This is a genomic window from Arthrobacter sp. BB-1 (assembly GCF_006151685.1).
GTDB lineage: Bacteria > Actinomycetota > Actinomycetes > Actinomycetales > Micrococcaceae > Arthrobacter.
The window spans coordinates 1-114,579 of record NZ_VDEV01000019.1; the positions used below are offsets into that span (position 1 = coordinate 1).

The following is a 114,579-nucleotide window of genomic DNA, read 5'->3' on the forward strand; positions in this document are numbered from 1 at the left end:
GTGCAGGGACAGGCCCCTTCGAGTTAAGGCCTTGGGCTGGAGTCCGTTAGGCGGAGCGCCGTTCTCCGCGGCGTTCGCGCAGGATGGTCAGCCGGTCTTCGAGGATCTGCTCCAGCTCGGGGAGCGAGCGGCGTTCCAGGAGCATGTCCCAGTGCGTACGGACCGCTTTGTCGTTGCTGGTATCGGGACGTTCGCCATCAACCAGGAGGGCTTCCTTGCCGGTCTTCGAAACCCAGACCGGGGGGATTTCCGCTTCCGAGGAGAACGTAACGAAGACCTGCTCGCCGTCTTCGCACCGGTACTCGACACGCTGGCGCGGAGCCGGCTCGACTCCGGACTCGGTCTCCATGCTCTGCGCGCCAAGGCGCATGCCCCGCAGGCTGCGATCGCTCATGATTTCTCCCTCTGGTCGGTTCGCGGTGTACAACACCGCGCCAGCCGGCGGTGACAAGCACTGCCGGACTACTGTGTGCTCTGTGCTGCATCTTTAGATTCAACGCATCGCGAAGCTTTGTTGTTCCAGCGGATCTGCTCCAGCCGGACAAATACACAATTATACCGGCGTTAGGCCGGACAGCCAAAAGAGGGCCCGTGGCTGCACGGACCCTCCTCGGAACCGGCAACGACGGTCAGCCGGCACTCGCGGTGCTGGGCCTTAGGGCTCCGACGGCTTGGCGCCAACCTCGTCGAACATGCCTCCCGTGGACTCGGGGCTGGTTCCGCCGAGGGCGTTGCCGATCCCCTTGAGTGCCTCGCCGACTTCGCTGGGAATGATCCACAGCTTGTTGGAGGAGCCTTCTGCCAGCTTTGGCAGGGTCTGCAGGTACTGGTAGGCCAAGAGTTTCTGGTCGGGATTTCCGCGGTGGATGGCGTCAAAGACCTTTTGGATGGCCTGCGCCTCACCATCGGCGCGGAGGATGGCGGCCTTGGCGTCGCCTTCCGCCTTGAGGATGGCGGCCTGCCGCTGGCCCTCGGCGGTCAGGATGGCGGACTGCTTGGTTCCTTCGGCGGTCAGGATCGCGGCCCGGCGGTCGCGTTCGGCACGCATCTGCTTTTCCATCGAGTCCTGGATGGAATGGGGCGGATCGATGGCCTTCAATTCCACGCGCGAAACACGGATGCCCCAGCGGCCGGTGGCCTCGTCCAGGACGCCGCGGAGCTGTCCGTTGATCTGGTCCCGGGAGGTGAGCGCCTCCTCCAGGTTCAGCCCGCCCACCACGTTGCGCAGTGTGGTGGTGGTGAGCTGCTCCACGGCCTGGATGTAGTTGGCGATCTCATACGTGGCGGCGCGCGGGTCCGTGACTTGGAAATACACCACGGTATCGATCGAGACCACCAGGTTGTCCTCAGTGATGACAGGCTGCGGCGGGAAAGAGACCACCTGCTCGCGCAGGTCCAGCAGCGGCAGGAGCCGGTCCACGAACGGAATCAGGATGGTCAGTCCCGGATTGAGCGTCCGCTGGTATTTGCCCAGCCGTTCAACAACACCTGCCCGTGCCTGTGGAATGATCCGGATGGCCCGGACCAGGACGATGATCACAAACACGATCAGGACCACCAGCACAATGGCGAGGGCGGCTCCTCCTGCGTTATCCATACATTTCCTTCTTCCCCAATTGATCAGGCAGTATCAAGGCCTGGTGTCTGATTCCGACGCTGCCGAAACCACGGCGGTGGCACCGTCGATGGCGGCCACCACTACTTTTTGCCCGGCAGGAAGGACTCCCGCGGCTGAGCGGGCACTCCAGATGTCCCCGCCGATTTTGACCAGGCCGCCGTCGGAGGAGACGGGTTCCATGACAATGGCGTGTTCGCCGATCAGGCGGTCAACATTGGTCCGCTGTTCGGACGGGCCCTTCTTCAGATGCGACAGGGCCACCGGCCGGACGAAGGCGATCATAAGCAGGGAGACGACGCAGAAAACCACGATTTGCAGCCAGAGGTCCGCGCCGGCGAAGTCAGCCACGAGGGCGGCGAGGGTTCCTCCGCCGAGCATGATGAAAAACAGGTCAAGGGTGATCATCTCGATCACTGCAAAAGCGAGGAAAGCGGTGAGCCACAGTGCCCACCAGTTCTCGCCCAACCATTCGAACAACGTGCTCCCCCTTCGCTACGGGGAGCCGCTACCGCGGACCCACCAGCAACTGTCCTTCCATCCTAGTGCGGGCAGCCGTGGCATGGGTGGGCCGCAGGCAGTTGCAGTAGATAGTGGCCAATCCGTTATTGGATGGGGGCTTTGGCGGGGCGGAAGACTGTCAGGCGGAACCGGGCTTCCGAGACAACGGGCTCCGGCTGGCCCTCCAGCCTTGCGGCGATGGGGGTTCGGCCGCTGTGATGCCCCGCCGGGCCCATGAACGCAAGGTCGGCCGCCTCCCGGCGGGTGAGCGCCAGGGGGAAGTCGACGTCCCGGGCTGTCTCGACCGTGAAGTGCGCTTCCATTGCCCCGGCCAGCCGGCTCTCCTTGCCTTCTTCAATACTGAGCATGCCGGTCACGTCCGCGATGGAGGCGAGGTGGCCGGGCCGGGGCGTGACCACCGCCAGCCGGCCTGTTGGCCGCAGGACGCGGGCGAACTCCGCTGCGTTCCTGGGCGCGAAAATAACGGTGATGGCGTCGACTGAGTCGTCCTTCACGGGCAGCGGCTGCCAGATGTCCCAGGCGACGTTCACCGCCTCCGCGTTGAGCCGGGCGGCTCGCCGCAGGGCGAACTTGGAGATGTCCAGGCCAAGGGCTGCCACCTCCAGGCCGTCGGCCACCGCTGCGTCGAGCAGGACGCGCAGGTAATGTCCGGTTCCGGTTCCGGAGTCAAGGACGACGGCGTGTTCCCCTGGAAGGGTAGGGACGACGGCGGCTGCCACCGCCTGCGCCAGCGGCAGGTAGTGCCCCTGCCCCAGGAAGTTGAAGCGGGCTTCCACCATCTCGGCGGTGTCGGCCTCGAACGCGGTGCCTTTTCCCACCAGCAGGTTGAAGTACCCCTGCCTGGCGGCATCAAAGCTGTGGGACGAGCCGCAGACGAGACGGCTTTGGCCGGAGGGGTGCGGTCCCGCCAGCTCCAGCGGCTGGAAGCACACGGGGCACAGCAAGGGCAGGTTGGGAGCGGGCATAGCCACCATCTTAGGGCGGCCCGCCTGGCCGCCTGCCCGGTTGCTGTACTGGATCGTGCCCGCCGCGGCAGCCCGTCGCCCCGGCTGGGTCCGCCTAGGATCCGGCGGCGCTGACCGGGCCGGTATCGAACCCGAGCCCTGCCCTGGCCTTGCCGATCCCGGGCTCCGCCCAGTGGGCGGCGTATTCCGCGTTGCTGCTGAGCGAGCGCAGCTGCGCCCGGTCCACGTACAGCACACCGTTCAGGTGGTCGGTTTCGTGCTGCACAATGCGGGCCTGCCAGCCTGCGAATTCCCGCTGCGCCGGCGAGCCGTCCGGCGCCTGGAAGTCCAGCAGGACGTTCTGGGGCCGGGCCACGACTGCCTGGAGGCCGTTCAAGGAGAGGCAACCCTCGTAAAAGGAGGCATACTCCGTTCCCAGCGGGGTGTACCGGGGGTTCAGGAGCGCCAGGAACTCCAGGGGGCTGCGCTTGCGCAGCGCAGCGGCCTCCGGATCGACGTCGTACTGGTCCTCCACAACGGCGATCTGGAGGGGGATGCCGAGCTGCGGCGCTGCCAGTCCCACACCGGGGGCCTCGTGCATGACCTGCCGCATGAGGGCAATAAGGCGGTCCAACTGGTCTGGGGAGAGCTGGCCGTCAAAGGCGGCGGCGCGCTGCCGAAGGGCGGGGTGGCCGGCCTGCACGATGGGCGGGAGGGTGCCTGCTGAGAGGATCCGTTCCACGGTTTCCCGGATCTGTTCATCGCTGAGGGTGGTCTCAGGCGGGATGGGGCTCATGCAGAAAGCCTACTGGCCGGGCGCCACCCTGCCGGGCACGGTGGGTTAGTGTCGTTTCCATGGCTGAAGACCCCTCCCTGAGCACCTCTCCGCTGGACCGCGTCCTCGGATTCATCCGGGTTCTGGAAGCAGGCGGAGGCGCCGCTGAGGTCAGGCCCTACCTGGCGGACGACTTCGTGCTGGTGGAGGCACCGCACCTGCTGGCGCCGGCAGGCTCCACCCGTTCGCTCGCTTCGGTCCTTGCCGGCGCGGAACGAAGCTCCGAGGTGGTGTCCGGGCAGAAGTTCAGCATCCGGCGGACCACCTGTGAAGGCGGCAGGGTGGCCGTGGAGGCAGACTGGTCCGCGACGGTCCAGATGGACCTCCCCTACTGGGACCGGGGGGAGACCATCCGGGCCAGGACGTCGTCGGTTTTTGAGGTCGCGGACGGAAAGATCGTGAGCCAGGACAGCTACGACTGCTACTTTCGGTAACTCACCCCGCGCCCGCCGTCCGGGCGTCCCCGGCCTACTGCATGGTGAAGCGCCGCGCCGTCCACTGGTTTATGGCCGGCACTGACGCGACGCCGCCGATGGCAAGGTTGCGGACCTTCAGGAGCGGCACCGGCAGGGGGCGTCCCAGCAGCATGTTGACCTCCGACTGGCGCCTGGCAATCGCGGCGGCGCGCCGGCGGGCAGCGTCGAATTCCTTCAGCCGCCCGTCCACGCGCTTTCCCGCTGCGGCCTCCCGGACCAGGGGAGCAAGGGCCTGGGCGTCCAGCCAGCCAAGGTTCATACCTTGGCCGCCGATTGGGCTGATTTCGTGTGCGGCGTCTCCCACCAGTACCACCCGCCCCGCGACGGTGCGCCGGGCAAGGGTGGAACGGACGCTGAAGCCGCTCAGCATGGTGTTCGTCCGGACGTCCGGCAGGATCCCCGTCCGCCGCTGCACCAGCCCTGCCAGCCGGCCGGCGTCGGCTGTTCCTGCTGGCTGGCTGAGCCGCACCACCCAGCGCCGGAGTGCGCCCGGCAGCGGGAAGGACTCGACGATCCCCTCCGGTTCGAGGAAAAGGACGGCCAGCTGCCCATGGGTTCCGGAGTCGGCGAAGTCGCCCATCAGGTAATGGTCCGGATAGGCCCTGGTGCGGACAGGTATGCCGAGCGCATCACGCAGCACCGACCTGGCGCCGTCGGCGGCAATGACCAGCGAGGCATCAAAGCGGCTGCCGCCTGCCCTTTCGCCCCCGGAACATTCGACGACGACGGCGCCTGTATCGCCGTCGTCGGTCACTCCCGTGACGCGTACGCCCCTAACGATTGCCCGGCTGTCGAGGGTATGGACGCGTTCCTCCAGGAGTTGTTCCGTGCGGTACTGGGGGAGGGCCAGCACGAACGGAAAGTCCTCCGACACGCCTGCGAAGGACATGGTGCCCACTGTCCTGCCGCCGCTGAGGGCCATGCCCGCATGGATCGGGACGCCCTCCCGGACCATGGCACCGGCCAGGTGCACCCGTTCCAGCGCTTCGAGGGCGGGCGGGTGGATCCCGATGGCGCGGCTGTGGATATTGCGTTCGGTCCGCTGCTCGAGGACGCGCACGGACATGCCGTCCTGGAGCAGCGACGCCGCCAGGTAGAGGCCCACGGGCCCGCCGCCGACGATGACCACGTCCGTTGCCATGTCAGCCCTTCGAAAAGGCGAGGACCTGGTGGAAGGCGCTGCCGGGCCTGACCACCCAGCCGGGGGGAGCGATCGCCGCGAGCTCCGGGCGCGTATAGCTCCGCCTGATGGAGGTGAGCCCGTCCGCGCGGATGAAGGAGTGGCGGAAAGGCAGGGCGGCGGCACTGAATAGGGCATAGGCTACCGGGCTGCGGCGAAGATCGTTGTGGAGCACGGCTTTGCGGGCCAGCACCCGCGAGTGCGCCAGCAGTTCCTGCAGCTGCCCCGCATCGAGGTGGTGCAGGACATGGTTGGAAATCACGAAGTCGTACTGCCTGCCCTCGCTGACAAGGTCGGCGCTGTGTGCCTGCCGGAAACTGAGTCCCGGCACTGCGGCCCGGCGCCCGGCGAAGGCGGCGGCGCGGGGGTCGGGATCGATGCCGGTGATGTGCAGGACCAGGTGGTCGCGGGTGGCCCAGTGCGCCAGCAAGGCGGGGAGATCGCCTCCGCCTGAGCCGATGTCCAGGAGCGTGCCCGGGCCGGAGCTGCCGGCCAGAAATGGACGCAGCTCCCGCACATACAGCCGGCGCCATCCGGACAGCACACGGTTTACGACCGCGAACTGGCGGTAGGTGTTGTCCAGGTCCTGCGGGTCGCAGTCAGGCAGGTCCATGGTTTCGATCGCCCCGACGGCGCGCTGCCGCAGCAGGAGATCCACGGGGATCAGGCCACCGGCGCTTCCGCGGGCAGCCGCTCCGGTGCCTGTTCCGCTGGCGAGGTGCGCGCTGGCCTGGCGGTGCGCGCTTGCCGCAGCTTGGTGAAAACCGCTGTTTCCACGGTGAGCCCGGGGCCGAAGGCCATGGAGCAGATCCGCTCGTCGCCCGGTTCCGGGTCCTGTTCGAGGATGTGCTTGATGACGAAGAGGACGGTTGCGCTGCTCATGTTGCCGTAATTGCGGAGGACTTCACGGGCTGGAACCAGCTGTTCCTGCGTCAGGCCGAGCCTGGACTCGACTTTGTCAAGGATGCTGCGGCCACCCGGGTGTATGGCCCAGTGGCGGATTGAGGAGTAGGGGAGTGCGGCCAATTCCGGTTCCCGTGCCAGGAGGGGGTCCAGCGCCCCGACGATGTGGTCGTCGATGATGTGCGGGACGTAGTTTCCCAGGATCATCTCGAATCCGTGGTCGCCTATGTTCCAGGCCATGGCGTCCTCGCCAACGGGGGTGAGGACAGTTTCGAAGTGGTCCAGCTGCATCAGTGCATGTTCTTCGGTGCCTTGCCGGGCAGTGACGACGGCGGCTGCCGCACCATCGGCGAAAAGGGCTGACCCCATGATGGTGTCCGGGTCGTTGGACGTGCGGACGTGCAGCGAGCATAGTTCTGCACAGACCACCAGGACGACGGCGTTGGGGTCGGCTTCGCAGAACAGCTTTGCTGCGCGCAGGGCGGGAAAGGCCGCATAGCAGCCCATGAATCCGAGGTGGTAGCGCTGGACCGCCGGATCCAGGCCGAGCTCGCGCACGATCTTGTAGTCCGGCCCCGGGTTGAAGAATCCCGTGCAGGAGACTGTCACCAGGTGAGTTATGTCAAGTAGATTGAGCTCCGGGCAGGCGTCGACGGCGGAGCGGGCAGCTTCCACAAAAAGCTTGGTGGCCTCGCGGCCGAAGATCTCGTTGCGGACTTTGGTGCTGGGATTCAGCAGGAGGCCAGTGGCAGGGTCATAGAACTGCGGATCGTCCGCGCGGAACTCGTTGGTGAGTTCCTCGACGGCGGTAAAGCGTGTGTCGATCGCAGCTGAATCGAAGCAGGTGTTCACCAGACGGGAACCAAGCCTGGACAAACCCGGCTGCGCCGCAAAGACATCCCGGGCCTCTGACTGGATCAGCATCGTTTTCGGAACTGCAGTTTCAAGTGAACGCACGTAGACCGTCATTTGTTCATTCTTAGCGAGCCCTTGGATTAAGGCAACGGTAGGCCGGGGCCGTGACCTGCGCAGTTATCCGTCCTGGCGCGGGATTCCCATGGTGTTGCACCCTCGCTTCCGGACATGCAGCAAACGCCGATAATCTACATTATGTAAAGTAGAAGAATTCGATGTCGCCTCTGCTGCGTCCTTCCATGCCGTCCAGCGCCGGCTGTGATCGACATGGAGATCAGTGCGTGCATGATGGTTGGAAGACATGAACAAAGCCCAGCGCGTCCAACCGGGGCATTAACACTGCTTTTCTACGCTTGGAGAACCTTGAATGCTCAAAATGCGCTAAAAGTGGCATTGAACGAGTTCGTTGGTCCCGCAGTCCGGGATGCGGGTTTCAACGGCTCCGGAAAGACGTGGAGACGCATCAACGGACATGGGGACTGGGCAATCGTGAACGTCCAGTCGTCAGCGTGGAGCACTTCCGAGGAACTGCGCTGCGTCATCAACATTTCTCTCGTTCCACAGCCATGGATCGCTTGGACTTCCCATCTCTTGGACCAAGAAGTGCCGAAAACCCCAGACGAGGCATCGGGGCTCTATCGCGACCGGATCCATCCCACAGGATCCCCGGCAAACACGGACGAGTGGTGGACGGTCCGGAACGAAGCGGATGCAGCGACCGTCGCCCGGGATATGGTGCTCAGGCTCACAACGGATGCCCTACCGCTTCTGGCTAATCTTCTTGAACGTCCCAAGCTTCTGGAGTCCTTGCGAAACAAGGACCTGGGAATGGTCCGCGGGGCGGGCTGGGACCTGCACTTCATGCGAGCCGAAGCCGTTCTCCGCGCTGAAGAGGGAATGTCCCCCACGCTTGAGGAGCTCCTGGACGATATCGACCGGCATTCAGGGGAAAAACTTCGTGCCAATGCTGAGAGGTTAATCTCCTGGGTCCAGTCTAGAGCGGCCGCGGCAGACCATGGAGACCGGCGCGTCGCAAGCGACCGTGAATAGTCACAAATCGAACAATGTCCAGCCACGGCGGCGAAAGCATTCCCAGGTGTCCTGGGACTGTGCCCCTCCCCCGCGTCCGGAAACGATCAGCCTTAGAACGTGAGAGCTCTCGGGGTCACGGTGAGGTTGATGCCTGCGTTTCGTCCCAGCAGGTCCCGGGCGGCCTCCGGGACGCTTATCCGTCCGCTCCAGCGGTGAACGGTGGTGTCCGTGTCCTTCAGTTGGTCCCTGTCCCCCGGCTCCCAGTCCCTGAGGGCCGTCGGGATCAGGCTGTTCCACGCGGCCCAGGCCCTCGGCAGCGGCCGGTTTTTCCCGGGAGGTTCAATGTCAACCACCAAGGTATCCTGCCAGTCCTCGGTCTGTTCCAGGTGGTCATCGAAGAAGAAGTGCCCCTCCTTTTCCCTGATGGACATCAGCCGAAGGCGGAGCGCGTGACGGAGCCGGGGTACTACCCTGCCCCCGACACGGGGCCGTGGTGCCTTGGAGGACAGGAAGGTCGTCAGCAGCGGAACCGGAGAATCGATGGGGTCCCCTTCCCGCCAATGCTCAATCTGCACCGGACAGAAGTGGGCCGCGCTTTGCTCGTGGACCATGACCGGCAGTCCCCTGATGGCCAGCGCGACGTCAAGCTGGAATTCGACGTCGGCGGGGGCCTCCCTGCCGACCGTGAAGCCGACCAGCTCCACTTCGACCTTGAGATCACCGAAAAGGAAGCGTTGGAGGTTCTGGTAGCCCTCCTCCGAGTTGACGATTCCGTACCGTCCGCTGTGACTGCGGTGCACAACGGCCAGCGGCGCACCGCGGACTGCCGCGTTGTCGATCTGGACCAGCCCGTCACTGCGGGCTCCCACCGCTTTGGATGACAGACCCATGGCCACGTCGTAGTCTTCAGGGTTGGAGCCGACGAGGCAGAACAGTTCTTCTACCGGGAACCCGTCCCCGGGCATCTCGGTTGCGACGAATTGGTCACGTGTCCGTGTCCGCCTGGAGGCCGGCGGAGTGAGGTATTCGTACATTCGGTCAGGGCCAAAGATGTCCGCCCCCTGGAGGCCGGTGGCGTCGCGAATTTTCTCGAGCAGGCCAAATCCGATGGCGAAACGGATTCCACCGTGCGGCGTCGCGTAGGTGAAAACCCTGGCGACAAACCCGGCCCCCGCGGCGGGGTCTACTGTGCCGTCTTGCCCGGCCAGGCTTTCGGGGATGACGCGTTGCAGCAGCGAGCGGCAGATCAGCCCGCCCATGGAATGGGCCACCAGGAAGACCTTTGGCGCGCCGGTTTTCTCCAACACAAGCTTGATCAACTTGAACAGGTCACGTGCCGCCTGTTCAAAGGAGAAGTCCTCCGCGTCCGCGCCAAAGGTGTCTGCTGATACATCGTAAAAGCGGTGGATCCAGACCGACGCCGGGCTCACCGAGCCGGCGTCCGCGCTGTTGAGGAAGGCCCATTGGTCCCCGTGGACAGGAACCTCGTACTTATGGTCGCTCACCAGCCGCAGCATCGGAGATTCGAACTGGTGGAACTTCGCCCGGCCGTTGCTGTCGGCCCTGACGTGGACAGAGCCCTGGCTGAAGCCGTAGAAGGGGTCATCGACGGCGCTATTGACCGCCGCCCCCGTCCCTGCGAAACCTCTGACGTAGATCACCGGCAGCCGGCCGTCGTCACCAGGGAACCCCATGGTTGTCCCTCCTTGTGCAGTTGTTCACGACTGTGTGGAGCCCGCTGGAGCGTCCAAGTCTTCGCCGATTCGAACACCGCGGGCGTTACTGCAGCGTTACTGCCTCCCGCTCCCTGGTTGGCCTGCCTGCCCGGCGACGGTAACGCAGCGGTAACGGCGCCCCGGGTGTACTGGGCTGGGGTGAGCAATCTTGCGTCAATATTTCGGAAACGCGAGCCAACTCCTGATTTTCCTCCAGCAAGATCAAAGGGACCAAGAGGAAGGCCTCCAATGTCAACGGAGGGCGCCTTGGGCAGCCAAGGGGATTGGCGGCGTAGAAGCCTGAACCTTCCCGCAAGTATCGTGCCAGGACGGGGAGGGGTGACTGCAATGATGCAAGACCATCATTGGGGAGAGGCTGCGGGTGACCAGGAACCAGAGCCGGAGCTCCCCTCCGCCGGCTTTATGGTCATCCGAACCTGGCACGAGCCCGGCCACCCACAGGAATTCCGCGCGCGGATAACCTACGGGCAGACTCCCAGCAGTTCCCAAAGGACCGTGGCCACAGCCGATCCAGCTGAGGTCCTAAGCGTGGTCAAGCGCTGGCTGGCCGCTCAGCCAGGGGTGACGGGGCGGAACTGACCGTTCCGTCCGCAAACCCGGCCGGCGCTCAAGGGCTCCGGCGAGGAGCGCACTGACTGATTCCGAAGGCAGCAGCCCCATGTCATCCCCAAGCTGTTTCCGGTACCGCTCGTAAGCCCTGAGCGCGGCGGCAGGGTTGCCGTCCTGCAGTTCAGCCTGGATAAGGAGCTGGACGGCACTCTCATAGAGCGGCTCGATCTCCACCGCCGCCTCAGCGGCTGCCTCCGCCGTCGCGGTGTCGCCCAAGGCAAGCGAATGTGCGGCAATGGCTACGTAGGCCCGCAACCGGTCCTGCTGCAGCCGGCTCTGTTCAACCATGATCCAGTCCTCGTACCAGCCGGGAAGCAGTTGCGCATCCCGTAACCCGTCCAGCAAAGCCGCACGGTTGGTCTGCAGCGCCGCAGCGCCCAGGGACCTGGCCTGGAGCCGGACCCGCCTTAGGTCGACATCCACGTCGTCGCTGAGGTACAGCATCCGGCCTTCATTGACGATCAGGCCGGGCACTTGGCGTGAAATCAAATGAACACTGACCCGCAGGCTCTCCAACGCCTTGGAATCCGGATACTCGGGCCACAACAAGCCAACGAGGTAGGTACGAAGGAGTGGACCCTTGATGGCCAGCGCCGCGATGAGCCGCTGCTGGCGCGTTGCAACATGCACGACTGCACCGTCCCGCCAGAGACGCCAGGACCCGAGCAGTTCCAGTTTCAATTCTCCATAGCCGTCGTCGCCCATGGGAACCTGATTTCGGTTCAGAAAAACTTGTGGTGGATGGTACGAATGAGGATCCTCAGGACGGTGGGTCCTGTCAATGGTGCTGTTCCCAAACTTTCAAAGGGAGAGTCCCCTATCCGAAGCGGGGCAGCCCGGATGCAATCTAGCGCTTTGATCCGATCCCTGCGCCCACCACTGCACCGACGCCGAGTCCCAGCGCAAAACCGAGGAAGGGACTGTCAAATACCGCGAGCCCAAGGGTGATTCCAAGAGCAGCGCCAACGAGGCAACAGATGGCCAGTGGCTTGTTCACGGCGCCCTCCAGCAGCGGATATTTCGGCAACACAGGTCCCCCAGAGACTACTGGGCGTTTCCCGGCAGCGTCACCCGTGGTACGCCCTCTGGAGTTCGGCGATGTCCAGCTTGCGCATCCCCAACATCGCCTGCATGGCCCGCTGGGACCCGTGGGGGTCGGGACCCGCGATCAAGGACGGGAGGACAGTGGGGACGATCTGCCAGGACAAGCCGAAACGGTCCTTCAGCCAGCCGCACTGGCTCTCCGAGCCGCCGTCGGTCAAAGCCGCCCAATACCGGTCCACGGTGGACTGGTCCTCACAGTCCACCACGAACGAGACCGCCTCAGTGAAGGTGGATCCCCGGGCACCATTCAGGGCGGTGAACCCCCGTCCTTCCAGTTCAAAGTCGACGGCGATTGCCTCGCCCGCAGCGCCTGGTCCTCCCTCACCGAAGCGCGAAACGTTGAGGATCCTGGAATCATCGAAAACCGAAGTGTAGAACTGAGCCGCTTCTTCCGCCTGGTTCTCGAACCAGAGGCAGGTCCCGATCTTTCGAGGCATTGGTGCTCCCTTCCGGCTTGAGCCTAGCGCCGCGGTGTGAGGCATACAACGGCTGGCGTTAAGCTCGATTCCATGACTTCCCGCAATGAGAAGACCGCAAGACCGCAGGCCCTCCGCCTGGCGGTGGCCGCGGCGGGAGCCGACGCCGCCATGATCCTGGTGTTCGCCGCCGTCGGCCGCGACGCCCACCAGCGCGGCGAAGTGGTGACCGGGGTGCTGCTGACTGCCTGGCCGTTCCTGGCCGGAGCTGCGATGGGATGGCTTATCGCAAGGGCCTGGCGGGATCCCCTTTCGGTACGCCGGACGGGCATTGCCGTTTGGCTCGGCAGCGTGGCGGGAGGGATGGCACTGCGCGCCCTGACGAGCCAGACCGTGGTGCTCCCGTTCGTCATTGTGGCCTTGCTTAGCCTGGGCGTCCTGCTGCTTGGCTACCGCCTGCTGGCGGCGGGGCTCAAGCGCCGCCGCGACGCCTGAACAGGCGCAGGATGGTACGGCCGCAAGCAACTGCCGATGTAATAGGCTGGCAGGAGAAGCTTGCCGGGCACTGCTACGGCGCAACAGATCCGGAAGGGTTCAACGTGATCACTGCATTCGTTCTGATCAAGACCGACGCCGCCCGCATACCCGAGACAGCCGAGGAAATCTCCGCTATCGAGGGGATCAGCGAGGTTTACTCCGTCACCGGCGAATGGGACCTTATCGCAGTGGCCCGGGTTCCCCGGCACGAGGACCTGGCCGACGTCATCGCGGACAGGCTTTCCAAGGTCCCTGCGGTGGTCCACACCACGACCCACATCGCTTTCCGCGCGTACTCACAGCACGATCTGGACGCAGCGTTCGCGCTGGGCTTTGAACAGTAGCGGGCAGGCAACTCCGGCGCTCACCGGGCGGTGAGCGCGACCCACTTCCCAAGGACGGCCGCGGCGGCCCCGGAATCAATGGACTCGGCCGCGCGGACAAAAGCCTTGCGCATCCGGTCAAGGAACGGGCCCTCTGCGGATTCATCAAAGGCCACAAGTCCGGCCGCTGCATTAACCAGGACGGCATCCCTGACAGGGCCTTCCTTGCCGGCCAGGACATCGCGGACAACGGCAGCGTTTACCTCTGCGTTTCCGCCCCGCAACTGTTCCACGGTGGCAAGGCGGATCCCCAGGTCCTGCGGAGAGAAAGTCAGTTCGGTGACCCGGCCATCACGGATTTCCCACACTGTCGAGGGCCCTGTGGTGGTGAGTTCGTCGAGGCCGTCGTTGCCGCGGAATACCAGGCCCCTGCTCCCCCGCTGAGCCAGCACGCCGGCTACCAGGGGCGCCATCCTGGCGTTTGCGACGCCGACTGCTGAGGCCTGGACCTTGGCAGGGTTTGTGAGGGGGCCGAGGAAGTTGAAAGCAGTGGGAACGGCCAGCTCCCGCCGCGGAACCGCGGTGTGCCGGAACGAGGGGTGGAACACCTGCGCGAAGCAGAACGTGATGCCGGCTTCTTCGGCGTTGCGTGCCACCTCCTCGACGGACAGGTCCAGCCGCACGCCCAAGGCTTCGAGCACATCGGCAGAGCCTGACGACGACGACGCGGCCCGGTTGCCGTGCTTGACCACCTTGGCGCCGGCTCCCGCGGCGACCAGGGCCGCCATGGTGGAGATATTCACGGTGTTCAACTGGTCGCCGCCGGTGCCCACGATGTCCAGCTTTTCGCCCGAAATGGTCACTGGCCTTGCATGCGCAAGCATGGCTTCCACCAGGCCCGAAAGCTCCTCAACCGTTTCACCCTTGGAGCTTAGTGCCACCAGGAATCCGGCAATCTGTGCAGGTGTGGCCTCCCCCGCCATGATGGTGTCCATCGCCCAGGAGGTATTGTCCGCCGTAAGGTCAGCTCCGCCGATCAGGGCGGAGATCAGGCGGGGCCAAGAATTGCCGGACGGTGCGGGAGCCTGTGAAGTCACCTCCTGATGCTATCGACCGTTGCCCGGGAGTGACCAATATGAACCCCTCCGGGAACTTTTCCAGGCGATTTCGCGTCTTTGTAGAAAAAGTCCTCCGAAAAGGCGGTTTGCGTTGGGCAGCACGGACTTTTACAGACATAATGTCTATGTGACATCTGCGACCCATGCCCCCAGTACCCCGGCGCACCCCACGCTGAACCGCCCCAACATGGTTTCCGTCGGAACCGTTGTGTGGCTGTCCAGCGAGTTGATGTTCTTCGCCGGTCTCTTCGCCATGTACTTCACACTGCGCTCCACGAGTGCGCAGATGTGGGCCGAGGAGACAGCCAAGCTCAACTTCCCCTTTGCGCTCGTTAACACCATCGTCCTCGTGGCCAGTTCCTTTACTTGCCAGATGGGCGTCTTCGCGGCCGAACGGCTGCAGCCGCGCCGGACCGGGGGTGCGTTCCAATTCGCCCGCTGGGGTATGAACGAATGGTTCACCCTGACCTTCCTTATGGGCGCATTCTTCGTTGCCGGACAGACCACCGAGTACGCAATGCTGGTCTCTGAGCACGTCTCGCTGTCCTCCAACGCCTACGGCTCCGCCTTCTACATGACCACCGGCTTCCACGGCCTCCACGTCATCGGCGGGCTCATCGCCTTCCTGCTCATCATGGGCCGGTCCTTCGCCGCGAAGAAGTTCGGGCATTTCGAAGCGACATCAGCGATTGTCACCTCTTACTACTGGCACTTCGTGGACGTCGTGTGGATCGGCCTCTTCCTGGTCATCTACGTACTCAAGTAGCCAGCTTTGATTCTTTTTCTACAAGAGGCAGAATTTCAGGTAGCGGCTCCCGGAGCCGGCGCAGGATCGAATAAAGGAACCACCACGTGAAGGCACTCTCACAAAAGCGGCGTCACCCACTAGCAGCACTAGCGCTGCTCCTGATGGGGCTCCTCATCACGGGTGGGCTGTACGCCGCGGCCACCACCGTCAACGAGGCAAAGGCCTCCACCACTTCCTACAGCGCCAATGACGTGGAAGAGGGCGGCAAGCTGTTCGCCGCCAACTGCGCCACCTGCCACGGCATGGGCGCAAGCGGAAGCCAGGACGGTCCTTCGCTGGTTGGCGTTGGCGCAGCAGCCGTTGACTTCCAAGTGGGCACCGGCCGCATGCCGATGCAGATGAACGGCCCCCAGGCCATGAAGAAGCCCGTCCAGTTCAACGATGAGCAGACCCGGCAGCTTTCAGCCTATGTTGCTTCCCTGGGCGCCGGCCCGGCAGTTCCCGAAGAAAGCCTGCTTGATGAAGGCGGTGACGCCGCTGCCGGCGGCGAACTGTTCCGCACCAACTGCGCCATGTGCCACAACGCGGCTGCTGCCGGTGGTGCCCTGACCCGCGGCAAGTTCGCCCCGGCCCTGGCGGACGTATCCGGCAAGCACATCTACGAAGCCATGGCCACCGGCCCGCAGAACATGCCCGTGTTCAGCGATTCGAACATCACCCCTGAAGGCAAGCGCGACATCATCACCTTCCTGAAGCAGATCGAGACCACCGGTTCGCCCGGCGGAGCAGACCTCGGATCCTTGGGCCCGGTGGCAGAAGGCCTGTTTGTCTGGGTTGCCGGCCTCGGTGTCATCATCGCCTTCACTATCTGGCTGACTTCCCGGACCTCTTGACCCCGGGGAACCACCACACACTTCTGCTGATCCTTCAGCAGCTTGATATTAGAAACTAACCCGGCAACCGCCGGGACGAGAGAAGGATGAGGCGAATTATGGGCAACCATAGTGACGGCAGTCCGAACCACTCGGGCACCGTAGCTACGGCTGGTCAGAATGAGGTGGAGAAATTCCAGGATCCTGGAATCCCTCCGCACCGTTTGCGCCTGGCTGACACGGACCCGAAGGCCGCAAAGCGGGCAGAACGGCAGGTCGCCTTACTATTTGGCATCTCTGTTGTTGGAACCCTGATCTTCCTGGTGGCGTACTTCGCCATCGACCTGGGAGGCGAAGACTCGAGCATCGGCACCATAAGGCTGCAGAACATGCTGCTCGGCCTTGGCACCGCATTTGCCATGCTTGGCATCGGTACCGGCATTGTGCACTGGGCCAAGGCCCTCATGCCGGACCACGAAGTCTCCGAGGAACGCCACGCGATCCGCTACGAGGAGGACCGCCAGGCGGCGGTCCGCATTGTCGATGACATCGTCGAAGAGACGGGCATCAAGCGCCGTCCGCTGATCCGGAACACCCTCCTGGGTGCTGTTGCCCTGGCGCCGCTGCCGGCCATCGCCATGTTCGGTGACCTCGGACCGCGTCCGGACAACAAGCTGGCCCACACCATGTGGGCACCCCAGGAAGGCAAGCTCAAGCGGCTTGCCCGTGATCCTGACGGAACGCCCATCAAGGCTTCCGACGTCACCATCGGCTCCGCTTTCCACGTCATCCCGGAAGGGCTGAACGAACTCCACGAGGGCAAGCTCAACGAAAAGGCCAAGGCAGTTGTGCTGCTTATGCGGCTGGACCCGGCATCGCTGAACCCCTCCGAGGGCCGTGAGGACTGGGGCTACAACGGCATCGTTGCCTACTCCAAGATCTGCACCCATGTCGGCTGCCCTGTTGCTCTGTACGAGCAGCAGACGCACCACCTGCTGTGCCCGTGCCACCAGTCCACCTTCGACCTCACCCAAGAGTGCAAGGTGATCTTCGGCCCCGCCAGCCGGCCTCTCCCCCAGCTGCCCATCGCAGTTGACGACGAGGGCTACTTGGTCGCCACGAGCGACTTCAAAGAACCCGTAGGACCAAGTTACTGGGAGCGTGATATGCATGAGCGCAGCATCAACAGCTGAGCCGGCTTTCGTCGCCAAAACCAAGACGGGGCGGTTTACCGACTTCGTCGATGCACGTGTGGGCGGTTCCGGGATCCTCCGCGAATTCGGCCGCAAGGTCTTCCCGGACCACTGGTCCTTCATGTTCGGCGAAGTGGCCCTCTACTCGTTTGTCATCCTCCTGCTTTCGGGCACGTTCCTGACATTCTTCTTTGATCCGTCCATGGCGGAGACGCACTACGACGGGTCGTACGTTCCGCTGAAGGGCGTCGAGATGTCCGTGGCGTACAGCTCGTCGCTCGACATCTCCTTTGACATCCGCGGCGGCCTGTTTATGCGCCAGGTCCACCACTGGGCAGCACTGCTGTTCGTGGCGTCCATCGCAGTGCACATGCTGAGGGTCTTTTTCACCGGCGCCTTCCGCAAGCCCCGCGAAATGAACTGGGTGGTGGGTGGCGTCCTGCTCATCCTCGCCATGGCCGCCGGCTTCACCGGCTACTCACTCCCTGATGACCTGCTCTCCGGAAACGGCCTGCGCATCATCGACGGCGTGATCAAGTCCATCCCGGTCATCGGCACCTACATCTCGTTCTTCCTCTTTGGAGGAGAATTCCCGGGCACGGCCATCATCGGGCGCCTGTACATGCTCCACATCCTGCTGGTGCCGGCACTGATCCTGCTCATGATCGTCCTGCACCTTTTCATGGTGGTTGTCCACAAGCACACCCAGTACCCCGGCCCCGGCCGCAACGACAACAACGTTGTCGGCTACCCCCTGGGTCCGGTCTATGCAGCCAAGGCCGGCGGATTCTTCTTCATCGTCTTCGGCGTCCTGGCCCTGATGGCAGGCTTCTTCACGATCAACCCGATCTGGAACTACGGGCCCTACGACCCCTCCCCCGTATCCGCCGGTACCCAGCCCGACTGGTACATCGGATTTGTTGACGGCGCACTGCGCCTGATGCCGGGCGTCATTGGCGACTTCCACTTCGAGTACGTGATCTTCGGCTACACGCTCACGCTGAACGTCCTGCTCCCGGCCCTGGTCCCGGCGGGTATCCTGTTCACGATCATGTTCATGTACCCGTGGATCGAACGGTGGGTCACCAAGGACGAGCGCGAGCACCACGTCCTTGACCGTCCCCGGAACGCGCCCACCCGTACGGCCATCGGTATGGCTGGCTTCGTCTGGTACTGCGTCATGTGGGCAGCTGCAGGCTCCGACCTCATTGCAACCCACTTCCATGTCTCCCTGAACGACGTCACGTACTGGCTGCGGGCCCTGTTCTTCGTCGGGCCGATTATTGCCTTCGTCGTTACCAAGCGTGTGGCCTTGGCCCTTCAGCGCAAGGACCGGGAGATCGCCCTGCACGGACGCGAGACGGGCCGTATTGTCCGCCTCCCGCACGGGGAGTTCATCGAGGTCCACGCTCCCCTGGATGAGTACAAGCGCTACAAGCTGGTCGGCTTCGAATCGCCTGAAGTTCTTCCTGCCGTACCGAACGAACACGGCGTGGTGACCCGTAAGGAGAAGCGCCGCGCATTCCTGTCGAAGTGGTTCTTCGAGGACCGCGTTGCGCCGGCAACTCCCGCTGAGCTTGAAGCTGCGCACGGCCACGGCCACGCTGCAGTGGAAGCACCTGAGGAAGCAAAGAGCCTGTCCCACTAGGGTTCATATGGCAAAGCAGGAAGGCCCGGTCCAATGTGGACCGGGCCTTCCTTTTTGTCTTTTACCTGGCTGCTGTTGCAGCCATGGGCTGCACGGCGTGTCTCCGCGGCAACAGTCGTCTCAGTGGTTTCGCGACCGGCGGGCACCGGGCCGCTGCAGCGGAACCCACAGCTTGTATCTGTCCGCGCGGTAGTACGAAACGGAATAGTCAACCATTGCCCGGGCAACGAATGCATGCCGCTGGATCTTCAGAAGCGGCGCACCCACTTCAACGTTCAGCAACCGGGCCGTGGACGGGGACGCCGCGGTAGCCTCGATCATGTCCTCGCCCCACTCCATCACCAGCCCGAATTGCTCGCTGAGGACGTTGTACAGCGAGGTGGGCGGTTCGCCGTCGAGCAGGCCCGGCACCCGGTGCGCTGGAATGAAGTTCTCGTCAACGCTCATGGGTTCCCCGTCGGCCAGCAGCAGGCGCCGGAAACGCACCAACGGGGTTCCTTCGTCCAGCTGCAGTTCGCGGGCAAGGAACGCACTGGCAGCAATCTGCTCAAAGCTCAGGACCTTCGCCGCGGGAACCATCCCCCGCCGCTGCATCTCCTCGCTGTAGGAGGTCAGCTTTACCTGGAGATCGAGCTTCGGCCGGCGGACGAAGGTCCCCAAACCAACCACCCGCTCAATCACTTCTTCGCCAACCAGCGCATCAATGGCCTGGCGCACGGTCATGCGGGCAAGGCCAAACCGTTCGGCGAGATCCCTCTCGGAGGGCAGGGCCGATCCGGGCGGGCAGGAGTCGGCGATGTACGTCCGCAGGATCTCACGCAACTGTACGTAGATTGCCGTGCCACTGCCCCGGTCAATTTCGCCACCGATGGCTGCCGCGCTAGCAGGCATGGGTCATCTCCCCTGCATTGAAGTTCACCCTCCAATTTTAGGTCAGGTCTAGACCAGCTTTGGCCACCCTGCCCAGCGGTTTAGCAGGGCCGGGTGGCAGGCCCTATATTTGACATGAAAACGCGATGTCGACGGCGGGGGGCCGTCATAACGAAGGAGTCCCTTTGCCAACACATAAGGCCGTGGTCAAAGCCCCGGTGGGGCTGCACGCCCGACCTGCCGCAGTCTTCGTCCGGGCTGTTACGGAAACCGGACTGCCAGTAACCATTTCGAAGGCGGGCACCCCTGATGTTGACGCCCGCTCGCTCCTGCAGGTGATGGCGGCGGACTTTCACCAGGGATGCAAAGTGGAACTGGGCATCAGCGACGCCGCGCTCAGCGGCGCGGTGGGCCGCCAGAAGGCCGAGGATGCCCTCCGGGCGCTCGGTGAGCTGCTGGAGTCGCAGGGCAGCGCCTAGGACTTGCCAAGTGCCTTAACTAGGACGTCGGGCCCCACCAAAGGTGGGGCCCGACGTCGTTATGAGCAAGAAGCGCTAGTGTGCGTGGTCTCCGCGGCTGTATTCGTACACCCAGCCAATAAGTGCCACGACAGCCAGTCCGCCTGCAATGAACACAATCCAGAACCCGACTGCAAGGCCAAGGAAGCCCGTGGCGCAGGCAATGCCCAGGACCAGCGGCCACCAGCTCCAGGGGCTGAAGTGCCCCTGCTCGCCGGCGCCCTCGTGGATCTCAGCATCGCTGCGGTCCTCGGGACGCATGCCGACACGCTTGCCGGTGAATCCGAGGTATCCGCCGATCATGCCGGCGAGACCGCCCACCAGCAGGATGCCGAGGATGCCCACCCACTCACCCCAGTTGGTGAGGAAGCCATATACCAGGGACACCGGGACGAAGAAGAAAACTCCGGCACCAAAAATCCAAGATTCAATTTTCATTGTCAGTTGTCCCTCTGGTCGGCGTTTCCGAGTACCTTGGCGGCCGGAGCCGGCGACTCAACGGTATGGACCTGGCGGAGTTCCGGGTGGTGCAGGTCCAGGGCGGGCCGCTCCGAGCGGATCCTGGGCAGCGAGGTGAAGTTGTGCCGCGGCGGCGGGCAGGACGTGGCCCATTCCAGTGACGCGCCGAAGCCCCACGGATCATCCACCTGGACCTTTTCAGCGCTGCGCCACGTGATGTACACGTTCCAGAAGAACGGAATCAGCGAGGCACCCAGGACGAACGAGGCCACCGTGGAGAACTGGTTCATCCAGGTGAAGTTGTCCTCCACCAGGTAATCCGCGTACCGGCGGGGCATGCCCTCGACGCCCAGCCAGTGCTGGATGAGGAACGTGCCGTGGAAGCCCAGGAAGAGGAGCCAGAAGTGGATCTTGCCCAGGCGTTCATTGAGCATCTTCCCGGTGAACTTGGGCCACCAGAAGTAGAACCCGGCGAACATGGCAAACACCACGGTGCCGAACACCACGTAGTGGAAGTGCGCCACCACGAAGTAGGAATCGGAGACGTGGAAGTCCAGCGGCGGGGAGGCCAGGATGATGCCGGTCAGGCCGCCGAACAGGAACGTGATCAGGAAGCCGATGCTCCAGAGCATCGGAGTCTCGAAGGTCAGCGAGCCGCGCCACATGGTGCCGATCCAGTTGAAGAACTTCACGCCGGTGGGGACCGCGATGAGCATGGTCATGAAGGCGAAGAACGGCAGGAGCACGGCGCCGGTGACGTACATGTGGTGGGCCCACACGGTGACGGACAGCGCGGCGATGGCGATCGTTGCGTAAACCAGGCCCTTGTAGCCGAAGATCGGCTTACGGCTGAAGACCGGGAAGATCTCCGAAACAATACCGAAGAACGGCAGCGCGATGATGTACACCTCGGGGTGGCCGAAGAACCAGAACAGGTGCTGCCAAAGGACGGCACCGCCGTTCTCAGGATCGAAGATGTGGGCACCGAAGCGGCGGTCCGCGCCAAGGGCGAACAGTGCTGCCGCCAGCGGCGGGAAGGCCATCAGGACCAGGATTGACGTCACCAGGGCGTTCCACGTGAAGATGGGCATCCGCCACATCGTCATGCCCGGGGCGCGCATGCAGACAATTGTGGTGATGAAGTTGACCGCACCGAGGATGGTGCCGAAGCCCGACAGCGCCAGGCCGAAGACCCACAGGTCCCCGCCAATGCCGGGGCTGAAGGTGGTGTTGGAGAGCGGGGCGTAGGCGAACCAGCCGAACGACGCCGCGCCCTGCGGGGTGATGAAGCCGGACACCGCAATGGTGGAGCCGAAGAGGAAGAACCAGAACGCCAGCGCATTCAGGCGCGGGAACGCGACGTCCGGCGCGCCGATCTGCAGCGGCATGATGACGTTCGTAAACCCGGCGAAGAGTGGCGTTGCGAACATCAGCAGCATCACGGTGCCGTGCATGGTGAACAGCTGGTTGTACTGCTCCTTGGTCTGCAGGATCTGCATCCCGGGCTCGAACAGCTCAGCACGGATGAGCAACGCCATGACGCCGCCGAGGCAGAAGAACACGAAGGATGCGATCAGGTACATGTACCCGATGGTCTTGTGGTCGGTGGAGGTGATCCAGTTGACGACGATGCGTCCCTTGGACTTCGGAACCACGGGAGCTGCGAGGACTCCGGTGGGTGCGGATTGAGTGTACGTGGCCACGTCGCTCCCCTTACTTAATTTCGTTCACGTTCGGGTTGCGGTCGTACTCGACGCCGAGAAGACCCGTGTTGCCCGCTTCGCGCAGATCGTTCATGTGGGCCTGGAATTCGGATTCCGACACCACCTTCACGCGGAACAGCATTTCGGAGTGGTACTCGCCGCAAAGTTCGGCACACTTGCCGTCGTAGGTGCCCTCTTTAGTGGGGGTGAACCTGATGTAGTTGGTCTTGCCCGGGATCATGTCGCGCTTCTGGAGGAAGGCGGGTACCCAGAAGGAGTGGATGACGTCGCGTGCGTTGAGCTCGAGGTCAACGGACTTGTTGACCGGCAGGTACAGCGTGGGCAGCTTTTCCTTGTCGATGGTGTTGCCCGTGAGGTGCGCCTGAACCCCGGCCTCGTGGACGTCCTCCTGGATGACGTCGCCGGCCTTGTAGTTGAAGTCCCATGCCCACTGCTTGCCGCGGACGTCAACAACGACGTCGGCTGGCTGGGAGCGGTTGTCAATCGCCTGCTGGTCACGGTCGGTGAAGTAGAAGAACACCACGACCATGAACAGGGGGATGGTCAGGTAGAAGACTTCAAGGGGCAGGTTGAAGCTGGTCTGCCGCGGGAACCCGACGGTTCCCTTCCGGCGGCGGTATGCAACAAGGCACCACACGATCAGTCCCCAGGTAATGATGCCCACAACCAGGGCGGCAATCCATGAGTTGACCCAGAGGTCCATGATGCGGTCGGTGTTGCTGGTGGTGCCACGTTCAGTGGGCAGCCACCCTTTCTCTACCTCTGGCGAACATCCGGTCAAAACCAACGCGCCGGCAATTGCCAAGCTTGAGATCGTTGTGATCGTTTTGCGTCGGCTGCCGGTTCGGTTCTGCGAACTCACAGACGGCCCTTCCTACTTGTTGCTGTTGTCCGGGCAGCCTTGGCCGCCCCGGGCACACTAAAAGTTTTACTACTCGGTGTAGAGCTTACCGCTCCGCCGGGCGTTTCGCCCACATGTCGGCGCCGTGCCTCCGTACCGATATTTTCGGCAGGAGATCCGGCGCCGGCATCGGGCGAAATAACCGGCTTAGTGGAACGAATCGCCGCACGCGCAGGAGCCGCCGGCGTTCGGGTTGTCGATGGTGAAGCCCTGCTTGGAGATGGTGTCCTCGAAGTCGATGCTGGCGCCGCTGAGGTACGGAACGCTCATCTTGTCGACGACAACTTCGACGCCGTCGTAGTCGCGGACTGCGTCTCCGTCCAGGAGCCGCTCATCGAAGTAGAGCTGGTAGATCAGTCCGGAGCAGCCGCCGGGCTGCACTGCAACCCGGAGGCGCAGATCCGTACGGCCTTCCTGCTCGAGAAGGCTGCGTACCTTGCCTGCGGCGACGTCGGTCAGCTTGACCTCGTGGACGGGCAGTTCGTCACTGGCCGTGCTGGTGGTACCGGTGCTGTTCTCATTGGTTGCGGTGCTCATTTGGCCTACCTTCTTAGGACGGTCTGGCGGCGCCGCGCTGGCGGCGCCTGCCCCTACGGTTTCGGTATGGGCTATAGCTACATGCTACGCGGGGCGGAGGTGTAGCTCTAACTCCTGAACGTAACCATGGAAGGTCCCGGGTTGTTCCCCGGGACGGTCGTGCACAGGGCCCCAACCGGTGCCGCTGCCTCAGAGTCCCTGGTGGTTAATCCGGGCCAGGAGCAGGGCCTCGGCAAGGATGGCCTTGCGGAAGTCGCCAAGGTGCAAGGACTCGTTGGCACTGTGTGCCCGGGAGTCCGGATCCTCCACGCCGGTCACCAGGATCTGCACGTCCGGATACAGTTCCGTGAGGTCGGCAATAAAGGGAATGGATCCGCCGATCCCGGTTTCAACGGCCGTGACCCCCCAGGCCTCGCCCAGCGCCCACATGGCCAATGTTGCCGCCGGCGATGACGTGTCGGTCAGGAACGGGTTGCCGCTCTCCCCCGGCGTGAAGGTCACCTTGGCGCCGAACGGTGCGTTCGCCTCCACATGGCGGCGGACGGCCTCCATTGCTTCCTCCGGGACCTGGCCGGGAGCCAGGCGCAGGCTGAACTTCGCCCGCGCGCGGGGCAGCAGGGTGTTCGAGGCCGCGTCCACCGAGGGAGCGTCGAATCCGATGATGGAGAGGGCCGGATTGGTCCACAACCGGGAGGCGATGCTGCCCGGCCCTGCCAGCCGGACGCCGTCGAGCACTGATGCGTCTGTCCGGTAGTCCTCCTCGGAAAGGTCCACGGTGGCTGTATCCCGCGCCACCAGCCCCTCGATCGCGACATTTCCTTCGTCGTCGTGCAGGGTGGCAATGAGGCGCGACAGGAGCGTGGGCGCATCCAGCACCGGTCCCCCATACATGCCGGAGTGGACGGCGTGGCCAAGGACCTGGACTTCGATGGTTCCGTCCACGAGTCCCCGCAGGCTGGTGGTCAGCGCCGGCACCCCCACCTTCCAGTTGCTGGAATCGGCGACGACGATCACGTCGGCGCGGAGCAGTTCCCGGTTTGCTTCCAGGAACGGGCGGAAAGTCGGTGAGCCGGCTTCTTCCTCGCCCTCGAAGAAGAAGGTGACGCCGAGGCCCAGCGAACTGCCAAGAACTTCCGTGACCGCCGCGTAGGCGGCTATGTGCGCCATGATGCCGGCTTTATCGTCCGCCGCGCCCCGGCCGTACAGCCGTCCGTCCTTCTCGACAGCGGTGAAAGGTTCGGTCTGCCACAGGCTTCGGTCCCCTGTGGGCTGGACGTCGTGGTGGGCGTAGAGGAGGATCGTGGGCTTGCCGTCAGCAGCAGGCCGTTGGGCGACGACGGCGGGGCCTCCGGGAGTGCCGTCAGGCTTGTCGCAGCTGAGGATCCGGACGTTCCCGAGACCCACGCCGCGGAGCAGTTCCGCCACGGCTTCGGCGCTGCGTTCCAGCGGGGCCCGGTCGAAGCTTGGCCAGGCGATGCCGGGGATGGCGACCAGTTCTTTGAGCCTGGCCAGGGTCTGGTCAAAGGAGCGGTCAATGGCGGTACGGAGGTCTTCCGTCCAGCCGTGTCCTGCAAGGCCCGGGGATGGAAGGGCACTGTGGTTGTGCGGCGTTGCCGTCGGCGATGAAGTCATGGCAAAACATTACCCGCGTCACATCACCTGCTTCAGGCAACGCCTGGCTTCGGCATGACGTCCGTTCCCCGCCGCAAGGTATTCTGTTCTGGTGTTCGGACGTAAAAAGGAAGCGCCCTCGGCGCAGCAAACAGTAGACCAACAGGCTGCAGAGCCGGCGCGGCCAGAGGGATTGGCCGGCAAGGGGGCTCCGACTCCCACGCGTAAAGCACAGGAAGCGGCCCGCAGGCGGCCACTGGTCCCGGAGGACCGGAAAGCCTCCAAGGCAGCCGAGCGCCAGGCAGTCCAGGACCAGCGGCTTAAGATGCGCCAGGCGCTGGACACCGGTGACGAAAGGTTCCTGCCGCTGCGCGACAAGGGTCCGCAGAAACGGTTTGCCCGCGACTATGTGGACGCCCGCTTCAGCCTCGGTGAGTACTTGATGTTCGGCGCCCTCGTCTTCGTCCTGGTGTCCTTGGTGGTCCCGGCGTCCAGTGACATGATGATCTACGTCCTCGGCGGCTTCTGGGTGATGTTCCTGGCCGTCTTCGTGGACGTGTTCATCCTGTCCCGCCAGCTCCGTAAGCGGCTCACTGCGAAATTCGGCGAGGTTGAGCGCGGAACTGTTTGGTACGGATCCATGCGTTCCCTGCAGTTCCGCAAGCTCCGCCTCCCCAAGCCCCAGGTCAAGCGCGGCCAGTACCCGGCCTGAGCCCACTGCGGCACGCTCCAACAGACAATAAAAACCCCGGCGGGTTTCCGCCGGGGTTTTTTCACCTTTTGAGGGGCTTAGGAGCGGCGGCCCTTGGCCAGTTCGCGGTTGATCCGGGCAGCCCAGAACGGTCCTTCATAAAGGAAAGCCGTGTAACCCTGGACGAGGGTCGCCCCGGCGTCGAGCCTGTCCTGGACATCCTGCGCTGTTTCGACGCCGCCGACGGCCACCAGGGTGAGGGCGTCACCGGTGACCTGCTTTAGCCGCCGCAGCACCTCAAGGGAACGCTGCTTCAGCGGTGCGCCCGAAAGTCCTCCGGCGCCGCACTTTTCCACCTCTTCCGCCGGTGAGGCCAGGCGGGTCCTGGCGATGGTGGTGTTGGTGGCGATAATGCCGTCCAGCTTGAGGTCCAGCGCCAGCCGTGCGACGTCGTCGATATCTTCATCGCTGAGGTCCGGGGCGATCTTCACAAGCAGGGGTACGTGGCGCCCTGCTGCCCTGTCCGCTTCTGCACCCACAGCCGTAAGCAGCGGCCGCAGCGACTCCACATCCTGCAGCAGCCGGAGGCCTGGGGTGTTGGGGGAACTTACGTTGACCACCAGGTAGTCCGCAGCCGGTGCAAGGCTGCGGGCACTGACGAGGTAATCCTCCACGGCGTCGGCCAGGTCCACCGTTTTAGTCTTGCCGATATTGACGCCGATAACGGGCCGAACGCCCGGGTGCCGCCGCTGGAGGGCTGCACGTGCGGCCTTGAGCCGCGGGGCCACGGCCGTTGCGCCGTCATTGTTGAATCCCATCCGGTTGATGACCGCCCGGTCCTCCACCAGCCGGAAGAGCCGCGGTTTCTCGTTGCCGGGCTGGGGCTGGCCGGTGATGGTACCTACTTCCACGTGGCCGAAGCCAAGCTCCGTCAGCGCCTCGATTCCGTGGCCTTCCTTGTCGAACCCGGCAGCAAGCCCGAACGGTGAAGGAAAGGTTATTCCAAAAGCGGTGGTCTGGAGGGACGGCGCGGGAGCTGTCAGCTTCGCCAGGAATTTCCCCGCCCCGGAGCGATGCGCCAGCCTGATGCCCGTGAATCCGATCTTGTGGGCGCGCTCGGCGTCCATCCATGAAAAGGCCAGCCTGAAGAATGTGGGATAAACGCGCATGCCCCTAGTTTTCCGTCTTGGACGGCCCAGACCAAAATGAGGCGGCGGAAACCGGCGGCGGATTAGCATAAGCCCATGGAATGGCAGCAGGACATCCTGGGCGCTGACTTCGAGTCGCATGCCTTCCGCGCCACGGGGCCGGACGGTGTGGAGCGCACGGCCACCCTGGTCCGGTTCCGCCCCGCACCCAGGAAGTTGCCCCAATCCCCGGGCCGCCGCAGGGCCGTCCTGTTCCTGCATGGCTGGAGCGACTATTTCTTCAACGTGGACCTTGCCCGCTTCTGGTCCACGGCGGGTTATGACTTTTACGCACTGGACATGCACAACCACGGCAGGAGCCTGCGTCCTGACTTCCCGGGCGGGTACGTCGCGGACCTCACGGATTATGACGCTGAAATCGAAGCCGCGTTCCGGCTGATCGGCCAGGACGGCGCCGCCCCCTCACTGACCCTTATGGGCCATTCAACAGGAGGGCTGGTGGCGGCGCTGTGGGCCAGCCGGCACCCTGGCAGGGTATCCCGGCTGGTTCTGAACAGCCCGTGGCTGGAAATGCATGGAAGCTCCCTGGTACGGCGTGCGGCGTCCAGGATGGTGGGGCCTGTTGCGCGGTTCCGGCCTGAAGCCGTGCTTCGGCTTCCGGAGCGTGGGTTCTACTGGCGGACGATCAGCAGTTCGGCGGACGGTGAATGGACGCTGGATGACCGGTACCGTCCCCCTATGGCGTTTCCCGTCCGGGCAGGCTGGCTCAATGCGGTGCTGGCCGGGCACTCCAAGGTGGCCCGGGGACTTAACATTGATGTTCCCATCCTTGTCCTGCTGTCCAGCGGCAGCGCCAACGGCCTCTTCTGGTCTGAAGAGATGCGGCGGACGGATGCCGTACTGGACGTCAACATCATTGCCGCCCGTGCCCTTACACTTGGCCGTACGGTGACCGTTGAACGGATAGGCGGTGCCCTTCATGACGTGTTCCTCTCCCCCGCCGCGGTGCGTGCGGATGCCTACGCCCGGCTGGCACGCTGGCTCAGGGCCTATGGGGACGAGGAGCCCGGGCGGTCCGAAAGTTGGAAGAGCGGATGAACGGCGGGCACACAGGCCCGGAAACAACCACCGCCCTGTGGTTTGCCGATTTCCTGGGGCCGCGTTTTAAGCAGCGTTTGCTGGCGCTGGAGCCCGATGACGAGGGTGAAGTGTGCGCAACGCTTGTCCGTTGCGCACAGCACGCGCCACGGCAGGGGACGGCGGGACAACGGGCGGCCGTCAACGTGGTCCTGTATGTCCACGGCTGGGCGGACTACTTCCTCCAGGCGGAAGCCGCGGAGTACCTGACCGACGCCGGGTTCCCCTTCTACGCCGTGGACCTGCGGAAATTCGGCCGCAGCCTGCGCCCCTGGCAAACGCCGGGCTTTACTGATGACCTGGCCGTTTACGACGAGGACCTGGCCGCGGCGATTAGCGCCATCAGGGAAGACCTCGCGGAAGAATTGGGGCCGGACGTTGAGCCCACGGTTCATCTGCTGGCCCATTCCCTGGGCGGACTGATCGCCGCGCTGTGGGCGGACCGGCACCCTGAAGCGTTGGGCACCCTGATTTTGAACGCCCCCTGGCTGGAGCTGCAGGGCAGCAGCATCATCCGCACAATCGCCATGCACCTGGTGGACCCGCTGTCCAGGGCCGACCCCCGCCGTCCGTTGTGGCTTCCCGAGATGCCCGGCTACTGGCAGAGCGTCAGCAGTGAGGCCCACGGGGAGTGGCACCTCGACCCCCTGTGGCGGCCCAAGGCATCATTTCCCATCCGGGCTGGCTGGGCGAAGGCGGTCCTTGCCGGCCACGCCGCCGTGGAGCGGAGGCTGGACATCAAGGCCCCGGCGCTGGTCATGCTGTCGGACCGGACCCACATACAGGTCGACTGGTCAGCTGAGCTGATGGCGGCGGACGCCGTCATTGATGTGGAGGAAACCGCGAACCGTGCGCTGCGCCTAGGCCGGCGGGTGGCGGTTTTCCGTTACCCCGGTGCGATCCACGACGTCTTCCTGTCCCGCCGCGGTGTGCGGGAGGAAGCATACCGGGACCTGGCAGCGTGGCTTAGGGGCTATCCGGACTAGGGGCCGCCGGCGCGGCAGCATCCACTGCTCCGCCGTACCGGCGGTCCCGCTGGGCATACTCCTCCACTGCCGCCCACAGCGTCCGGCGGTCGACGTCCGGCCACAGGGTGTCCATAAAGACGAACTCCGCGTATGCGGACTGCCACAGCAGGAAGTTGGACAGCCGCTGCTCGCCCGAGCTGCGGAGGAACAGGTCGACGTCCGGCAGGTCCGGCTCGTCAAGGTGCTTCTGGATGGTCTTCTCCGTGATGGCACCCGGCTTCAGCCTGCCGGCGGCGACCTCGGCGGCGATGGCCGAAACGGCGTCGGTAATCTCAGCCCGGCCGCCGTAATTAACACACATGGTCAACGTGCACGTGCTGTTGCCGGCCGTGTACTCCTCGGCCTCTTCAAGCTCCCGAATGACCGAGCCCCACAGCCGGGGCCTGCGGCCGGACCAGCGGACGCGCACGCCCCATTCATCCAGCTGGTTCCTCTGCCGGCGCAGCACATCCTTGTTAAATCCCATCAGGAAGCGCACTTCCTCCGGCGACCGGCGCCAGTTCTCCGTGGAAAAGGCATACACGCTGACATACTCGATACCCAGTTCAATGGCCCCAGCCATGACATCCAGCAGCGCCGGCTCCCCTGCCTTGTGCCCTTCAATCCGGGGCAGTCCGCGCTGGTTGGCCCAGCGCCCGTTGCCGTCCATCACGATCGCCACGTGGCGGGGAATGAACTCTGCGGGGATGGCGGGTGCCACTGCACCGGAGGGATGCGGGTAGGGGGCAACCACCGGGTGGGTGCGCTTACGGGACGCGGGGTTCTTTTTGCCGAGGGCCACTGTCAGCTTCGCTCCACATGTTTGAGGGACTTCAGGACTCGTTCAAGATGCCATTGCAGGTAGGCGGCCACCAGGCCGGCAGCTTCTTTCCGGTGCACGGGAAGGGAACCGTCCGCTGTCGTCCAGTCGCCCGTCAGCAGTGCCGCCAGGAGGACCACGGTTTCCGGCGCCGGAGCCGGCGAGCCAGGGGGCCTGCATCCGCTGCAGACCATTCCTCCCAGCGGGGCGGAGAAGGCGGTGTGGGGGCCGGCAGCCCCGCAGCGGGCGCAGTCCGTGAAGCTCGGGGCCCAGCCGCCGGTGGCCAGGGCCCGCAGAAGGTAGGAATCAAGGATCAGTCCGGCGGCATGTTCGTCCCTGCTGAGGGACGCCAGCGCGCCCACCAGCAGGTTGTACTGCGCTGTCCCCGCCTCGCCGTCCACGTCCGTCAGCTTTTCAGCGGTCTCCGTCATGGCAGCGGCCACCGTGTACCGCCCGTAGTCCGCGGCGATGTTCCCGCCGTAAGCACCCTTGGCCACGGCCTGGGTAACGATGTCCAGAGTCTTCCCGGACACAAGCTGCAGGTCCGCCACCATAAAGGGCTCAAGGCGCGCGCCGAAACGGCTGCTGGTGCGCCGGACCCCCTTGGCAACGGCACGTACCTGTCCGTGGTGCTTGGTCAGGAGTGTGATGATCCGGTCCGCCTCGCCCAGCTTGTGGGTGCGCAGTACGACGGCGTCGTCGCGGTATGCGCGGGAGGCGAAAGAGTGTTGGGCCACGCCTTATCTTCCCATCCTTTGCGGGCACAATTCCGCCGCCACGGGGGCGGGGCGCCCTTGTGCCGCCGGCGGGTCCCGGCGGCACAAGGGTGCGCTGTCTAGGCCCGGGCGTCCCGGATGGCGCGGTTCACGGCTGAAATGACTGCCTTCAGTGAAGACATGCTGGTGTTGGCGTCGATGCCCACACCCCACAGGACACGCTCCCCCACGGCGCATTCGACGTAGGCGGCCGCCATGGCGTTGCCGCCTTCGGAGAGGGCGTGTTCGCTGTAGTCGAGCACCCGGACGTCCACGCCGTCTTCGCGCAGGATGCTCAGCAGTGCGGCGATGGGGCCGTTGCCGGTGCCGGTCCGCTGGACCTGCACGCCGTCCACGGTGAGCGAGGCGTGAAGCGTCATGCCGCCGTCGTCATCCGTTTCCGTCTTCACAGCGCCGAGGGAATAGCGGCCCCACTGCCCGTCGGCCTTCCCGGACGGCAGGTACTCGTCCTGGAAGACCTGCCACAGCTGGGCGCCGCTTACTTCGCCGCCCACCGTGTCCGTCCGCTTCTGGATGACGCCGGAGAATTCGATCTGGGCGCGGCGCGGCAGGTCCAGGCTGTGCTCGTTCTTGAGGAGGTAGGCCACGCCGCCCTTGCCGGACTGCGAGTTGACCCGGATAACGGCCTCGTAGCTGCGGCCCAGGTCCTTGGGGTCCACGGGCAGGTAGGGCACCTGCCAGGTGAAGTCTTCGACGGCCTTGCCGGCAGCCGCTGCGTCCCGCTCCAGCGCCTCGAAGCCCTTCTTGATGGCGTCCTGGTGCGAGCCGGAGAACGCCGTGAAGACGAGGTCGCCGCCGTAGGGTGACCGCTCGGGGACGGGGAGCTGGTTGCAGTACTCCACGGTCCGGCGGACGTCGTCGATGTTGGAGAAGTCGATCATGGGGTCGATGCCCTGGACAAACAGGTTAAGGCCCAGCGTCACCAGGTCAACATTGCCGGTCCGTTCACCGTTGCCGAACAGGCAGCCCTCGATGCGGTCGGCGCCGGCCATGTAGCCCAGTTCCGCGGCCGCCACACCCGTGCCGCGGTCGTTGTGCGGGTGCAGCGAGAGGATGATGCCTTCGCGCGGGTGCAGGTGGCGGCTCATCCACTCAATGGAGTCGGCGTACACGTTGGGGGTGGCCATCTCCACCGTTGCGGGCAGGTTAATGATGACCTGGCGGTCGGCGGAGGCCTCAAAAACATCCGCCACGGCGTTGCAGACGCGCACGGCGTATTCCAGCTCCGTGCCCGTAAACGACTCCGGGGAGTACTCATAGGTCACGTGGGTGTCCGCGAGGGTTTCCTCGTACTTCTTGCACAGCCGCGCACCCTGCAGGGCGATGTCCAGGATGCCGTCCTCGTCCTGGTTGAAGACCACCCGGCGCTGCAGGACGGAGGTGGAGTTGTACAGGTGCACGATGGCCTGCTTGGCGCCCACCAGCGATTCGTAGGTTCGCTCGATCAGGTGCTCGCGGGCCTGGGTGAGGACCTGGATGGTGACGTCGTCCGGGATGTGGTTGCCTTCAATGAGCTGGCGGACAAAGTCGAAGTCCGTCTGGGAGGCCGAGGGGAAGCCTACCTCGATCTCCTTGTAGCCCATCCGCACCAGGAGATCGAACATCTTCATTTTGCGGGCGGGGCTCATGGGATCGATCAGGGCCTGGTTGCCGTCACGCAGGTCCACCGCGCACCAGCGGGGGGCTTTGGTAATGACCTTGTCCGGCCAGGTGCGGTCCGGCAGCTCAACCTTGATCTGGTCCTGGAAAGGCGTGTAGCGGTGGGCAGGCATTCCTGAGGGCTTCTGTGCGTTTCGCATTACTATCGGGGCCTTTTCTGTGGTTCTTCGTTGAAAGGGTGGCCGGGCAACACAAACTCCGCAGCGAGGGTGGGCCTTGCGCTAGATCGCGTCTGAGGCCTCGCCGCGGCAGCTAAGGAGAAGGAGCTCTGCACGCACCTTTTGAGGGTAACACGCGTGCGTAAGATGAAAGGGCACTACCGTCCGTAAAGTCCACCATGCAGACGCCTCCGGGTATTCGACCGGGCGCGGCCCTTCATCAAAGGAGTTTCAGTGCCCATATCCGGGATCGACCTGTCCACCATCGACCACACGGTCCGGCCGCAGGATGACCTGTACCAGCACGTCAACGGTGCCTGGCTGAAGGCCACGGAAATCCCTGACGACCGCCCCCTGGAGGGCACCTTCACGGCCCTCCGGGACGGTTCGGAGATCGCGGTCCGGGACATCATTGAAGAAGCGGCAGCCAAGGGTGGGGCCGCCAGCGGAATCGAGCGGAAGATCGGGGACCTTTACAACAGCTTCATGGATGAGGCCTCTGTGGAGGCCAAGGGCCTTGAACCGATCCGGCAGAGGCTGGCGGCCGTGTTCGCCACGACCTCCGTGGCAGAGCTCGTGTCCCTGGCAGGGCGGCTCTTCCGGGCCGACGTTGGCGGGCTCTTCTACATCTACCCCGCGCCGGACGCCGGCAACCCCGACCGGATTCTTTTGTACACCGGCCAGGGCGGCCTCGGACTTCCCGACGAGTCGTACTACCGGGAAGAGAAGTTCGCACCGATGGTCACTGCGTACCAAGCGCATGTAAAAACCATGCTCGAACTGGCGGGCGTGGCCGACGCCGGTGCCGCCGCAGGGCGGGTTGTGGAGCTGGAGACCAAGCTCGCATCCCACCACTGGGACAATGTCACCCTGCGGGACCCGCAGAAAACCTACAACCTCAAGACGGCGGACGAAGCGTCCGCCCTGTTCCCGCTGCTCACCACCTGGTTCGAAGCCGCCGGGATCGACGAGGCCAAACGGCAGGAAATCGTGGTGAGCACCCCGCCGTTCTTCGAGGGCGCCGCGGCGCTCCTCGAATCCGAGCCCCTGGCCCACTGGCAGGAATGGCTCGCCATGCGGGTGGTGAGCGCCGCGGCCCCCTACCTGTCGTCGTCGTTCGTGGATGCCAACTTCGCGTTCTACGGGACCACCATCAGCGGCACCCCGCGGAACAAGGACCGTTGGAAGCGCGGCGTCGCCGTCGTCGAAGCGGCACTGGGCGAAGCCGTGGGACAGATCTACGTGGCCCGCCACTTCCCCGAGACGCACAAGGCCCGCATGCAGGCGCTTGTTGCCAACCTGATTGAGGCCTACCGGCAGAGCATCACCGCAGTGGGCTGGATGGGAGAGGCCACGAAGGCGGAGGCGCTTCGGAAACTGGAGGGCTTCCGGGCGAAGATCGGCTACCCGGAGGAATGGATTGACTACTCAGCCGTGGAGATCGATCCGGCTGACCTCCTGGGCAACGTGGAGCGTGCACACAATGCCGACGTCGACCGGCACCTTGACGAGGTGGGCAAGCCGGTGGACCGCAACAAGTGGCTCATGACACCGCAGACGGTCAACGCGTACTACCACCCCATGATGAACGAAATCGTGTTCCCGGCAGCGATCCTGCAGCCTCCGTTCTTCACCGCCGACGCGGACGACGCCGTGAACTACGGCGGCATCGGGGCCGTCATCGGGCACGAGATCGGCCATGGTTTTGACGACCAGGGATCCCAGTTCGACGGCGGCGGAACGCTGCGGAACTGGTGGACGGATGAGGACCGGCAAGCTTTCGAAAAGCTCACCGCCAAACTCGTGGCCCAGTACGATGCCCTGTCACCCTCCGCGGCGCCGGGACACAACGTCAACGGCCGGCTCACTCTTGGCGAAAATATCGGCGACCTGGCCGGGCTGGCGATCGCCTACAAGGCGTATCAGATCAGCCTTGACGGTAAGGAGCCGGAGGTCCTGGACGGCCTGACCGGGGAGCAGCGCTTTTTTGCCTCCTGGGCCGCCGGATGGCGGCAGGTCATCAGGCAGGAGGAAGCTATCCGCCGCCTCGCGACGGACCCCCACTCCCCCAACGAGTTCCGCACCAATGCCATTGCCAGGAACCTCGACGCCTTCCACGAAGCATTCGATGTTTCCGAGCAGGACGGCATGTGGATGCCTCCCGGGGAACGCGTCAGCATCTGGTAGCAGCGCGGGATGGGGCCCGCCCTCCGGCGGGCCCCATCGACGTTAAGCCTGCCTGCTAATCCCCGACGACAAGGGCCGGGTTGGCCTGCTGGCAGGAAGCGTCTTTTGCTGTCTGGTTAACGATGTCCTCGGGCAGTACGGCCGCCCCGTACGTAGTGCCGGCGGTGAAGTCGGTACCGAGGTACACCTGGACCCCCGCAATGTTCGGCGCAGGCAGCATCTGTGCGGCCGGGATGCCCAACATCGCCGCAACATCCGCTGCAACATCCGCGAAATCCGCGCCGTAGTAGACCACCGACTGCGCCACCGCCGTCGCCTCGAACTGGCCGGCCTGCGTAAATCCGCCGGAGCTCAGTGCCTGGACAATTTCCTGCGCACGGCCCGGGACGCCGCTGCCGTTGGCCACAGTGACCGGTTGCAGGGCTTTGTCGTAGGGCGGGAGCGCAGGCGCGGTTTCCGTGGGGGCCGTGGTGGGGGGCGCCGATGTTTCGGAAGGCGCCGGCGACGGCGCGGTGGGATCGGTCAGGTCGACGTCCTGGCGCAGGGCGGAGAAGAGCTGGGAACCGGCGGGCTCAGCAATCTGGAGCCTGTTGGGATCCATCACTGCCGGCGCAGTGGGGACAGCCACGAACGCCACTTTGCTGATGTCGATGTCCTTGAGCCGGGTCCCGATGGTGAGCAGGCTTGGCACCGAGGCGAGTCCTTCATCGACGGTCAGGTTTTGGGTGACGACGTCGGCGATCTTCAGCATCTTGCCGGGATCCGAAAGCGTTCCGTCGTCCTTGATCTTGCGGGTCAGGGACGACAGGAAGCCTTGCTGCGCCTTGATGCGGCCGAGGTCGCCGCCGTCGGCAAAAGCGTGCCGGGTGCGCAGGAACGCGAGGGCCATTTCGCCCTGGACCGCGGAGGTTCCGGCGGGCAGCCGGAGGCGGGAGTCAGGATCGTAGACGGCGTCGCTGATGCACACCTCGACTCCCCCGACCGCGTTGGACAGTTCCTTCACCGCGTTGAAGTCGGCCATCATGAAGTGGTCAACCTCCAGGCCGGTGAGCTTGTTGACCGTATCCACGGCGCAGCCAATGCCCGCTTCCGCCATGGCTTCGTTGATCATCACGCCGCTGCGGGCAGGATAGACCTGGTTGGTTTTTGTGTCCTTGCACTGCGGGATGTCAACCAGCAGGTCCCGCGGGAAGCTGATGACGCTGACGCGTTTGTTGTCCTCGGAGATGTCCATCAGCATCATGACATCGGACTTGCCGTATCCGTTAGAGTCATCCGCGGTGCCGTAGCCGGAGTTCTTCCCGTCACGCGTGTCCGAACCGAGAATAAGGATCTGCATCCGTCCGGAGGCGTCACTCACCGAATCGGTGCTGCCGCCGCCTGCATTCAGGGGGGCTTTGGAAATATTGCCCTGCAGGCGCAGGAACCAGAAGCCGGCAAACACGAGGCCGCCGACAATGGCCACTGAGAGGACGGCTGTGACCACCTTGAGCCACACCGGCATGCGGCTGACGGGCCCAAGATGGCGGGCCGCGCCGGCGGCTCCGTCCTCGGCATGTCGGGATACGGGTCCGGGCCCTGCGGGCCCGTCGAATCCGTTGTCGCGTCTATCGCGGCCTAGCCCCACGTGGTGAACCTTCCTCTAAAAACCAAATCCGGCCCATTTTAGTGGCCCAGGCTGGGAAAATGCCGGGCGGTCTGCGCCGGCACGGCTGTCGCGGCTCAGAAGCCCAGCTTTACCAGCTGTTTCGGGTCCCGCTGCCAGTCCTTCGCCACCTTCACGTGAAGGTCAAGATAGATCCGCGTGCCGAGGAGCGCCTCGATGCCCTTGCGGGCATTGGTGCCAACTTCGCGCAGCCGGCTGCCGCCCTTGCCGATGATGATGGCCTTCTGCGAGGGACGTTCAACGTACAGGTTGACCCGCACGTCCAGCAGCGGGCTGTCTTCCGGCCGGTCTTCGCGGGGAACAATTTCCTCCACCACAACAGCGAGCGAGTGGGGCAGTTCATCGCGGACGCCTTCCAGCGCCGCCTCCCGGATCAGTTCGGCGACCATGACAGCCTCGGGCTCGTCCGTCAGCTCACCGTCCGGGTACAGCGGGGGCGACGGCGGCATGTGGCTGATCAGGACGTCCGCCACGGTGCCCACCTGGAAGCCGTCGGTGGCAGAAACGGGAACGATATCCTTCCAGCCGTCCTCCCCCATCACCTCCCGGCCGAGGGCCGCAACAGCCAGGAGCTGTTCGGTCAGGGCCTGGCGGTCCACGAGGTCGGCTTTGGTGACGATGGCAATCACGGGCTTGCTGCCCACTGCTGCAAGCTGCGCGGCAATGAATTTGTCCCCGGGGCCGATCTTTTCGTTGGCCGGCAGGCAGAAGCCAATCGCGTCCACCTCGGCCAGCGTGTCTGCCACGAGGTCGTTGAGGCGCTTCCCGAGAAGGGTGCGGGGGCGGTGGAGCCCTGGCGTATCCACGAGGATGAGCTGGGCATCCTCGCGGTGGACGATGCCTCGGATGGTGTGGCGGGTCGTCTGCGGCTTCGCGGAAGTAATAGCCACTTTCTTGCCCACCAGCGCGTTCGTCAAAGTGGACTTGCCCGCGTTGGGCCGGCCCACCAGGATCGAGAACCCTGCCCGGAAACCGCCAAAATCGTCGTGGCTTTCGGCCTTATTTTTCTTGCTCACGTGAGACTCCCTGCTGGGTTGCTTCCGCCTCGTCGAAGAGGTCTTCAAGGTCAGTGTCTTCTTTTGCCAACGGCGCCGCAATGATGTGGCTGACGCGGTTCCGTCGGCCTTCAAGCCGGTCGGCCCGGAGGGACACGCCGTGTACCTCCACGGAGCTCCCCACGATGGGAACGCGGCCCAGGGCCTTGGCGAGGAGGCCGCCGACGGTGTCCACTTCGTCGTCGTCAAGCTCAATGTCAAAGAGCTCCCCGAGGTCGTCGATGCCCATGCGTGCGCTGACCCGGTACGAGCCGTCACCCAACGCAACCGCCTCGGCGCTTTCGGTGTCGTACTCGTCCACGATTTCGCCCACGATTTCCTCGATCAGGTCCTCCAGGGTGACCAGACCGGCCGTTCCGCCGTATTCATCGATCACGATGGCCACGTGCGTGGACTCTTTCTGCAGCTCGCGGAGCAGGTCGCTGACGGGTTTGGACTCCGGTACGTACCGGACGTCGCGGGCGAGCGACTCCACCAGCGGCGGTTCCTCATTGGGCGCCAGCTCATGGATGACGGCGGCAACATCCTTCAGGTAGATGATGCCGAGGATATGGTCGGTGCTGTCGCCGATGACCGGAATCCGGGAATAGCCGGAGCGGAGGAACAGGGACATGGCCTGGCGCAGGCTCGACCCCGCCTCGATGGTGAGGATGTCTGTCCGGGGCACCATGACGGCCCGGACAAGGGTGTCCCCGAAGTCGAAGACGGACTGGATCATCTCAGCCTCAGTGTCCTCGATCATGTCCGACTCGCTGGCGCGCTCCACGAGTTCACGGAATTCCTGCTCGCTGAAGAACGCCTCGTCACCGCCGGGCGCTCCCGGGGCCGCGGTACTTCCAAGCCTCACCAGCCAGCCGGGGATGGGCCCCAGGACCCAGGTGAGGAAACGGATCATGGGCGCGGTGAAGCGGACAACAGCAGCTGCGTGGAGCCGGCCGAGCTGCCGCGGTGAGACGCCAACAATGACAAAGCCCAGCAGGGCCATGATCCCGGTTGCCGCCAGGCCCGCAAGCCAGACATTGCTGAGCAGGCTGTAGAGCAGGACGGACACGGCGACGGCGGACGCCATTTCGAACCAGATGCGCCAGAACCGCAGGGCCCTGATGTGGGCCACCGGCTGGCCGAGGATGCGCCGCAGGGCGCCACCGCGGCTTTTGACCAGGGCTTCTTCGGCGTCATGGCGCGGAATGAAGTTGAATGCGGCCTCCGCCGCGGTCAGCACGGCCGCAACGGCCAGGAAAACCAGGGCCATTGCCACGAGGAGCAGGGGCGTCACTGGGTGGTCTCGGCAGGCGCTTCTTTGCCGGTGAAGCCGGACAGCAGTTCACGCTGGAGCCCGAACATTTCGGCCTTTTCCTCGGGTTCGGCGTGGTCGTAGCCCAGCAGGTGCAGGATCCCGTGGGTGGTCAGCAGCAACATCTCGTCCTGGAGGGGGTGGCCGGCGTTTTTGGCCTGGACCTTGGCCACCTGCGGGCAGATGGCAATGTCGCCCAGCATTCCCTGCGGGGTGGGCCGGTCCGGCGTACCCGGGGTCAGCTCGTCCATGGGCACGGACAGCACATCTGTGGAGCCCGGCTCATCCATCAGCTCAATGTGGAGCTTCTCCATGGCAGGTTCGTCCACCAGCAGGATGGACAGTTCAGCTTGCGGATGGATGTAGAGCTGTTCGAATATGTACCGGGACAACGCCACGAGTTCAGCTTCATCCACCTGGACGCCGGACTCATTGTTCACCTCGATGCTCATGCGTGTTCCCCCCGCTTGCCGGCGCCCGCCGAATGCTTCACCCGGCTGCGCTGTGCGTCATCCCAGATGCTGTAGGCATTGACAATATCCCCCACCAGCCGGTGCCGGACAACATCAGCTGCGTCCAGCACGGAAAAACTGACGCCTTCGATGCCCTGCAGGATCTCCTCGACAATGCGGAGCCCGGAACGGGTGCCGAAAGGCAGGTCCACCTGGGTGACGTCACCGGTGACCACCATCTTGGAGCCAAAGCCAAGCCGAGTCAGGAACATCTTCATCTGCTCGGGCGTGGTGTTCTGCGCCTCGTCAAGGATGATGAAGGCGTCATTGAGCGTCCGTCCGCGCATGTAGGCCAGGGGAGCCACTTCTATGGTGCCGGCCGCCATCAGCCTGGGAATGGACTCCGGGTCCATCATGTCGTGCAGCGCGTCGTAAAGCGGGCGGAGGTAGGGATCGATCTTGTCGCTCAGGGTTCCCGGCAGGAATCCCAGCCGCTCCCCCGCCTCAACTGCCGGACGCGTCAGGATGATCCGGCTGACCTCCTTCTGCTGAAGCGCCTGCACTGCCTTGGCCATGGCCAGGTAGGTCTTGCCGGTTCCGGCCGGGCCGATGCCGAAAATCACGGTGTTGTCGTCGATGGCGTCAACGTAGGTCTTCTGGTTCAGCGTCTTAGGCCGGATCGTCTTCCCGCGGCTGGACAGGATGTCGTGCGTCAGCACGTCCACGGGGTTTTGCAGTGACTGGGTACGCAGGAGGGCCACGAGCTGCTGCAGGACGGCCGGACTGATGACGGTTCCACGGGCCACCAGGCCGCGGACCTCGTGGAGGAGCCGCATGATGCGGGGCACGTCGCTGGCAGGACCGGTGATGGAGAGCTCGTTGCCGCGGACATGGAAATTGACGTGCGGGAACTGTTCCTCGATGAAGCGCAGCGCCTCATCGTGGCTGCCCAGTGACTGGACCATCTGGTCGGAGTTGTCGAAAACAACAACTTCGGTACGGCTGCCGGGGAGAGAGTGGGGAAATTCCCCTGCGGCGCCTTCGCCCGTGTTGAGCCGGCGCTTTCCATTCGCTGATTCAGTCATGGTGATGGCCCGCAGGCCCGTGATCCCCTCAAAGTCCGAAAATAAATGTCCACCGCCGGGCCGGTCACCGCATCCGGTGCGCCTTGCCCAAGCGGTCCCTCCATCTTACGCCAGTACGGCGTCGACACCGGATTGTCCCACTACAAGGACAAGCGTGAACACGCCGTCCGGTACAGGAGGTTGCGTCATTAGGTATCAACTTCATATCGGCCTCATATCGTTCCTGTTGCAGTTGGCTCCAGTGGCGCCGGCACGGCCATTCTGTTCGATGCCCTGTGCCATGCTGGAAATCCAGATTCATTGCTGGAGTACCGCCGCCCGGGGAAGCGGCCCATTCGTGAAAGGACGGGCAAACAAACGTGCCGGAATCTGCTGCGCCCCTGAGGGCAGGACGACGACAGGGCCGTGTCCGCCCTGCGGTCCTCGCGGCTGTTCTGGCAGTGACACCGCTCCTGGCGGGGTGCCTCGCCGAGCCGAATCCTTCACCGAGCGGGCTCCTGAATTCCGGCCCTGCTGCCACCGGCACTGCGCCGTCCACCAGCGCACCGCTCGAAACCACGCAGTCCTCCAACAAGGCGCCGGTGTACTGGATTGGCCGCACCGGCAGCAGCGTGTTCCTCTACCGTGAGTTCAGGGACGTGCCGGAGCAGGAGAACCCCGTGACCCGTGCCCTGCGGGCGATGATGCAGGATAAGCCGCTTGACCCCGACTTCTTCACCCCGTGGCAGAACCCCAGCGAGCTGGCCACCTCGATTTCCGGCAAGGACGTCATCACGGTGGACGTGTCCGAGGACGCGTTCAACAGCAACCTCGACGCCGACATGGCGGCCCGTGCCGTCCAGCAGCTGGTCTACACGGCCACGGCCGCTGCGGCCAGCTCCGGGCTCATCGATTCCGGGCAGCAGATCCGCGTGCGGATCCTGGTGGACGGGCACACAGACTACGTTGCTTTCGGCCACGTCCAGCTGGGCGACCCGATGACGAGGGCCGCGGGCATGGTGGCGCCCGTCTGGGTCATCGATCCGCAGGAAAATGTGGAAATCGCCGGCGGAAGCGTGAAGATCACCGGCCGCAGCACGCTTGCCGGCAGCAAGTTGCGCTGGCAGATCCAGCGGATGGAGGCGGGCGGCACCAAGGCGCCCTTCCTCACCGGAGAAACAACGGCCTCTGCCGAACCGGGACAGGGAGGGCTCTTTACGCTGGCCCTCACGCTCCCTGCGGGCGACTACGAGCTGCGCGTTGCCCAGGCCGGCGCCAGCGGGCAGCCGGATCAGAACGAGGACTCGCGGGCCTTCAAGGTCCGCTAGCCCGCACCCTGCAGCTCCGCTGCCTGCTCAACCGGCAGGTGCGGCGCCAGGGGCCGCCCATCGTCCCAGGACGTCGCTGGCGAGCACGACGGCGGCGGGCCCGGCAGTGGATGAGCGCAGCACATGGGGGCCCAGCAGCGCCGTGACGGCACCTTTGCCGCAGAGGCGGGTGACTTCCCGGGGACTGATGCCGCCTTCCGGTCCAACAAGCAGGAGCACTTCCCGCGGTTCCGTCCCGTTTCCGCCGCCCTGCCATGCTTCCAGCACGGTCCGCAGGGGCCTGACCGCGTCCTCATGCAGGATTATGGCAAGCTGAGCCGTCTCCACGAGGCCGGCCAGCGCGGCCGTGTCGACGGCGGGCCGTACCTCGGGAATCCATGCGCGGCGGGCCTGCTTGGCTGCCGCCGTGACCACGGACTGCCATTTGGCGTGGGCTTTCGCCGCCCGGTCGCCTTTCCACCTGACGATGGACCGCTCGGACTGCCAGGGTATAACGGCGTCGATCCCCAGCTCTGTTGCCGTCTCAATGGCAAGTTCGTCCCTGTCGCCTTTGGCCAGTGCCTGCACCAGCACCAGCCTGGTGCCTGGCTGCGGCTCGACGGACAGGGAGGCGCACTCAACATCCAGCCCGGACGGGGATGCCGCCAGCACCTTTCCGCTCATGCGGGTCCCGGCGCCGTCCACGATGTCAACGGGCTCGCCGGGGGCGATCCGCTTCACCGTGACGGCGTGCCGCGCCTCGGGCCCTTCAAGGACAAAGACCTCCCCCGCCACCATCTGGTCAAGGGAACCGGGAGGGGTGAAAAAGACCGGGTTGCTCACCGCTACAGGTTACCGAGCCGGTCCCGGAGCTTGGCGAACATGCCTCCGCTGGCCGCAAGCTTTCCTTCGGTGATCTGCTCACCGCGGAGTTTGGCAAGCTGCCGCAGGAGGTCCTCCTGTGCAGGGTCGAGTTTCGCGGGGGTTTCGACCTGGAGGTGCACTTTCAGGTCGCCGCGCCCGTAACCGCGGAGGTGGGTCACGCCAAGTCCGCGAAGGGTGATGATCTCGCCGGACTGGGTGCCGGGCTTGACGTCGATTTCCTGCGGCCCGTCGAACGTTTCCAGGCTCACTTCGGTACCCAGGGCTGCCGCCGTCATGGGAATGTGCAGGGTTGCGTGGAGGTCGTCGTTGTCCCGGACATACGTGGCGTCGTTGTTTACGCGGATCTCGACGTAGAGGTCGCCGGCAGGGCCGCCGGCAGGACCTGCTTCGCCCTGGCCCGAGAGCTGGATGCGGGTTCCGGTGGCCACGCCGGCTGGAACCTTGATGGTCAGTGAACGACGGCTGCGGATGCGTCCTTGGCCGCTGCACTCGTTGCAGGGGTCCTTGATGACGGTGCCGAAGCCTTCGCAGGTTCCGCACGGGGCGGCGGTCATGACCTGTCCCAGGATGGACCGGACTGCGCGCTGGACCTGGCCGCTGCCGCCGCAGATGTCGCAGCGTTCCGGGTGGGTTCCCGGCTGGCAGCACGAACCGTCGCAGGTGGGGCACATAACGGCTGTGTCCACTTCCAGTTTCTTATTGACGCCGAAAACAGCGTCACGCAGTTCAATGCGGACACTGATGAGGGCGTCCTGGCCGCGCCTGACGCGGGAAGCCGGGCCGGTGCTTCCGCCGGCACCGAAGAAGGTGTCGAAAATGTCCTGGAACGCGAAGCCCTGGCCGGCGTATCCGCCTCCGCCGAAGCCGTTGTCCGTGCCGTTTTCGTTGCCGGTGGTGTCATAGACGCGGCGCTTCTGCGGGTCAGAGAGAACCTCGTAGGCGTGGGTCACGGCCTTGAAGCGGTCCGACGCGTCCTCACCCGGGTTGACGTCCGGGTGGAGGGTGCGCGCCAGTTTGCGGTAGGCCTTCTTGATCTCTTCTCCCGTGGCCTCCGGTGAGACTCCAAGGACGTCGTAGTGGCTGCTCAAAGTTCGTATCTCTTCCTTGTTGTACTGCCTGCAGTTGGACTGCGGAAAATGCTCTGCCTGCCCGGGGAACCGGAAAACGTCAGGGGCCCAGGATCCGCGAAAGGTACCGGGCGACGGCCCTGACGGCGGCCATGGTGGTGGGATAGTCCATCCTGGTTGGCCCCAGGACGCCGATTTTGGCAACGTGGTCCGGACCGTACCCTGTTGCAACCACGGATGCCTCGGCCAGGCCGTCGTAGGGATTCTCGCGGCCGATGCTGACAGCCACTCCGCGGTGGTCCTGCGCCATTTCGCTCAGCAGGCGGAGCATGACCACCTGCTCCTCAAGCGCTTCGAGGACCGGACCGATGCTGAGCGGAAAGTCCACGTTGGACCGCGCAAGGTTGGCTGTGCCCGCCATGACCATGCGGTCCTCCCTGCTGCTCTGGGCCAGTCCCTCGAGGCCGACGGCGAGGGCATGGGCGGCCTGCCTTTGGCTCGGGGCCGCTGTGGCCACCACCGCCGGCAGGGACTGGGCGAGCTGGCTCAGCGGCGTGCCGGCAAGGGATCCGAGGAACCGTGCCCGCAGGCTGGCGAGGGCGTCATCCGCCAGGTCCTGGCCGACGTCGATAACGCGCTGCTCCACCTTGCCGCTGTTGGCGATCAGCACCACCAGCACCTTCCGCGGTGCAAGGAGGACGAACTCGATATGGCGGACCAGTGCCCGGCTCAGGTGCGGGTACTGGACCACCGCGACCTGGTTGGTCAGCTGCGACAGCAGCCGGACGGTGCGGTCAAGGACGTCGTCAAGGTCGTCCGATCCTTCCAGCAGTGACTGGATGGCCCTCCGTTCCGCCTGGGACAGCGGTTTGACTGCAGAGATCTGGTCCACGAACAGCCGGTAACCCTTGTCTGTGGGGATACGCCCGGCGCTGGTGTGCGGAGCGGTGATCAGGCCCTCTTCCTCCAGGGCGGCCATATCGTTCCTGATCGTCGCGCTGGACACACCGAGATGGTGCCGCTCCACCAGGGCCTTGGACCCGACGGGTTCCCGGGAGTGGACGTAGTCCTCCACGATTGCACGCAGCACTTCGAGTTTGCGTGGCTCGCTCACACTCCACCTCCATCCAGGGTTCGGGGCGGCAGCACCGCCCGCGCTGTGCCACCTCAAGGGTTAGCACTCGACATGCCTAAGTGCTAACAGTCTATTATGCCTCCCCCCGTTGCTAGCATTGGTACCGCTCCGGGCGAAATTCCGGACCTGTACCGAACGCTAGGCGGAGTGAAACCATGCAGTACCAGAACTGGGGCCCGCGGGACTTGTCCGCTCCCGCAAAGACTGAACTGCCCGAGGTGCCCGTTGAACGGGGAATGGTGCTCGAGGACGTCCAGTCCGGCTGGGTGGGTGCCGTGACCCGCGTCGAAAAATCCGGCGGAATGCATGTGGTTGCCCTGGAGGACAGGCGCGGAAAGTCCAGGTCTTTCCGCTTGGGCTTCGGATTCCTTCTCGAAGGGCGGGCCATCAAGCTCCTGCCCCCGGCCCCGCGGCAGGCAGCCGGTGCCGTTGCCGGGCCCGGCCGGACGGCTTCCGGGTCAGTCCGGGTTGCCGGCCAGCGGGCGCAGGTGGCCAAAGCCAGCCGCATCTGGGTGGAGGGAAAGCACGACGCGGAACTGGTGGAAAAGGTCTGGGGAGATGACCTGCGCGTGGAGGGCATCGTCGTCGAACCCCTCCACGGCATTGATGACCTCGCGGCGGCAGTCGCAGGGTTCAGGCCCGGACCCGGCAGGCGGCTGGGTGTCCTGGTGGACCACCTCGTGCCGGACTCCAAGGAATCACGCATAGCCGACGCCGTTATGGCCTCGCCGGGTGCCGCGGGGAACGTCCTGATTGTGGGGCACCCCTATGTGGACGTGTGGCAGGCCATCCGGCCCGCTGTCCTGGGCATTGAGCAGTGGCCAGTGGTGCCGCGCGGGCAGGACTGGAAGACCGGCATCCTCGCAGCGTTCGGCTGGCCCCATGCCACCAAAGAGGACATCGGACTCGGCTGGCAGAAACTCCTCGGCGCCGTCCGCACCTACGCAGACCTTGAAGCCTCGCTGTTGGGGAGGGTTGAGGAAGTCATCGACTTCCTCACCGTTCCCTGAGGGCGCTCCACCCCGGCGCGCGCATTCCGGCGCCGATACCGGGCAGTACCAAGTATTCTTGGTACTGCGGATCCTGCAACAATGCAGGCCTGCGCACCAAGTAAGCATTCTTGGCCGGCACCATTGCACTTCAGAAGGAACAGACTGTGGCAGAAAACGCACGCGATCACAGGGACACCCAGGGCGGCCAGGGCCGTTCGGAGTACCACGGCGTTCCCGCGAATGCGCTGCCCCTCACAGCCAGCGAAGACCGCCAATGGGCCACGATGGCCCACTTTGGGGGCATCCTGGGCTGTGTTCCGTCGCTGCTGATCTACCTGATCTTCCGGGACCGGGGGCCTTTCACCGCCCAGGAATCCAAGGAAGCCCTGAACTTCAGCCTGCCGCCCACCATCGCTGCCCTGGTTGCGAACATCCTGGTGGTCTTCGTTCCCGTGATCGGCAACGTCTTTGCCGTCATAGCCACCCTCATCTGGATTGCCCTGACCTGCTTCTCGGTGGCGGCCGGCATCCATGTCAACCGTGGACAGCCGCACCGGTACCAGTACAACCTGCGCTGGATCAAGTAACTCCACCCCGGCCCCGCAAGGCCGCACCGGCTCCACGGCCAGGGAACGCTGCGGGCGCGGGCCCGCGTTGCTTTGTGCCGATCAGTCCGGGAGGACCCGGCGCACCACCGCGTCTGCCAGCAGCCTCCCTTTGAGCGTGAGGACCAGCCTTCCCTTGAAAGCGGCGGCAGGATCCACGAGGCCGTCCGCGATCAGTCCGGCCACCTCGTGCCGTCCCGCCTGGCCCAGTGACCACACGTCGAGGCCGGACTGGAGACGGGCCTCGAGCATGACACGCTCGACATTCCGGGTCTCCTGGTCCAGGGTTTCCCTGCCGGCTGCCGGTGACACTCCCTGCGCAAGGCGTCCGGCGTAGGCCGTGGGGTGCTTGACATTCCACCAGCGGACGCCGCCCACGTGGGAGTGCGCCCCCGGTCCAATCCCCCACCAGTCGTCGCCCCGCCAGTAGGCGAGGTTGTGCCGGCAGGCCTGCTCCGGCGTGCGGGCCCAGTTGCTGACCTCGTACCAGCCGAGGCCGGCCTGGGTGATGAGGTGGTCGGCGAGTTCGTACTTGTCGGCGTGGTCGTCGTCGTCGATTCCGGGAACTTCGCCACGGCGGATCTGGGCGGCGAGCTTGGTGCCGTCCTCCACAATGAGGGCGTAGGCGCTGATGTGGTCCGGCTGGTAGGACAGCGCCGTCTCAAGGGAGTAGCGCCAGTCGTCCAGCGACTCCCCTGGTGTCCCGTAAATGAGGTCCAGGCTCACGGCGAGTCCGGCATCACGCGCCCACTGAACGACCTGCGGCACGCGGCTGGGCGTGTGGGTCCTGTCCAGGACCTTCAGGACATGGGGAACAGCGGACTGCATGCCGAAGGAGACCCTGGTGAACCCGGCGTCCTTGAGAATGGCCAGGGATTCAGGGGTGACCGAGTCCGGGTTCGCCTCGGTGGTCACCTCGGCGCCATCCTCGATTCCCCACTCGTCGATGGCGCGGCGGAGGATCAGGGCAAGGTCGTCCGCGGGCAGCAGGGTGGGGGTGCCGCCGCCGAAGAACACGGTACTGAGTTTGCGCGCCGGAAGCCCGGATCCGGCCAGGACCTTCCCCGCCAGCGCCACTTCGGATGCGGCCGTGCCGGCATACGCATCCTGGGATGCGCCGCCGCCCAGTTCCGTGGCGGTGTAGGTGTTGAAATCGCAGTACCCGCACCGGACGGCACAGAAAGGAATGTGCACGTACAGCCCGAACGCCCGGTCCGCCGCACCGTCCGCTGCCTGGGCAGGCAACAGACCGTCCGACGGCGCCGGGTCGCCGAGAGGAAGAATGCTAGGCATTGCTGGGGCCTCCGGTGTTGCCGGACGCTGTGTTCACTACTTCTTTGCCTTGTCCTTGGACTCGTCGGTGGTGAGGGCGGCGATGAAGGCTTCCTGGGGGACCTCGACCCGGCCCACCATCTTCATGCGCTTCTTGCCTTCCTTCTGCTTTTCCAGCAGTTTGCGCTTACGGGAAATGTCACCGCCGTAGCACTTGGCCAGCACGTCCTTGCGGATGGCGCGGATGCTTTCACGGGCAATGATCCTGGACCCGATGGCCGCCTGGATGGGCACCTCGAACTGCTGCCTCGGGATCAGCTCGCGCAGTTTGGTGGTCATCATTACGCCGTAGGCGTAGGCCTTGTCGCGGTGGGTGATGGCCGAGAAGGCATCCACCTGTTCACCCTGGAGCATGATGTCAACCTTCACCAGGTCAGCCACCTGGTCGCCGTCGGCCTTCCAGTCCAGGGACCCGTAGCCTCGGGTTTTGGACTTGAGGATGTCGAAGAAGTCGAACACAATCTCCGCCAGCGGCAGGCGGTACCGGATTTCCACCCGGTCCTCGGAGAGGTAGTCCATTCCGCCCATAACGCCGCGGCGGCTCTGGCACAGTTCCATGATGGCGCCGACGAACTCGTTCGGAGCGAGGATGGTGGCGGACACCATCGGTTCGCGAACCTCGTGGATCTTGCCGGAGGGGTATTCGCTGGGGTTGGTCACATGGACCACCTTCTTGTCCTCCAGCGTCACTTCGTATTCCACGTTGGGTGCGGTGGAAATCAGGTCCAGGTTGTACTCGCGCTCGAGCCGTTCGCGGGTGATTTCGAGGTGGAGCAGGCCGAGGAAGCCCACACGGAATCCGAAACCCAGCGCGGCCGACGTTTCGGGTTCGTAGACCAGCGCGGCGTCATTAAGCATCAGCTTTTCAAGCGCGTCCCGGAGCACCGGGTAGTCGGTGCCGTCCAGCGGATACAGGCCGGAGAAGACCATCGGCTTGGCGTCGGCGTAGCCCGGCAGTGATTCAGCGGCCGGCTTCGCGAGGTTGGTGACGGTGTCGCCGACCTTGGAAAGACGGACGTCCTTCACGCCGGTGATGAGGTATCCCACTTCGCCGACGCCGAGGCCCTTCGAGGGCGTGGGTTCCGGGGAGCTCACGCCGATCTCCAGGAGTTCGTGCGTGGCCCGCGTGGACATCATCTGGATGCGCTCGCGCGGGTGCAGCATGCCGTCCACCACGCGGACATAGGTGACCACGCCGCGGTAGGTGTCGTAGACGGAGTCGAAGATCATGGCGCGGGCCGGGGCGTTTGCGTCGCCCTCGGGAGCCGGCAGGTCGCGCACGATCTTGTCCAGCAGCGCTTCAACGCCCATGCCGGTCTTTCCCGATACGCGGAGCACGTCCTCCGGGTCGCCTCCGATGAGGCTGGCAAGTTCCGCAGCGTACTTCTCCGGCTGCGCTGCCGGAAGATCGATCTTGTTCAGGACCGGAATGATGGTGAGGTTGTTCTCCATCGCGAGGTACAGGTTGGCCAGCGTCTGGGCCTCGATGCCCTGCGCCGCGTCCACCAGGAGGATCGCCCCTTCGCAGGCTGCGAGGGAGCGGGAGACCTCGTACGTGAAGTCAACGTGGCCCGGGGTATCGATCATGTTGAGCGCGTAGCTCTTGCCGTCAAGTTCCCACGGCATCCGGACCGCCTGTGACTTGATGGTGATGCCGCGTTCGCGTTCGATGTCCATCCGGTCCAGGTACTGGGCCTTCATGTCGCGGGGCTGGACCACTCCGGTCAACTGAAGCATCCGGTCGGCCAGCGTGGACTTGCCGTGGTCAATGTGCGCGATGATGCAGAAATTCCGAATAATGGCCGGATCTGTCGCGGCGGGCACCGGGGCGGTGCGGGCCATGGGAGACACGCAGGGTCCTTACTGTTGGCATTCACTGATGGCATTGGGCAACCAGGCAGGACGCGCCGATGGCACGCTGCGGCCCGACCGCACATTTTCAACTTCCAGTGTCCCACGTCAGCGCCTGCGCCACCGCATCCTGGCTGGACCAGCTGTCTTCGTTCCCCCGTACCGGGCCCGGCTATAGGGTTGCTGGATGGTTCTCAATCTCCGATCACTGCAGGATGCCGTCCAGGCAGGCCTCCGGGCACTCACAAAAGCAGCCAGGACTTCCGCCGCACCGGACAGGGTTTCCTCCCCCGGCCCGACGGCACCGGCATCCGGCAACAGCCGCCGCCCTGCCTCCGTCCGCGACGGCGACGGGTACCCAGGTGACTTCCAGGGCCAGTTCAGCGCCCACTACGCGCCCAGGCCGGACGGTGAACCGGATCCGGGCGAGGTGGTGTGGGCGTGGGTGCCCTACGAAGAGGACCACAGCCGGGGCAAGGACCGCCCCGTACTTTTGGTGGGCCGCAGCGGCCGATACCTGCTCGGGGTAATGCTGACCAGCAAGGACCGTGTTCCCGAAGCGGCAACGTCGCAGGACTATGTTGACCTGGGCGCCGGCGCCTGGGACAGGCAGGGCCGGGCCAGCGAGGCCCGGCTGGACCGGATCGTACAGCTTCGGCCGGAGGGCATCCGGCGGGAAGGTGCAGTCCTGGACCGTGCGCGGTTCGAAAACGTGGCGGACGGGCTGCGCAGGCGACACGGCTGGACGTAAGGACGGAAAATGGCCAGCCCTGCCGCTGACCTGCTATTCTTTATAGCTGTGTGTCCGTGCAGGTCGACGGCCACTGATGGTTGGCCGCCATAGGTATCCCCACGCCGCTCAGTCAATGGCCAACCTGAAAGCCCTCTAGACCATTTCCGCATTAAAAAGAGAGTTCACACGTGGCGAATATCAAGTCCCAGAAGAAGCGCATCCTCACCAACGAGAAGGCACGCCTGCGCAACAACGCAGTCAAGTCAGAGCTGAAGACGGCCATCCGCGCCGTCAACACCGCCGTTGAGTCCACGGACAAGGATGCAGCTGCTGCTGCCCTGGTTACTGCCAGCCGCAAGCTGGACAAGGCTGTTAGCAAGGGTGTCCTGCACAAGAACAACGCAGCAAACCGCAAGTCGGCGATCTCCAAGAAGGTCAACGCACTGTAAGGTTTCCAGTTCCACCGAACTGATGGTCGTGGCCGGTCCCCTCGGGGGCCGGCCACACATCTTTAAGCTGCGGATTCAAGCGGAAGGGTTCCTGCCGGTCCAAGGCTTGTGCGCGGATCCGAGCCATGCAGGTTCTGAGGCGCCTACAAGTTTTAGGTCCTGCGCGGCCCGGAGTCTGTGGAAGGTCCCGTAGGACTGGGGGACAACACTCAGCGGCCCCGGACGGACATGGCGATCACCGTGACGGCATGCTCCACCGCATACACGGGGTCCCGGGAAAGCCCTTTGACCTGTGCGTCCGCCTCGGCCGTTGCCTGGATGGACCGGACCAGGCCATCCGGGGTCCACCGGCGGACGTCCCGCTGCGCCTGCTCCACGAGCCAGGGCTGCATGCCGAGCTCCGCCGCGATCTGGGCAGAGGAGCCGGATGCACCGGCAACGCGGGCCACGGTACGGAGCTTCGCGGCCAGCGCGGCAACAAGGGGAACGGGGTCTGCTCCCGTGGCCAGGGCATGGCGGAGCGTGGACAGGGCCAAGGGAGCGTTGCCTGCCATTGCCGCGTCCGCCACCTTGAACGCCGTCGCTTCAATACGGCCCCCGTAGTAGCGGTCTACAATCTCCGCAGTCACGGTGGTCCCTGCATCGGCGATGAGCTGGCTGCACGCCGCCGCAAGCTCCGAAAGATTCGCGCCGACGGCGTTCACCAGTGCCTGCACGGCGTCCTGCTCGATACGGCGGCCGCCGGCCTTGAACTCGGCCGCTACGAACGCAGTCTTGTCTGAGTCTTTTTTGAGGGGCTGGCAGTCCACCACGGGCCAGCCGCCCTTCTTGACCGCGTCCAGGAGTTTTTTCCCCCGGACTCCGCCGCCGTGCCGGAGGACCAGGACGACATCCGCTTCCGGATGGTCCAGGTATGCGAGGCAGTCCGCCAGGAAGGCGTCGTTCATGGCCTCGACGGATTCCACTTCAATGAGCTTGCTTTCGCCGAAGAGGGACGGGCTGACCTGCATCAGCAGGGTGCCCGGCTCGTAGGCCGCAGCATTGATCCGGCTTACCTCGACGTCCGGGGCCGAGGCCCGGACCTGGGCACGGACGTGGTCCATGGCCCTGATGCCCAGGTACTCCTCCGGGCCGCTGACCAGCACCACCGCTGCCGGCGCTACATCCCGCCAGGAGGCTGAATTCGCTGCCGGGGAACGGTTTGCTCGCTTCTGCGCAGCGGCCATCGTGGGTTCCTTCCGGAAAGTCTTGTGGAGTATTCCAGCCTGCCACGTCCGGCCGTCCGCTCCAAGCTGGCCTCGGACAGTGGCACCCGGGGCCGTCCCGGCTGAGGTACGGACCTGCAGCCAATGCGGCGCAGGGTCCCGGCTTGTCGCGTTTCCAGGACTTCGATCAGGGCAACAGTTTGCCGATGCAAAGCAAGGATGAAGTGGCCGAGCCGGCGGGGACGGCAGGCCACCCACACCGTCCCGAAGGTCAGGACAGACAGCAGGAGCATGGTGGACAGCCCTGCAATGCCTTCCGGCCACGGCAGCGATGCACCCGGAAGTTGTGCAGTGAACCTTGCCGTAGCTGCAACGCCGGCGCTGAAGGTGCCTGCCACGGCGATCAGGGCTGTGGCGGCCCAGGGCGCCGGAATCACCAGGGGCACGGCTGCCGTCCCCAGGAGTGTCACCGGGGCCACCAGGGGTGACGCAACAACATTTGCCAGCAGCGAGTACGTTGAGAACTGGGGCTGCAGCATGACCAGGACGGGCCCGCACATCAACTGCGCGGACAACGGGACGGCCGCCGCGGCGGCCACCCAGCGCGGAATGACTGCCGGCGTCCAGTCGATGACGCGGCGTCCAAGGACAATGATCCCCAAGGTGGCCAGGACGGACAGGAGGAACCCGAAACTCGACCCCAGCCCAGGGTCGATCAGCAGCAGCCCGATCACGGCAAGGCACAGGAAACTCAGCCCGCGCCCGGATCGCCCGCCAGCCAGCGAGATCACGCCAACAGCCCCCATCAGCGCCGCCCGCAGGACGCTTGCATCGGGACCCACGAGCACCACGAACAGGCCCAGCCCAGCGCCGGCGAGCACAGCAGCGGGCACGCGCGGAAGGCGCAGGCTCCGGCAGGCCAACAGCAAGGCGCCGAGGACAAGGCTGCAGTTGGCCCCGCTGACGGCTGTCAGGTGCGTCATGCCGACGCTTCTCATGGCGTTGTCCAGGCCCTCATCCAGCCTGCTGGTGTCTCCCGTGACCATGCCGGGAAGCAGGCCCGCCGGATCGGGGGCCAGGAAGGAGGCTGCCGCCACAAACCGTTCCCGCAGTATCTTGGCCGATCCCTGCAGCAGGGGAGGTGCGTTGGGCCGCCCGGGGGCGGAGGAAGCAGTGAGGATCCCGGCTTCGTTCCGGCCTGGATCAGGCGGGCGAAACTTTCCGGCAGTGCGGACCAGCTGGCCCGGTACAAGGTTCGCCCACGCCTGGCCGCCCATGACCACCACCTGGGCACGGGTCCGGAGGATGGCTCCCCCGGTGCTGATCTCCTGCGTCCAGACGGGTACGGACCACCGTTCCGGCGGTCCTGCCTGGCCGGGTGCCGACAGCGCGCGAGGCGTCCCCGCCACTTCGACCACGGCCACCACCGACTTTCCGGCCGCGATCGCTTCCGCCAGTGGACCCTCGGACCTCTGGGTGGCTGCCACAGCCGAATGCGAGGCCGCGGCGGCAGCGAGGAAGAGCGCTGCCGCACTGGTGGCCAGGAAGCTCCGCTGAACAGGAGTACCTCCGGCTCCCGCCGCCCGTCTTCCCCATACCCCTGCTCCCGCCGCCCGTCGTCCTGCAGGGCGGGCCTCCCCTGCCACAGTTTCCCCTGGCCTGCGCCGGCGGAAGCCCGCCAAGGAGGCCCTGGCTGCCCTGGATAACAGGAGCAGTCCAAGGACCACCGCTGCGCAGCACAGGATTCCCAGAGGCAGCGGCGTCAGCCAGAGTCCAGCGATTGACGCGGCCCACACTGCTGCCGCCGGCAGGGTGAGGCGAATGTCGGTGCGGCGGCGCGGGGCCTCACCGGAAGTGCCGGTGGTTGTCCCTTGACCGTCCTTCACCGCCCGCTGCCAGGCCGCCTCCCGGATCAGGCTCCAGCGCCCCAGGACACGGTGCCCGGACGGCGACGCAAGGGCCAGCGTCCGCCGCCGGCCAGGAACATTTTCGGAGCGGACTGCCGGAATGTCAGGGGCCTCCTGAAACCCCGCGCCTGCTTCAGGGCTGCCCCCCGGACCGGATGGTGTGGACGGGCCACGGACCGCGGACTCCACATAGCGGCTCCAAGGACTCGTCACGGACGACTTCCTTCCACTACCCATCGGGAGCGCTGGCCATCAGCAGCACCTGAGGACCGCAGCTCACACGTGCGTCCAGATCGTAGGGGCCTTCCCGCACCGGCGGGCCTTCTCACACGGTCACCAGCGGCAGGAGCGCTTCAAGCATCTTGGGTCCCACGCCGTCCACGGCATCCAGCTCTTCGACGTTCTTGAAAGCCCCATGCTCTTTGCGCCAGTCCACGATGCGCTGGGCAAGCACGGGGCCCACTTTCGGCAAGGCATCCAGCTCCTCCACGCCCGCGGTGTTGAGGTTGATTTTTCCGTCCGCCGATGTTCCGGTTCCGCCACCCACGCCGCCACCGCCGTCCTGGCCCGCGCCCTCCTGTTCGGAGGCAGGGCCCTCTTCGCCTTCCCGCGGAACGTGGATTTTCTGGCCGTCCTCCACCGCGAGGGCCAGGTTGAGGCGGTTCAGGTCGGCCCCGGGTATCCCTCCTCCGGCAGCTGCGATGGCCTCGTGGACCCGGCTGCCTGTGGGCAGCTGCACCACGCCCGGCCTTGCCACCGCACCGGCCACATGGACCACCACCGATCCGGTGGAATCCCTTCCGTTGGCGTGCCTGGCAGGTTCAGTGGCACCTCCTGCCGCCTGGTCCCCTGCGGGGGCGCTTTCGTCCACCAGGCTGCCGGTGCTGATGCCGCTGAGCGGCAGGATCTCCGGACGGCCTGATGCGGCCTGCCACCAAAACCATGCACCGGCTGCAACGGAAAGGACGCCCAGCAGCACGGCGAGGCGCTGCCCCACCCGCCAGCGGAGCACGGGCCCCACCGCTGAGGGGGCAGGATCCCTGTCCGGCGCGGAGCCAGCGGATGGGGAATGCGGGGAGGCGCCCGGCGGGTCCCCTGCCGGTCCCCGGTACTCGAAGGGTGCCTCCCCGCTGCCGTCCAGGAGCAGGCCGGCGGGAGCGTCCCCGAGGGCGGCCTGCAGGCGTTTCCTGGCATGGCGCGCCGAACCACCTGCTTCTCCAGCGTCCCGGCGTGCCATAGCTTCACGCTAGGGATACGTCCGGGCGCGGCAACAGTGCTGGTACCCGTTATGTGGAAAGGCCCGCGGAAGGGGTTCCCGTTTCCGCCAGCTCCTCCCCAACGATCACGGCCAGGACTCCCAGCCCGGCATGGGCTGCGAGGACGGCGGGAAGGGAGCTGGTCTGGGCCCGCGGGCACCCGGGCAAGGCCAAGGCCAGCCGTGCGGCCAGGTTTTTCGCTTCTTCGGGGTTGCCAAAGTGGTGGACGGCGAGGTGGACGGCCGACGCCGGCCGGCCAGCAGCATCGGCGGCAACGATCTCCTCCAGGCGCGCAACGGCCCTGGCAGCAGAGCGCACCTTCTCAAGCGGCACAATCCTGCCGCCATCCACGGCGAGGATCGGCTTGATGGCCAGCATCGTCCCCAGCAGCGAGGCGGCGGCACCGATCCGGCCCCCGCGGCGCAGCTGCTCCAGGCTGGGAACATAGAAATAGACCTTCGTCCGTCCTGCCTGTTCGGCCGCGGCAGCGGCAACGGCTGCAGCGCCACCGCCGTCGGCCGCTGCCCTCACGGCCGCCTGGACGGCCATGCCCAAAGCCATGCCAACGGTCCGGGAGTCCACAACTTCCACCGGAATGTCCACCCTGTCCGCGGCCAGCCGGGCCGCGTCCACCGTGCCGGACAGGTCCCCGGAGATATGGACGGAGACCACCGCTTCGAAGCCCTTCTGCCGTGCAGCGCGGTAAGCCTGCTCGAATTGGCCCGGCGAGGGCCGGGATGTCTTCACGGAGGTTCCGCTGGCCAGGGCAAGGGCGATTGTTTCGGAGATGTCGTCTTCGCCCTCGCCGTAGATCTCCTCCCCCACCATTACGGGCATGGGGATGACGGTCAGGACGCCGTCGCCCGTGAGCGCGGCCACCCATTCCGGCGGCAAGGCAGCGGCGGAATCAGTGACCACGGCAGTGCGCACGACGGCGGCCTGCCGGGTTCCAGCACCATCCCGCCGGACAGCGTCCTGCCTGGCGCGCATCGCCGCGAGGCGTCCGCGGATCCACGGCCAGGCGGCGGCGTCACGGTCGGGCAAGGGGGCCTCCTGGGGTCACGGCAGGCCGCCGGAGCTGTTCCGGCGGCCTGGTCCGGCTAGGCCGGGACGATGTTGACCAGTTTAGGGGCGCGGACAATCACCGTGCGGATGCCGCGGCCATCCAGTGCACGCTGGACGTTTTCCGATGCAAGCGCCAGCTCGCGCAGCTGGTCCTCGGAGACGTCCGGGGAGACCTCGAGCCTGTCCCGGACCTTGCCCTGGACCTGCACAACGGCGGTGACGGTGTCCTGGACCAGCAGGGAGGCATCATGGGCCGGCCAGCCCGCATTCGCGACGGAGGCCGGGTGTCCCAGGACGTTCCACATGTCCTCCGCGGTGTAAGGCGCGAAGAGGCTGAGGATCACCGCGACGGCCTCCGCAGCCTCACGGACGGCAGGATCCGCGCCGCCGGCGCCGGAGTCGATGGCCTTGCGCGTGGCGTTCACCAGCTCCATCAGCTTGGCCACCACCACGTTGAACTTGTTGGCGTCCAGCAGTTGGGCAGCGTCGGCGATGGTCCGGTGCGTGACGGAGCGCAGGGTGCGGTCGCCCGTGGTGACGTCGGCGCCGGGTTCGCTCGCCACGTCCTGGGCCAAGCGCCAGGCGCGGGCCAGGAACTTGGCGGAACCGGACGGCGAGACGTCGGCCCAGTCCACGTCGTCCTCAGGCGGGGAGGCAAAAATCATTGTGAGGCGGACCGCGTCCACCCCATACTTGTCCAGCTGCTCGCCCAGGTCCACGCCATTGCCCAGGGACTTGCTCATGGCCTTGCCGCCGTTGAGCACCTGGCCCTGGTTCAGCAGTGCGGTGAAGGGCTCGTTGGCTTCAATCAGGCCCAGGTCATTGATGACCTTGGTGAAGAACCGGGCGTACAGCAGGTGCAGGATGGCGTGCTCCACGCCGCCCACGTACTGGCCCACAGGCATCCAGTCGTTGACCTTCTCCGGGTCGAACGGGCCCTCGGTGTAGTGCGGGGAGACAAAGCGGAGGAAGTACCAGGACGAGTCCACGAAGGTGTCCATGGTGTCGGTATCGCGCTTGGCCGGGCCATGGCAGGACGGGCACTCGACGTTGACCCAGGCCTCGGCCGCGGCCAGGGGCGAGGTGCCCTTCGGCGACAGGTCCTCGCCGCGCAGGTCGGAGGGAAGCGTGACGGGCAGCTGCTCGTCGGGAACCGGGACCTCGCCGCAGGACGGGCAGTGGATGATGGGGATGGGCGTGCCCCAGAACCGCTGGCGGCTCAGCAGCCAGTCCCGCAGCCGGAAGTTCACGAACTTTTCGCCCGTGCCCTGCTTCTCCAGCATGGCGATCGCGGCAGGGATGGCTTCGGACTTGGGCAGGCCGTCGAGGTTGCCCGAGTTGATCAGGGTGCCCTCTCCCGCCGTTGCGGTGCCGGACACGGCCGGGTCTTCCTCACCGGTGTCCAGCACTGCCCGAACGGGCAACTCGAACTTCCTGGCGAAATCCAGGTCCCGCTGGTCGTGCGCGGGCACGGCCATGATGGCACCGGTGCCGTAGTCGGCCAGGACGTAGTCAGCGGCCCAGACCGGCAGCTTCTCCCCGTTCAGGGGATTGATGGCGTACCGACCGGTGAAGACACCGGTCTTTTCCCGTTCCGTGGACTGGCGCTCGATTTCGGACAGCGCCTTGACCTGTTCACGGTACTCGTCCAGCGCAGCGGCGTGCTCGTCCGTGACGAGTTCGACGGCGAGCGGCGCGTCTGCTGCCACCACAAAGAACGTTGCGCCGTACAGGGTGTCCGGGCGGGTGGTGAAGACCGTCACCTCCTTGGCGGGCCTGCCGCCGTCGGCCTCGATCACGAAGTTGACGTGGGCACCCTCCGAGCGGCCGATCCAGTTCTTCTGCATGGCCAGCACGCGCTCGGGCCAGTGCCCGCGGAGCTGCTCCATGTCATCGAGCAGGCGGTCGGCGTACTCGGTGATCTTGAAGTACCACTGGTTGAGGGACTTCTTGGTGACCGTGGTGCCGCAGCGCTCGCAGGCGCCGTTGACTACCTGCTCGTTGGCCAGCACGGTCTGGTCCTTGGGGCACCAGTTGACCGGCGAGTCCTTGCGGTAGGCCAGCCCGCGCTCGTAGAAGCGCTTGAACAGCCACTGGGTCCAGCGGTAGTACTCGGGGTCCGAGGTATGGAGCCGTCGGGACCAGTCGGCCGAGATGGCGTAGCGCTTAAAGGATGCAGCCTGGGTGTCGATGTTGGCGTAGGTCCACTCGCTGGGGTGGGCATTGCGCTTGATGGCAGCGTTCTCCGCCGGCAGGCCAAACGAGTCCCAGCCGATCGGGTGGAGGACGTCGAAGCCCTTCTGGCGGAAGTAGCGGGCCACCACGTCACCCATGGCGAATGCTTCCGCGTGGCCCATGTGGAGGTCCCCCGAAGGGTACGGGAACATGTCCAGTACGTAGCGCCGTTCCCGGGACCCGTCGTCGACAGGGGTGAAGACCTTAAGGTCTTCCCATACCTGCGGCCACTTGGCCTCCATCGCCGTGAAGCTGTAGGTGCCCTCCTCGGGCACTTCCGCTGACACTGCTGCTGTTGTTCCGGTCTCTGTCTCCGGCTGAACGCCCACTGCTGCCCTCTTCTGTTCTGTTACGGCATCTGTGCTGCCATAACGGCCTGATCCTCCTGCTGCCACCGGAATGCTCCCGGACACACAAAAGCCCCTCACCATGGAGGGGCTGCCGCACGCTATCCGTTGTTCCGGATACCGGGCGGCTGGCTAAGCAGGAGGATCGCACGCATGAGACCACTTTAGCGCACCCGGGAAGGAACACCGCCGGACCTTTGCCGGGAAGGACGGCCTCCGCGGGAACCCGGTCGGCAACGGGTTCCCCCTACTGCAACGGGTGCCGGGATTACCTGTCCCCCTACTGGCCCCATCGGTAAAACTACGTGCCCTCCCCTACCCCCTACCGCCGCGAAATTGAGTGCCTTTCCCCTCTTGCCAATAACGTCAGGGCAGGTGCATTGTAATGTTCAAGTCTGTGGGGAAACTGACTGGTCTCCGGCGTAGGAGCCTGAAATGTATTCTTGCCATTTACACCCGCAGCAACGTAGCCGCGGGCTGCACCCCTCGTTCTACCCCAGCCGAGAAACCAACGGGTGACGAACCATGTTTGGCTGGGTTACCCGGTTCAGCATGCAGTTTCGGATCCTGGTTCTCGCGATCGCAGCGGGCCTCATCACTTTTGGCGTAGTGAATGTTCCACACATGGCTGTGGACACCATGCCGGAGTTCGCCCCCGCACAGGTCGAGATCCAGACCGAAGCCCTTGGGCTTTCCGCCGCTGAGGTCGAACAGCTCATCACCGCCCCTATGGAGGCGGACCTCCTCAACGGCGTGGCCTGGCTGGACGAGATACGCTCCAAGTCCGTTCCCGGGCTCTCGTCCATCGAACTCGTCTTCGAGCCCGGAACGGACGTCCTGCGCGCCCGCCAGCTGGTGGCGGAAAGGATGACGCAGGCGCATGCGCTGCCCAACGTCTCCTCGCCGCCCCTGATCATGCAGCCGATGTCCTCCACCAGCCGCGTGATGATGATCAAGATGAACTCCACCGAGCTCTCCGGCATTGACATGTCGGTCCTGGCCCGGTGGAAGATCAAGCCGCGCCTGATCGGCATTCCGGGCGTCGCGAACGTATCCATCTGGGGCCAGCGCGAACAGCAGCTCCAGGTTGAAGTTACTCCCACGCAGCTCCGCGACAAGGGCATAACCCTTGAACAGCTGGTCAAGACCACCGGTAACGCCGTATGGGTATCGCCGTTGAGCTTCCTGGAGGCATCCACACCGGGGACCGGCGGTTTCGTGGAGTCGCCCAACCAGCGCCTTGGCATCCAGCACGTTCTCCCCATCCGCACCCCGGCCGACCTGGCCAAGGTGAGCGTAGAGGAAGCGGACCCACCGGTACTCCTGGGTGACATCGCCCAGGTCAAGGAGGACCACCAGCCACTGATCGGCGACGCCGTGACCGGCACCGGTGCAGGCCTGATGCTGGTGGTGGAGAAGTTCCCCGGCACCAGCGCCGTGGAGGTCACGCGCAACGTTGAAGCCGCCCTGAAGGACATGGAGCCGGGCCTCACCGGGATCCAGATCGACACGTCCGTCTTCCGGCCCGCAACAGGCGTCCAGGAGTCCGTAGAGAGCCTTGGCCTCGCACTGCTGATCAGCCTGCTGATCGCCGTAGCCCTGTTCTGGCTGTTCTTCCGCTCCTGGCGTGCGGCCCTGATTGCGCTCGTGGCCATCGCCACGACGGTCACGACGGCGGCAGTTGTGCTGTTTGCCCAGAATGCAACACTCAATATCGCCATCCTGCTCGGGGTGCTGCTCGGCACAACGGTGATCGTGGGCGACATCGTGGAGGACATCCAGGCCCACCGGCGGCGTGCCGTGGGCGAGGACGCGACGCAACCTGGGACTTCCCCAAGATCGAGGATCAGCGTCATCGCCAAGGGAGTCCGCACCCCGCTGTTCCACGCATCGCTCATCATGCTGGTCGTCCTCGTTCCCACGCTCTTTGTGACCGGGGTCGGCGGCGCGTTCTTCACCCCGCTGTTCTGGTCGCTGGCGCTGGCGTTGGCCGCTGCACTGCTCGTCGGCCTGTCCGTGACGCCCGTGCTGGCGCACTTCCTGCTTCCATCCACGACGACAACCCACAAAGAGTTTGCTGCTGTCAACCGCGGGAAGGCGTACTACGAGCGCGCGGTAGGCGGAATCAACCCTCGTAAGGGCGTGGCCCTGGTGTCTGTTGCGGTGGTGGGCGTCCTTGGCATCGCTGCCGGCTCCCAGCTGACGCAAAACAGGCAACTCGTGCCTACGATGCCCGACCGCACCCTCTTGGTTCAGTGGGACACCATGGCCGGGACCTCCAACGATGAAGTCCAGCGGATTGCCGCGAAGGCCGCCGACGAGCTTCGGGCCCTTCCGGGGGTCTCCGGGGTCGGTGGACATGTGGGGCGTGCCATCTCCGCAGACCAGGTGGTGGGCAACAGCTCTGCTGAGCTGTGGGTGTCCATCGACCGGGGGGCCAACTTCGGCGAGACCGAGCGGGCCGTGCGGGACGTAGTCCAGGGCTACCCTGGCATCGCACACAATGTGATGAATTACTCGCAGCAAACCATCGGTGAGGTTCGCTCCAGCATGGAACCGGGCTTCGCGGTCCGGGTGTTTGGAACCGAAATGCCGGTGCTGCGCGAAAAAGCAGCGGAAATTCGCCAGGCCCTCCAGAAGATCGATGGGGTGAACAATCCGACCATTAACACCCCGGACATGGTCCCGATGGTGGAGGTCCAGGTCAACCTCGAAGCCGCCCAAAAGGCAGGCATCAAGCCCGGCGACGCAAGGCGCGCCGCTGCGACGCTGATGCAGGGCATCGTGGTTGGGAACCTCTTTGAACAGCAGAAGGTTTTCGAGGTGGTTCTGCGGGGAGCCGTTGGCGTCCGGGACGACCTGACGAGCATCCGTGAACTGCTTCTCGACACCCCCAACGGCGGCCACGTCCAACTGGGGCAGATCGCCGACGTGCGCATGGTCCCGAATGAAGTCGTCATCCAGCATGATGCCACGTCGCGGCGCATCGACATTGTCGCCGACATCAGCGGACGCCCGCTGGAAGACATCCAGCGGGACATCCGGGCAGCCATCCAGCAGATCGAGTTCCCGCTCGAGTACCACGCCGAGATCCCCACGAAATATGGCGAACTCCAGGCCGCGGATACCCTGGTGCACGGGCTCGGAGCTGCTGCGGCCCTGGCTGTGCTGCTCCTGCTCCAGACAGCGGTCAGGAGCTGGAAACTGGCGTTCGCCACCTTCCTGGCACTGCCTGCCGCAATGTCCGGAGCAGCGGTGGCGGCATGGTTGGGATCGGCGTCGCTGTCCTGGCTTTCGCTGACAGCGTTTGCTGCCGTCCTGGCCATCGCCGCACGCAACGCAGCCCTGTTGTCCGCACGCGTCGACGAAATCTGGCGCGAAACTGCCGGAGCGTCGCGCACGGACGTGGTCATGCAGGCAGCCCGGGACCGGGTATCACCAGTCCTGAAATCGGCCATCATCACGGTCCTCATCCTGATACCGCCAGCCTTCCTTGGCGGCACGGTGGGCCAGGCCCTGATAGTGCCGATGCTGCTGATCATTGCCGGCGGCCTCGTGACCACCACGCTCGTGGGGCTCTTCATCCTCCCGCTGCTCACCCTCTGGTTCGGTCCCCGCACTGAGCCCGAAGAGTGGTCGGAAGTCTACGAATCAGAACAGCCAGTCATGTCAATGCCGGAAAAGGTGAAAGTATCATGACGAGTAAAAGCCTCCTTCGGCGCCTGCCAGTCGCAGCTGCTGTCTGCGCCGCCCTGTTGTCCTCACTGCCCGCCTGTGCCCAAACCACGGCTCAGGCGGAGTCGGCAGCCGAGGCGCCGGCCAAGGTGGAGAAGAATGCCACCACGGGCATCGCACGCATAACGCTCAGCGAACGGGCCATTGACCGGCTCGAACTGCTCACGGACACCGTCAAGCCTGCCCCTGAGGGGGGAGGCATTGTCCTCCCTTATGCTGCCCTGCTTTACGACGCCCAGGGGAAGACGTGGGTCTATACGAACCCCGAGCCACGGGTGTTCGAGCGGCAGGCCGTGACCGTGGCCAAAGTGGAGGCCGGTGTGGTCACGGCCAGCGCGGGCCCCGCGGTCGGGACCACAGTGGTGACCGTGGCCGCCGCTGAGTTGTTCGGCGCAGAGTTCGTTACGGGCAAGTGATATGCGCAGGATAGTCGCCGCCAGCCTACGCTTTAGATCCATCGTCATTGCGTTGGCGGCGGCCCTGATGATGGTTGGCGGCGCCCAGCTCAGCAGCGCTTCAGTGGATGTCTTCCCTGAGTTCGCGCCGCCTAAAGTCGAGGTCCAGACAGCATGCCTTGGCCTGACGGCAGCCGAGGTCGAGGAGCTGGTATCGGTCCCCATGGAGGAGGCCTTCAACGGCATTGACGGTCTCGACCACATGCGGTCCAAATCAGTTCCGCAGCTGTCCTCGATCGTCATGGAGTTCGAGAACGGCACTGACCTGCTGACGGCACGCCAGCTGGTCTCCGAGCGGATGGCGACAGTTATTCCCACGCTGCCCACATGGGCGGCCCCGCCAGTGATGCTGCAGCCGCTCTCCTCCACCAGCCGGGTGATGAAGATCGGCCTGTCCTCCGACACCCGGTCCCTGATCGAGATGTCCATGATCTCCTACTGGAACATCAGGGCCCACCTGCTCCGCGTTCCGGGCGTGGCGAACGTGGCAATCTGGGGCGAACGCCTCCAGATGCTCCAGGTCCAGGCTGATCCGGCCAGGCTGGCTGCCCACAACGTCAGCCTGGAATCAGTGATGAGTTCAACGGCCAATGCGCTGGACGCCGGACTGCTCCAGTACTCCTCCGGTGCGGTGATCGGCACTGGCGGATCCCTGGACACGCCCAGCCAGTCCATCGGGATCCGGCACGTACAGCCCATCACCACCCCGGAGGACCTGGCCCAGGTGTCGCTGGAGGACCGGGAGGGGAAACCCCCACTGAAACTGGGCGACGTGGCAAACGTGGTGGAGGACCACCAGCAGCTTATTGGTGACGCCGTCATTAACGGCGGTCCCGGACTGATGCTGATCGTGGAGAAGCTGCCTTGGGGCAACACCCTTGAAGTCACGCGCGGCGTGGAAGAGGCAATGAAGCAGCTCGAACCCGGCTTGACCGGAATCGCCGTGGACACCACCATTTTCCGGCCGGCAACGTTCATTGAGGAATCCCTCAATAACCTCGGGGTTGCCCTCCTCCTTGGCTGCCTGCTCGTCATTATGGTGTTGAGCGTCTTCCTCTTCCAGTGGCGGACGGCGCTGGTCAGCGTGCTGGCCATCCCCTTGTCGCTGGTGGCGGCGGCCCTCGTCCTTTATTGGACGGGCGGCACAGTCAACACGATGGTGCTCGCGGGGCTGGTGATTGCGGTCGGGGTGGTGGTGGACGACGCCATTATCGACGTCGAAAATATCGTCAGGCGCCTGCGGCACCACCGGGCAACCGGCGGCTCCGAAAGCACCGCGAGAGTCGTGGTCAATGCGTCGCTGGAGGTCCGGGGCCCCATCGTTTACGCCACGCTGATCATCGTGGCCGCCACGGTTCCGATCTTCTTCCTTGACGGGCTCACGGGCGCGTTCTTCCGGCCGCTGGCCACCGCCTACACACTGGCGGTCTTCGCGTCCATGCTCGTGGCGCTGACCGTCACCCCCGCCTTGGCCTACATCTTCCTCCGGAATGCAAAGCTGGAGGACAGGGATCCGCCCGTGGTCAGGGTCCTGAAACGCTGGTACAGCAAGGCGCTCAGGCCAATCGTGCGCCGGCCTGTTCCCGGTTACCTCTCCTTGGCCGCGTTGGGCGTGGTGGGCATAGTGGCGGCGCCGCTGCTGGGCCAGTCGCTGCTCCCGTCGTTCAAGGAGCGCGATTTCCTGATGCACTGGCTCACGCAGCCCGGCACGTCCAACGCCGAAGAGGTCCGCGTCAGCCAGCTGGCCTGCAAGGAACTCATGACCATCCAGGGCGTGAACAACTGCGGGTCCCACACGGGGCAGGCGTTCAACGCCGATGAGGTGGTGGGCGTCTACTTCGGTGAGAACTGGATCAGCGTAGACCCAGGCGTGGACTACGACGCCACGCTGAAATCCGTGGAGTCGGTGGTTGCAGGCTACCCAGGCATCCAGCGCGACGTGCAGACCTACCTCAAGGAACGCATCCGTGAGGTACTCACCGGAACCGGCTATGCCGTCGTCGTCCGTGTCTATGGCGACGACCTTTCAATACTTCGCCAGGAAGCCGACAAGATCAAAGAGATCCTCGGCGGCATTGACGGAGCCATCGGTGCCAAGGTTGCGCTTCAGGCCAACATTCCGCAGATCGACGTGGAAGTGAACCTGGAGGCAGCCAACCGCTACGGCCTGAAGCCGGGCGACGTCCGTCGCGCAGCGGCCACCATGGTGGCCGGCGAAGAAGTGGGCGACATCTACCGGGACGGTAAGGCCTACGACGTCCAGGTGTGGAGCCCGCCGGAGGTCCGGACGAGTGTCACCAGCATAGAGAACCTCGTGCTGGACACGCCGTCGGGGCAGAAGATCCGGCTGGCCGATGTGGCGGCGGTTTCGGTCAAGCCCACGCCCAACGTGATTGAGCGTTCCGAGGGATCGAGGCGCATAGATGTCAGCGCCAACGTCAAGGAAGGCGACCTGGCCAAGGTAGTGGAGAAGCTGCAGAACGGCATGGAATCAATCCAGTTCCCGGTCGGCTACAGCGCAGTTGTCCTGGGTGAATATGCCGAACGGCAGGCCGCATCCCAGCGCCTGCTGCTGTACTCCATCGTCGCGGTCATTGTGGTCTACCTTCTGCTGCAGGCTGCTTTCCGGAGTTGGCGGCTGGCCACCCTGGCCATCCTGACCCTGCCGGTGGCGCTCGTGGGCGGGATTATCGCGGCACACCTCAGCGGTGGAGTCCTGTCCTTGGGTTCCCTGGTCGGCTTCCTCACCCTCATGGGGATCGCGGCCCGCAACGGCATCCTGCTCATCAACCATTGCCAGCACCTTGAACAGTTCGAGGGCGTCCCCTTCGGACCGGAGCTGGTGCTCCGCGGGGCTGCAGAGCGGTTGTCGCCGATCCTGATGACCACGCTGGCCACCGCGCTGGCCCTGGTGCCGCTCGTGGTGATGGGAAACATCCCCGGCCACGAGATCGAGCATCCCATGGCAGTGGTGATCCTGGGCGGCCTGGTCACGTCAACGCTGGTCAACCTGTTCATCGTCCCCTCGCTGTACCTGCGTTTCGCCAAGAATGGCCGCGGACGGCGCAGGACCACCGAACTACAACCGGCCCCTGCGGTGTAATCCGTTTCCAACCAGCATGAAAGGCACTGAGATGACGCATCTGGCACGCCGGCTCACAGCATACGGGTCCGCGCTGCTGCTGGCCTTCGGGACGCTGACAGTGATGTCAGCACCATCAACGGCGGCAGCGCCGGCCGAAGAGCTCTGTGGTCCGGGGTCTGCGATCAATTTCGACCGGTCCGCTTTCCCGGAATCTCCGCGGATCGACAACAAGTGGTTCCCGCTCAAGCCGGGCATGCAGTACACCACACTGGGCACCGTGACCTCCGCTGACGGCGTCCACGAGCACAAGGTGGTCCACACGGTCACCGGACTGACGAAGGTGATCGACGGCGTCACCACCCGCGTGATGTGGGACCGTGACTATGCGGACGGCGAACTGGTCGAATCCGAACTGGCCTTCTTCGCGCAGACCCGCGGTGGGACTGTCTGGCTGTTCGGCGAATACCCGGAGGAATACGAAAACGGCGAGTTCGTGGGTGCCCCGAGCACCTTCATCAGCGGACTGGCCAAGGCGCAGGCGGGCATCGCCATGCCCGCGAGGCCCAAGACCGACACGCCGTCCTACGTCCAGGCATACGCACCCAAGGTCGATTTCCTCGACTGCGGGACGGTGTTCCAGAAAAACCAGGAAGTCTGCGTCCCCACCGGATGCTACGACGACGTCCTGGTGATCGACGAATACAACCCCCTGGAACCGCCTGAGGCCGGACACCAGCAGAAGTTCTATTCAGCCGGAACAGGGCTGATAAAAGTGACTGCCGTGGGAGGTGCGGACCAGGAGTTCATGGATCTGGTCAAAGTGCGGAAACTGAATGCCGAGCAGTTCGCGGCCGTCAACGAGCAGGCACTGGAACTGGACGAACGGGGCTATGAGGTCAGCCGGAGCGTCTACGCCAAGACGCCACGGGCCGAACTCGACGACTGAGGTAAAGCACACGTCCCTCGCCGGTACATGAAGCCGGGATACAAAGAAGGAGGGCGGCACCCCTGCCGCCCTCCTTCTTTACTGTCCGGTCTCCGGCAACGGCGTCTTAGCGCACGTCCTCGTCAACCCAGTCCATGGACTTGGTGACGGCCTTCTTCCAGAGCCTCATCTGGCGGTCCTGCTCCGCCTGGTCCAGCTGCGGTTCCCAGCGCTTGTCCTCTGACCAGTTGGCCGAGCACTCCCCCAGGTCCTTCCAGAAACCTACCGCAAGCCCGGCCGCATAGGCCGCACCCAGGGCGGTGGTTTCCACGACCTTTGGCCGGATGACGGGGACGCCCAGGATGTCCGCCTGGAACTGCATCAGCGCGTCGTTGGCCACCATGCCGCCGTCGACCTTCAGCTCGGTCAGCGGAACGCCGGAGTCCGCATTGACGGCGTCCAGCACTTCCCGCGTCTGGAAGGCGGTGGCCTCCAGCGCGGCCCGGGCGATGTGGTTCCGGTTCACGAACCTGGTCAGCCCCACGATGGCGCCGCGGGCATCCGACCGCCAGTAGGGCGCGAAGAGGCCGGAGAAGGCCGGAACGATATACACGCCGCCGTTGTCCTTCACGGACGCCGCCAGCGTTTCCACCTCGGGTGCGCTGCTGATCATGCCCAGGTTGTCACGCAGCCACTGGATGAGCGAGCCGGTGACGGCGATGGAACCTTCCAGGGCGTAGTGCGGCGCCGCGTCGCCGAGCTTGTAGCCCACGGTGGTGAGCAGCCCGTTCTTGGAGTGGACGATCTCCTCACCGGTGTTGAAGATCAGGAAGCAGCCGGTGCCATACGTGTTCTTGGCCTCCCCAGCCTCGAAGGCCGCCTGGCCGAACGTGGCGGCCTGCTGGTCACCGAGGATGCCGGCTACGGGCACCTCGCGCAGGAGCTGGGAGGTGTGCACGGTGCCGTACACCTCCGAGGAGGACTTGATCTCTGGCATCATGGTCCGGGGAACACCAAAGATGCCAAGGATCTCGTCGTCCCACTGAAGAGTTTCCAGGTCCATGAACAGCGTGCGGGATGCGTTGGTGACATCCGTGACATGGGCTCCGCCGTCCACGCCGCCGGTCAGGTTCCACAGGACCCAGGAATCGGTGTTGCCGAACACCAGGTCACCGGCTTCGGCCCTGGCGCGGGCGCCGTCCACGTTATCGAGGATCCATTTGATCTTGGTCCCGGAGAAGTACGTGGCCAGCGGAAGGCCCACTTTTTGCTTGAAGCGGTCCGGCCCGCCGTCCCTGGCAAACTCGTCCACGATGTCCTGCGTGCGGGTGTCCTGCCAGACAATGGCGTTGTAGACGGCCTCACCGGTGGTCTTGTCCCACACGACGGCCGTCTCGCGCTGGTTGGTGATTCCGACGGCGGCAATGTCGTGCCTCGTCAGGTTCGCCTTCGAGAGGGCGGAAGCAATGACCTCACGGGTGTTGTTCCAGATTTCGGCAGGGTTGTGCTCCACCCAGCCGGCCTTCGGGAAGATCTGTTCGTGTTCCATCTGCCCGGAGGACACGATGCTCCCGCTGTGATCGAAGATGATGGCACGGGTGCTGGTGGTTCCCTGGTCGATGGCGATTACATACTGGTTCATGGTTGACGTCCTTGTCTGTAGTGGATTGTGAGCCGTGTTGGGGTGGTGGGGTCAGGAGGCTGCGGTAACGATGATGGGGGCAACCCGGGCGACGAGGCCGCCCAGGGCGCCGCCGACCAGCGGGCCTACCACCGGAATCCAGGAGTAGCCCCAGTCGCTCGAGCCCTTGCCCTTGATGGGCAGCAGGGCATGGGCAATGCGGGGACCGAGGTCGCGCGCGGGGTTGATGGCGTAACCGGTGGGGCCGCCCAGGGAGACGCCGATGCCGACGACGAGCAGCGCGACGGCCAGCGGGCCCAGCCCCGAGGGGGTCCCGCCCAAGGTGAGGATGACGAACACCAGGACAAAGGTGCCGATGATCTCAGTGGCCAGGTTCCAGGGGGTGGAGCGGATAGCCGGCCCGGTGGAGAAGACGCCGAGCTTGCTGGCAACTTCCTCTTCCGCGTCAAAGTGCTGCTTGTAGGCGAGCCAGCAGACCACCGCTCCAAGGAAGGCGCCGAGCATTTCGCCGCCGAAGTAGGTCAGGGTGGAGGCGACGTCGATCGGAACGTCAGGTGCATAGGGACGCTTGCCTTCGATCAGCAGACCCAGGGTCACGGCCGGATTCAGGTGCGCCCCGGACTTTGCGGCCACGAAGACGCCCGCGAAGACAGCGATGCCCCATCCCCAGGTGACCATCAGGAATCCGCCGCTGTTGCCCTTTGTCCCCCTCAGCGCAACGTTGGCGACGACGCCGCAACCCAGCAGGGTCAGCATCGCCGTTCCGAATACTTCGGAAAGGAAAACTATTCCAAGAGACATCTTTGACTCCTTTTATTTTTGATGGAGGTCCTTCGCGGGTTGAAGGACCGTGGGCCGGGGCGCGGTCCGCCCCGGCCGGCAGCCGGGCCTCAGGCGACCAGGCTGTGGGTTTCTACGCGGTGGAACCGCTGCAGGACATCCTGCGCATGCCTGATTTCTGCGGCCCGGGCTGCGGCGTTCCAGCCGAGTGGAGCCGACAAAACGTCTGCCACCTCATTGAGCAGCTCCCCCGTCACCAGGCCACGGAAGGCCAGGGAAGTCCGGCGGATGAGGACGTCCACCAGGTGTCCCACCTGCTCCTGTGCCGCCATGAACTCAAGTTCGCGGACGCTCAGTTCCCGGGTGGAATGCAGCATCCGGTCAGCGCCGGCGTCCAGGTACTCCATGACGGCTTCAGCCCGGGTGCCGTACCTGGTCAGCAGGCCCGCCGTACGGTCTGCATCACGGCCGGCGCCCATGTGGGCTTTGATCCATTTCTGGACTCCGGCCTCGTCGGCAGGGAACCCGGCGCCGCCGCCGATGGGCAGCTGCGCGGTGGAGACTTTGCGGTCCATTCCGATTTCGGCCAGGACATCGTTCGTCAGGTGTTCGGCCAACGCCCGGAATGTGGTCCATTTGCCGCCCACCAGGCTCAGTACTACAGCGCCCGTGCCGCTGTCTTTTCCGGGGCCGCGGCGCTCGATGCGGTAGTCGCGGGAAACAAAGCCGGGCTGGGTGGCATCGTGGCGGGGCAGGGGCCGCACTCCCGAGAACGTGTAAACGATCTGCTCGCGCGTGACCTCGATGTCGGGGAAAACGTGGCCGATCAGCTCAAAGAAGTACCCGATTTCCTCATCGGTGCAGACGGCATCCTCCGCCATGTCGGCGTCAACATCCGTGGTACCCACCAGGACCCGGTCCCCCATGGGATAGATCAGGACGATCCGGCCGTCGGTGTGCTCGAAGAAGATTTCCCGGCCCCGGCACGCTTCAAGCAGCCCAGGGTGGTCCAGGACGATGTGGGAACCCTTGGTGCCGCCCATGAAGGTGGAGGCCGCTCCCATTGCTTCGTTCGTGAGGTCCACCCAGGCGCCGGTGGTGTTGACGATGACGTCCGCGGTGAAGTCGAACTCCTCCCCCGTCAGTTCGTCCCGCAGCCGCACAGTGCTGCCCCGGCCGGTACCGGGATTGGGCTGTGCGGTCACGGACTGCAGCGAGACGTAGTTGCTGGCGCGTGCTGTGCTGCCCTGCCCGTTGCCTTCGCCTGTTGCGGCCAGGCCGGCCTTCTCCCCGTCCTGGAGGACGTCGAGCGTGAGCCGCTCCGGGTTGTGCACGGAAGCGTCGAAATAGGTTGCGGTGTATTTCACGTCGGGGCGGAGGCTGGGCAGTTCGGCAAGGGCACGCTTGCCAGTGAGGAACTGGTGGCGTGGGACGCTGCCGCCGTCGCGGGAGAAGGAGTCGTACAGGCTGAGGCCGAGCTTGATGAGGAAGGCTCCACGTTCCTTGGGCCTGCCGTGCTGCTTGTGCGTCAGGAAGCGAAGGGGTGCCGAGAGGACCCCGGAGAAGGTGCTGAAAATCGGAATGGTGGTCTGCAGGGGCTTCACGTAATGCGGGGCGATACGGAGCAGCCGGTTGCGTTCCACCACTGATTCCTGGACCAGGCGGAATTCGCCGTTCTCCAGGTAGCGGATGCCGCCATGGATCATGTGCGAGGAGGCGCCGCTGGCCCCCTGGCAGTAGTCACCGCGCTCCACCAGGGCAACGTCCACGCCCTGCAGCGCGAGGTCCCGGAACGTGCCTACCCCGTTGATCCCGCCTCCCACCACCAGGACTTTCGCGTGCGGACGGCGCCGCAGGTGGTGCACGGAACTGCGCTCTACTCCTGGTTGCCCTGCTCCTGGCTTCGCCGCTGAAGCAAAAGGCTGGACGTTCAAATCCTTGGGTCCCAAAACAACTCCCTTGGGGCTTTGTGTGGCGCGGCCACACATGGGTTGGCCGCCGTTTCATAACTATTCTTTGGAGTAATGGAAAATGGAGTCAAGCACTATGCACAAACGTGCAGAAGGGAGCGGCAATGGACCCCTCACGTCACTCTGACGCACTGCGGGCTGCACAAATGTATTACCTCCAGGACCTCACCATGGACGCCATAGCACGGGAACTGAGGACGTCCCGGTCCACCGTTTCGCGGCTGTTGTCCTCCGCCCGTGAATCCGGCCTGGTCCAGATCCAGATCCGCAATCCCCTGGACACGGGCCCTGAGCTGGAAGGCAGGATCCGCCGCCGGTACGGCGTGGATGTCCACGTTGTCCCGGTCATGGAGATACTCAACGAGGCGGAGACGCTGGACCGCGTGGCCATGCAGGCGGCACGTACCATCGGACCGCTGGTGGACTCCAACGCGATCATCGGAGTGGCCTGGGGATCCACCCTGAGCGCGGTCAGCCGCCACCTCACCCGCAAGATCACCCATGACAGCGTCATCGTGCAGTTGAACGGCGCGGGCAACATGCACACCACCGGCATCACGTATGCCAGCGACATTATGCGGCGGTTCGGAAGTGCCTACGGAGCCAGGGTGGAACAGTTTCCGGTGCCGGCCTTCTTTGACCACGCAGCCACCAAGATTGCCATGTGGAATGAGCGCAGCGTGCAACGGATCCTCGAACTCCAGGCGAAGATGAGCATCGCAATTTTCGGCGTGGGCTCCGTGGACGCCGACTATCCCAGCCACGTCTACGCCGGCGGCTACCTCGACGAGGCTGACCTTAACACTTTGGCAACATCGGATGTGGTGGGCGACGTAGCCACCGTCTTCTTCCGCAGTGACGGGTCCTCCGACGGGATAGTCCTCAATGAACGGTCCACCGGACCGGCCCTCGCCGAGCTGCGGCAGGTCAGGCGAAGGATCTGCGTGGTGTCCGGCGTTTCCAAGATCAACGGGCTGCGCGGCGCCCTGGCGGCGGGCCTGGCCACGGACCTGATCCTCGACGAGGCCACCGCGCGCCGCCTGGTGGATTTTGAGGGCCTCGCCACCGCCGGTGGGTAGAGTCGTGGCTATGAGAACTTCACCGCGGCTCAGCCTGAACAACGGCGTGCTGATCCACCAGCTCGGATATGGGCTGTACAAGGTCCCGGCCCCCGACGCAGAAGGCCTCGTCGCCACTGCCCTCGCGGCCGGATACCGCCACTTCGACACGGCGGCGATGTACGGCAACGAAACGGGCGTGGCGCGGGGCATCAGTTCGCAACTGGGCGGGGACCCGGGCAGCGGCGGCTCGGGCGAGCTGTTCCCATGGCTGTCCCGGGAAGATATCTTCCTCACCACCAAGGTGTGGAACAGCGACCACGGCTACGACGCCACGCTGCGTGCCTTTGACGAGTCCATGGTCAACCTCGGCCTGGACTACGTGGACATGTACCTCATCCACTGGCCCTGTGCCGCCCGCGGCCTTTTTCCAGAGACGTACCGTGCACTGGAAACCCTGTACCGGGAAGGGAAAGTCCGTGCCATCGGCGTCAGCAATTTCCAGCCCGCCCACCTCGACCGGCTGCTGCAGACAGCCGAGGTGGTCCCCGCCGTCAACCAGATTGAACTGCACCCGTGGCTGCAGCAGGCCGAACTCCGGGCAATGCACGACGGACTGGGCATCAGGACCGAAGCGTGGAGCCCCCTGGGCCGCGGCCAGGTCCTCGCCGACCCCGTCGTCCACGCCTGCGCCTCGGAACACGGCAAGACCCCGGCCCAGGTGATCCTCCGCTGGCACATCCAGCTGGGGAACATTGCCATCCCCAAGGCAAGCTCCGCGGCCCGGATCCGGGAGAACATGGACATCTTCGACTTCGAGCTCTCCGCCAGGGACATGGCGGCGCTCGCAGGGCTGGACCGCGGGTACCGCACGGGGTCCCACCCGGACAACGTCAACTAGGCAGGACACATGACTACAGCACAGCCCGGATCCGCCGCGCCTGCCTACTTCAGCGCCGACCTGGCGGCCCGCACCTCCGCCTCGACGATTGAGCTCGACGGCGGCAAGGTTGCCTACTGGACCTACGAGCCGCTGCCGGCTGGACCGGAAACGCGCACCATCCTGGTCATCCACGGCTTCCGCGGAGACCACCATGGGCTGCTGCGGGTGGCAGACCATCTTCCCGAGATGCGGATCATCATGCCGGACCTGCCCGCATTCGGGGATTCTGCAGCGTTCACGTCAGGGGCGCATTCCGTGGAGCGCTACGGCCGGTTCATCACGGCATTCATGGCCGCCCTGGGCCTCGGCCCGGACACGGTCCTCCTGGGCCACTCGTTCGGCTCCATCATTGCCGCACACTTTGTGGCCGACCACCCCGGAGCCGTGAACCCGCTCATTCTCATCAATCCCATCGCGGCACCGGCGCTGGAAGGGCCAAAGGGCGTCATGACCCGGCTGGCGATCCTGTACTACCGCCTTTCAGCCCGTCTCCCCCGCCCGGTGGGCCTTGCCCTGCTGCGGAATCCCCTGATTGTCCGGGTGATGAGTGAGACCATGGCCAAGACAGGCGACAGGGACCTCCGCCGGTTCATCCACGGTCAGCACCACGCCTACTTCAGCGCCTTCGCCAGCCGGGAGAGCCTCCTCGAGTCGTTTACCGCATCGGTCAGCAGCCATGTGGCAGAAGTGGCGGGCCGGCTGACGCTGCCAGTGTTGCTGATTGCGGGGGAAAAGGACGAGATCGCCGTCCTTGCCGACCAACACCGCCTGGCTGCCCTGCTGCCGGACGGGGAGCTGAAGGTGATTCCAGGCGTCGGCCATTTGATCCACTACGAAACGCCTGAACCGGCAGCAACTTTCATCCGCAGCTTCCTTAAGGACCATCCCGCGTGAAGATTGTCATCGACGCACGTTTTACCCGGACAGACCACCACGACGGCATCAGCCGCTACGGAGCCAGCCTGATCGCCGCCACGGCCAAAATCGCCGACGTCTCCATGCTGGTTTCCGACGTCCGGCAACTCGCCCTGCTCCCGGACGTTCCCTACACCCTCATTGGCAGCCCGCTCTCGCCGTCGGAAGTGTTTGTGGCTCGGACCATCAACAAACTGGGCGCCGACGTGGTGGTGTGCCCCATGCAGACGATGGGATCGTGGGGCCGCAAGTACGGACTGGTCCTGACCCTCCACGACCTGATCTACTATGAACACCCCGCCCCGCCCGGCTTCCTTCCGGCCCCGGTACGGGTGCTGTGGCGGCTGTACCACAAGGCGTTCTGGCCGCAGCGGCTCCTCCTCAACCGGGCAGATACCGTGGCCACCATCAGCAGGACCACCGAGGCGCTGATCGCGAAGTACCGCCTGACTCGCCGCCCTGTGCGGATCATCAGCAATGCCCCACAGCCGGAGCAGGAACCGCGGGAAGCCGGTGGGGGCGCTGAGCGGTCGCTGGTCTACATGGGGTCGTTCATGCCGTACAAGAACGTTGAAACCATGGTGGCCGGCATGGCTTCCCTGCCGGGCTACACGCTTCACCTGCTCAGCAGGATTACCCCGGAGCGCCGCGCCGAACTGGAAAAGCTCGTCCCGCCCGGTGCCCGTGTGGTGTTCCACAATGGCGTCACGGACGAGGAATATCACGCCCTCCTGCGCATCGCGACGGCACTGGTGAGCCTTTCCAGGGCTGAAGGCTACGGGCTTCCCTTGGTGGAGGCCATGTCCGTGGGCACGCCCGTCATTGCCAGCGACATCCCCATTTTCCGGGAAGTCGGCGGAGATGCTGCACTTTTTGTTGATCCTGGGTCCCCGGAGCAGTTTGCCGGCGCGGTCCACACCCTCCAGGACAACGGCCGCTGGGAGGACTTCTCACGGCGTTCCGTTGTCCGCGCCCGGGAGTTCAGCTGGGATGAGTCCGCCCGTCAGCTGGTGGACGTTGCCCACGACATCATGGTACGGCGGGGGCGCTAGCGGCCCCGCTAGAGGACGTCAACGCCGTCCAGCCGCAGCTGGAAGGGCTCAGCGGACCGCTTTGCCGCTGCCGCCGCCCTGGCGACCCGCAGTACGCGGGTCACAGCGGCCGCCTGGCCATACGGGAAAAAGAGCAGTGTACGCACATCTTCCGCTGAACGGCGGGGCGACGGCGGCCCGTGGAGCACCAGGGGTGCCGGCCCGGCAGTCCGCAGTGTGATGCCTGCGGAGCCGAGCTCCGCGGCCACGGCAGCGGTGTATTGCTCGACGGCGGCCCTGGGCCCGGTCGCCGACGCGATGCGGACCGCAGGCGGAAGTTGCAGCTCGGTCCGCAGGGAGAGCTCCCGCTGCGCATACCCGGCAGGATCCCAGCGAAGCAGGGCGCCCACTGCGGCGGTGTCCGCAGCCGTCACCACCACCAGGCCGCCTTCCTGCGCAGGGCGCACCAGCGCAGCGGCGTTGAACCAGCGCCGGACGGTGTCCTCACCGGCCCGCAGGGTTTCGCGCCGCAGCAGCGAATCACCGTCCAACAGCAGGGCGGCCGCGTATCCGCCGGGTGCCACCGGCTCGGCACCCACGGTCGCGACCACCAGTGCATTGCCTGGACCCACTGCCGCTTTGACATGGTCGCCGGAAGACGTAATGACGGTTTTGCCCGGGAACGCGCGGCCAAGCTCCTCGGCAGTCCTGATGGCGCCGGTGGCGCCCTTGCGCAGCCGCCTGCCGCCGCAGTGCCCGCAGCGCCAGTCTGGTGCGGGGGTGGAGCACCACCGGCACTGGGGCATGGCTGAGGTGCCGGTGGGGCCCGCTACTGCCAAGGGTCCCTGGCAGTTGCCGCAGCGCGCCGGCTCACGGCACGTTTCACATGCCAGCGACGGCGCATAGCCGGCCCGGGCAACCTGCACCAGGACCGGCCCGCGTTCCAGCCCTTCCTTCGCGGCACGCCAGGCAGCGCCGGGAAGGCGGGCGATCCTGGCCAGCGGGTCCCGTTCCTGTTCGAAGCTGTCTGCCGTGTTGACCACCCGCGGAACCGTCCGCCGTACCTCGGGGCGGCCTGCCTCCACCGTCAGCGCCCAGCCTGCTTCCACCAGCCGTTGCGTTTCGGTGCTGCGGGCATGCCCCGCAAGGAGGCAGGCCGTGCCTTCCTGCTCGGCCCGCAAGAGCAGGACCTCGCGCGCATGCGCATAGGGGGCACGTTGCTCAATGTGGAGGTCGTCGCCGTCGTCCCAGCAGGCCACCAGGCCCAGGTCCTTGACGGGCGCAAAGGCGGCTGACCTGGTACCGATGGCCACCCGCGCGGTGCCCGCCAGAAGGTTCAGGAAGTTCCGGTACCTGGGGGTGGGGCCGTCGTCGGCGGTCAGCCGTGCTACCGCCCCCTCAGGCAGCAGGGGCAGCAGGGCATCCTCGAGGCGGTCCAGGTCGCGGTAGTCAGGCACCACCACCACCGCGCCCCGGCCGGCCGCGTAGGCAGCGGCAACCGCCTCCGCCAGCAGTTGCGGCCATCCCCCGGCACCAAATCCCTGGAGGGGATTCAGCACGGCCCTGGGCGAACCGCCGTCGGCAAGGTGCCGCAGGAAGGGCAGGCCGTTCCGGTAAGAGGCCCAGGCACTTGCCGCAGACCCGTCCGCCGCGGAACCGGAGGGCGGAACCGTACCTGCGGCCGGCCCCGCCGTGCCAACCGGCTCCGCAGCAGCGAACTCCTTTTCCAGCCGGGCCACGCGCGGTGGAACAGCGACCCGCAGGACATCGCTGGCCGTCCCCGCGTAGCGGGCCGCCACGGACATCACGAGTTCCCTGACAGCCGGGGTGAGGACAGGCACCGTGGAGACGATTTTCGCCAGCGGCACCAGGGTGTGTCCGGCGTCGGAGCCGGCCACGCGCTCCATGATGAACCCGCTGAGGTCCTGGCCGTTGAACTTGACCTTGACCCGGACGCCCGGCTTGGCGGATTCGTCCAGGGCCTCCGGAACGCCATAGTCGAAAAGCCTGTCCAGGTGCGGAAGGGAGGATTCCACCAGCACCTTGGCCACGGGCCTGTCCTTGGACAGCTGCGGACCCGACGGCCGGGGCACGGAAGGAAAGCCCTGCAGGAGGGTAGGCTGCACAGCGCCCGGACGCACCGGGGAAGGCTGGAGGGCGCGTTCAGTAGCGATGGCGGTTACCTCCGTTCAGCTCCCTGGTGGACGTGCCCAGCCAACCACAGGGCAGCGACATTCCACGGAAGTCCATGATTCCGACGGCGAAGGAAGCAGGCTGGCCCGCCGGAGCCTAGGCGTTGAAGAACGCCTTCAGGTCATCAACGCGGTCCAGCCGCTCCCAGGTGAAGTCCGGCTCGTCGCGGCCGAAGTGGCCGTGCGCTGCGGTCTTGGCATAGATGGGACGCTTCAGGTCGAGTGCGTCGATGATGGCGCGGGGGCGCAGGTCGAAAATCTCGGCGATGGCCGCGCTGATCCTCGCGGGATCAACCGTTTCGGTGCCGAACGTTTCCACGTAGGTGCCCACGGGTCGGGCCTGGCCAATGGCGTAGGCAATCTGGATCTCGGCGCGTTTGGCCAGTCCGGCAGCCACCACGTTTTTGGCAACCCAGCGCATGGCGTAGGCAGCAGAGCGGTCCACCTTGGACGGGTCCTTGCCGGAGAAGGCGCCGCCGCCGTGCCGGGCCATGCCGCCGTAGGTGTCCACGATGATCTTGCGGCCGGTTAGGCCGGCGTCTCCCACGGGTCCGCCAATGACGAACTCACCGGCAGGGTTCAGGATATTGCGTACCCGGGACAGGTCCAGGTTGGCGCCTGCGAGCACCGGTTCGATGACGATCGATGCGAGATCGGCGCGGAGCTGGTCCAGGCTGGCGCCCTCGGCGTGCTGGCTTGAGATCACCACGGTTTCCACCGAGACCGGCACGTCCTTGTCGTATCCGACCGTCACCTGGGTCTTGCCGTCCGGACGGAGGTACGCCAGCTCCCCCGATTTGCGTACTTCGGTGAGGCGCTCGGACAACCGGTGCGCCAGCCAGATGGGCACGGGCATGTAGGAGGGGGTTTCATCGCTGGCATAGCCGAACATGAGGCCCTGGTCGCCTGCGCCCTGAAGGTCGTAATCGTCCTCCTGGCGCCCCTCGCGGGCCTCCAGGGAGTTGAACACGCCCCCGGCAATGTCGTTGGACTGCTGGCCGATGGACACGGACACTCCGCAGCGGGCGCCGTCGAATCCGTTGGCTGAGGAGTCGTAGCCGATGCCCAGGATGGTTTCGCGCACGATCTGCGGAATCTCCACGTAGGCGTCCGTGGTGACTTCGCCCGCTACGTGGACCAGGCCGGTGGTGGCCATCGTCTCCACCGCCACCCGGGATTCGGGGTCGGCAGCCAGCAGCGCGTCCAGGATGGCGTCACTGATCTGGTCGCAGATCTTGTCCGGGTGGCCCTCGGTAACCGACTCGGAGGTGAAGAGCCTGAGCGCGGTAGGCGTGGCCCCGGAAGTCTGGGGAAGGTGCAGCGGTAAAGTCACTCAACTACCTTACTGGTTGGAATGCGCGGGCCCCGCAGGAGACGCCGGGAGATGTCTCCGTACTAAGCAAACGTGGGCTGAAACACTCAAGCGCGGGGCGAAACGGCATTCAGTTCAAAGGCGATCCGGCTGATGATGGCCGCCGAAACCTCGGTCTTGGTTCCGGACGCCTCCTGCGGTTCGGAGCCGGACCGGGCAAGGATGACAACCGAATTCGTGTCCTGGCCAAAGACTTTGTCCGTACCCACATGGTTGACCACCAGCAGGTCGCAGCCCTTGCGCTGCAGCTTCGCTTCGGCGTAGGCCAGCACATCGCCATCGCTGTCGCCTGTCTCCGCCGCGAACCCGACAATCAGCTGGCGCTCCAGTGCCGCGCCCGTCCCATGGCTGCGGAGCTCCACGAGCTCATGCAGGATGTCCGGGTTGCGGACCAGCGTGATCACCGGATCGTCATGGTCGTCGCGCTTTTTGATTTTGGTGTTTGAGACCTCAGCCGGGCGGAAGTCCGCCACCGCCGCGGACATGATGACGACGTCGGAATCAGCGGACGCGGCCAGCGCCGCCTCACGCAGTTGCAGGGCCGTCTCCACCTGGACAACCTCGACGCCGGCCGGCGGCGGGACTTCCATGTGGGCTGCGAGCAACCGGACGGTTGCGCCCGCATTCCGCGCAGCTACGGCCAGGGCGACGCCCTGCTTGCCGGAGGACCTGTTGCCGAGGAACCGCACGGGATCCAGCGGCTCGCGGGTGCCGCCGGCGCTGATGGTGACGGTGCGGCCGGCCAGCGGGAGCTGGAAGTCCTGCTGCCCCTCCACCAGGGCCATGGCAGCGGCAAAAATGGCTTCCGGCTCGGGAAGCCTGCCGGGGCCCGAATCTGCGCCGGTAAGCCTTCCGGTGGCCGGCTCCAGGACAGCGGCTCCGCGCCCACGGAGGGTTTCCACGTTCGCGCGGGTGGCCGCGTGCTGCCACATTTCGGTGTGCATGGCGGGGGCGAACAGCACCGGGCCGTGGGCCATCAGCAGCGTGTTCGTAAGGAGGTCGCCGGCCTGTCCGGTGGCAGCCTTCGCGAGGAGGTCTGCCGTGGCCGGCGCGACCACCACAAGGTCAGCCTCGTGGCCAAGGCGGACGTGGTTGACCTGGTGAACGTCGTCGAAGACGCTGTTGCTGACCGGATTGCCCGACAGCGCCTCCCAGGTGGCGGTGCCCACGAACCGCGTGGACGCCTCCGTGGGGATCACGGTCACGTTGTGCCCGGCTTCAGTAAAAAGCCGGAGGAGCGACGCCACCTTGTAGGCGGCAATCCCTCCCCCGACTCCGAGGACTATGCGCACGTGACCTCCGTCAGCAGCACGTCAGGCGGCAGATTACTCTGCCGGCTGGATCGGCGTGGAAACCAGCTTGCCTTCGTTGATCTCGCGAAGCGCGATCGAGAGGGACTTCTCGTTCAGCTTGGTGTCAACCAGCGGGCCGACGTATTCGAAAAGGCCCTCGTGCAGCTGGGCGTAGTAAGCGTTGATCTGACGAGCACGCTTGGCACCGAAGATCACCAGGCCGTACTTGGAATCAGCCGCTTCGAGCAGCGAGTCGATCGGCGGGTTGATGATGCCTTCAAGGTTCGTGGACACGAATTCTCCAAAGTCTAGCGGGTTGACGGTTCCGGCAAACCGTGCGGATGCGGGGTCAGCCCCATGAGTGAAACAAGCTCGTCCGCTGCCCGGCGAACGTCGTCATTGATGACGGTATGGTCGAACTCCGGTTCAGCAGCAAGTTCCAGTTTAGCGGTTTCCAGGCGTCGCTGCTGTTCCTCGGGGGTTTCCGTGCCGCGGCCCACCAGCCGGCGGACCATTTCGTCCCAGCTGGGCGGGGCGAGGAACACGAACTGCGCGTCCGGGACAGCGGCCTTCACCTGGCGTGCACCCTGCAGGTCGATTTCCAGGAGCACGGACCGGCCCTCGGCAATGGCCTGGTTCACCGTGCTCTTCAGGGTCCCGTAGGTGTTCTGTCCGTGGACCACTGCCCACTCCAGGAGTTCGCCGTCGGCGATGAGTTTTTCGAACTCTTCCTTGGATTTGAAAAAGTAGTGGACCCCGTCCTGCTCTCCGGGGCGGGGTGCCCGGGTGGTGGCCGATACGGACAGCCAGACCTCGGGATAGTTGTCCCGGATGTAAGTGGACACGGTGCCTTTGCCAACAGCCGTCGGACCAGCGAGGACTGTCAGTCCAGGTTTCTTGCTCACGTATTCCTTTGCCGGGGTTTGGGGTAAGGCAGGTTTTTGGCCCGCCCTAGTTCTCGTCTATAAAATCTACCAGCGCCCGGCGCTGGTGGACGCCCAGGCCACGGACCCTGCGGGAAGTGGCAATCCCCAACTGGCCCATGATGGCCGCGGCCCGGACCTTGCCGATGCCCGGAAGGGCCTCAAGCAGTTCGGAAACCCTCATCCGGGCCAGCGCATCGTCCTGCTGAGCGGAGTCGATGATGTCCGCCGCGGATCTCTCGCCGTTCTTCAGGCTTTCCTTGGCCGCCGCGCGGGTGGCCCTGGCTGCTGCTGCCTTGTTCAGGGCGTCAGCCCGTTCCGATGCGGATAACGGTCGCAGGACCATGTGGACACCCCCGGATTCGGCGGACTTGGTCCAAGGGCGGCCGCCCTTGGACCTGTCCTGAAACTACCCTTTGGTGCTGTCCGAATCAATGCATCCGGTGAAACACGCCGCTATTCGCCGCGGAGGCCGTCCAGGGTCCGCTGCGCGGCGTCCCGCAGGCTGCGCAGGTCCGGCCCGGCGGACAGGATGTCCCGGCTCGACGTTCCGAGGACCTGCGGGTAGGCGGTACCGAAGGTGGCACGGAGGTCGGCGGGCGTGGCGCCCTGCGCCCCGAGTCCTGGCGCCAGGAGTGGACCCCGGACCGCGGCCAGGTCCAGGTCCAGTTCGGCGAGGGCCGAGCCCACGGTCGCGCCCACTACCAGGCCAACGGACCCCAGGTGTCCCCCGTAGCGCCGGTTTTCGGCAGCGGCGGCTTCCGTAATCCGGCGTGCCACCGAATCGGCTCCACCGACGTGCTGGACCGACGGGCCTTCGGGGTTGGACGTCAGTGCAAGGACAAAGACGCCGCGGCCGGTTTCGGCAGCGAGGTCCAGGGCGGGCCGCAGCGACTCAAAGCCGAGGTACGGGCTGAGCGTCACGGAATCGGCCGCCAACGGGGATCCGTCCCGGAGCCAGGCGTCGGCATAGGCCGCCATGGTGGATCCGATATCCCCGCGCTTGGCGTCGGCGATGGTCAGCACCGACTCGTCCCGGGCCTCGGCGAGGAGCTCCTCCAGGACGGCCATGCCCGCGGAACCGTGCCGCTCGTACAGTGCCACCTGCGGCTTGATGGCGGCAGCGAGCGAAGCCACCGCCTCCAATACCGTCAGGGAAAAGCGCCTCAGCCCGTCGGCGTCGTCGTCCAGTCCCCACGCCTTCAGCAGGGCAGGGTGCGGGTCGATGCCAACGCAAAGCGGGCCGCGGGCGGCCATGGCGGCGCCGAGCCGGGAGCCGAACGGCTCCCGGCCCTGCACTTCAGCGGATGCGGGTATCTGCTCAGGCATGCTGCAGGGCAGCCTTCTGGGACTCTGCCAGTGCGGCGGCATGTTCCTGCAGGCTGGTCACGGACCATTCGTAGGTCCGCATGGCCTCGATAGCCTGGACCGCGGCGTTGAACTCGGCCACCGTGGTGATGCAGGGGATGCCGATGGACGTGGCCGCGGCACGCAGTTCGTAGCCGTCGCTGCGGGCTTCGCCGCCCGAGGGCGTGTTGAAGACCATGTCGATCTCCCCGGCAATCACGAGGTCGGCGATGGTGCCTTCGCCTTCGGCGCTGCTGCCTTCAGCCACCTTGCGGACCGGGGTGGCCTGGATGCCATTGCGGCGCAGGACATCGGCGGTGCCGCCGGTGGAGACGATCTCGAAGCCGAGGTCGGAGAGCCGCTTGACGCCCATGATCACCGAGCGCTTGTCCCGGTTGGCCACCGAGACAAAGATCTTGCCCTCGGTGGGCAGTGCGTTGTTGGCGGCCGCCTGGCTCTTGGCGAACGCGGTGTCGAAGTGCTTGTCGATGCCCATGACCTCGCCGGTGGAGCGCATTTCCGGCCCGAGCAGGGAATCCACCACCTTGCCTTCGAGGGTACGGAACCGGCTGAACGGCAGGACAGCTTCCTTGACGGACACCGGGGCGTCCAGGGGAAGCGTGGAGCCGTCGCCCACCTCGGGCAGCATCTTGTAGGCGCTGCGGAGCTGGTTGATGGTCACGCCGGTGCCGATCAGCGCTGCCGCCTTGGCCATTTGCACACCGGTGGCCTTGGAGACGAACGGTACGGTGCGGGACGCACGCGGGTTGGCTTCCAGGACGTAGAGCACGTCCGAAGCGAGGGCGAACTGGATGTTGATCAGGCCGCGGACGCCCACGCCTTCGGCGATGGCGCGGGTTGCGGTGCGGACGCGTTCCAGGACGTTGGTGCCCAGCGTGATGGGCGGCAGGACGCAGGCGGAGTCGCCGGAGTGGATGCCGGCTTCCTCGATGTGCTCCATGATGCCGCCGAGGTACATGTCCGTGCCGTCGAAGAGCGCATCAACGTCGATTTCGACGGCGTCCTCCAGGAAGCGGTCGATCAGCACCGGGTGGTCCGGGGTGATTTCCGTGGCGTTGGCGATGTAGCGGGACAGGTTGGGTTCGTCGTAGACGATCTCCATGCCGCGGCCGCCCAACACGTAGGAAGGGCGGACCAGGACGGGGTAGCCGATCTCGTCGGCGATCTTCTTGGCGTCCTCGAAGGAGACAGCCGTGCCGTTCTTCGGGGAGATGAGTCCTGCCTTGTCCAGCACGCGGGAGAACATGCCGCGGTGCTCGGCGAGGTCGATCGCTTCCGGGGAGGTGCCGAGGATGGGGACACCGGCGTCGGCCAGCTGCTGGGCCAGCTTGAGGGGTGTCTGGCCGCCGAGCTGCACGAAGACGCCCATCACGCCGCCGGTGCGTTCCTCGGCCGCGATGACCTCCAGCACGTCCTCGAGCGTCAGCGGCTCGAAGTACAGCCGGGTGGAGATGTCATAGTCCGTGGAGACGGTCTCCGGGTTGCAGTTGACCATGACGGTCTCGTAGCCGGCCTTGCGCAGCGCCATGGAGGCGTGGACGCAGGAGTAGTCGAACTCGATGCCCTGGCCGATGCGGTTGGGGCCGGAGCCGAGGATCAGGATGGACGGCTTGGAGTGCAGCGCAACCTCGTCCTCCTCGTCATAGGCCGAGTAGTGGTACGGCGTGTACGCGGCGAACTCGGCGGCGCAGGTGTCCACGGTCTTATAGACGGGGCGGATGCCCAGGGCCTGGCGGACGCCGCGGACCACGGCCTCGGAGTTGTGGGTGAGGGCGCCGATCTGCTCATCGGAGAAGCCGTGGCGCTTGGCGCGCTTCAGCATGTCAACCGTGAGCGCTCCTGCCTGGCGGATTTCCCGGGAGATTTCGTTGAGGAGCTGGAGCTGGTCCAGAAACCAGGGGTCGATCTTGGTGGCTTCGAAGAGCTGTTCGACGGTGGCGCCGCCCAGGAGGGCGCGCTGCACCTGGTGCAGCCGGTCCGTCGTCGGGCGCTTTGCCTTTTCGATGAGCTCAGCCACTTCCCAATCCGGGACGGAACTGAAGTCCAGCTGCGAACCCTTCTGCTCCAGGGAGCGCAGCGCCTTCTGCAGGGCCTCGGTGAAGTTGCGACCCATGGCCATGGCCTCGCCCACGGACTTCATGGTGGTGGTGAGGGTATTGTCCGCCGCCGGGAACTTCTCGAACGCGAAGCGCGGCACCTTGACCACAACGTAGTCGAGGGTGGGCTCAAAGGACGCGGGCGTCTTCTGCGTGATGTCGTTGGGGATCTCGTCCAGCGTGTAGCCGAGGGAGAGCTTGGTGGCGATCTTGGCGATCGCAAACCCCGTGGCCTTGGATGCCAGCGCCGAGGAGCGGGACACCCGGGGGTTCATCTCGATGACCACAACGCGGCCGGTGGCGGGGTCGATGGCGAACTGGATGTTGCAGCCGCCGGTGTCCACGCCAACCTCACGGATGACCGCGATGGAGATGTCGCGCAGCCGCTGGTATTCGCGGTCGGTGAGGGTGAGGGCGGGGGCCACGGTAATGGAGTCACCGGTGTGGACGCCTACGGGGTCGAAGTTCTCGATGGAGCACACCACCACGACGTTGTCGTTCTTGTCGCGCATCATCTCGAGCTCGTATTCCTTCCAGCCAAGGATGCTCTCTTCGAGCAGCACCTCGCTGGTGGGGCTGTACTGCAGGCCCTGGCCCACGATGCGGCGGAGGTCGTCCTCGTTGTAGGCGAGGCCCGAGCCCAGGCCGCCCATGGTGAAGGACGGCCGGACCACCATCGGGTAGCCAAGGTCATCCGCCGCCTTCAGTGCCTCGTCCATGCTGTGGATGATGTGGCTGCGGGCGGATTCGGCGCCGCAGCGCTCCACCACGCCCTTGAACTTTTCACGGTCCTCGCCGAGCTCGATGGCGGCGATGTTGGCGCCGATCAGCTCCACGTTGTACTTCTCCAGCACGCCGTTCTTGTCCAAGGCGATGGCCGTGTTCAGCGCGGTCTGGCCGCCCAGGGTGGGCAGTACGGCGTCGGGACGTTCCTTGGCGATGATCTTCTCCACCACCTCGGGGGTGATGGGCTCGACGTAGGTGGCATCGGCGAACTCGGGGTCCGTCATGATGGTGGCCGGGTTGGAGTTGACCAGGATGACCCGCAGGCCCTCCTCCTTCAGGACGCGCAGCGCCTGTGTGCCGGAGTAGTCGAACTCGGCGGCCTGGCCGATGACGATCGGGCCGGAACCAATGACGAGGACGCTTTTGAGGTCTGTACGTTTCGGCATTACTTCTTGTCCTCAGTCTTGTTGTCGTTTTTGTGTTCAGCGCCGGCGGAGTGTGCGGAGTCCACCGGGTCCTTGGACAGGTTGGCGGTGCGGCCGTCCCGGGTGCCTTCCATCAGGTCGATGAAGCGGTCGAAGAGGTAGGCGGCGTCGTGCGGTCCGGCCGCTGCTTCCGGGTGGTACTGCACGGAGAAAGCCGGGATATCCAGGCAGGCGAGGCCTTCCACGACGTCGTCGTTGAGGCTGACGTGGCTGACCTCCACCCGGCCGTACCGCGCCTCAGGGGCCTGGGTGGCGCCGTCGAGCGGTGCATCCACGGCAAAGCCGTGGTTCTGGGAGGTGATTTCCACCTTGCCGGTGCGGCGGTCCATCACGGGCTGGTTGATGCCGCGGTGGCCGTAGCGGAGCTTGTAGGTGCCGAAGCCCAAGGCGCGGCCCAGGATCTGGTTGCCGAAGCAGATGCCGAAGTAGGGCAGCTTTTCATCCAGGACGGAGCGGAGCAGCTTGACCTGGGCATCGGCGGTGGCGGGGTCGCCGGGGCCGTTGGACATAAAGAAGCCGTCCGGGTTGACGGCCTTGACGTCCGCCAGGGTGGCGGTGGCGGGCAGCACGTGGACGCGGACGCCGCGCTCGGCGAACCGGACGGGGGTCATGGCTTTGATGCCGAGGTCGACGGCGGCGATGCTGAAGCGGGGTTCGCCGTCCCAGCCGTGGTCCTTGGGTTCCACCACATAGGCTTCGTCCACACTGACTTCCTCGGCCAGCCGGGCACCTTCCATGGGGGCGCTCGCCAGCACGGCGTCGAGCAGTTCCTTGTCCGTGGCCTGCGCGGCGTCACCGGAGAAGATGCCGGCGCGCATGGTTTTGTGCTCGCGCAGGTGGCGGGTGATGGCGCGGGTGTCCACGCCCTGGATGCCAACGATGCCCTGGGCCACCAGCTCCTCGTCCAGCGAACGCTCGGAGCGCCAGTTGGAGGGGCGGCGGGCGGCGTCGCGGACGATGTAGCCGGCCACCCAGATGCGGCGGGACTCGGCGTCGTCATTGTTCACGCCGGTGTTGCCGATGTGCGGTGCGGTCTGCACCACCAGCTGGCGGGCGTAGGAGGGGTCCGTGATGGTTTCCTGGTAGCCGGTCATGCCGGTGGCGAAGACTGCTTCGCCCAGGGCCGTTCCGGTCGCGCCGTAGCTGCTTCCGCGGAAGATGCGGCCGTCTTCAAGCACCAGCGCAGCGGGAGCTGACACAGGAGCGGAAACTGGGGCGGATACTGCGGTGTTTGTTGTCACTGTCTTACTTTCCACTATTGGCATCAGCCGCGGGGGCCGAAGAAATCAATTCCTGAAGTGCCGGGATGAGCACGTTCCTGTCCTCTGCGCGCCTGGTCCGGAAGCCGGTGTCCAGCCTGTGGCTGCCGTGCGCCCACGCCAGCACCAGGAGGCCGTCCTTCTCAACGAACTTTCCGGCCATGCCGCTGTCCAGGCGGATGCCGGTCAGGGAGGCCGCCGGGATGTAGAGGGCCGGAGCCCCGGAACGGTCAAAGAGGACGCCGTGCTTGTAGACCTCGAGCGTGGCATTGGTGCGGATGCCCAGCGCATGCACGGCGATCCTGTCCAGCCAGTCACCGGCGGTGGTGGACGCGACATACTGGCCCTCGGCGGCGGCGAGCGGCTCCCCCGGCGCCTCCGGCACCACAGGCAACTGTTCGACGTCGGACTGGCGTCGAAGGCGGTTCCGCCAGCCCATCCAGATAAGGCCAAAGGCGATGGCGATGAGGCCCAGCGTGAGGACCAGAGAGAGCAGCCTGGTGTCCATCAGGCTGCGCCTGCCGCAGTGGCGGCCGCGTACGGGAACGGCGTGTTGAGCTTGCCGTTGAGGACGGTGGGGTGTCCCTTGAAGAACGTGGCCACCACCTTGCCGGGCAGCTCCATGCCCTTGAAGGGGGAGTTCCGTCCCATGGTGGCCATTTTGGCGGGCTCAACCGTCCAGCGCGCGGCCGGGTCCACCAGGGTGATGTTGGCGGGCTCCCCTGCCTCCAGCGGCCGGCCCTGGTCCTCGAGGCGGCCGATCGTGGCAGCCGCAGTGGAGGTGACCCGGGCGAAATCGGCCCAGGTGATGAGGCCGGTCTCGATCATGGTGTGCTGGACCACGGACAGGGCAGTTTCCAGCCCGGTCATTCCCATGGCCGCCTGCGCCCACTCGCACTCCTTGTGCTCGCTGGGGTGCGGGGCGTGGTCGGTGCCCACGACGTCGATGGTGCCGTCCGCGAGGCCGGCGCGCAGGGCCTGGACATCGGCGTCGGTGCGCAGCGGCGGGTTCACCTTGTAGACGGGGTCGTAGCTGCGGACCAGGTCGTCGGTCAGGAGCAAGTGGTGCGGGGTGACCTCCGCCGTGACGTTGATGCCGCGTTCCTTGGCCCAGCGGATGATTTCCACGGAGCCCGCAGTGGAGACGTGGCAGACGTGGAGCCGGGACCCAACGTGCCGGGCCAGCAGGACGTCGCGGGCAATGATGCTTTCCTCGGCCACCGCGGGCCAGCCGGCCAGCCCCAGCACGGCGGACACTTCGCCCTCGTTCATCTGGGCGCCGGCCGTCAGGCGGGGTTCCTGCGCGTGCTGGGCCACCACGCCGTCGAACGCCTTGACGTACTCCAGCGCACGGCGCATGAGGACGGGATCGTGGACGCAGATGCCGTCGTCCGAGAACATGCGGACCCGGGCACGGGAATCGGCCATGGCGCCCAGCTCGGCGAGCTGTTCCCCCGCCAGGCCCACGGTGACGGCGCCGACGGGCCGGACATCGACCCAGCCGGCAACCTGGCCGAGGGTGTAGACCTGCTCCACCACGCCGGCAGTGTCTGCCACGGGAGTGCTGTTGGCCATGGCATGGACAGCGGTGTAGCCGCCCAGCGCCGCGGCCCGTGTCCCGGTTTCGACGGTTTCGGCGTCCTCGCGGCCCGGTTCACGGAGGTGGGTGTGGACGTCCACCATGCCGGGCAGGGCCACCAGGCCTGCAGCGTCAATGACGGTGGCACCGTCAGCGGACAGCTCCTTGCCCGTTTCGGCGATAAGCCCGCCGCGGATCAGCAGGTCCGCCGGTTCGCCGCCCAGGATCGAGGCGCCGCGGATCAGGTAGGTTCCGGTGTTGGCTGCCATCAGTTGCTCTCCTTGGTGGAATGGGTGCCGGCGTACGCCAGCGCGGGGGTGGCGGCTGGTCCGCGGGTGTCCCCGGAGAGCAGCAGGTAGAGTGCGGCCATCCGCACCGAGACGCCGTTGCGGACCTGGGCCAACACGGTGGACCGCGGCGAGTCCGCGGCTGCCGCGGAAATTTCCAGGCCCCGGTTCATGGGGCCGGGGTGCATGATGATGGTGTCCTTCATGCCCAGTGTGTCCAGCGCCCGCAGGCGGTTGTCGTCAAACCCCCAGCGCCGGGAGTACTCACGGGTGCTGGGGAAGAAGGACGCGTTCATGCGTTCACCCTGGACGCGGAGCATCATGACGGCATCAACGCCCTGCGCAAGGGTCTCATCCATGTTGTAGCTGACCTTGCAGGGCCACTTTTCGACGCCGATGGGCAGCAGGGTGGGCGGCGCCACGAGGGTGACGTCGGCGCCAAGGGTACGCAGGAGCCAGACGTTGGAGCGCGCCACCCGGGAGTGGAGGACGTCCCCGGCGATGGCCACCCGCATGCCCTTGAGGTCGGCCCCCTCGGAGCCGGTGCCGGCCAGGCGGGTCCAGTGGCGGCGCATGGTGAAGGCGTCCAGCAGTGCCTGCGTGGGGTGTTCGTGGGTGCCGTCCCCGGCGTTGATGACGGCGGCGTCGATCCAGTCCGTCGCGGCCAGGCGGTGCGGCGCACCGGAGGCCCAGTGGCGGATGACGACGGCGTCCGCACCCATGGCGGATAGCGTCTGGGCGGTGTCCTTCAGGGACTCCCCCTTGGACACCGAGGATCCCTTGGCGGCGAAGTTGATAACGTCCGCAGAGAGCCGTTTGGCGGCGGCCTCGAAGGAGATCCGGGTGCGGGTGGAGTCCTCGAAGAACAGGTTCACCACGGTGCGGCCGCGGAGCGCCGGTAGCTTCTTGACCTCGCGGTCGCCCACCGCGGCCATTTCCTCGGCGGTATCGAGGATACGGATGGCGTTGGCAAGGCTGAGGTCCTCGGTGGAGAGCAGGTGCTTCATGAGCGGCCCTCGATGACTACTTCGTTCACAGGTGCGCCGCCGGGGGCGGTGTCCGTTTCCTCGAGCCGGACCCGTACCTTTTCCGCGGAAGACGTGGGCAGGTTCTTGCCGACGTGGTCCGCCCGGATGGGAAGCTCCCGGTGGCCCCGGTCGATCAGCACGGCAAGCCGGACAATGCGGGGACGGCCCAGGTCCACGAGGGCGTCCAGGGCGGCGCGGATGGTGCGGCCGGAGTAGAGGACGTCGTCGATCAGGACCACCACCTTGTTGTCGATGCCCGTGCGGGGCAGCTTGGTGGGATACGGGGGGCGGGTCCCCTGGTGGGAGAGGTCGTCACGGAACATGGTGACATCCAGTTGGCCGACGATGGCTGCGGCGTCCACAGTGGGATCCGCGGCGGCGATTTTGCCGGCGAGCCGTACAGCCAGCGGAAACCCGCGGCGCGGGATGCCCAACAGGACGAGGTCCTGGGATCCCTTGTTGGCCTCAAGGATCTCATGGGCGATACGAGTGAGGGCCCGGTCAATGTCCGCCTGGCTGAGGACAACCCTGGCTGGAACCGGTGCGCTGGTGACAGAAGTCAACGCTCGTCTCCCCTTTCCCCGCCTCACGGGACGGAATTAAAAAAGGATTATGTGCGCCTCAAAATTACCACAGCGGCTTCCGGAGGGTCGTGCCGGGAGGACGCGGTGATGGTCACACTCCGGCTGCCCATTCCGGCAGGCCCGCCGCGGTCCTAGGTGTCCGGGCCACTCGCACCTAGGCTTTCCGTTATGTCGATGCATCCGAGCCACCCTGCGTCCGGCCCGCCCGAAGATCCCTGGGAGCGGGGAACGGCGCCGCTGCCCAGCGAGGCCAATCCCAGCTGGATGGGGCACGTGCAGCCCGGGAACTACCGCCCGGCCCCCGGGCATCAGGGGGCACCCGTTGGGACTGTGGTGCCGCCGCAGGTCCAGCGAACCATGGTGAAGGCGGGCAGGTCCCGCAGCGGCCTGCTGGGTTTGACTGTCGGCGTCAGTGCCCTGGCCGCCCTGAGCCTTTTCCTGGTAGTGCCCTTCCTGCTGTCCAGCACAGGAGCGGCCGGGTTCGTTGTGGGGTTCCTGGCATCATTGATACCCCTGTCCGTGGTGCTGCTGGCCGTGCACATCATCGACAAGTGGGAGCCCGAGCCGAAGCGGCTCCTGTACTTCGCCTTCACCTGGGGTGCCGCAGTGTCCATTGCGGTCACCCTGCTCATCCAGCCGTTTTTTGTCCTGGCGTTCCAGTTTTCGGACGAGGCGGACCTTCAGGCCTACATGGCTACCGTCCAGGCTCCCATTGTGGAGGAGTTCGCCAAATCCCTGGGGCTGCTGGTGCTGCTCCTGCTGGCGAGGAAGCACTTTGACGGGCCGGTGGACGGCGTGGTCTTCGCGTTCACCATCGCCGGTGGCTTCGCCTTCACGGAGAACATCCTGTACTTCGGCCGGGCCATCGCGGAGTCGGCAGATCCCGCCGGGGACTTCGCCCAGGTCTTCTTCCTCCGCGGCGTCATGTCGCCCTTTGCCCACGCCATCTTCACGGGCACCACCGGACTGATCATGGGGTTCGCCGCACGGCGCTGGCATACCGGAGCCTCGGTGGCCGCTTTCGTGGTGGGGCTCCTGCCTGCGATGTTCCTGCACAACCGCTGGAACAGCATGGGCCAGGGCTTCCTGGTGGACTACATCCTGGTCCAGGTGCCCATCTTCTTCGTCGCGGTGGGCGGCATCGTCCTGCTGCGCGTCGCGGAGAAACGCCTGACCCGGCAGCGGCTGCTGGAGTACTCAGCGGCGGGCTGGTTTACTCCAGCGGAGGTGGAGCTCCTGGCCACGGTGGGCGGGCGGCGGACAGCATTGGACTGGGCCGGCCGCTATGGCAGGAAAAGGCAGATGAAGGAGTTCCTGAAAGCGGCAACCCATTTGGCGAACACCCGGCAGCGCATCCTGAGCGGCCGCGATGTCCAGCTGCACCAGGCAGAGGAGCGGCAGCAGCTGCAGCGCATCCTGGCCCTGCGGGCCGCCGTCGCAGGCTGACGCCCCCCGCCGCTCAGGAGGCCGCGCGCGCGGTGTCCTCCGCTGCCAGCGCCAGCGCCTCGTCCAGTACCTTCCCGAAGTTCGCCGCGTCGTGGGCAAAGCGGCCAAGGAAGAGCCCCGACGCCCCGTGGAGCCGGGGCAGGAGCCCGGGCTTCGCCGACCCGCCGTAAATGATTGGCAAGTCACCCGGCGGCCCGCCCGGTTCGGCGGCTTCCGCATCCAGCAGTGTGCGCAGGGACCGGAGGACGGCGGAAATGTATTCCGCCGCGGCCGGTTCTGCTGCCCCGATGGCCCAGACAGGTTCGTAGGCCACGATGAGCCGGGATGCCAGGCTCCAGTCACCGCCCACGGCGCCATGGATCTGGCGATGGACAAAGGCGGCCGCAGCCATTGGTTCTTTTGACCCGTCCGGGGCTTCCTCCCCCACGCACAGCAGGGGCGTGATGCCCGCGTTGTCCGCGGCGCGGACCTTGCGGGCGATAACGGCGTTGTCCTCGCCGAAATGGCGCCGCCGCTCGGCGTGCCCGATCTCCACGAGGCCCACGCCCAGCTCTCCCAGGAGCGATGGCGACACCTCCCCTGTCCACGGTCCGTCCGCCCAGCCGCAGTTCTGGGCGCCGAGAAGGACGGCAGTCCCGTCGAGGATCCGGCTTGCGGCGGGCAATACCGGGAAGCTGGGGACCACAAACGGGACCACCCGTCCGGCCGCAAGGGCCGGACGGGTGTCTACTTCGTGCCGAATGCGGGCCAGCCACTCAAGGGAGTCGGCGTACCCCAGGTACATTTTGGTGCTGACGCCGACGTATACGGGCTCCGAGCCCTGCCGGCCGGCTGTGCTGCATTCAGGCATGGGATGCGATCACTTGTGGTCGAGCAGGTCGTCCGCCTTGTTGCGGAACCGCTTGGTGGCGTACATCATGATGGCGGCCAGGAATGGCAGGACGCCCAGCGCGTAGACCCCCATGGTGCCGGTGTCCGATGCCGTGACCTGGTTGACCGTGGTGCGCAGGATCGGTGCCACGAAGCCGCCCAGGTTTCCGAGTGAGTTGATCAGGCCGATGCCCGCGGCGGCTGCCGTTCCGGTGAGGAAGGCCGTGGGGTAAGACCAGGCGATGGGGCCGATGGACAGGAAGCTGCACACTGCTAGGGTGATGAAGAGGATGCCCAGGGCCGGAAGGTGGTTGGCGCCGGCCCAGGCGGAGCCGAAGATGCACAGGCCGGTGGAGAGGAACAAGCCGGTGCCCCAGACGCGGCGGCGGACGATGGTGTTGGCTGCCCTGCCGATGAAGTAGCAGGCGAAGATGCCGAAGAACCACGGGATCGCTGCCAGCAGGCCCACCATCAGGCCAACCTTCTGGCCCGTCAGCTGGGACACCTGCTGCGGCAGGTAGAACGTCACGCCGTACACAGCCACCTGGAGGCAGAAGTAGATGACCGTGAAGTACCAGACCTTGCGGTTCTTCATGGCCGCGAGGACGCCGCGGGGGCCGGTTTCTTCCTTGACGGTGTCCTCCAGCGCCATCACATCCAGCAGGGCCTGCTTTTCGCCGGGGTTCAGGAACTTGGCGTCCTGCGGGCTGTTGATCAGGAAGAAGTAGGCGGCGATGCCGGCAACAACGGCCAGCATGCCTTCAACGAAGAACATGACCTGCCAGCCGGCCACGCCGGGGACCTGGTCGCCGATGTTGATCAGCCAGCCGGACAATGGAGCACCCATCATCTGGGAGAACGGCTGCGCCAGGTAGAAGATGGCGAACATCTTCACGCGCACCTTGTTGGGGAACCAGGCAGCAAGGAACATGATGACGCCCGGGAACAGGCCTGCTTCGGTCACACCCAGCAGGAAGCGCAGGATGATGAAGGAAGTCTCGCCCTGGACGAAGGCGAAGCAGGCGGACACGATGCCCCAGGTGATGGCGATGCGGGCCAGCCACACCTTGGCACCGAACTTGGTCAGGAGCAGGTTGCTGGGGATCTCGAACAGTGCGTAGCCGATGAAGAAGATACCGGCGCCAAGGGCGTAGGCCCCTGCGGTGACCCCGCGGTCCACCCCGAGCGCTGCCTCGGCGAAGCCCACGTTGGTCCGGTCCAGGAACGCGACGATGTACAGGATGACGAGCATCGGCATGAGCCGGAAGGAGGCCTTGGAGATCGCCGATTTAAGGACCGGCGAGTCCAGGAGCTCCTTGGTGGATGCAGCTGTTAGGGACATCAAAACTCCTCTTTGAGTATGTAAGCGTGGAAAATCCGTGCGCGGTGGCGCGCCCGGTTACAGCGGGAAGGCGATGAGAACCACGCCCACCAGGCAGGCAAGCACGCCGATTGCCAGGTAGATCCGTCGTTCCTTGGTCCAGGCGCCCATGGGGGTCCTTTCCTAGTGCATGTAGAGGCCGCCGTCCACATTCAGCGTCTGGCCGGAGATGTAGCCGGCGTCCTCGCTGATGAGGAAGGCGATGGCGGCTGCGACGTCGCGGGTGGATCCCACCCGGTTGACCACGAGGTCCCGGGTGAGTTCTTCCTTGCGTTCCTCGCTGAGGGTGCCGCCCATGATGTCGGTATCGATCGGGCCCGGGGAGATGGCGTTGACGGTGATGTCGTACTCCCCCAGTTCGCGGGCGGTGGAGCGGGTCAGTCCGATCACGCCTGCCTTCGCCACCGAGTAGGGCGTTTTGGAGAACGTTCCGCCGCCGCGCTGGGCGGACACCGAGGAGATGTTGACGATCCGCCCGATCCGGTTCCTGGCCATGGACTCGGCGACGCGGCGCGTGGCGTAGTGGACGCCGTTCAGGTTGATGGCCAGCACGCGGTCCCACTCGGCAGCGTCCAGGTCCAGGTAGGGGACAGGGGAGCTGACGCCGGCAATATTGGCCAGGGCCACCACCTGCGGCAGTTCGGCTTCGATGGAGTCGATGGCGGCACGGACGGACGCTTCGTCAGCGACGTTTGCACCGGCACCGTGGGCCTGCACGCCGTACTGGGCTGCGAGCTCCTTGGCGGTGGCCTTGCACAGGGCGTCGTCAAGGTCGATGATGCCGATGTTCCAGCCCTGGGCCGCAAGGTAGTTGGCGGTAGCCCGGCCGATTCCGCGCTCGGAGACGGCCCCGGTGACGATGGCCGTGCGTTGTTCGGGGAAAGCACTCATGGTTGCTCCTGTGGGTGGGAGGAATGGTCAGCTGATGGGTGCCGGGCCGAGGTCTTCGAGGAGCTTCTGCATGGCCACGTAGGCCTTGTTGCGGTAGGCGATAAGCTCGGGCGTGCGCTCGGCCGGGACGTTGAGGAAGCCGGCGCCGGTCTTGGTGCCGAGCTTTCCGGCCTCCACCAGGTCGCTGAGGATCTTCGGCGTGGCAAACCTCTCCGGGAAGTCCGTCTGCAGGGACTTGTAGCAGAAGTTGTACACGTCCAGCCCTGCCATGTCCGCGATGGCGAAGGGCCCAAAGAACGGCAGCCGGAAACCGAAAGTGGTGCGGACCAGGGTGTCCACGTCGTCCGCCGTGGCAATCCCCTGCTCCACCAGCTGCGCGGCTTCGTGGAACAGCGCATACTGCAGGCGGTTGAGCACGAAGCCGGTGACGTCCTTGACCACGGCCGTCTGTTTGCCGGCGGCGTGGACCAGTTCCTGGACCGCGCCAACGGTGGACGCGGCGGTGCCTGCATGGGGGATGATTTCCACCCCGGGGATGAACGGTGACGGGTTGGAGAAGTGCACGCCCAGGAACCGCTCCGGGTTGATGACCGGCCCGGAGAGTTCGGCGATGGAAATAGTGGAGGTGTTGGAGCCGATGACGGCGTCCGGCCTTGCCGCTGCGCTGATGCGCGCCAGCGTCTGGTGCTTGATGGCGATGACCTCCGGGACGGCTTCTTCAATGAAGTCGGCGTCCGCCACAGCTTCCTCGATGTCCTTGGCGGCCCAGAGGTTCTGCTTCAGGATTTCGGTGGAGCCGGCGGGGAAAAGGCCGTCGGCAACGAACTGGTCCGATTCGGCCAGCAGGCGGTCGTAGTTGCTCTGAGCCACTTCGGCGGACACGTCCGCAAGTGCCACGCGCGCTCCGCCGAGCGCCAGGACCTGGGCGATGCCGCCGCCCATGTAGCCGGAGCCGACGACGGCGATCTTCCGTGCGCTGTTGGCGTCCGTTGGAGCCGGGGTGCTTGCTGTTTCGGTCATGGTCAGACTGCCTTCGTGTAGTCGGGCTCGTAGGAGCAGATGGCATCCACCTTGGCGGCGGAGGCTGAAGTTTCATCGAAGCGGTAGTCGAGCCATTCGCCCACCAGCTTCTTGGCCAGTTCGAGGCCGATGACGCGCTGGCCCATGGTGAGGACCTGGGCGTTGTTGCTCAGGACCGAACGTTCCACGGAGTAGCCGTCGTGGGCCGTGACTGCGCGGATGCCGGGGACCTTGTTGGCCGCGATTGCCACACCCAGGCCCGTGCCGCAGATCAGCAGGGCGCGGTCGGCCTCCCCCTCGGCCACTTTGCGGGCGGCGTCAACGGCCACGTGCGGGTACGCGGTCGAGTCGTTCGCGCCTACCCCAATATCGACGACGGACGCCACGCGGCTGTCTGCCTCGAGCAGGGCCTTCAAGGCGTTCTTGTACTCGACGCCGGCTTCATCGTTGCCGATGACAATGCGCCATCCTGCCGCCGCGCCTTGCCCCGGGTCCTGAGTGGTGGTCTGTCCTGCGCTCATTCTTGTGCTCCATTTCCGGCCGCGGAAGCGGCCAGCCGGGAATCGGTCAGTGGGTTGTCTGCTGCGCCGGAGTCGGCATAGCGTGAGATCCGGGCGGCGATGAGGCCGAAGGAAACGGCACCCGGATCCGGATGCCCCAGGCTCTTCTCGGCGAGGGGCCGGGCACGGCCCTTGAGCGGCCGGAGGGAAGCAGTGGCGTCGGCCGCCTCCTGGGCAGCCACCGCAGCCGCCGCAAGCGCGCCCCTTACTTCCGTGCCGCCGTCGAACGCTGTCCGGAAAGCTTCCTTGAAGGGAAGCAGCGCGTCCACCATGGTCTTGTCCCCCGGCTCAGCCCGGCCCAGTTCGGTGATGGCGTCGACGAATGCGCTAACGGCGGCGGCCGCGTCGGCGCCGCGGTAGGAGTCCTTGTTGCCGAGCGCGAGCCCCGCCGCAATCACGGCCGATCCCCACAAGGCCCCGGAGGTACCGCCGGCGCGTTCGCTCCAGGCCTCCCCCGCCGCCGTCAAGACGCGCTCCACGGAAGCTCCGGCAGCTGCGGCTTCAGCTGCGGCCGCCGCTGCGGCGTCCACGCCGCGGCGCATGCCGATGCCGTGGTCGCCGTCGCCGGCAATCGCGTCCAGCCTGCCAAGTTCCTCTTCATGGTCGACGACGGCGGCCTGCACCTGTGCGAGCACGTCGGTTGCCAGCCGGCCCATGGCAGCCGCTGCCGCCGTCGCGTCTTCCACGTCGCGGGCAGCCTCATCCTCGGCTGCGGCGAGGTGCCTGCGGGCACGCGGCGCCAGGTTTCCCTTCCGGAAGGCGGGGGTGTCGGCCGGCGCGGCCCAGTACCGCTCCAGCTCGTCGTCCAGCCAGAGCAGTGTGAGGGAGAGCCCGGACATGTCCAGGCTGGTGACCAGTTCGCCGCACTCGGGCTCCACCACGGCCAGGCCGGCGGCTCCGAGGAGTTTCTCGATCTTGCCGTAGAGCAGGAACAGTTCCTCGTATTTCACGGTGCCCAGGCCGTTGACGATGGCAACCACCCGGTTTCCGGCGTCGTCAGGTTTGTCCGTCAGCAGCCTGGAGACGAGGAGTTCGGCGAGCTCCGACGCCGTGGGCATGGGGTGCTCGGAGATGCCCGGTTCGCCGTGGATCCCCAGGCCCAGCGACATCTGGCCCTCGGGAACGTGGAACAGCGGCTCCTCTGCGCCGGGCAGCGTGCAGCCGTCAAAGGCCACGCCCAGCGAACGGGTGCGGTAGTTGGTCCGGATGGCAAGCCGTTCGACCGCGTCAAGGTCCAGTCCCGCTTCGGCGGCGGCGCCGGCGATCTTGAAGACCGTGAGGTCGCCGGCGATGCCGCGGCGCTTCTCGATCTGGTCCAGCGGCGCACTTGCGATGTCGTCCGTGACAAGGACGGTGCGGGTCTCGATGCCCTCGGCGTTAAGGCGGAGCTGGGCCTGCCCGAAGTGGAGCACGTCCCCGGCGTAGTTGCCGTAGCTCAGCAGGACGCCGCCGCCGGCGTTCGCGGCCTTGGCCACCCGGTAAACCTGTCCGGCGGCCGGAGAAGCGAACATGTTGCCGCAGGCGGCGCCGGCGGCAAGGCCGGGTCCCACCAGCCCGGCGAAGGCCGGGTAGTGGCCGGAGCCGCCGCCCACCACCAGGGCGACCTGGCCTGCAGGCATCTCAGTGGAGCGGACCACGCCGCCGTCCACCCGGGCCACGTACCCGCGGTTGGCTGCGGCAAAGCCGTCCAGCGCCTCATCCGCGAAGTCTGCGGGATTGTCGAAGATCTGGGTCATGGTTTCCTCATTGAATCCGTAAAGGGAATGGCTTGGGTGTGTGGAAGCCGGCTGCAGTCAGACGCTGGTGAGCTGAACCGCGGACGGCTGCTGGCGCCCCTGGGCCACCTGGCTTGTACCCAGCGCGTATCCGTCGGTCTTGGGGAGCACGTGGCGGCGGAGGTACGCCTGGTTGCTGGCGGTTACGCTCAGCCCGTCGCCCCCGTAGTGCTCGGTGCAGAGAATTCCCTGGAAGCCCACGGACAGTGCCGCCTTGAACGCCTCGCGGTAGTTGATGAGGCCGCTTTCCATCGGTGCCGGCATGGCGACGTACATGTCGCGGGCCTTGTCCTCGTCCCGGATGTAGTTCTTCATGTGCCAGTAGTTGGAGTACGGCAGGGTCTTGGCCACCATCTCGCGCCAGTCCTCGATGGGCCGGTGCAGCCGGATGAGGTTGCCGAGGTCCGGGTTGAGGCCGACGTTGGCCAGTCCGATGTCCTGGACCAGCTTCACGGAGGAGTCGGCCGTGCCCAGGTACGTGTCTTCGTACATTTCCAGGGACAGCAGGACGCCGACCTCGGCTGCGTGGCGGCCCAGTTCGCGGAGTCGCGTCACCGCATTGTTCCAGGCTTCCTTGTTTCCTTCCGGGTCCTTGTAGCCATCCACCGTCCAGAACCACAGCTGCTTCTGCTGCTCCGCCGTGATGGCCTGGTGGAGCCCGAAGGAGACGACCTCGCAGCCCAGCGCTGCTGCGGCGTCGATGGTCCGGTGGCTGTAGGCAAGGTTTTCTTCCCACTTGCCTTCCTCGATGACGCTGCGGCGGATGGCCGAAATGACCGGGACACCGATTCCAACAGCGTCCGCGGTCTGCTTGAACTCGGCCAGCCGCGACTGGCTCAGGTCGCCGGGACGCACCCAGCTGTCCGTGAGGTCGGCGTTGGCGAAACCGGCTTCCTTCACCTCGGACAGGACGTCCGCCCACACGGAGGGCTCGGCGTCGTTCACGTGGACTCCCCGGGCGTCTGTTCCCGGAAACTGCAGCAAGGCTGCGGTGATGGGCCAGTTGTCGGCTGTGTACGCCATGGTGTAGCTCCCCTGCTAGATCATCTTTCCTATAGGATTTACGATGAAAGCGATGTTGTCAAGCTCACACCCCTTGACGTGCACCCGACTAGGTAGCGCTAAGTGTCGTTTTGGGGGGTCAAAACGACACTTAGCGCTACCTACTTGGGTGGGAGGGCTGGGCTACCCGGCCGCGGCGTCAGCCATGGCACGCGCGCGGACCTGCCGGATGTGCTCGGCCATTGCAGCCTCCGCCTCGCCGGCGTTGCCCGATGAGAGCGCCTTGAGGACAGCCTGGTGCTCGGCGATTGCACTGTCGGCGTCGGTAATGCCCACTCCCCCGAAGAGCCTGAACCGCTGGATCTGGCCGCCCAGGGATGCATAGGCAGCTTCCATGAACTGATTGCCGGTGTGCCGGGCGATGAGCTGGTGAAAGCGCTCGTCCGCTTCCAGGTAGTCCTTGAACTCGGCGAAGGATGGACCCCTCGGAGCCGCTTTCAGGTCCTCCACGGCCCTTTCCAGCTCAGCAAGGCCATTCGGGCCGATGCGTTCGCAGGCGAGCTTCGCATTCACGGGCTCGATGGCCAACCGTGCCTCCATGAGCTCGGCAAAGTCCTCCCGTGTGAAGACCGGGGCCACCCGGTATCCCTTGAGGGCTACCCTCCGCACCATGCCCGTGTGCTCGAGCCGGGCCAGGGCCTCGCGGACGGGAGTGGGCGAAACGTCCAGCTCCCGGGCGGTGCCGTCGATGCTGACCACAGCGCCCGGGGCCAGCCGGCCATCCATGAGGGAGGCCAGGAGTTCCGCGTAGACGTGGTCGGCAAGCACCTGGCGGCTGACGGCGCGGCCCGGCTGGCGGGCCTTGCCCATGTCCTGCCGGGGCTCGTTGTCCTCGGGGGCGTTTTGCATGTTCGAATCCTATAGGGTTTGCACGGTCCAGGACTTGCCGACGGGCCGCGGTTCCGAGGCAGCGGGCGCAAGGGGAACCCGGACACCGGAAAGCCCCGCCCGGGCTGTGCCGGACGGGGCTTTCGGTGTGGCTACGCCAGCAGGGAAGGCTTCAGCTGCTGCAGGCGGCCCAGGAGGCCATTGATGAACTGGGGCGACTCGTCCGTGGAAAGCGTCTTGGCCAATGCCACCGCTTCGCTCACTGCCACGCCGTCCGGGATGTCGTCGTTGTACAGGAGTTCCCAGGTGCCGATGCGCAGGATAATGCGGTCCACCGACGGCATCCGCTCAAGGCTCCAGCCCTGCGAGTATGTCTCCAGGAACTCATCGATGGCGGTTTGCTGGGACAGAACACCCTCCACGATCTCGATGGTGTACGGGTTGACCACCTGGTCAGTCTTTTCCCGCCGGGAGCGGATCACATCAAAAGCCGAAACCGAGCGCTGCTCAGCTTCAAAAAGAACGTCCAGTGCCCTGTTACGGGCTTTACCGCGTGCGCTCACTACTCAGTGACCCGGCCCAGGTAGCTGCCGTCACGGGTGTCCACCTTGACCTTGGTGTTGTTCTCGATGAACAGCGGAACCTGGATTTCGTACCCGGTTTCCAGGGTTGCAGGCTTGGTGCCTGCGGAGGAGCGGTCGCCCTGCAGGCCCGGCTCGGTGTAGGTGATTTCCAGCACGACGCTCGGCGGGAGTTCGATGTACAGCGGGGTGCCCTCGTGGATGGCGATGTTGACCATCTGGTTCTCAAGCATGAAGTTGGTGGCGTCGCCTACCGTAGCGCCGGAGACGGTGATCTGGTCGTAGTCCGAGGTGTCCATGAACACGAAGTCGGCGCCGTCCTGGTACAGGTACTGGTAGTCACGGCGGTCCACCGTTGCGGTTTCGATCTTGAGCCCGGCGTTGAACGTCTTGTCCACGACCTTGCCGGACATCACGTTGCGCATCTTAGTGCGCACGAACGCACCGCCCTTGCCCGGCTTGACGTGCTGGAATTCGATGATGTTCCAGAGCTGGCCCTCGAGCTTCAGGACCGTTCCGTTCTTGATGTCGTTAGTGGTTGCCACTGTTTCCTCTGGTTTCTCTGTCTGGTCGCGTTGTCAGACGTTGTATGCCGGGCAGGCAGGCCTTTCGGCGAGCCATCCCGTGTTTGTCAAAGATCGGGTGCTGAAAAATCCAAAGACCATTCTACCGGTAAACCGGCAGTGCCCCCTGTCGGATGCCCGGCGTCGGGCTTCGCGCGGTGTCAGCAGGCCAGGTCAAGGACATCCCGGGCACGCTGCAGTGCCACGGTGGACGAGTAAATCTGGGCCGCGTCGGCGGACTGCGCCACCCGCAGGTCGAGTGCGCGCGCGAACGATTCAACAGCTGCGGACATCTGGCCGGCACTGTACTGGGTCTTGCCCAGGAACTGCCACACCAGGGCCTCGCGCGGTGTTCCCTGCACTTCGGCCAGCAGCTGGCGGAACAGCTCCACGGCGCGGTCCAGGCGGTTTGAAACCCGCAGCACCTCGGCCTCGAAGGTGCGCAGCCGGAAGGATTCGGGGTCCTTGAAACGTGCTTCGGCGAGCAGTTCGGCGGCTTCGGAGGCGTGGCCTTCCACCAGCAGCACAAAGATGTGGTCCGCGGGATCGGTGGAAACGGCCAGCGCCTCCCGGCAGGCGTCGTCGTTGACGATCTCCGGCAGCAGTGATTCCGGGTTGATCCGGACACCGGGGAACCCGGCCTCCGGCCAGTCGGCTGTACCTTCCATGTCGCCCTGCATCAGGAGGCTATCTCCTGGTAGGCCGCAAACAGCAGCGAGGTGTCGGGAACGTCAAGCATGCCAGGCTTTCCCACACCGTCAAGGACAACAAAGCGCAGCAGGTCGCCGCGGGACTTCTTGTCCCGCCGCATCCCGTCAAGGAGGCCCTGCCACCGGTCCCGGCGGTAGGTGACCGGAAGCCCCAGGCTCTCAAGGATGCTGCGGTGCCTGTCGGCGTCGGCATCGCTGAGGCGCCCCACGCTGCGTGCCAGCTCGGCAGCGAACATCATGCCAACGGAAACAGCGGCGCCGTGGCGCCACGAATAGCGCTCCACCAGTTCGATGGCGTGCCCCAGGGTGTGCCCGTAGTTGAGGATTTCCCGCAGGCCGGATTCCTTGAGGTCCTCGGAGACAACCTTTGCCTTCACGGCGATGGCCCGCTCGATCAGCTCGCGGAGGACGTCCGACTGCGGATCCACCACAGCGGCCGGGTCCTTTTCCACGAGGTCGAGGATTGCGGGATCGGCGATGAACCCGCACTTGATGACTTCCGCCATGCCGGAAACCATTTCATTCCGGGGCAGCGTGTTGAGGGTGTCCAGGTCCGCCAGCACGGCAGCCGGAGGATGGAAGGCCCCCACCAGGTTCTTGCCCTCGGCCGTGTTGATCCCCGTCTTTCCGCCCACCGATGCGTCCACCATGGCGAGCAGGCTGGTGGGCATGTGGATGACCTTGACACCGCGCAGCCACGTGGCCGCGACGAAGCCGGCAACATCCGTGACCGCGCCTCCCCCAACGGCGACGATGGCGTCGGACCGGGTGAAGTCGTTCTGCCCCAGGACCTGCCAGCAAAAGGCAGCCACCTGGATGTGTTTGCCCTCCTCGGCGTCCGGGATTTCAGCCGTCAGGGAGGTGAACCCTGCGGCGGCCAGCTCGTCGCGGACAGTATCGCCCGTAAGCCGCAGGGCGCGGGGATGGATGACCAGCACACGCCGCACCCGCTCCCCCAGCAGGCCCGGAAGGTCACCCAGCAGTCCCCGCCCAACGACGACGTCGTAGTTCTCGGCGGCGGAACTGCCCGTGACACTGATGACTGTGGATTCGGTGTTCACTTTTCAACTTCCTGTTTGGCAGCTGCGTAGTCCCGCAGTGCTGCTTCGAGCCGGGCGCCGAGCTCGGAAACCGAGCCGTGGCGCACGTCCAGGGTGATGTCTGCCAGCCGCTCATAAACCGGCCTGCGGGTGGCGAACATGGCCGTCCAGCGGCCCATGGCGTCCCCGGCCAGCAGCGGGCGCCCTGAGTTCCGGGCGATGCGGCCGGCGACTGTTTGTGCGTCACATTCGAGGTAGACCACGGTGCAGCGGCTGATCAGCTGCTGCGTACCGGAGTCCAGCACGGCGCCGCCGCCGAGGGAAATAACGGCGCCCGTCCGGTCCGCCGCTTCGATGACGTCGGCTACCGTCCGTGCCTCGATCTCACGGAAGGCGTGTTCACCGCGCCCGGCAAAGATATCCGAAATGGATCCGTGCCCGGCCACGATCACGGCGTCGGTGTCCACGAATGGGACGCCGAGCTGGTGGGCAAGCTGCTGCCCGATGGCCGACTTGCCGACGGCCATGGGCCCGATCAGGACAATGGGCCGCCCGGCAGGTCCGGTTTTGCTGCTGTGGGGCACTTACTGGCCGATCGAGTCCAGGGACGCCGGAATGTTGTCCAGGTAGCCCTTGATATTGCGCGCGGTCTCCGCCACGGAGTCACCGCCGAACTTTTCGGTGACGGCCTCGGCCAGGACCAGCGCAACCATCGCCTCTGCCACCACACCGGCGGCCGGAACAGCACAGACGTCCGACCGCTGGTGGTGTGCCTTGGCAGGCTCCCCCGTGCTGACGTCGATGGTCTTGAGGGCGCGCGGCACCGTGGCAATGGGCTTCATGGCGGCCCGGACGCGCAGGACGTCTCCGATGCTCATGCCGCCTTCGATTCCGCCGGCACGGTTGCTGGTCCGGACGATGCGGCCGTTTGCATCCCGCACGATTTCGTCGTGGGCGGCCGAACCGCGGCGCGCGGCCGTCAGGAAGCCGTCGCCGACCTCCACGCCCTTGATGGCCTGGATGCCCATCAGGGCGGCGGCAAGGCGGGAATCAAGCCGCCGGTCCCAGTGCACGTAGCTGCCCAGTCCCGGCGGTAGGCCATAGGCGAGGACCTCCACCACACCGCCCAGGGTTTCGCCTTCCTTGTGGGCGGCGTCCACCTCGGCCACCATGGCGTCAGAGGTCTCGCGGTCGAAGCAGCGGAGCGGGTCGGCGTCGAGCGCAATGACGTCCGCCGGTACCGGAAGCGAACGCCCCTCCGGGACCGTGACGCTGGCGATGCTGACTGTGTGGCTGACCAACTCGATGCCCAGGTGCTTCAGGAACTGGGCCGCAACGGTGCCCATGGCTACCCGGGTTGCGGTCTCGCGGGCGCTTGCCCGTTCCAGGACAGGGCGTGCCTCGGCGAAGCCGTACTTCTGCATTCCGGTGAAATCGGCGTGGCCGGGCCGGGGGCGGGTCAACGGGGCGTTGCGCGCCTGGTCCGCCAGCAGCTCCGGGTCCACGGGGTCCGCGGACATGATCTGTTCCCACTTGGGCCACTCCGTGTTGCCCACCTGGATGGCCACCGGGCCACCCTGCGTGAGCCCGTGGCGGACACCGCCGAGGATGGTCACCACGTCCTGCTCAAACTTCATGCGTGCGCCGCGGCCGTAACCCAGGCGGCGGCGGGCCAGTGAATCAGCGATGTGCCCGCTGGTGATCTCCACACCGGCGGGGACGCCCTCAATAATTCCCATCAGGGCCGGACCATGGGATTCACCGGCAGTCAACCAACGCAACATATATTCCATCCTGCCACGTATGGCGGTCACAACGCCCGTCGGGGAAGGCCGACTGCGTCACACATCACATCTATGACAGATGCGTTAACTTCCTTCTCCAGGCGGCTGAACATGCGCACCTGTTCCACCGCCTGGTACAGGAGCATTTCGAGGCCGGGAACCACGGTTCCGCCGCCCGCCTGCCACACGGAGGCGATAAGGCTGGGCCACGGATCGTACGCAACGTCCAGCAAAACGCCGGGCATGGCCGTCTTCAGGGCGGCCATTTCAGCGGCAATTCCGTCCGCCGCACGCGGCGGGAGGGTGGAAATCACGACGTCGGCGCCCGCGGCGGGGCGGGCAGCGTCGGCAAGGCTTCGGATCACCAGGTCCACGTCCAGGCTCTCAGCTGCCGCGCAGACCTCTGCGGTCCGGGACGTGTCCCGGACGAAGACCTCGGCCCGGGCGGCGCCCAGCTCCTTGAGCGCCGCGACAGCTGATGCCGCAGTCCCGCCCCCGCCAAGCACAACAGCCGACGGCGCAATCCCTGTGCCTGCGTGCCGCAGGGCATTCACGATCCCGGCCACATCCGTGTTGGAGCCGATGGCCCGGGTGCCATTGTCGTGCTCCTCGAAGGACACGGTATTCACCACGCCCAGGATCCCGGCGACACCCCGGACCTCGTCCACCTGCCCCAGCATCGCTGTCTTCAGGGGCATCGTGACGGACAGCCCGCGCCAGCCCGGCTGGTCGCGGATCTGCCGCATCAGCCCCGGAAGCAGCTGCTCCGTGACGTCAATTGCCGTGTAGCTGATGCCGATGCCCAACCTGCCGTAGGCAGCCAGATGCAGTGCGGGCGACTTCGAGTGGCTGATCGGGTGGCCCAGGACGGCTGCCCGAAGGCTCATGTGCAGCGTCCGGCGTTCGCCGCGCACCAGGCGTTGTACTGGTCGACGTAGCCGTTGTGCTCGGCCAGCGTCTTGGAGAACTTGGTCTCCTTGGTGTCCAGGTTGATGGTGACCCAGTACAGGTAGTCGTTGGTCTTGGGCCTGGCGGCAGCATCAATGGCCGTCTTTCCCGGGGAACCGATGGGTCCCGGGGGAAGTCCCGGATTCGCGTAGGTGTTGTACGGGTTGGACTTGTCCTGGCGCTGTTCGTCGGTGAAGTTGTAGCTCTTGGTGCCCAGGCCGTAGGTCACTGCCGAGTCCACCTGGAGGAAACCGTTGGTCTGGTCGTTGGGCTTGAGCCGGTTGTAGATGGCTCCCGCCACGTCGCCGTACTCCGCCTGGCCGCCTTCCGCCTGGACGATGCTGGCCACAATGACGGCCTCATACTGCTTGGCCGGGTCCGTGATCCCCTGCGACACAAGCTCGTCGACCGTGATCTTGACCAGGGCCTGGAGGATGTCCTTTGCCGGGGTGCCAAGGGGGAAGCGGTGTTCCCCCGGGGCCAGGTAGCCTTCGAGGTTCTTGGCGTTGGCCGGCAGCCCGAACTGGGCCGGCTGGTTGCTCAGGGCCTGCAGGTCCTGGATGGATATTCCAGAGCCCTGCGAGATCGCCTGCAGGGACTCGCCCACGCGCAGCCCTGCACTGAGGGCGAAGTAGATGACCTTCGTTTGGTCCTTGCCCAGCAGGACGTTCACGGCGTCGGAATTCTTCATCTCGGACTTGAACGTGTATTCCCCGGGGGAAAGGGTTCCGCCGGACGCGGCGAAGCTCTGCAGGAACGTGTCCGCGTTCGCCACGACGCGTTCACTTTCCAGCTTGGAAGCCACGGAGCGGGTGCCCTCGCCGTTTTCTACAGTCACTACCACCTCGCCTGTCCCCGGGCCCGGAAAGTCGCCGGGCTTGTCGTTGCCAAGCAGCGGCTTCAGGAACTGCGCGCCGACTGCCACGGCCGTGACGAAGACGGCGAGGGTCAGGAACAGCGCCAGCATCCGACGGCGGCGGCGCACCTTTTTGGACGGCTTGGCCACTACCGCTGCCGCCGAGGAAGCAGGAAGGAATTCGTGATGGTGCGCGGCGTCGTCGTGCCCCTCCGCATAATGGGCGTCACCGTAGTGCTCCTGGTCATAGTGGCCATCGTGGTAGTGCTCTCCGTGGGGTGCTGCAGCATAGTCAGCCCCATCCGCGTAGTGCGGCTCCTCGTAGTGCGTTCCCGCCGCGTTCTGGTGCGCGCCGAGGGCGGACGCCCCCGAGAAAGCCGGCGCGTCGTGGGCGTGAAGCCCATCATGCGGGGCGGCTTCTTCGTGGGCGGTTTCGTCGTGGCCGGCGTCTGCATGGGTCTGCTCCTGCTGCCGCACGTCTTCCTGGGGGATGTCCTGGATAGACGGCGGGGTGAGGGGTGCGGCAGGAACGGGCTGTTCAACCGGTGTTTCCTGCGGTGCTGTGTCTTCGCGCAATGCTTCGTCCTGGTGCAGGGGGTGCGGCTCATGGGCCACGGGAGGTTCCGCGGGCTGGGGCGGGATGTCGTGGCCGGTCTCGTAGGCCTGCTCGGGAACCGCGTCCTGGCCACCGGTGTTGGAGGTCTTTTCCCGTGCCCGGAGCTCCTTGCGGGTCAGCGGTCTTGCTGCTCCGGCGTCCAGGGGGCTGGAAGCGTCGTCAATGTTGGCAGGGCTCACTGTTGCCTTCCATTATCTGAAGATCGGGCCGTATCGCCGGGGGCGGCGCGCACAGGGTCATCCTGCCCGCTGCCTCCCAGGTCCACGGAAGGGGGCGGCGTCACGCGTGAGCCGACGTCCGCTCCCCTGGCTTTCTGCATGTCGATGGCGTGCTGAAGGATACCTGCCGCCGCGACCTGATCAACTACTTTACGGTGATTCCGGCTGCTCATGCCAGCTTCATGCAGGTTACGGTGCGCGGTCACGCTGCTCAACCGTTCGTCCACGAGGTTCACCGGCACCGCCAATGCACGGGCTGCAAGCTCGCCGGCCAGCAGCTGGGCGTAGTCCACGGCCATCTTGGCTGACGCCCGTTCCTCACCCTTTAGGGTGCGGGGCAACCCGACAATCACCTGTACGGCGCCCAGCTCCTCGACCAGGTTCGCGATGACCCGCACGTCGGAGTTTTTCTTGGCGTTGCGGTCCAGTGTCTTGTAGGGCGTTGCCAGAATCGAGTCGCGGTCGCAGATGGCAACCCCCACCCGGACAGTGCCGACGTCCACCCCCAGTTTGATGCCCTGGGGGTAGGCGCCGGCAGTTGCAGGACTGGTCATTGGAGGGTTAGCGCCGCGTAATGGCGTCAACGACTGCGGCAAGGGCCTGGCCCACCTTGCCGGCGTCGGTTCCGCCGCCCTGTGCGACGTCGTCCTTGCCGCCGCCGCCGCCGCCGAGGATACCCGCGGCAAGCCGGACCAGCGCACCCGCCTTGACCCCGGCTTCCCTGGCGGCTTCGTTGGTGGCCACCAGGATCATGGGGCGGTCGTTCGCGACGCCGGCAACTGCCACAGTTGCCGCTGCCGAGCCGAGGCGGTTGCGCAGGTCCAGGGCAAGGCCGCGAAGATCGTCAGCACCGCTGACCTGGCCGGCGTCGTGCGCGATGACGCTCACGCCGGCGGCGTCCTTGGCGCTGCCCGCCAGCTGGGCGGCCGAGGCCGCCAGCTGCTCCTTGCGGAGGCGGTCCAGCTCCTTCTCGGTGGCCTTGAGCTTGGCGAGGGTGGCGGAAATCCGGTCGGCCAGCTGGCCGGAGGGCACTTTGAGGAGCTCGGTCAGCTCTGTGACCAGGGCGCGTTCGGCTGCAAGGTGGCGGAACGCATCCATGCCGACGAACGCCTCCACGCGGCGGTTTCCGGATCCCACGGACTGCTCGCCCAGGAGGGAAAGGCTGCCGATCAGGGAGGTGTTGGGCACGTGGGTGCCGCCGCACAGCTCGCGGGACCACGCGCCGTCGATCTCCACGACCCGGACTTCGCTGCCATAGTTCTCGCCGAAGAGGGCCATGGCGCCGAGGGCCTTGGCCTCCGCCAGGCCCATGACCTTGGTCTCCACGCGGAAGTTGTTGCGGATGGCCAGGTTGGAGACTTCCTCGATCTCGGACCGGGTGGCCGTGCTCAGCCCTTCGCCCCAGGCGAAGTCGAAGCGCAGGTAGCCGGCCTTGTTGAAGGAACCGCGCTGGGTGGCTTCGGGGCCGAGGATCTGGTGGAGTGCGGCGTGCACGATGTGCGTGCCCGTGTGCGCCTGCTCGGCGGCGTGCCGGCGTTCACGGTCGACGGCGGCGCGGACCAGCGAGTCCGACCCGATTTCGCCTTCGCGGACGATCGCCTTGTGCACGCTCAGGCCCTTCAGGGGCCGCTGGACGTCAAGGACCTCGACGACGAAGCCGTCACCGGTGATGAGGCCGGTGTCTGCGGCCTGGCCGCCTGCTTCGGCGTAGAACGGGGTTTCGGAAAGAACCAGTTCGATTTCTTCGCCGGTGGAGGCCTGCTGGACCGGGCGGCCGCCCGTGAGGATGCCGCGGACGCGGGACTCGCCGTCGAGCTCGGTGTAGCCGGTGAAGACGGTCTCGCCCTGGGCCAGGATGTCCTGGAACGCGCTGAGGTCGGCGTGGCCGCCCTTCTTGCCCTTGGCATCCGCCTGGGCGCGCTGGCGCTGTTCCTGCATGAGGCTGCGGAAGGCTGCCTCATCCACCTTGAGCCCGGCTTCTTCAGCCATTTCCAGGGTCAGGTCGATGGGGAACCCGTAGGTGTCGTGCAAGGTAAAGGCATCCTCGCCGGACAGCGGCCTGTTGGCGGCCTTGGACACCTTGACGGCGTCCTCGAGCCGGGCGGTGCCGGACGCGATGGTGCGCAGGAAGGCCTTCTCCTCCGCGTAGGCAATGCGGCTGATCCGGGCAAAGTCGGTCTCGACGACCGGGTAGACGCCCTTCATGGCGTCGCGCGAGGCCGGAAGGAGCTCGGGCAGGCAGGCCTGTTCGACGCCGAGCAGGCGCATGGAGCGGACGGCACGGCGGATAAGCCGGCGCAGGACGTAGCCGCGCCCCTCGTTGGAGGGGGTCACGCCGTCGGAAATGAGCATCAGCGCCGAGCGGATGTGGTCGGCCACCACGCGCATGCGCACGTCATCGGTGTGGTGCGGGTCGTCGTCGGACTCCGCGGACGTGTACTCCCGGCCGGAAAGTTCGGCGGCCTTGTCGATGACGGGGCGGACCTGGTCCGTCTCGTACATGTTCTCGACGCCCTGCAGGATCATGGCCAGGCGCTCCATGCCGAGGCCGGTGTCGATGTTGCGCTTCGGCAGCTCGCCCAGGACATCAAAGTCTTCCTTTGAGCGGACGTTGTCGATCTGGTACTGCATGAACACGAGGTTCCAGATCTCGATGTAGCGGGTTTCGTCCGCCAGCGGACCGCCCTCGACGCCATAGGCGGGGCCGCGGTCGTAGTAGATTTCGGAGCAGGGACCCGCCGGGCCGGGCTGCCCGGTGTGCCAGTAGTTGTCCGCCTTGCCCATCTTCTGGATGCGCCCGGCAGGGACTCCGGTGTTCTTGAGCCACAGTTCCTTGGCTTCGTCGTCCTCTTCGTAGACGGTCACCCAGAGACGTTCCGGGTCAAGCCCGTAGCCGCCGTCGTCAACGCCCTTGGTCAGCAGTTCCCAGGCGAACTTGATGGCGTCTTCCTTGAAGTAGTCGCCGAAGGAGAAGTTGCCGCACATCTGGAAGAAAGTCCCGTGGCGCGCGGTCTTGCCCACTTCTTCGATGTCGCCGGTGCGGATGCATTTCTGCACGCTGACGGCACGGGAGTAGGGTGCTTCCTCCCTGGCCGTCAGGTAGGGAATGAACGGCACCATGCCGGCAACCGTGAACAGCAGGGAGGGGTCGCTGGAAACCAACGATGCGGAGGGAACCGCGGTGTGGCCCTTGCTGACAAAAAAGTCCACCCAGCGCTTTGTGATCTCCTGCGACTTCATGAGCTGTTACGTACCCTTCTTGCTCCGCGCACTGTCCGGCGCGGAGGTTCTTTCGCGTGGCCGTCTCCGTAGGTATACGGTTCCCGCCGGTGTAGTTATAACGTGTAGTGCCGCCGCATCGTGCGGCTGCAGGTGCAGGCCGGCGTGGCACCGGCCTGCGGAATGTGGTCAGCGGCGGACCAGGTCTTCCGATCCGACGCCGAGGGCGGCCCGGAGATCGGTCTCCCGCTCACGCATCCCGGCGCGCACGGCGTCGGCAAAGTCGTAGACGCCGTCCGCGAGCCGGTTCACCGCGCGGTTGAGGCCCTCCGGGCCAAGCGTGGACTGCATGCTGGCCTGTGCTTCGGTCACCTTGCGGAAAGCGATCACTCCGATCGCAACGCCGATTCCCATCCAGACAAGTCGTTTCATTTTAGGTTCTCCGGAGTTCAGCGGCTGCGGCGGCCGGCAGCGGGTTTCTTGCGGTTGGCCAACGCCGTGCGGACACCGTAGCTGAAGGCCGCCACCTTGATGAGCGGCGAGCCAACAGTGGCGGCCACAAGTGAGGACAGCGCCGACAGGTTGGCCGAGGCGTCGGAAACGTTGGACGAGATGCCGTCCACTTTCTTCAGCTGCTGGTTGGTAGTGGAGACGGTTGCCGTGACTTCGTCCATCAGGGGCGTGGCGCCGTCGCTCAGGGACCGGATGGAGGTACGCACCTCGTCCAGGACCCGGCCCAGCTTAAGGATGGGCACGGCCAGCAGCAGCACCAGGAGTGCGAACACCCCGGCAGCGATCAGGCCGGCAATATCGCCACCAGACATAGACGTTTCAACTCCTCGAAATTCTGTGGTTCGTGTCATCGGCGGATGCGTCAGGAAACGCATTTCCGCAGATGTCCCCCAAGTACCTTACATACAAAGAAGCCCGCGGCGCTTGCCACGGGCTTCTTTGGATACGCTGCTGGAATTTAGCGTGCGTAGAATTCGACGACGAGCTGCTCTTCGCAGGTCACGGGGACCTCGGAGCGCTTGGGGCGGCGGACCAGGCGTGCCTGCAGGGCCTCCAGCTTGACGTCCAGGTAGGCCGGAACAGCGGGCAGGACGTCGCGGTGGGCACCGGCTGCTGCAACCTGGAGCGGGACCATGGTCTCGCTGCGGCTGTGGACGTGGACCAGCTGGCCCTCGCCAACGCGGAACGACGGACGGTCAACGCGGACGCCGTCAACCATGATGTGGCGGTGCACAACCAGCTGGCGTGCCTGGGCAATGGTGCGGGCGAAGCCGGCACGCAGGACCAGGGCGTCGAGGCGCATTTCGAGCAGTTCGATGAGGTTTTCACCGGTCAGGCCCTTGGTGCGGCGGGCCTCTTCGAAGGCACGGGTCATCTGTGCTTCGCGGATGCCGTACTGGGCGCGCAGGCGCTGCTTTTCGCGCAGGCGTACGGCGTAGTCGGAGTCCTGCTTCTTGCGGGCACGGCCATGCTCACCGGGGCCGTACGGGCGGCGCTCCATGTACTTGGCGGCCTTGGGGGTCAGAGCGATGCCGAGGGACCGCGAGAGGCGGGCCTGACGGCGAGCACGAGTGTTGTTAGCCACTTGTGTCCTTCCAATATCTGCGGTGTGTCAGTGTTACTGGCCTCCAGAAGGGAGAGCATCGGCCAACCGCTGCCTTTTGCTACTGGGCACAGGGCATAACCTTCTCAACATAAAACTGGGGAGATTGTGCGCCGGGCCTTGCCAGACAAACATCTATCCTACCACGGCGGCTACTTGCCCCGGACGATCTTCCGCAGCCGCTCCAGCCGCACCGCGATGTCACGTTCCGCGCCGTTGGCCGTGGGCTGGTAGTAGTCCCTCCCCACGAGGTCGTCCGGCGGGTACTGCTGGGTGGCCACACCATGCGGGGCATCGTGGGCGTACTTGTACCCCAGTCCGTGGCCCAGCTGCTTGGAACCCGGATAGTGCGAGTCCCGAAGATGCGCGGGAATTCCGTTCCCCAGGCCTGCCCGGACGTCGGCGATGGCCCTGTTGATACCCATGTAGGCGGCGTTGGACTTTGGCGCGGTGGCCAGGTGCACCACAGCCTCGGCGAGGATGATGCGGCCCTCCGGCATCCCGATCAGCTGCACGGCCTGGGCTGCTGCCACTGCCGTCTGCAGCGCGGTGGGATCGGCCATCCCCACATCCTCCGCCGCCGAGATCACGATCCTTCGCGCCACGAAGCGCGGGTCCTCCCCAGCTTCCAGCATCCGCGCCAGGTAGTGGAGGGCGGCGTCCACATCGGAGCCCCGGATGGATTTGATGAAGGCGCTGGCAACGTCATAGTGCTGGTCACCCGCCCGGTCGTAGCGGACGGCGGCAACGTCGAGGGCGCGCTCAGTGTGCTTCAGCATCACTTCCACGGGGCCTTCGGCGGCGTCGTCCGCGTCACCGAAAGCAACACCGGCCGCGGCTTCCAGGGCAGTCAGGGCCCGCCGGGCATCACCTCCGGAGAGCCGCACAAGATGTGCCAACGCCTCGTCGTCGAGCTCAACCTTGCCGCCCAGCCCGCGCGTGTCCGCCACCGCCCTCTTCAGCAGCCCCTCGATATCCGAGTCGGTCAGTGGCTTGAGGGTCAGCAGCAGGGAACGGGACAAGAGCGGCGAGACCACGGAAAACGAGGGGTTCTCCGTGGTGGCCGCCACCAGCACCACCCACCGGTTCTCGACGCCGGGCAGCAAGGCATCCTGCTGGGCTTTGTTGAAGCGGTGGATCTCGTCAAGGAACAGGACGGTAGTGGTTTTGTACAGGTCCCTCGCGGTGAGGGCGTCGTCCATTACCCGCCGGACGTCCTTGACGCCGGCAGTGATGGCGGACAGCTCCACGAACTTCCGGCCGGGTCCCCTGGCAATCACGTGCGCCAGGGTGGTCTTGCCGGTTCCGGGAGGGCCCCACAGGATCAGCGAACTGGGCCCCGCCGGTCCGGCGGCATCCGCGCCTGCCGCGAGCTGCCGCAGCGGCGAACCCTGCCCCAGGAGGTGCTGCTGGCCCACCACTTCATCGAGGGTGCGGGGCCGCATCCGCACGGCCAGGGGGCTCCGCGGCTGGGCGCTTCCGCCTTGCTTGGTGCTGGCGGAGGCGACGGGACCGGCCTCGTCGCCGTCGTCGTCGTTGCCGGGCCCATGCCCGAAGAGATCTTCCACATAGATAGGCTACTTCCAGTTCACCTCCCGGTTCCGCCGGGAGCCATGCCAGCCAGCGAAGGGTCGCCGCATATGTCCGTGCATGCCACTGGCGCAGCCAGGCCGCCGTCCGTGCGGACCGCTTTTGTCTCCGGCGCCCGGCTGGCCGGATGGGCAGGGCGGTTTGGTGCGGCGCACGGCGGGTACCGGCTGGAGGATGGCGACGACGGACTGCGGCTGATTGCCGCAGACGGCGCCGAAGCGTTGCTGCAGCCGCCGTGGCCGGTTGACGGCCGGCCCGGCCGTGGGACGGATGCCCTTGAGCGGCTCGCCTCCCTTGCATCACAGCCGCGCAGGCTTGGCCTCCTGCTGGTCCGCCGTGGAGGATACGGCGTGGCCGTGGTGGGTGAGGGCGCGGTCCTGGCCTCCAAGGTGGGCTCCACCTATGTGCAGTCCCGGACCGCAGCGGGCGGCCAGTCGCAGCAGCG

General features: G+C 65.7%; 104 protein-coding genes (1 of these 104 only partly in view). 28 read left to right on the forward strand and 76 right to left on the reverse strand.

The window, feature by feature from the left end; all coding sequences use genetic code 11:
- Nucleotides 1-46: 46 nt before the first annotated feature.
- From FHJ30_RS10295 to FHJ30_RS10315, 5 genes are all read right to left on the reverse strand, one after another.
- Entirely contained in the window at nt 47-394 is a 348-nt protein-coding gene (locus tag FHJ30_RS10295) for an RNA polymerase-binding protein RbpA (protein ID WP_013600997.1), read from the reverse strand.
- Nucleotides 395-655: 261 nt separating this feature from the next.
- Nucleotides 656-1,597 carry an SPFH domain-containing protein gene (locus FHJ30_RS10300; RefSeq protein WP_139029200.1) on the reverse strand — a complete coding sequence of 314 codons (942 nt, stop codon included), beginning with the start codon at nt 1,595-1,597 and terminating at the stop codon, nt 656-658.
- A gap of 33 nt (nt 1,598-1,630) precedes the next feature.
- Nucleotides 1,631-2,095 carry an NfeD family protein gene (locus FHJ30_RS10305; RefSeq protein WP_139029201.1) on the reverse strand — a complete coding sequence of 155 codons (465 nt, stop codon included), beginning with the start codon at nt 2,093-2,095 and terminating at the stop codon, nt 1,631-1,633.
- A 125-nt stretch (nt 2,096-2,220) separates the two neighbouring features.
- Complete coding sequence (locus FHJ30_RS10310) at nt 2,221-3,102, reverse strand: putative RNA methyltransferase (protein WP_139029202.1); 882 nt, start codon at nt 3,100-3,102, stop codon at nt 2,221-2,223.
- A 94-nt stretch (nt 3,103-3,196) separates the two neighbouring features.
- On the reverse strand, nt 3,197-3,877 hold the full coding sequence (locus FHJ30_RS10315) for a peptide deformylase (protein ID WP_139029203.1): 681 nt from the start codon (nt 3,875-3,877) through the stop codon (nt 3,197-3,199).
- 59 nt (nt 3,878-3,936) lie between these two features.
- Between FHJ30_RS10315 and FHJ30_RS10320 the strand changes: the two genes are divergently transcribed.
- Nucleotides 3,937-4,350 carry a nuclear transport factor 2 family protein gene (locus FHJ30_RS10320; RefSeq protein WP_139029204.1) on the forward strand — a complete coding sequence of 138 codons (414 nt, stop codon included), beginning with the start codon at nt 3,937-3,939 and terminating at the stop codon, nt 4,348-4,350.
- Nucleotides 4,351-4,384: 34 nt separating this feature from the next.
- Here FHJ30_RS10320 and FHJ30_RS10325 read toward each other — a convergent pair whose 3' ends face one another.
- The 3 genes from FHJ30_RS10325 to FHJ30_RS10335 are packed head-to-tail and all read right to left on the reverse strand — an operon-like array spanning nt 4,385 to nt 7,444.
- Nucleotides 4,385-5,533 carry an NAD(P)/FAD-dependent oxidoreductase gene (locus FHJ30_RS10325; protein WP_139029205.1) on the reverse strand — a complete coding sequence of 383 codons (1,149 nt, stop codon included), beginning with the start codon at nt 5,531-5,533 and terminating at the stop codon, nt 4,385-4,387.
- A 1-nt stretch (nt 5,534) separates the two neighbouring features.
- A complete protein-coding gene (locus FHJ30_RS10330; protein ID WP_139029206.1) occupies nt 5,535-6,230 on the reverse strand; it encodes a class I SAM-dependent methyltransferase in 696 nt (231 codons plus the stop codon).
- 5 nt (nt 6,231-6,235) lie between these two features.
- Nucleotides 6,236-7,444: a type III polyketide synthase gene (locus tag FHJ30_RS10335; protein ID WP_139029207.1), complete on the reverse strand. Its 1,209-nt coding sequence runs from the start codon at nt 7,442-7,444 to the stop codon at nt 6,236-6,238.
- A 333-nt stretch (nt 7,445-7,777) separates the two neighbouring features.
- Between FHJ30_RS10335 and FHJ30_RS10340 the strand changes: the two genes are divergently transcribed.
- Nucleotides 7,778-8,440: a DUF4304 domain-containing protein gene (locus FHJ30_RS10340; RefSeq protein WP_171058988.1), complete on the forward strand. Its 663-nt coding sequence runs from the start codon at nt 7,778-7,780 to the stop codon at nt 8,438-8,440.
- A gap of 92 nt (nt 8,441-8,532) precedes the next feature.
- Here FHJ30_RS10340 and FHJ30_RS10345 read toward each other — a convergent pair whose 3' ends face one another.
- From FHJ30_RS10345 to FHJ30_RS10355, 4 genes are all read right to left on the reverse strand, one after another.
- Nucleotides 8,533-10,116 carry a triacylglycerol lipase gene (locus FHJ30_RS10345; protein WP_139029209.1) on the reverse strand — a complete coding sequence of 528 codons (1,584 nt, stop codon included), beginning with the start codon at nt 10,114-10,116 and terminating at the stop codon, nt 8,533-8,535.
- A 564-nt stretch (nt 10,117-10,680) separates the two neighbouring features.
- Complete coding sequence (locus FHJ30_RS10350; protein ID WP_139029210.1) at nt 10,681-11,472, reverse strand: BTAD domain-containing putative transcriptional regulator; 792 nt, start codon at nt 11,470-11,472, stop codon at nt 10,681-10,683.
- Between the two features lie 142 nt (nt 11,473-11,614).
- Entirely contained in the window at nt 11,615-11,764 is a 150-nt protein-coding gene (locus FHJ30_RS21365) for a hypothetical protein (protein ID WP_171058989.1), read from the reverse strand.
- A gap of 70 nt (nt 11,765-11,834) precedes the next feature.
- Nucleotides 11,835-12,308, reverse strand: a complete 474-nt coding sequence (locus tag FHJ30_RS10355) for a VOC family protein (RefSeq protein WP_139029211.1) — start codon at nt 12,306-12,308, stop codon at nt 11,835-11,837.
- 72 nt (nt 12,309-12,380) lie between these two features.
- On the opposite strand from FHJ30_RS10355, the gene FHJ30_RS10360 reads away from it, so the two are divergent.
- Both FHJ30_RS10360 and FHJ30_RS10365 read left to right on the forward strand, forming a co-directional pair.
- A complete protein-coding gene (locus FHJ30_RS10360) occupies nt 12,381-12,782 on the forward strand; it encodes a DUF3054 domain-containing protein (protein ID WP_139029212.1) in 402 nt (133 codons plus the stop codon).
- Nucleotides 12,783-12,886: 104 nt separating this feature from the next.
- On the forward strand, nt 12,887-13,168 hold the full coding sequence (locus FHJ30_RS10365; RefSeq protein ID WP_139029459.1) for an Lrp/AsnC family transcriptional regulator: 282 nt from the start codon (nt 12,887-12,889) through the stop codon (nt 13,166-13,168).
- 20 nt (nt 13,169-13,188) lie between these two features.
- Here FHJ30_RS10365 and trpD read toward each other — a convergent pair whose 3' ends face one another.
- On the reverse strand, nt 13,189-14,244 hold the full coding sequence (gene trpD / locus FHJ30_RS10370; protein WP_139029213.1) for an anthranilate phosphoribosyltransferase: 1,056 nt from the start codon (nt 14,242-14,244) through the stop codon (nt 13,189-13,191).
- 112 nt (nt 14,245-14,356) lie between these two features.
- On the opposite strand from trpD, the gene FHJ30_RS10375 reads away from it, so the two are divergent.
- From FHJ30_RS10375 to FHJ30_RS10390, 4 genes are all read left to right on the forward strand, one after another.
- Nucleotides 14,357-15,031, forward strand: a complete 675-nt coding sequence (locus FHJ30_RS10375) for a heme-copper oxidase subunit III (RefSeq protein WP_228403484.1) — start codon at nt 14,357-14,359, stop codon at nt 15,029-15,031.
- Nucleotides 15,032-15,117: 86 nt separating this feature from the next.
- Nucleotides 15,118-15,906: a c-type cytochrome gene (locus tag FHJ30_RS10380; RefSeq protein WP_139029214.1), complete on the forward strand. Its 789-nt coding sequence runs from the start codon at nt 15,118-15,120 to the stop codon at nt 15,904-15,906.
- Nucleotides 15,907-16,004: 98 nt separating this feature from the next.
- The gene (locus tag FHJ30_RS10385; protein WP_139029215.1) at nt 16,005-17,078 is read left to right on the forward strand and encodes a ubiquinol-cytochrome c reductase iron-sulfur subunit; all 1,074 of its coding nucleotides are present in this window, start codon (nt 16,005-16,007) and stop codon (nt 17,076-17,078) included.
- Nucleotides 17,056-18,726 carry a ubiquinol-cytochrome c reductase cytochrome b subunit gene (locus FHJ30_RS10390; RefSeq protein ID WP_139029216.1) on the forward strand — a complete coding sequence of 557 codons (1,671 nt, stop codon included), beginning with the start codon at nt 17,056-17,058 and terminating at the stop codon, nt 18,724-18,726. The genes FHJ30_RS10385 and FHJ30_RS10390 overlap by 23 nt, the downstream gene beginning before the upstream one ends.
- Nucleotides 18,727-18,846: 120 nt before the next feature.
- Here FHJ30_RS10390 and FHJ30_RS10395 read toward each other — a convergent pair whose 3' ends face one another.
- Nucleotides 18,847-19,617 (reverse strand): GntR family transcriptional regulator, encoded by a 771-nt coding sequence (locus FHJ30_RS10395; RefSeq protein WP_139029217.1) that lies wholly within the window; start codon nt 19,615-19,617, stop codon nt 18,847-18,849.
- A 164-nt stretch (nt 19,618-19,781) separates the two neighbouring features.
- On the opposite strand from FHJ30_RS10395, the gene FHJ30_RS10400 reads away from it, so the two are divergent.
- On the forward strand, nt 19,782-20,075 hold the full coding sequence (locus FHJ30_RS10400) for an HPr family phosphocarrier protein (protein ID WP_139029218.1): 294 nt from the start codon (nt 19,782-19,784) through the stop codon (nt 20,073-20,075).
- A gap of 75 nt (nt 20,076-20,150) precedes the next feature.
- On the opposite strand, the gene FHJ30_RS10405 is transcribed toward FHJ30_RS10400, so the two are convergent.
- The 5 genes from FHJ30_RS10405 to FHJ30_RS10425 all read right to left on the reverse strand — a co-directional run bounded on the left by FHJ30_RS10405 (nt 20,151) and on the right by FHJ30_RS10425 (nt 25,367).
- The gene (locus tag FHJ30_RS10405) at nt 20,151-20,552 is read right to left on the reverse strand and encodes a cytochrome c oxidase subunit 4 (RefSeq protein WP_139029219.1); all 402 of its coding nucleotides are present in this window, start codon (nt 20,550-20,552) and stop codon (nt 20,151-20,153) included.
- A 2-nt stretch (nt 20,553-20,554) separates the two neighbouring features.
- Entirely contained in the window at nt 20,555-22,276 is a 1,722-nt protein-coding gene (gene ctaD, locus FHJ30_RS10410) for a cytochrome c oxidase subunit I (protein ID WP_139029220.1), read from the reverse strand.
- A gap of 10 nt (nt 22,277-22,286) precedes the next feature.
- Complete coding sequence (gene coxB / locus FHJ30_RS10415) at nt 22,287-23,159, reverse strand: cytochrome c oxidase subunit II (protein WP_139029221.1); 873 nt, start codon at nt 23,157-23,159, stop codon at nt 22,287-22,289.
- A gap of 186 nt (nt 23,160-23,345) precedes the next feature.
- The gene (locus tag FHJ30_RS10420; protein WP_066275924.1) at nt 23,346-23,735 is read right to left on the reverse strand and encodes an iron-sulfur cluster assembly accessory protein; all 390 of its coding nucleotides are present in this window, start codon (nt 23,733-23,735) and stop codon (nt 23,346-23,348) included.
- Between the two features lie 189 nt (nt 23,736-23,924).
- Nucleotides 23,925-25,367, reverse strand: coding sequence for a dipeptidase (locus FHJ30_RS10425; RefSeq protein WP_139029222.1), 1,443 nt, complete (start codon nt 25,365-25,367; stop codon nt 23,925-23,927).
- Nucleotides 25,368-25,458: 91 nt separating this feature from the next.
- Here FHJ30_RS10425 and FHJ30_RS10430 point away from each other — a divergent pair, with 91 nt between their 5' ends.
- Complete coding sequence (locus tag FHJ30_RS10430) at nt 25,459-26,058, forward strand: DUF3043 domain-containing protein (RefSeq protein WP_139029223.1); 600 nt, start codon at nt 25,459-25,461, stop codon at nt 26,056-26,058.
- A gap of 77 nt (nt 26,059-26,135) precedes the next feature.
- Here the strand turns inward: FHJ30_RS10430 and FHJ30_RS10435 are convergent, their stop codons facing one another.
- Nucleotides 26,136-27,206 carry a quinone-dependent dihydroorotate dehydrogenase gene (locus tag FHJ30_RS10435; protein ID WP_139029224.1) on the reverse strand — a complete coding sequence of 357 codons (1,071 nt, stop codon included), beginning with the start codon at nt 27,204-27,206 and terminating at the stop codon, nt 26,136-26,138.
- Between the two features lie 75 nt (nt 27,207-27,281).
- On the opposite strand from FHJ30_RS10435, the gene FHJ30_RS10440 reads away from it, so the two are divergent.
- Complete coding sequence (locus FHJ30_RS10440; protein WP_139029225.1) at nt 27,282-28,283, forward strand: alpha/beta hydrolase; 1,002 nt, start codon at nt 27,282-27,284, stop codon at nt 28,281-28,283.
- Entirely contained in the window at nt 28,280-29,308 is a 1,029-nt protein-coding gene (locus FHJ30_RS10445; protein WP_139029226.1) for an alpha/beta hydrolase, read from the forward strand. Before FHJ30_RS10440 ends, FHJ30_RS10445 begins: the two co-directional genes overlap by 4 nt.
- On the opposite strand, the gene FHJ30_RS10450 is transcribed toward FHJ30_RS10445, so the two are convergent.
- From FHJ30_RS10450 to leuA, 3 genes are all read right to left on the reverse strand, one after another.
- On the reverse strand, nt 29,289-30,131 hold the full coding sequence (locus FHJ30_RS10450; protein ID WP_139029227.1) for an isoprenyl transferase: 843 nt from the start codon (nt 30,129-30,131) through the stop codon (nt 29,289-29,291). The two genes, FHJ30_RS10445 and FHJ30_RS10450, sit on opposite strands and share 20 nt — an antisense overlap.
- A gap of 2 nt (nt 30,132-30,133) precedes the next feature.
- Entirely contained in the window at nt 30,134-30,886 is a 753-nt protein-coding gene (gene recO, locus FHJ30_RS10455) for a DNA repair protein RecO (RefSeq protein ID WP_139029228.1), read from the reverse strand.
- A 98-nt stretch (nt 30,887-30,984) separates the two neighbouring features.
- Nucleotides 30,985-32,724 (reverse strand): 2-isopropylmalate synthase, encoded by a 1,740-nt coding sequence (leuA, locus tag FHJ30_RS10460; protein ID WP_139029229.1) that lies wholly within the window; start codon nt 32,722-32,724, stop codon nt 30,985-30,987.
- A 252-nt stretch (nt 32,725-32,976) separates the two neighbouring features.
- Between leuA and FHJ30_RS10465 the strand changes: the two genes are divergently transcribed.
- Nucleotides 32,977-34,929 carry a M13 family metallopeptidase gene (locus FHJ30_RS10465; RefSeq protein ID WP_139029230.1) on the forward strand — a complete coding sequence of 651 codons (1,953 nt, stop codon included), beginning with the start codon at nt 32,977-32,979 and terminating at the stop codon, nt 34,927-34,929.
- A 55-nt stretch (nt 34,930-34,984) separates the two neighbouring features.
- Here the strand turns inward: FHJ30_RS10465 and FHJ30_RS10470 are convergent, their stop codons facing one another.
- The 5 genes from FHJ30_RS10470 to FHJ30_RS10490 all read right to left on the reverse strand — a co-directional run bounded on the left by FHJ30_RS10470 (nt 34,985) and on the right by FHJ30_RS10490 (nt 40,481).
- Nucleotides 34,985-36,433: an LCP family protein gene (locus FHJ30_RS10470; protein WP_240793686.1), complete on the reverse strand. Its 1,449-nt coding sequence runs from the start codon at nt 36,431-36,433 to the stop codon at nt 34,985-34,987.
- 218 nt (nt 36,434-36,651) lie between these two features.
- Nucleotides 36,652-37,611, reverse strand: coding sequence for a GTPase Era (gene era, locus FHJ30_RS10475; RefSeq protein ID WP_139029232.1), 960 nt, complete (start codon nt 37,609-37,611; stop codon nt 36,652-36,654).
- Nucleotides 37,595-38,926, reverse strand: coding sequence for a hemolysin family protein (locus tag FHJ30_RS10480; protein WP_139029233.1), 1,332 nt, complete (start codon nt 38,924-38,926; stop codon nt 37,595-37,597). Before FHJ30_RS10480 ends, era begins: the two co-directional genes overlap by 17 nt.
- On the reverse strand, nt 38,923-39,396 hold the full coding sequence (gene ybeY / locus FHJ30_RS10485) for an rRNA maturation RNase YbeY (RefSeq protein ID WP_139029234.1): 474 nt from the start codon (nt 39,394-39,396) through the stop codon (nt 38,923-38,925). Before ybeY ends, FHJ30_RS10480 begins: the two co-directional genes overlap by 4 nt.
- Nucleotides 39,393-40,481 carry a PhoH family protein gene (locus tag FHJ30_RS10490; RefSeq protein WP_139029235.1) on the reverse strand — a complete coding sequence of 363 codons (1,089 nt, stop codon included), beginning with the start codon at nt 40,479-40,481 and terminating at the stop codon, nt 39,393-39,395. Before FHJ30_RS10490 ends, ybeY begins: the two co-directional genes overlap by 4 nt.
- Before the next feature lie 359 nt (nt 40,482-40,840).
- On the opposite strand from FHJ30_RS10490, the gene FHJ30_RS10495 reads away from it, so the two are divergent.
- Nucleotides 40,841-41,788, forward strand: a complete 948-nt coding sequence (locus FHJ30_RS10495) for a GerMN domain-containing protein (protein WP_139029236.1) — start codon at nt 40,841-40,843, stop codon at nt 41,786-41,788.
- Between the two features lie 27 nt (nt 41,789-41,815).
- On the opposite strand, the gene FHJ30_RS10500 is transcribed toward FHJ30_RS10495, so the two are convergent.
- The 3 genes from FHJ30_RS10500 to hrcA form a co-directional block, all read right to left on the reverse strand.
- Nucleotides 41,816-42,610 (reverse strand): 16S rRNA (uracil(1498)-N(3))-methyltransferase, encoded by a 795-nt coding sequence (locus tag FHJ30_RS10500; protein WP_139029237.1) that lies wholly within the window; start codon nt 42,608-42,610, stop codon nt 41,816-41,818.
- 2 nt (nt 42,611-42,612) lie between these two features.
- Nucleotides 42,613-43,740 carry a molecular chaperone DnaJ gene (gene dnaJ / locus FHJ30_RS10505; RefSeq protein ID WP_139029238.1) on the reverse strand — a complete coding sequence of 376 codons (1,128 nt, stop codon included), beginning with the start codon at nt 43,738-43,740 and terminating at the stop codon, nt 42,613-42,615.
- A 79-nt stretch (nt 43,741-43,819) separates the two neighbouring features.
- A complete protein-coding gene (hrcA, locus tag FHJ30_RS10510; protein WP_139029239.1) occupies nt 43,820-44,833 on the reverse strand; it encodes a heat-inducible transcriptional repressor HrcA in 1,014 nt (337 codons plus the stop codon).
- Between the two features lie 176 nt (nt 44,834-45,009).
- Between hrcA and FHJ30_RS10515 the strand changes: the two genes are divergently transcribed.
- Together FHJ30_RS10515 and FHJ30_RS10520 are read left to right on the forward strand one after the other, a co-directional pair.
- Complete coding sequence (locus FHJ30_RS10515; protein ID WP_139029240.1) at nt 45,010-45,864, forward strand: DUF3097 domain-containing protein; 855 nt, start codon at nt 45,010-45,012, stop codon at nt 45,862-45,864.
- Nucleotides 45,865-46,010: 146 nt separating this feature from the next.
- Nucleotides 46,011-46,433 (forward strand): DUF4870 domain-containing protein, encoded by a 423-nt coding sequence (locus FHJ30_RS10520; RefSeq protein ID WP_139029241.1) that lies wholly within the window; start codon nt 46,011-46,013, stop codon nt 46,431-46,433.
- A gap of 81 nt (nt 46,434-46,514) precedes the next feature.
- Here FHJ30_RS10520 and hemW read toward each other — a convergent pair whose 3' ends face one another.
- Nucleotides 46,515-47,744, reverse strand: a complete 1,230-nt coding sequence (gene hemW / locus FHJ30_RS10525) for a radical SAM family heme chaperone HemW (protein ID WP_139029242.1) — start codon at nt 47,742-47,744, stop codon at nt 46,515-46,517.
- A 36-nt stretch (nt 47,745-47,780) separates the two neighbouring features.
- On the reverse strand, nt 47,781-49,634 hold the full coding sequence (gene lepA / locus FHJ30_RS10530; RefSeq protein WP_041652071.1) for a translation elongation factor 4: 1,854 nt from the start codon (nt 49,632-49,634) through the stop codon (nt 47,781-47,783).
- 187 nt (nt 49,635-49,821) lie between these two features.
- On the opposite strand from lepA, the gene FHJ30_RS10535 reads away from it, so the two are divergent.
- Nucleotides 49,822-50,385, forward strand: coding sequence for a type II toxin-antitoxin system PemK/MazF family toxin (locus tag FHJ30_RS10535; RefSeq protein ID WP_139029243.1), 564 nt, complete (start codon nt 49,822-49,824; stop codon nt 50,383-50,385).
- Between the two features lie 170 nt (nt 50,386-50,555).
- On the forward strand, nt 50,556-50,816 hold the full coding sequence (gene rpsT, locus FHJ30_RS10540; RefSeq protein WP_056739236.1) for a 30S ribosomal protein S20: 261 nt from the start codon (nt 50,556-50,558) through the stop codon (nt 50,814-50,816).
- 209 nt (nt 50,817-51,025) lie between these two features.
- On the opposite strand, the gene holA is transcribed toward rpsT, so the two are convergent.
- The 5 genes from holA to leuS all read right to left on the reverse strand — a co-directional run bounded on the left by holA (nt 51,026) and on the right by leuS (nt 58,813).
- Nucleotides 51,026-52,042 carry a DNA polymerase III subunit delta gene (gene holA / locus FHJ30_RS10545; protein ID WP_139029244.1) on the reverse strand — a complete coding sequence of 339 codons (1,017 nt, stop codon included), beginning with the start codon at nt 52,040-52,042 and terminating at the stop codon, nt 51,026-51,028.
- Nucleotides 51,976-54,141, reverse strand: a complete 2,166-nt coding sequence (locus FHJ30_RS10550) for a ComEC/Rec2 family competence protein (protein WP_240793665.1) — start codon at nt 54,139-54,141, stop codon at nt 51,976-51,978. The genes holA and FHJ30_RS10550 overlap by 67 nt, the downstream gene beginning before the upstream one ends.
- Before the next feature lie 112 nt (nt 54,142-54,253).
- Nucleotides 54,254-55,165 carry a ComEA family DNA-binding protein gene (locus FHJ30_RS10555; RefSeq protein ID WP_139029246.1) on the reverse strand — a complete coding sequence of 304 codons (912 nt, stop codon included), beginning with the start codon at nt 55,163-55,165 and terminating at the stop codon, nt 54,254-54,256.
- 49 nt (nt 55,166-55,214) lie between these two features.
- Nucleotides 55,215-56,228, reverse strand: coding sequence for a DegV family protein (locus FHJ30_RS10560; protein ID WP_139029247.1), 1,014 nt, complete (start codon nt 56,226-56,228; stop codon nt 55,215-55,217).
- A 56-nt stretch (nt 56,229-56,284) separates the two neighbouring features.
- Nucleotides 56,285-58,813 carry a leucine--tRNA ligase gene (gene leuS, locus FHJ30_RS10565; protein WP_139029248.1) on the reverse strand — a complete coding sequence of 843 codons (2,529 nt, stop codon included), beginning with the start codon at nt 58,811-58,813 and terminating at the stop codon, nt 56,285-56,287.
- 570 nt (nt 58,814-59,383) lie between these two features.
- Here leuS and FHJ30_RS10570 point away from each other — a divergent pair.
- Genes FHJ30_RS10570 through FHJ30_RS10585 form a run of 4 tightly spaced genes read left to right on the forward strand, consistent with a single transcriptional unit; the run spans nt 59,384 to nt 67,052 of the window.
- Nucleotides 59,384-62,530 carry an efflux RND transporter permease subunit gene (locus tag FHJ30_RS10570; RefSeq protein ID WP_240793666.1) on the forward strand — a complete coding sequence of 1,049 codons (3,147 nt, stop codon included), beginning with the start codon at nt 59,384-59,386 and terminating at the stop codon, nt 62,528-62,530.
- Nucleotides 62,527-62,982 (forward strand): hypothetical protein, encoded by a 456-nt coding sequence (locus FHJ30_RS10575; RefSeq protein WP_139029250.1) that lies wholly within the window; start codon nt 62,527-62,529, stop codon nt 62,980-62,982. The genes FHJ30_RS10570 and FHJ30_RS10575 overlap by 4 nt, the downstream gene beginning before the upstream one ends.
- Before the next feature lies 1 nt (nt 62,983).
- Entirely contained in the window at nt 62,984-66,124 is a 3,141-nt protein-coding gene (locus tag FHJ30_RS10580) for an efflux RND transporter permease subunit (RefSeq protein WP_139029251.1), read from the forward strand.
- A gap of 31 nt (nt 66,125-66,155) precedes the next feature.
- Entirely contained in the window at nt 66,156-67,052 is an 897-nt protein-coding gene (locus FHJ30_RS10585; protein ID WP_139029252.1) for a hypothetical protein, read from the forward strand.
- Nucleotides 67,053-67,158: 106 nt separating this feature from the next.
- On the opposite strand, the gene glpK is transcribed toward FHJ30_RS10585, so the two are convergent.
- From glpK to FHJ30_RS10600, 3 genes are all read right to left on the reverse strand, one after another.
- Complete coding sequence (glpK, locus tag FHJ30_RS10590; RefSeq protein WP_139029253.1) at nt 67,159-68,673, reverse strand: glycerol kinase GlpK; 1,515 nt, start codon at nt 68,671-68,673, stop codon at nt 67,159-67,161.
- 51 nt (nt 68,674-68,724) lie between these two features.
- On the reverse strand, nt 68,725-69,474 hold the full coding sequence (locus tag FHJ30_RS10595; RefSeq protein WP_139029254.1) for an MIP/aquaporin family protein: 750 nt from the start codon (nt 69,472-69,474) through the stop codon (nt 68,725-68,727).
- An 89-nt stretch (nt 69,475-69,563) separates the two neighbouring features.
- Nucleotides 69,564-71,441, reverse strand: a complete 1,878-nt coding sequence (locus tag FHJ30_RS10600; RefSeq protein WP_139029255.1) for a glycerol-3-phosphate dehydrogenase/oxidase — start codon at nt 71,439-71,441, stop codon at nt 69,564-69,566.
- An 86-nt stretch (nt 71,442-71,527) separates the two neighbouring features.
- On the opposite strand from FHJ30_RS10600, the gene FHJ30_RS10605 reads away from it, so the two are divergent.
- From FHJ30_RS10605 to FHJ30_RS10620, 4 genes are read left to right on the forward strand one after another with little or no spacing between them, the layout of a single operon-like run.
- Nucleotides 71,528-72,502 carry a sugar-binding transcriptional regulator gene (locus FHJ30_RS10605; RefSeq protein ID WP_139029256.1) on the forward strand — a complete coding sequence of 325 codons (975 nt, stop codon included), beginning with the start codon at nt 71,528-71,530 and terminating at the stop codon, nt 72,500-72,502.
- A 10-nt stretch (nt 72,503-72,512) separates the two neighbouring features.
- On the forward strand, nt 72,513-73,382 hold the full coding sequence (locus tag FHJ30_RS10610) for an aldo/keto reductase (RefSeq protein ID WP_139029257.1): 870 nt from the start codon (nt 72,513-72,515) through the stop codon (nt 73,380-73,382).
- 9 nt (nt 73,383-73,391) lie between these two features.
- Nucleotides 73,392-74,318: an alpha/beta fold hydrolase gene (locus FHJ30_RS10615; RefSeq protein WP_139029258.1), complete on the forward strand. Its 927-nt coding sequence runs from the start codon at nt 73,392-73,394 to the stop codon at nt 74,316-74,318.
- Nucleotides 74,315-75,391 (forward strand): glycosyltransferase family 1 protein, encoded by a 1,077-nt coding sequence (locus FHJ30_RS10620; protein WP_139029259.1) that lies wholly within the window; start codon nt 74,315-74,317, stop codon nt 75,389-75,391. The genes FHJ30_RS10615 and FHJ30_RS10620 overlap by 4 nt, the downstream gene beginning before the upstream one ends.
- 8 nt (nt 75,392-75,399) lie before the next feature.
- Here FHJ30_RS10620 and FHJ30_RS10625 read toward each other — a convergent pair whose 3' ends face one another.
- From FHJ30_RS10625 to pyrR, 13 genes are all read right to left on the reverse strand, one after another.
- Nucleotides 75,400-77,496 (reverse strand): primosomal protein N', encoded by a 2,097-nt coding sequence (locus FHJ30_RS10625; RefSeq protein ID WP_240793667.1) that lies wholly within the window; start codon nt 77,494-77,496, stop codon nt 75,400-75,402.
- Nucleotides 77,497-77,659: 163 nt separating this feature from the next.
- A complete protein-coding gene (gene metK / locus FHJ30_RS10630) occupies nt 77,660-78,895 on the reverse strand; it encodes a methionine adenosyltransferase (protein ID WP_228403507.1) in 1,236 nt (411 codons plus the stop codon).
- Nucleotides 78,896-78,981: 86 nt separating this feature from the next.
- Entirely contained in the window at nt 78,982-80,226 is a 1,245-nt protein-coding gene (gene coaBC, locus FHJ30_RS10635; RefSeq protein WP_139029261.1) for a bifunctional phosphopantothenoylcysteine decarboxylase/phosphopantothenate--cysteine ligase CoaBC, read from the reverse strand.
- A 33-nt stretch (nt 80,227-80,259) separates the two neighbouring features.
- On the reverse strand, nt 80,260-80,520 hold the full coding sequence (gene rpoZ / locus FHJ30_RS10640) for a DNA-directed RNA polymerase subunit omega (RefSeq protein ID WP_139029262.1): 261 nt from the start codon (nt 80,518-80,520) through the stop codon (nt 80,260-80,262).
- Between the two features lie 14 nt (nt 80,521-80,534).
- A complete protein-coding gene (gmk, locus tag FHJ30_RS10645) occupies nt 80,535-81,131 on the reverse strand; it encodes a guanylate kinase (RefSeq protein ID WP_139029263.1) in 597 nt (198 codons plus the stop codon).
- 46 nt (nt 81,132-81,177) lie between these two features.
- Nucleotides 81,178-81,495 (reverse strand): integration host factor, actinobacterial type, encoded by a 318-nt coding sequence (gene mihF / locus FHJ30_RS10650; RefSeq protein ID WP_139029265.1) that lies wholly within the window; start codon nt 81,493-81,495, stop codon nt 81,178-81,180.
- 110 nt (nt 81,496-81,605) lie between these two features.
- On the reverse strand, nt 81,606-82,478 hold the full coding sequence (gene pyrF, locus FHJ30_RS10655; protein ID WP_139029267.1) for an orotidine-5'-phosphate decarboxylase: 873 nt from the start codon (nt 82,476-82,478) through the stop codon (nt 81,606-81,608).
- The gene (carB, locus tag FHJ30_RS10660; protein WP_139029268.1) at nt 82,471-85,785 is read right to left on the reverse strand and encodes a carbamoyl-phosphate synthase large subunit; all 3,315 of its coding nucleotides are present in this window, start codon (nt 85,783-85,785) and stop codon (nt 82,471-82,473) included. Before carB ends, pyrF begins: the two co-directional genes overlap by 8 nt.
- Nucleotides 85,785-87,089 (reverse strand): glutamine-hydrolyzing carbamoyl-phosphate synthase small subunit, encoded by a 1,305-nt coding sequence (carA, locus tag FHJ30_RS10665; protein WP_139029269.1) that lies wholly within the window; start codon nt 87,087-87,089, stop codon nt 85,785-85,787. The genes carB and carA overlap by 1 nt, the downstream gene beginning before the upstream one ends.
- The gene (locus FHJ30_RS10670; protein WP_139029271.1) at nt 87,070-87,591 is read right to left on the reverse strand and encodes a hypothetical protein; all 522 of its coding nucleotides are present in this window, start codon (nt 87,589-87,591) and stop codon (nt 87,070-87,072) included. The genes carA and FHJ30_RS10670 overlap by 20 nt, the downstream gene beginning before the upstream one ends.
- Entirely contained in the window at nt 87,591-88,931 is a 1,341-nt protein-coding gene (locus FHJ30_RS10675) for a dihydroorotase (protein WP_139029272.1), read from the reverse strand. The genes FHJ30_RS10670 and FHJ30_RS10675 overlap by 1 nt, the downstream gene beginning before the upstream one ends.
- Entirely contained in the window at nt 88,931-89,956 is a 1,026-nt protein-coding gene (locus FHJ30_RS10680) for an aspartate carbamoyltransferase catalytic subunit (RefSeq protein WP_139029273.1), read from the reverse strand. The genes FHJ30_RS10675 and FHJ30_RS10680 overlap by 1 nt, the downstream gene beginning before the upstream one ends.
- A complete protein-coding gene (gene pyrR, locus FHJ30_RS10685; RefSeq protein WP_139029275.1) occupies nt 89,953-90,540 on the reverse strand; it encodes a bifunctional pyr operon transcriptional regulator/uracil phosphoribosyltransferase PyrR in 588 nt (195 codons plus the stop codon). Before pyrR ends, FHJ30_RS10680 begins: the two co-directional genes overlap by 4 nt.
- Nucleotides 90,541-90,729: 189 nt before the next feature.
- Between pyrR and FHJ30_RS10690 the strand changes: the two genes are divergently transcribed.
- Nucleotides 90,730-92,007, forward strand: coding sequence for a PrsW family intramembrane metalloprotease (locus tag FHJ30_RS10690; RefSeq protein ID WP_139029277.1), 1,278 nt, complete (start codon nt 90,730-90,732; stop codon nt 92,005-92,007).
- Nucleotides 92,008-92,020: 13 nt separating this feature from the next.
- Here FHJ30_RS10690 and FHJ30_RS10695 read toward each other — a convergent pair whose 3' ends face one another.
- The 22 genes from FHJ30_RS10695 to FHJ30_RS10800 form a co-directional block, all read right to left on the reverse strand.
- Nucleotides 92,021-92,857 carry a triose-phosphate isomerase family protein gene (locus FHJ30_RS10695; protein WP_139029278.1) on the reverse strand — a complete coding sequence of 279 codons (837 nt, stop codon included), beginning with the start codon at nt 92,855-92,857 and terminating at the stop codon, nt 92,021-92,023.
- A 9-nt stretch (nt 92,858-92,866) separates the two neighbouring features.
- Nucleotides 92,867-94,219 (reverse strand): MFS transporter, encoded by a 1,353-nt coding sequence (locus tag FHJ30_RS10700; RefSeq protein ID WP_139029280.1) that lies wholly within the window; start codon nt 94,217-94,219, stop codon nt 92,867-92,869.
- A gap of 162 nt (nt 94,220-94,381) precedes the next feature.
- The gene (locus tag FHJ30_RS10705) at nt 94,382-95,149 is read right to left on the reverse strand and encodes an SDR family NAD(P)-dependent oxidoreductase (protein WP_139029281.1); all 768 of its coding nucleotides are present in this window, start codon (nt 95,147-95,149) and stop codon (nt 94,382-94,384) included.
- Nucleotides 95,150-95,176: 27 nt separating this feature from the next.
- A complete protein-coding gene (locus tag FHJ30_RS10710) occupies nt 95,177-96,169 on the reverse strand; it encodes a 3-hydroxyacyl-CoA dehydrogenase family protein (protein ID WP_139029283.1) in 993 nt (330 codons plus the stop codon).
- A gap of 2 nt (nt 96,170-96,171) precedes the next feature.
- Nucleotides 96,172-96,690, reverse strand: a complete 519-nt coding sequence (locus FHJ30_RS10715) for a ribose-5-phosphate isomerase (protein WP_139029284.1) — start codon at nt 96,688-96,690, stop codon at nt 96,172-96,174.
- Entirely contained in the window at nt 96,687-98,465 is a 1,779-nt protein-coding gene (gene dhaL, locus FHJ30_RS10720) for a dihydroxyacetone kinase subunit DhaL (RefSeq protein ID WP_139029286.1), read from the reverse strand. Before dhaL ends, FHJ30_RS10715 begins: the two co-directional genes overlap by 4 nt.
- Before the next feature lie 57 nt (nt 98,466-98,522).
- Nucleotides 98,523-99,527, reverse strand: a complete 1,005-nt coding sequence (locus FHJ30_RS10725; protein ID WP_139029287.1) for a sugar phosphate isomerase/epimerase — start codon at nt 99,525-99,527, stop codon at nt 98,523-98,525.
- A gap of 162 nt (nt 99,528-99,689) precedes the next feature.
- Nucleotides 99,690-100,415 carry a GntR family transcriptional regulator gene (locus FHJ30_RS10730; RefSeq protein WP_171058991.1) on the reverse strand — a complete coding sequence of 242 codons (726 nt, stop codon included), beginning with the start codon at nt 100,413-100,415 and terminating at the stop codon, nt 99,690-99,692.
- A gap of 131 nt (nt 100,416-100,546) precedes the next feature.
- A complete protein-coding gene (gene nusB, locus FHJ30_RS10735) occupies nt 100,547-100,957 on the reverse strand; it encodes a transcription antitermination factor NusB (protein ID WP_139029288.1) in 411 nt (136 codons plus the stop codon).
- Nucleotides 100,957-101,520, reverse strand: a complete 564-nt coding sequence (efp, locus tag FHJ30_RS10740; protein ID WP_050054941.1) for an elongation factor P — start codon at nt 101,518-101,520, stop codon at nt 100,957-100,959. Before efp ends, nusB begins: the two co-directional genes overlap by 1 nt.
- Nucleotides 101,521-101,699: 179 nt before the next feature.
- Complete coding sequence (locus FHJ30_RS10745) at nt 101,700-102,218, reverse strand: tetratricopeptide repeat protein (RefSeq protein WP_139029289.1); 519 nt, start codon at nt 102,216-102,218, stop codon at nt 101,700-101,702.
- Nucleotides 102,218-103,309, reverse strand: a complete 1,092-nt coding sequence (aroB, locus tag FHJ30_RS10750) for a 3-dehydroquinate synthase (protein WP_139029291.1) — start codon at nt 103,307-103,309, stop codon at nt 102,218-102,220. Before aroB ends, FHJ30_RS10745 begins: the two co-directional genes overlap by 1 nt.
- Entirely contained in the window at nt 103,306-103,872 is a 567-nt protein-coding gene (locus tag FHJ30_RS10755; RefSeq protein ID WP_139029293.1) for a shikimate kinase, read from the reverse strand. Before FHJ30_RS10755 ends, aroB begins: the two co-directional genes overlap by 4 nt.
- On the reverse strand, nt 103,873-105,072 hold the full coding sequence (gene aroC / locus FHJ30_RS10760) for a chorismate synthase (RefSeq protein ID WP_139029294.1): 1,200 nt from the start codon (nt 105,070-105,072) through the stop codon (nt 103,873-103,875).
- Between the two features lie 26 nt (nt 105,073-105,098).
- On the reverse strand, nt 105,099-105,959 hold the full coding sequence (locus FHJ30_RS10765; RefSeq protein ID WP_139029295.1) for a shikimate dehydrogenase: 861 nt from the start codon (nt 105,957-105,959) through the stop codon (nt 105,099-105,101).
- Nucleotides 105,956-107,671, reverse strand: a complete 1,716-nt coding sequence (mltG, locus tag FHJ30_RS10770) for an endolytic transglycosylase MltG (protein ID WP_139029297.1) — start codon at nt 107,669-107,671, stop codon at nt 105,956-105,958. The genes FHJ30_RS10765 and mltG overlap by 4 nt, the downstream gene beginning before the upstream one ends.
- Nucleotides 107,668-108,264 (reverse strand): Holliday junction resolvase RuvX, encoded by a 597-nt coding sequence (ruvX, locus tag FHJ30_RS10775; protein ID WP_139029298.1) that lies wholly within the window; start codon nt 108,262-108,264, stop codon nt 107,668-107,670. The genes mltG and ruvX overlap by 4 nt, the downstream gene beginning before the upstream one ends.
- A gap of 7 nt (nt 108,265-108,271) precedes the next feature.
- On the reverse strand, nt 108,272-110,950 hold the full coding sequence (gene alaS, locus FHJ30_RS10780) for an alanine--tRNA ligase (protein ID WP_139029300.1): 2,679 nt from the start codon (nt 110,948-110,950) through the stop codon (nt 108,272-108,274).
- Between the two features lie 168 nt (nt 110,951-111,118).
- Nucleotides 111,119-111,361: a hypothetical protein gene (locus tag FHJ30_RS10785; protein ID WP_171058992.1), complete on the reverse strand. Its 243-nt coding sequence runs from the start codon at nt 111,359-111,361 to the stop codon at nt 111,119-111,121.
- A 17-nt stretch (nt 111,362-111,378) separates the two neighbouring features.
- The gene (locus FHJ30_RS10790; protein ID WP_139029301.1) at nt 111,379-111,753 is read right to left on the reverse strand and encodes a DUF948 domain-containing protein; all 375 of its coding nucleotides are present in this window, start codon (nt 111,751-111,753) and stop codon (nt 111,379-111,381) included.
- Between the two features lie 146 nt (nt 111,754-111,899).
- Nucleotides 111,900-112,526 carry a 30S ribosomal protein S4 gene (gene rpsD / locus FHJ30_RS10795; protein WP_066276228.1) on the reverse strand — a complete coding sequence of 209 codons (627 nt, stop codon included), beginning with the start codon at nt 112,524-112,526 and terminating at the stop codon, nt 111,900-111,902.
- A 170-nt stretch (nt 112,527-112,696) separates the two neighbouring features.
- On the reverse strand, nt 112,697-114,112 hold the full coding sequence (locus tag FHJ30_RS10800) for a replication-associated recombination protein A (RefSeq protein WP_139029303.1): 1,416 nt from the start codon (nt 114,110-114,112) through the stop codon (nt 112,697-112,699).
- Nucleotides 114,113-114,184: 72 nt separating this feature from the next.
- On the opposite strand from FHJ30_RS10800, the gene FHJ30_RS10805 reads away from it, so the two are divergent.
- On the forward strand, nt 114,185-114,579 hold the 5' portion of the coding sequence (locus FHJ30_RS10805) for an acVLRF1 family peptidyl-tRNA hydrolase (protein WP_139029464.1). It continues 274 nt past the right edge of the window; 395 of the gene's 669 nt are visible here — the first part of the coding sequence; the start codon lies at nt 114,185-114,187; the stop codon falls past the right edge of the window.

What these genes read in the sequence shown, in the direction of transcription:
- FHJ30_RS10295 (WP_013600997.1), bottom strand. Translation starts at nt 394, where the DNA reads ATGAGCGATCGCAGCCTGCGGGGCATGCGCCTTGGCGCGCAGAGCATG.
- FHJ30_RS10300 (WP_139029200.1), bottom strand. Translation starts at nt 1,597, where the DNA reads ATGGATAACGCAGGAGGAGCCGCCCTCGCCATTGTGCTGGTGGTCCTG.
- FHJ30_RS10310 (WP_139029202.1), bottom strand. Translation starts at nt 3,102, where the DNA reads ATGCCCGCTCCCAACCTGCCCTTGCTGTGCCCCGTGTGCTTCCAGCCG.
- FHJ30_RS10315 (WP_139029203.1), bottom strand. Translation starts at nt 3,877, where the DNA reads ATGAGCCCCATCCCGCCTGAGACCACCCTCAGCGATGAACAGATCCGG.
- FHJ30_RS10320 (WP_139029204.1), top strand. Translation starts at nt 3,937, where the DNA reads ATGGCTGAAGACCCCTCCCTGAGCACCTCTCCGCTGGACCGCGTCCTC.
- FHJ30_RS10325 (WP_139029205.1), bottom strand. Translation starts at nt 5,533, where the DNA reads ATGGCAACGGACGTGGTCATCGTCGGCGGCGGGCCCGTGGGCCTCTAC.
- FHJ30_RS10335 (WP_139029207.1), bottom strand. Translation starts at nt 7,444, where the DNA reads ATGACGGTCTACGTGCGTTCACTTGAAACTGCAGTTCCGAAAACGATG.
- FHJ30_RS10345 (WP_139029209.1), bottom strand. Translation starts at nt 10,116, where the DNA reads ATGGGGTTCCCTGGTGACGACGGCCGGCTGCCGGTGATCTACGTCAGA.
- FHJ30_RS10350 (WP_139029210.1), bottom strand. Translation starts at nt 11,472, where the DNA reads ATGGGCGACGACGGCTATGGAGAATTGAAACTGGAACTGCTCGGGTCC.
- FHJ30_RS10355 (WP_139029211.1), bottom strand. Translation starts at nt 12,308, where the DNA reads ATGCCTCGAAAGATCGGGACCTGCCTCTGGTTCGAGAACCAGGCGGAA.
- FHJ30_RS10360 (WP_139029212.1), top strand. Translation starts at nt 12,381, where the DNA reads ATGACTTCCCGCAATGAGAAGACCGCAAGACCGCAGGCCCTCCGCCTG.
- FHJ30_RS10385 (WP_139029215.1), top strand. Translation starts at nt 16,005, where the DNA reads ATGGGCAACCATAGTGACGGCAGTCCGAACCACTCGGGCACCGTAGCT.
- FHJ30_RS10390 (WP_139029216.1), top strand. Translation starts at nt 17,056, where the DNA reads ATGAGCGCAGCATCAACAGCTGAGCCGGCTTTCGTCGCCAAAACCAAG.
- FHJ30_RS10395 (WP_139029217.1), bottom strand. Translation starts at nt 19,617, where the DNA reads ATGCCTGCTAGCGCGGCAGCCATCGGTGGCGAAATTGACCGGGGCAGT.
- FHJ30_RS10405 (WP_139029219.1), bottom strand. Translation starts at nt 20,552, where the DNA reads ATGAAAATTGAATCTTGGATTTTTGGTGCCGGAGTTTTCTTCTTCGTC.
- FHJ30_RS10420 (WP_066275924.1), bottom strand. Translation starts at nt 23,735, where the DNA reads ATGAGCACCGCAACCAATGAGAACAGCACCGGTACCACCAGCACGGCC.
- FHJ30_RS10425 (WP_139029222.1), bottom strand. Translation starts at nt 25,367, where the DNA reads ATGACTTCATCGCCGACGGCAACGCCGCACAACCACAGTGCCCTTCCA.
- FHJ30_RS10435 (WP_139029224.1), bottom strand. Translation starts at nt 27,206, where the DNA reads ATGCGCGTTTATCCCACATTCTTCAGGCTGGCCTTTTCATGGATGGAC.
- FHJ30_RS10440 (WP_139029225.1), top strand. Translation starts at nt 27,282, where the DNA reads ATGGAATGGCAGCAGGACATCCTGGGCGCTGACTTCGAGTCGCATGCC.
- FHJ30_RS10445 (WP_139029226.1), top strand. Translation starts at nt 28,280, where the DNA reads ATGAACGGCGGGCACACAGGCCCGGAAACAACCACCGCCCTGTGGTTT.
- leuA (WP_139029229.1), bottom strand. Translation starts at nt 32,724, where the DNA reads ATGCGAAACGCACAGAAGCCCTCAGGAATGCCTGCCCACCGCTACACG.
- FHJ30_RS10470 (WP_240793686.1), bottom strand. Translation starts at nt 36,433, where the DNA reads ATGCCGGTGTGGCTCAAGGTGGTCACAGCCGTCCTCTCAGTGGCCATT.
- ybeY (WP_139029234.1), bottom strand. Translation starts at nt 39,396, where the DNA reads ATGAGCATCGAGGTGAACAATGAGTCCGGCGTCCAGGTGGATGAAGCT.
- FHJ30_RS10490 (WP_139029235.1), bottom strand. Translation starts at nt 40,481, where the DNA reads ATGACTGAATCAGCGAATGGAAAGCGCCGGCTCAACACGGGCGAAGGC.
- FHJ30_RS10515 (WP_139029240.1), top strand. Translation starts at nt 45,010, where the DNA reads ATGCAGTACCAGAACTGGGGCCCGCGGGACTTGTCCGCTCCCGCAAAG.
- hemW (WP_139029242.1), bottom strand. Translation starts at nt 47,744, where the DNA reads ATGCCTAGCATTCTTCCTCTCGGCGACCCGGCGCCGTCGGACGGTCTG.
- FHJ30_RS10535 (WP_139029243.1), top strand. Translation starts at nt 49,822, where the DNA reads ATGGTTCTCAATCTCCGATCACTGCAGGATGCCGTCCAGGCAGGCCTC.
- holA (WP_139029244.1), bottom strand. Translation starts at nt 52,042, where the DNA reads ATGGCCGCTGCGCAGAAGCGAGCAAACCGTTCCCCGGCAGCGAATTCA.
- FHJ30_RS10555 (WP_139029246.1), bottom strand. Translation starts at nt 55,165, where the DNA reads ATGGCACGCCGGGACGCTGGAGAAGCAGGTGGTTCGGCGCGCCATGCC.
- FHJ30_RS10570 (WP_240793666.1), top strand. Translation starts at nt 59,384, where the DNA reads ATGCAGTTTCGGATCCTGGTTCTCGCGATCGCAGCGGGCCTCATCACT.
- FHJ30_RS10575 (WP_139029250.1), top strand. Translation starts at nt 62,527, where the DNA reads ATGACGAGTAAAAGCCTCCTTCGGCGCCTGCCAGTCGCAGCTGCTGTC.
- FHJ30_RS10580 (WP_139029251.1), top strand. Translation starts at nt 62,984, where the DNA reads ATGCGCAGGATAGTCGCCGCCAGCCTACGCTTTAGATCCATCGTCATT.
- FHJ30_RS10585 (WP_139029252.1), top strand. Translation starts at nt 66,156, where the DNA reads ATGACGCATCTGGCACGCCGGCTCACAGCATACGGGTCCGCGCTGCTG.
- glpK (WP_139029253.1), bottom strand. Translation starts at nt 68,673, where the DNA reads ATGAACCAGTATGTAATCGCCATCGACCAGGGAACCACCAGCACCCGT.
- FHJ30_RS10595 (WP_139029254.1), bottom strand. Translation starts at nt 69,474, where the DNA reads ATGTCTCTTGGAATAGTTTTCCTTTCCGAAGTATTCGGAACGGCGATG.
- FHJ30_RS10600 (WP_139029255.1), bottom strand. Translation starts at nt 71,441, where the DNA reads ATGTGTGGCCGCGCCACACAAAGCCCCAAGGGAGTTGTTTTGGGACCC.
- FHJ30_RS10605 (WP_139029256.1), top strand. Translation starts at nt 71,528, where the DNA reads ATGGACCCCTCACGTCACTCTGACGCACTGCGGGCTGCACAAATGTAT.
- FHJ30_RS10610 (WP_139029257.1), top strand. Translation starts at nt 72,513, where the DNA reads ATGAGAACTTCACCGCGGCTCAGCCTGAACAACGGCGTGCTGATCCAC.
- FHJ30_RS10615 (WP_139029258.1), top strand. Translation starts at nt 73,392, where the DNA reads ATGACTACAGCACAGCCCGGATCCGCCGCGCCTGCCTACTTCAGCGCC.
- mihF (WP_139029265.1), bottom strand. Translation starts at nt 81,495, where the DNA reads ATGGTCCTGCGACCGTTATCCGCATCGGAACGGGCTGACGCCCTGAAC.
- pyrF (WP_139029267.1), bottom strand. Translation starts at nt 82,478, where the DNA reads ATGCCTGAGCAGATACCCGCATCCGCTGAAGTGCAGGGCCGGGAGCCG.
- carB (WP_139029268.1), bottom strand. Translation starts at nt 85,785, where the DNA reads ATGCCGAAACGTACAGACCTCAAAAGCGTCCTCGTCATTGGTTCCGGC.
- carA (WP_139029269.1), bottom strand. Translation starts at nt 87,089, where the DNA reads ATGCCAATAGTGGAAAGTAAGACAGTGACAACAAACACCGCAGTATCC.
- FHJ30_RS10670 (WP_139029271.1), bottom strand. Translation starts at nt 87,591, where the DNA reads ATGGACACCAGGCTGCTCTCTCTGGTCCTCACGCTGGGCCTCATCGCC.
- FHJ30_RS10675 (WP_139029272.1), bottom strand. Translation starts at nt 88,931, where the DNA reads ATGGCAGCCAACACCGGAACCTACCTGATCCGCGGCGCCTCGATCCTG.
- FHJ30_RS10680 (WP_139029273.1), bottom strand. Translation starts at nt 89,956, where the DNA reads ATGAAGCACCTGCTCTCCACCGAGGACCTCAGCCTTGCCAACGCCATC.
- FHJ30_RS10690 (WP_139029277.1), top strand. Translation starts at nt 90,730, where the DNA reads ATGTCGATGCATCCGAGCCACCCTGCGTCCGGCCCGCCCGAAGATCCC.
- FHJ30_RS10695 (WP_139029278.1), bottom strand. Translation starts at nt 92,857, where the DNA reads ATGCCTGAATGCAGCACAGCCGGCCGGCAGGGCTCGGAGCCCGTATAC.
- FHJ30_RS10700 (WP_139029280.1), bottom strand. Translation starts at nt 94,219, where the DNA reads ATGTCCCTAACAGCTGCATCCACCAAGGAGCTCCTGGACTCGCCGGTC.
- FHJ30_RS10705 (WP_139029281.1), bottom strand. Translation starts at nt 95,149, where the DNA reads ATGAGTGCTTTCCCCGAACAACGCACGGCCATCGTCACCGGGGCCGTC.
- FHJ30_RS10710 (WP_139029283.1), bottom strand. Translation starts at nt 96,169, where the DNA reads ATGACCGAAACAGCAAGCACCCCGGCTCCAACGGACGCCAACAGCGCA.
- FHJ30_RS10715 (WP_139029284.1), bottom strand. Translation starts at nt 96,690, where the DNA reads ATGAGCGCAGGACAGACCACCACTCAGGACCCGGGGCAAGGCGCGGCG.
- dhaL (WP_139029286.1), bottom strand. Translation starts at nt 98,465, where the DNA reads ATGACCCAGATCTTCGACAATCCCGCAGACTTCGCGGATGAGGCGCTG.
- FHJ30_RS10725 (WP_139029287.1), bottom strand. Translation starts at nt 99,527, where the DNA reads ATGGCGTACACAGCCGACAACTGGCCCATCACCGCAGCCTTGCTGCAG.
- FHJ30_RS10730 (WP_171058991.1), bottom strand. Translation starts at nt 100,415, where the DNA reads ATGCAAAACGCCCCCGAGGACAACGAGCCCCGGCAGGACATGGGCAAG.
- FHJ30_RS10745 (WP_139029289.1), bottom strand. Translation starts at nt 102,218, where the DNA reads ATGCAGGGCGACATGGAAGGTACAGCCGACTGGCCGGAGGCCGGGTTC.
- aroC (WP_139029294.1), bottom strand. Translation starts at nt 105,072, where the DNA reads ATGTTGCGTTGGTTGACTGCCGGTGAATCCCATGGTCCGGCCCTGATG.
- FHJ30_RS10765 (WP_139029295.1), bottom strand. Translation starts at nt 105,959, where the DNA reads ATGAGCCTTCGGGCAGCCGTCCTGGGCCACCCGATCAGCCACTCGAAG.
- ruvX (WP_139029298.1), bottom strand. Translation starts at nt 108,264, where the DNA reads ATGACCAGTCCTGCAACTGCCGGCGCCTACCCCCAGGGCATCAAACTG.
- alaS (WP_139029300.1), bottom strand. Translation starts at nt 110,950, where the DNA reads ATGAAGTCGCAGGAGATCACAAAGCGCTGGGTGGACTTTTTTGTCAGC.
- FHJ30_RS10785 (WP_171058992.1), bottom strand. Translation starts at nt 111,361, where the DNA reads ATGAAACGACTTGTCTGGATGGGAATCGGCGTTGCGATCGGAGTGATC.
- FHJ30_RS10790 (WP_139029301.1), bottom strand. Translation starts at nt 111,753, where the DNA reads ATGTCTGGTGGCGATATTGCCGGCCTGATCGCTGCCGGGGTGTTCGCA.